Annotated in this window: 104 protein-coding genes, 1 tRNA gene and 1 riboswitch (1 of these 106 running past the window's edge); of the genes, 55 read left to right on the plus strand and 50 right to left on the minus strand. The window is 72.1% G+C overall.

From position 1 onward, the window contains the following. Positions 1-25 precede the first annotated feature (25 nt). On the minus strand, positions 26-517 hold the full coding sequence (locus ACIGWZ_RS25665) for a MarR family winged helix-turn-helix transcriptional regulator (protein WP_400068461.1): 492 nt from the start codon (positions 515-517) through the stop codon (positions 26-28). Between the two features lie 312 nt (positions 518-829). On the opposite strand from ACIGWZ_RS25665, the gene ACIGWZ_RS25670 reads away from it, so the two are divergent. Further along, positions 830-1708, plus strand: coding sequence for a lysozyme (locus ACIGWZ_RS25670; RefSeq protein ID WP_400068462.1), 879 nt, complete (start codon positions 830-832; stop codon positions 1706-1708). A 48-nt stretch (positions 1709-1756) separates the two neighbouring features. Here ACIGWZ_RS25670 and lon read toward each other — a convergent pair whose 3' ends face one another. Both lon and ACIGWZ_RS25680 read right to left on the minus strand, forming a co-directional pair. Continuing rightward, positions 1757-4174 carry an endopeptidase La gene (lon, locus tag ACIGWZ_RS25675; RefSeq protein WP_400068464.1) on the minus strand — a complete coding sequence of 806 codons (2418 nt, stop codon included), beginning with the start codon at positions 4172-4174 and terminating at the stop codon, positions 1757-1759. 110 nt (positions 4175-4284) lie between these two features. Beyond that, on the minus strand, positions 4285-5118 hold the full coding sequence (locus ACIGWZ_RS25680) for a pentapeptide repeat-containing protein (RefSeq protein ID WP_400068466.1): 834 nt from the start codon (positions 5116-5118) through the stop codon (positions 4285-4287). Between the two features lie 168 nt (positions 5119-5286). Between ACIGWZ_RS25680 and ACIGWZ_RS25685 the strand changes: the two genes are divergently transcribed. Beyond that, entirely contained in the window at positions 5287-5790 is a 504-nt protein-coding gene (locus tag ACIGWZ_RS25685; protein WP_400068468.1) for a YfbM family protein, read from the plus strand. A 21-nt stretch (positions 5791-5811) separates the two neighbouring features. On the opposite strand, the gene ACIGWZ_RS25690 is transcribed toward ACIGWZ_RS25685, so the two are convergent. Beyond that, on the minus strand, positions 5812-6603 hold the full coding sequence (locus tag ACIGWZ_RS25690; RefSeq protein WP_400068470.1) for a rhomboid-like protein: 792 nt from the start codon (positions 6601-6603) through the stop codon (positions 5812-5814). A gap of 182 nt (positions 6604-6785) precedes the next feature. On the opposite strand from ACIGWZ_RS25690, the gene ACIGWZ_RS25695 reads away from it, so the two are divergent. The 4 genes from ACIGWZ_RS25695 (at position 6786) to ACIGWZ_RS25710 (ending at position 13536) form a co-directional block, all read left to right on the plus strand. Beyond that, the gene (locus tag ACIGWZ_RS25695; RefSeq protein WP_400068472.1) at positions 6786-7520 is read left to right on the plus strand and encodes a spermidine synthase; all 735 of its coding nucleotides are present in this window, start codon (positions 6786-6788) and stop codon (positions 7518-7520) included. A 74-nt stretch (positions 7521-7594) separates the two neighbouring features. Then, on the plus strand, positions 7595-8335 hold the full coding sequence (locus ACIGWZ_RS25700; RefSeq protein ID WP_400068474.1) for a response regulator transcription factor: 741 nt from the start codon (positions 7595-7597) through the stop codon (positions 8333-8335). Next, on the plus strand, positions 8332-9462 hold the full coding sequence (locus tag ACIGWZ_RS25705) for a sensor histidine kinase (protein WP_400068476.1): 1131 nt from the start codon (positions 8332-8334) through the stop codon (positions 9460-9462). The genes ACIGWZ_RS25700 and ACIGWZ_RS25705 overlap by 4 nt, the downstream gene beginning before the upstream one ends. A gap of 282 nt (positions 9463-9744) precedes the next feature. After that, a complete protein-coding gene (locus tag ACIGWZ_RS25710; protein ID WP_400068477.1) occupies positions 9745-13536 on the plus strand; it encodes a multifunctional oxoglutarate decarboxylase/oxoglutarate dehydrogenase thiamine pyrophosphate-binding subunit/dihydrolipoyllysine-residue succinyltransferase subunit in 3792 nt (1263 codons plus the stop codon). A gap of 84 nt (positions 13537-13620) precedes the next feature. Here the strand turns inward: ACIGWZ_RS25710 and fxsT are convergent, their stop codons facing one another. The 7 genes from fxsT to ACIGWZ_RS25745 form a co-directional block, all read right to left on the minus strand. Then, positions 13621-16641: an FxSxx-COOH system tetratricopeptide repeat protein gene (gene fxsT, locus ACIGWZ_RS25715; RefSeq protein ID WP_400068479.1), complete on the minus strand. Its 3021-nt coding sequence runs from the start codon at positions 16639-16641 to the stop codon at positions 13621-13623. Between the two features lie 180 nt (positions 16642-16821). Next, positions 16822-18048, minus strand: a complete 1227-nt coding sequence (locus tag ACIGWZ_RS25720) for an FxsB family cyclophane-forming radical SAM/SPASM peptide maturase (RefSeq protein ID WP_400068481.1) — start codon at positions 18046-18048, stop codon at positions 16822-16824. 200 nt (positions 18049-18248) lie between these two features. Further along, entirely contained in the window at positions 18249-18476 is a 228-nt protein-coding gene (locus tag ACIGWZ_RS25725) for a YxD-tail cyclophane-containing RiPP peptide (protein WP_400068483.1), read from the minus strand. 114 nt (positions 18477-18590) lie between these two features. Beyond that, positions 18591-21902, minus strand: a complete 3312-nt coding sequence (locus ACIGWZ_RS25730) for an SAV_2336 N-terminal domain-related protein (protein WP_400068484.1) — start codon at positions 21900-21902, stop codon at positions 18591-18593. A gap of 5 nt (positions 21903-21907) precedes the next feature. Next, a complete protein-coding gene (locus ACIGWZ_RS25735; RefSeq protein ID WP_400068486.1) occupies positions 21908-22963 on the minus strand; it encodes an AAA family ATPase in 1056 nt (351 codons plus the stop codon). A 397-nt stretch (positions 22964-23360) separates the two neighbouring features. Beyond that, positions 23361-25562 (minus strand): trypsin-like peptidase domain-containing protein, encoded by a 2202-nt coding sequence (locus tag ACIGWZ_RS25740; protein ID WP_400068488.1) that lies wholly within the window; start codon positions 25560-25562, stop codon positions 23361-23363. After that, positions 25562-25984: a CU044_2847 family protein gene (locus ACIGWZ_RS25745; RefSeq protein ID WP_400068490.1), complete on the minus strand. Its 423-nt coding sequence runs from the start codon at positions 25982-25984 to the stop codon at positions 25562-25564. Before ACIGWZ_RS25745 ends, ACIGWZ_RS25740 begins: the two co-directional genes overlap by 1 nt. A 151-nt stretch (positions 25985-26135) precedes the next feature. Between ACIGWZ_RS25745 and ACIGWZ_RS25750 the strand changes: the two genes are divergently transcribed. The 4 genes from ACIGWZ_RS25750 to ACIGWZ_RS25765 all read left to right on the plus strand — a co-directional run bounded on the left by ACIGWZ_RS25750 (position 26136) and on the right by ACIGWZ_RS25765 (position 29657). Then, positions 26136-26315 carry a DUF6104 family protein gene (locus ACIGWZ_RS25750; RefSeq protein ID WP_189295496.1) on the plus strand — a complete coding sequence of 60 codons (180 nt, stop codon included), beginning with the start codon at positions 26136-26138 and terminating at the stop codon, positions 26313-26315. A gap of 131 nt (positions 26316-26446) precedes the next feature. Beyond that, a complete protein-coding gene (locus tag ACIGWZ_RS25755; RefSeq protein ID WP_400068492.1) occupies positions 26447-27325 on the plus strand; it encodes a DUF4097 family beta strand repeat-containing protein in 879 nt (292 codons plus the stop codon). A gap of 2 nt (positions 27326-27327) precedes the next feature. Beyond that, positions 27328-28437 (plus strand): helix-turn-helix transcriptional regulator, encoded by a 1110-nt coding sequence (locus tag ACIGWZ_RS25760; protein ID WP_400068494.1) that lies wholly within the window; start codon positions 27328-27330, stop codon positions 28435-28437. 338 nt (positions 28438-28775) lie between these two features. Further along, entirely contained in the window at positions 28776-29657 is an 882-nt protein-coding gene (locus ACIGWZ_RS25765) for a hypothetical protein (RefSeq protein ID WP_400068496.1), read from the plus strand. Between the two features lie 103 nt (positions 29658-29760). On the opposite strand, the gene ACIGWZ_RS25770 is transcribed toward ACIGWZ_RS25765, so the two are convergent. Together ACIGWZ_RS25770 and ACIGWZ_RS25775 are read right to left on the minus strand one after the other, a co-directional pair. Then, positions 29761-30318 (minus strand): Clp protease N-terminal domain-containing protein, encoded by a 558-nt coding sequence (locus ACIGWZ_RS25770; RefSeq protein ID WP_400068498.1) that lies wholly within the window; start codon positions 30316-30318, stop codon positions 29761-29763. Continuing rightward, positions 30318-30527 (minus strand): helix-turn-helix domain-containing protein, encoded by a 210-nt coding sequence (locus ACIGWZ_RS25775; RefSeq protein WP_030081114.1) that lies wholly within the window; start codon positions 30525-30527, stop codon positions 30318-30320. Before ACIGWZ_RS25775 ends, ACIGWZ_RS25770 begins: the two co-directional genes overlap by 1 nt. Before the next feature lie 110 nt (positions 30528-30637). On the opposite strand from ACIGWZ_RS25775, the gene ACIGWZ_RS25780 reads away from it, so the two are divergent. Together ACIGWZ_RS25780 and ACIGWZ_RS25785 are read left to right on the plus strand one after the other, a co-directional pair. Next, the gene (locus ACIGWZ_RS25780; RefSeq protein WP_400068501.1) at positions 30638-31549 is read left to right on the plus strand and encodes an antibiotic biosynthesis monooxygenase; all 912 of its coding nucleotides are present in this window, start codon (positions 30638-30640) and stop codon (positions 31547-31549) included. A gap of 4 nt (positions 31550-31553) precedes the next feature. After that, on the plus strand, positions 31554-32057 hold the full coding sequence (locus ACIGWZ_RS25785; RefSeq protein ID WP_400068503.1) for a cupin domain-containing protein: 504 nt from the start codon (positions 31554-31556) through the stop codon (positions 32055-32057). An 89-nt stretch (positions 32058-32146) separates the two neighbouring features. On the opposite strand, the gene ACIGWZ_RS25790 is transcribed toward ACIGWZ_RS25785, so the two are convergent. The 3 genes from ACIGWZ_RS25790 to ACIGWZ_RS25800 all read right to left on the minus strand — a co-directional run bounded on the left by ACIGWZ_RS25790 (position 32147) and on the right by ACIGWZ_RS25800 (position 35180). Then, positions 32147-32728 carry a HutD family protein gene (locus ACIGWZ_RS25790; RefSeq protein ID WP_400068505.1) on the minus strand — a complete coding sequence of 194 codons (582 nt, stop codon included), beginning with the start codon at positions 32726-32728 and terminating at the stop codon, positions 32147-32149. Between the two features lie 79 nt (positions 32729-32807). Beyond that, on the minus strand, positions 32808-33770 hold the full coding sequence (locus tag ACIGWZ_RS25795; protein WP_400068506.1) for a zinc-binding dehydrogenase: 963 nt from the start codon (positions 33768-33770) through the stop codon (positions 32808-32810). A gap of 168 nt (positions 33771-33938) precedes the next feature. After that, positions 33939-35180 carry an NADP-dependent malic enzyme gene (locus ACIGWZ_RS25800; protein ID WP_400068508.1) on the minus strand — a complete coding sequence of 414 codons (1242 nt, stop codon included), beginning with the start codon at positions 35178-35180 and terminating at the stop codon, positions 33939-33941. Positions 35181-35724: 544 nt separating this feature from the next. Here ACIGWZ_RS25800 and ACIGWZ_RS25805 point away from each other — a divergent pair. From ACIGWZ_RS25805 to ACIGWZ_RS25815, 3 genes are all read left to right on the plus strand, one after another. Then, a complete protein-coding gene (locus ACIGWZ_RS25805; RefSeq protein WP_400068510.1) occupies positions 35725-36699 on the plus strand; it encodes an ABC transporter substrate-binding protein in 975 nt (324 codons plus the stop codon). A gap of 64 nt (positions 36700-36763) precedes the next feature. Next, positions 36764-37705 carry an amino acid ABC transporter permease gene (locus ACIGWZ_RS25810; RefSeq protein ID WP_400068512.1) on the plus strand — a complete coding sequence of 314 codons (942 nt, stop codon included), beginning with the start codon at positions 36764-36766 and terminating at the stop codon, positions 37703-37705. A 44-nt stretch (positions 37706-37749) separates the two neighbouring features. Next, complete coding sequence (locus ACIGWZ_RS25815) at positions 37750-38502, plus strand: amino acid ABC transporter ATP-binding protein (RefSeq protein WP_400068756.1); 753 nt, start codon at positions 37750-37752, stop codon at positions 38500-38502. 117 nt (positions 38503-38619) lie between these two features. On the opposite strand, the gene ACIGWZ_RS25820 is transcribed toward ACIGWZ_RS25815, so the two are convergent. Continuing rightward, a complete protein-coding gene (locus ACIGWZ_RS25820; RefSeq protein ID WP_400068514.1) occupies positions 38620-39381 on the minus strand; it encodes a class I SAM-dependent methyltransferase in 762 nt (253 codons plus the stop codon). A 105-nt stretch (positions 39382-39486) separates the two neighbouring features. Between ACIGWZ_RS25820 and ACIGWZ_RS25825 the strand changes: the two genes are divergently transcribed. Further along, positions 39487-40116 (plus strand): CGNR zinc finger domain-containing protein, encoded by a 630-nt coding sequence (locus tag ACIGWZ_RS25825; RefSeq protein WP_400068516.1) that lies wholly within the window; start codon positions 39487-39489, stop codon positions 40114-40116. Here the strand turns inward: ACIGWZ_RS25825 and sodX are convergent. Then, a complete protein-coding gene (gene sodX / locus ACIGWZ_RS25830; protein WP_400068758.1) occupies positions 40020-40538 on the minus strand; it encodes a nickel-type superoxide dismutase maturation protease in 519 nt (172 codons plus the stop codon). The two genes, ACIGWZ_RS25825 and sodX, sit on opposite strands and share 97 nt — an antisense overlap. 168 nt (positions 40539-40706) lie before the next feature. Between sodX and sodN the strand changes: the two genes are divergently transcribed. Then, positions 40707-41102, plus strand: a complete 396-nt coding sequence (sodN, locus tag ACIGWZ_RS25835; protein WP_129244482.1) for a superoxide dismutase, Ni — start codon at positions 40707-40709, stop codon at positions 41100-41102. A gap of 129 nt (positions 41103-41231) precedes the next feature. Here the strand turns inward: sodN and ACIGWZ_RS25840 are convergent, their stop codons facing one another. Further along, positions 41232-42752 carry a S1 RNA-binding domain-containing protein gene (locus ACIGWZ_RS25840; RefSeq protein ID WP_400068519.1) on the minus strand — a complete coding sequence of 507 codons (1521 nt, stop codon included), beginning with the start codon at positions 42750-42752 and terminating at the stop codon, positions 41232-41234. Between the two features lie 150 nt (positions 42753-42902). Here ACIGWZ_RS25840 and ACIGWZ_RS25845 point away from each other — a divergent pair, with 150 nt between their 5' ends. Together ACIGWZ_RS25845 and ACIGWZ_RS25850 are read left to right on the plus strand one after the other, a co-directional pair. Next, positions 42903-43271, plus strand: a complete 369-nt coding sequence (locus tag ACIGWZ_RS25845; RefSeq protein WP_400068521.1) for a YciI family protein — start codon at positions 42903-42905, stop codon at positions 43269-43271. Positions 43272-43338: 67 nt separating this feature from the next. Next, positions 43339-44622: an RNA polymerase sigma factor gene (locus ACIGWZ_RS25850; protein ID WP_400068523.1), complete on the plus strand. Its 1284-nt coding sequence runs from the start codon at positions 43339-43341 to the stop codon at positions 44620-44622. 13 nt (positions 44623-44635) lie between these two features. Here ACIGWZ_RS25850 and ACIGWZ_RS25855 read toward each other — a convergent pair whose 3' ends face one another. Continuing rightward, positions 44636-45628 carry a LysR substrate-binding domain-containing protein gene (locus tag ACIGWZ_RS25855; RefSeq protein WP_400068525.1) on the minus strand — a complete coding sequence of 331 codons (993 nt, stop codon included), beginning with the start codon at positions 45626-45628 and terminating at the stop codon, positions 44636-44638. A 215-nt stretch (positions 45629-45843) separates the two neighbouring features. Here ACIGWZ_RS25855 and snpA point away from each other — a divergent pair, with 215 nt between their 5' ends. Continuing rightward, positions 45844-46494, plus strand: a complete 651-nt coding sequence (gene snpA, locus ACIGWZ_RS25860; protein WP_400068527.1) for a snapalysin — start codon at positions 45844-45846, stop codon at positions 46492-46494. A gap of 308 nt (positions 46495-46802) precedes the next feature. Here the strand turns inward: snpA and ACIGWZ_RS25865 are convergent, their stop codons facing one another. The 4 genes from ACIGWZ_RS25865 to ACIGWZ_RS25880 all read right to left on the minus strand — a co-directional run bounded on the left by ACIGWZ_RS25865 (position 46803) and on the right by ACIGWZ_RS25880 (position 48680). Further along, complete coding sequence (locus ACIGWZ_RS25865; protein WP_400068529.1) at positions 46803-47387, minus strand: hypothetical protein; 585 nt, start codon at positions 47385-47387, stop codon at positions 46803-46805. Positions 47388-47464: 77 nt separating this feature from the next. Next, a complete protein-coding gene (gene crcB, locus ACIGWZ_RS25870; RefSeq protein ID WP_400068530.1) occupies positions 47465-47839 on the minus strand; it encodes a fluoride efflux transporter CrcB in 375 nt (124 codons plus the stop codon). Continuing rightward, positions 47836-48228 (minus strand): DUF190 domain-containing protein, encoded by a 393-nt coding sequence (locus ACIGWZ_RS25875; protein ID WP_400068532.1) that lies wholly within the window; start codon positions 48226-48228, stop codon positions 47836-47838. The genes crcB and ACIGWZ_RS25875 overlap by 4 nt, the downstream gene beginning before the upstream one ends. Beyond that, a complete protein-coding gene (locus ACIGWZ_RS25880; RefSeq protein WP_400068533.1) occupies positions 48225-48680 on the minus strand; it encodes a fluoride efflux transporter FluC in 456 nt (151 codons plus the stop codon). The genes ACIGWZ_RS25875 and ACIGWZ_RS25880 overlap by 4 nt, the downstream gene beginning before the upstream one ends. Positions 48681-48809: 129 nt before the next feature. Here ACIGWZ_RS25880 and ACIGWZ_RS25885 point away from each other — a divergent pair, with 129 nt between their 5' ends. Next, entirely contained in the window at positions 48810-49532 is a 723-nt protein-coding gene (locus tag ACIGWZ_RS25885; RefSeq protein ID WP_400068535.1) for a FadR/GntR family transcriptional regulator, read from the plus strand. Next, entirely contained in the window at positions 49525-50808 is a 1284-nt protein-coding gene (locus ACIGWZ_RS25890) for a CynX/NimT family MFS transporter (protein WP_400068537.1), read from the plus strand. The genes ACIGWZ_RS25885 and ACIGWZ_RS25890 overlap by 8 nt, the downstream gene beginning before the upstream one ends. On the opposite strand, the gene ACIGWZ_RS25895 is transcribed toward ACIGWZ_RS25890, so the two are convergent. The 3 genes from ACIGWZ_RS25895 to ACIGWZ_RS25905 form a co-directional block, all read right to left on the minus strand. Continuing rightward, entirely contained in the window at positions 50805-51890 is a 1086-nt protein-coding gene (locus ACIGWZ_RS25895; RefSeq protein WP_400068760.1) for a magnesium and cobalt transport protein CorA, read from the minus strand. The genes ACIGWZ_RS25890 and ACIGWZ_RS25895 overlap by 4 nt on opposite strands. Before the next feature lie 163 nt (positions 51891-52053). After that, positions 52054-53211: a winged helix DNA-binding domain-containing protein gene (locus tag ACIGWZ_RS25900; protein WP_400068539.1), complete on the minus strand. Its 1158-nt coding sequence runs from the start codon at positions 53209-53211 to the stop codon at positions 52054-52056. A 75-nt stretch (positions 53212-53286) separates the two neighbouring features. Beyond that, a complete protein-coding gene (locus ACIGWZ_RS25905) occupies positions 53287-54813 on the minus strand; it encodes an MFS transporter (protein WP_400068541.1) in 1527 nt (508 codons plus the stop codon). Positions 54814-54941: 128 nt separating this feature from the next. Between ACIGWZ_RS25905 and ACIGWZ_RS25910 the strand changes: the two genes are divergently transcribed. The 4 genes from ACIGWZ_RS25910 to ACIGWZ_RS25925 all read left to right on the plus strand — a co-directional run bounded on the left by ACIGWZ_RS25910 (position 54942) and on the right by ACIGWZ_RS25925 (position 60145). Beyond that, positions 54942-55934: a helix-turn-helix transcriptional regulator gene (locus ACIGWZ_RS25910; RefSeq protein ID WP_400068542.1), complete on the plus strand. Its 993-nt coding sequence runs from the start codon at positions 54942-54944 to the stop codon at positions 55932-55934. A gap of 115 nt (positions 55935-56049) precedes the next feature. Beyond that, positions 56050-58329, plus strand: a complete 2280-nt coding sequence (locus ACIGWZ_RS25915; RefSeq protein WP_400068543.1) for a heavy metal translocating P-type ATPase — start codon at positions 56050-56052, stop codon at positions 58327-58329. Positions 58330-58656: 327 nt separating this feature from the next. Continuing rightward, on the plus strand, positions 58657-59601 hold the full coding sequence (locus ACIGWZ_RS25920; protein ID WP_400068545.1) for a beta-ketoacyl-ACP synthase III: 945 nt from the start codon (positions 58657-58659) through the stop codon (positions 59599-59601). Between the two features lie 130 nt (positions 59602-59731). After that, positions 59732-60145, plus strand: coding sequence for a VOC family protein (locus ACIGWZ_RS25925; protein WP_400068547.1), 414 nt, complete (start codon positions 59732-59734; stop codon positions 60143-60145). Positions 60146-60176: 31 nt separating this feature from the next. Here ACIGWZ_RS25925 and ACIGWZ_RS25930 read toward each other — a convergent pair whose 3' ends face one another. From ACIGWZ_RS25930 to ACIGWZ_RS25940, 3 genes are all read right to left on the minus strand, one after another. Continuing rightward, positions 60177-60398, minus strand: a complete 222-nt coding sequence (locus tag ACIGWZ_RS25930) for a hypothetical protein (protein WP_400068549.1) — start codon at positions 60396-60398, stop codon at positions 60177-60179. Between the two features lie 102 nt (positions 60399-60500). Further along, positions 60501-61445, minus strand: a complete 945-nt coding sequence (locus ACIGWZ_RS25935) for a glutaminase (protein ID WP_400068551.1) — start codon at positions 61443-61445, stop codon at positions 60501-60503. Positions 61446-61455: 10 nt separating this feature from the next. After that, positions 61456-62205: a helix-turn-helix domain-containing protein gene (locus ACIGWZ_RS25940; protein ID WP_400068553.1), complete on the minus strand. Its 750-nt coding sequence runs from the start codon at positions 62203-62205 to the stop codon at positions 61456-61458. Positions 62206-62338: 133 nt separating this feature from the next. Between ACIGWZ_RS25940 and ACIGWZ_RS25945 the strand changes: the two genes are divergently transcribed. The 3 genes from ACIGWZ_RS25945 to ACIGWZ_RS25955 all read left to right on the plus strand — a co-directional run bounded on the left by ACIGWZ_RS25945 (position 62339) and on the right by ACIGWZ_RS25955 (position 64325). After that, on the plus strand, positions 62339-62572 hold the full coding sequence (locus ACIGWZ_RS25945) for a hypothetical protein (RefSeq protein ID WP_400068555.1): 234 nt from the start codon (positions 62339-62341) through the stop codon (positions 62570-62572). 182 nt (positions 62573-62754) lie between these two features. After that, the gene (locus ACIGWZ_RS25950) at positions 62755-63345 is read left to right on the plus strand and encodes an N-acetylmuramoyl-L-alanine amidase (RefSeq protein WP_400068557.1); all 591 of its coding nucleotides are present in this window, start codon (positions 62755-62757) and stop codon (positions 63343-63345) included. A 56-nt stretch (positions 63346-63401) separates the two neighbouring features. Then, a complete protein-coding gene (locus tag ACIGWZ_RS25955; RefSeq protein ID WP_400068560.1) occupies positions 63402-64325 on the plus strand; it encodes a 1-aminocyclopropane-1-carboxylate deaminase/D-cysteine desulfhydrase in 924 nt (307 codons plus the stop codon). A gap of 182 nt (positions 64326-64507) precedes the next feature. Here ACIGWZ_RS25955 and ACIGWZ_RS25960 read toward each other — a convergent pair whose 3' ends face one another. Then, positions 64508-66106 carry a Na+/H+ antiporter gene (locus ACIGWZ_RS25960; RefSeq protein ID WP_400068562.1) on the minus strand — a complete coding sequence of 533 codons (1599 nt, stop codon included), beginning with the start codon at positions 66104-66106 and terminating at the stop codon, positions 64508-64510. A 73-nt stretch (positions 66107-66179) separates the two neighbouring features. Between ACIGWZ_RS25960 and ACIGWZ_RS25965 the strand changes: the two genes are divergently transcribed. The 4 genes from ACIGWZ_RS25965 to ACIGWZ_RS25980 all read left to right on the plus strand — a co-directional run bounded on the left by ACIGWZ_RS25965 (position 66180) and on the right by ACIGWZ_RS25980 (position 68726). After that, positions 66180-66440 (plus strand): UBP-type zinc finger domain-containing protein, encoded by a 261-nt coding sequence (locus tag ACIGWZ_RS25965; protein ID WP_400068564.1) that lies wholly within the window; start codon positions 66180-66182, stop codon positions 66438-66440. 64 nt (positions 66441-66504) lie between these two features. Continuing rightward, positions 66505-66996 carry a GNAT family N-acetyltransferase gene (locus ACIGWZ_RS25970; protein ID WP_400068566.1) on the plus strand — a complete coding sequence of 164 codons (492 nt, stop codon included), beginning with the start codon at positions 66505-66507 and terminating at the stop codon, positions 66994-66996. A 304-nt stretch (positions 66997-67300) separates the two neighbouring features. Continuing rightward, positions 67301-67714 (plus strand): anti-sigma factor, encoded by a 414-nt coding sequence (locus tag ACIGWZ_RS25975; protein ID WP_003985353.1) that lies wholly within the window; start codon positions 67301-67303, stop codon positions 67712-67714. Positions 67715-67757: 43 nt separating this feature from the next. After that, positions 67758-68726 carry an RNA polymerase sigma factor SigF gene (locus ACIGWZ_RS25980; protein ID WP_400068762.1) on the plus strand — a complete coding sequence of 323 codons (969 nt, stop codon included), beginning with the start codon at positions 67758-67760 and terminating at the stop codon, positions 68724-68726. A 65-nt stretch (positions 68727-68791) separates the two neighbouring features. On the opposite strand, the gene ACIGWZ_RS25985 is transcribed toward ACIGWZ_RS25980, so the two are convergent. Continuing rightward, positions 68792-69253 (minus strand): hypothetical protein, encoded by a 462-nt coding sequence (locus ACIGWZ_RS25985; protein WP_400068568.1) that lies wholly within the window; start codon positions 69251-69253, stop codon positions 68792-68794. Positions 69254-69349: 96 nt separating this feature from the next. Between ACIGWZ_RS25985 and ACIGWZ_RS25990 the strand changes: the two genes are divergently transcribed. Further along, a complete protein-coding gene (locus ACIGWZ_RS25990; RefSeq protein WP_400068570.1) occupies positions 69350-70333 on the plus strand; it encodes a diacylglycerol/lipid kinase family protein in 984 nt (327 codons plus the stop codon). A gap of 320 nt (positions 70334-70653) precedes the next feature. After that, positions 70654-70911 (plus strand): WhiB family transcriptional regulator, encoded by a 258-nt coding sequence (locus tag ACIGWZ_RS25995; RefSeq protein ID WP_003983230.1) that lies wholly within the window; start codon positions 70654-70656, stop codon positions 70909-70911. 224 nt (positions 70912-71135) lie between these two features. Here ACIGWZ_RS25995 and ACIGWZ_RS26000 read toward each other — a convergent pair whose 3' ends face one another. Beyond that, a complete protein-coding gene (locus tag ACIGWZ_RS26000) occupies positions 71136-72608 on the minus strand; it encodes a sensor histidine kinase (RefSeq protein ID WP_400068572.1) in 1473 nt (490 codons plus the stop codon). 394 nt (positions 72609-73002) lie between these two features. Further along, positions 73003-73686, minus strand: a complete 684-nt coding sequence (locus tag ACIGWZ_RS26005; protein ID WP_400068575.1) for a TetR/AcrR family transcriptional regulator — start codon at positions 73684-73686, stop codon at positions 73003-73005. A gap of 141 nt (positions 73687-73827) precedes the next feature. On the opposite strand from ACIGWZ_RS26005, the gene ACIGWZ_RS26010 reads away from it, so the two are divergent. Beyond that, entirely contained in the window at positions 73828-74601 is a 774-nt protein-coding gene (locus ACIGWZ_RS26010) for an SDR family oxidoreductase (protein ID WP_400068577.1), read from the plus strand. A gap of 150 nt (positions 74602-74751) precedes the next feature. Next, a complete protein-coding gene (gene nagB / locus ACIGWZ_RS26015; RefSeq protein ID WP_400068579.1) occupies positions 74752-75534 on the plus strand; it encodes a glucosamine-6-phosphate deaminase in 783 nt (260 codons plus the stop codon). Positions 75535-75957: 423 nt separating this feature from the next. Here the strand turns inward: nagB and ACIGWZ_RS26020 are convergent, their stop codons facing one another. From ACIGWZ_RS26020 to ACIGWZ_RS26035, 4 genes are all read right to left on the minus strand, one after another. Further along, positions 75958-77496 carry a glycoside hydrolase family 3 protein gene (locus tag ACIGWZ_RS26020; protein WP_400068581.1) on the minus strand — a complete coding sequence of 513 codons (1539 nt, stop codon included), beginning with the start codon at positions 77494-77496 and terminating at the stop codon, positions 75958-75960. A 3-nt stretch (positions 77497-77499) separates the two neighbouring features. Next, positions 77500-78339 (minus strand): carbohydrate ABC transporter permease, encoded by an 840-nt coding sequence (locus ACIGWZ_RS26025; protein ID WP_400068583.1) that lies wholly within the window; start codon positions 78337-78339, stop codon positions 77500-77502. Next, the gene (locus tag ACIGWZ_RS26030) at positions 78336-79328 is read right to left on the minus strand and encodes a carbohydrate ABC transporter permease (protein WP_400068585.1); all 993 of its coding nucleotides are present in this window, start codon (positions 79326-79328) and stop codon (positions 78336-78338) included. Before ACIGWZ_RS26030 ends, ACIGWZ_RS26025 begins: the two co-directional genes overlap by 4 nt. Positions 79329-79416: 88 nt before the next feature. Beyond that, positions 79417-80682, minus strand: coding sequence for an extracellular solute-binding protein (locus ACIGWZ_RS26035; RefSeq protein WP_400068587.1), 1266 nt, complete (start codon positions 80680-80682; stop codon positions 79417-79419). A gap of 241 nt (positions 80683-80923) precedes the next feature. On the opposite strand from ACIGWZ_RS26035, the gene ACIGWZ_RS26040 reads away from it, so the two are divergent. The 7 genes from ACIGWZ_RS26040 to ACIGWZ_RS26070 all read left to right on the plus strand — a co-directional run bounded on the left by ACIGWZ_RS26040 (position 80924) and on the right by ACIGWZ_RS26070 (position 90550). Beyond that, positions 80924-81685, plus strand: coding sequence for a GntR family transcriptional regulator (locus tag ACIGWZ_RS26040; protein WP_400068589.1), 762 nt, complete (start codon positions 80924-80926; stop codon positions 81683-81685). A 141-nt stretch (positions 81686-81826) separates the two neighbouring features. Next, positions 81827-82096, plus strand: coding sequence for a DUF3311 domain-containing protein (locus ACIGWZ_RS26045; protein WP_400068590.1), 270 nt, complete (start codon positions 81827-81829; stop codon positions 82094-82096). Beyond that, positions 82093-83769 carry a monocarboxylate uptake permease MctP gene (gene mctP, locus ACIGWZ_RS26050; RefSeq protein WP_400068592.1) on the plus strand — a complete coding sequence of 559 codons (1677 nt, stop codon included), beginning with the start codon at positions 82093-82095 and terminating at the stop codon, positions 83767-83769. Before ACIGWZ_RS26045 ends, mctP begins: the two co-directional genes overlap by 4 nt. Before the next feature lie 178 nt (positions 83770-83947). After that, a complete protein-coding gene (locus ACIGWZ_RS26055; protein WP_400068594.1) occupies positions 83948-84451 on the plus strand; it encodes a GNAT family N-acetyltransferase in 504 nt (167 codons plus the stop codon). Positions 84452-84624: 173 nt separating this feature from the next. Then, positions 84625-84785: riboswitch (cobalamin riboswitch) on the plus strand. A 160-nt stretch (positions 84786-84945) separates the two neighbouring features. Beyond that, positions 84946-87369 carry a ribonucleoside-diphosphate reductase subunit alpha gene (locus ACIGWZ_RS26060; protein WP_400068596.1) on the plus strand — a complete coding sequence of 808 codons (2424 nt, stop codon included), beginning with the start codon at positions 84946-84948 and terminating at the stop codon, positions 87367-87369. Then, positions 87369-88421, plus strand: coding sequence for a ribonucleotide-diphosphate reductase subunit beta (locus ACIGWZ_RS26065; RefSeq protein WP_400068597.1), 1053 nt, complete (start codon positions 87369-87371; stop codon positions 88419-88421). Before ACIGWZ_RS26060 ends, ACIGWZ_RS26065 begins: the two co-directional genes overlap by 1 nt. 107 nt (positions 88422-88528) lie before the next feature. Then, positions 88529-90550 (plus strand): transglycosylase domain-containing protein, encoded by a 2022-nt coding sequence (locus ACIGWZ_RS26070; protein WP_400068599.1) that lies wholly within the window; start codon positions 88529-88531, stop codon positions 90548-90550. Positions 90551-90593: 43 nt separating this feature from the next. Here ACIGWZ_RS26070 and def read toward each other — a convergent pair whose 3' ends face one another. The 8 genes from def to ACIGWZ_RS26110 all read right to left on the minus strand — a co-directional run bounded on the left by def (position 90594) and on the right by ACIGWZ_RS26110 (position 98629). Then, positions 90594-91238 carry a peptide deformylase gene (def, locus tag ACIGWZ_RS26075; protein ID WP_400068601.1) on the minus strand — a complete coding sequence of 215 codons (645 nt, stop codon included), beginning with the start codon at positions 91236-91238 and terminating at the stop codon, positions 90594-90596. A 77-nt stretch (positions 91239-91315) separates the two neighbouring features. Then, the gene (locus tag ACIGWZ_RS26080) at positions 91316-92302 is read right to left on the minus strand and encodes a tetratricopeptide repeat protein (protein ID WP_400068603.1); all 987 of its coding nucleotides are present in this window, start codon (positions 92300-92302) and stop codon (positions 91316-91318) included. A 285-nt stretch (positions 92303-92587) separates the two neighbouring features. After that, a complete protein-coding gene (locus ACIGWZ_RS26085) occupies positions 92588-93880 on the minus strand; it encodes an HD-GYP domain-containing protein (RefSeq protein WP_400068605.1) in 1293 nt (430 codons plus the stop codon). Then, positions 93877-95388: an HD-GYP domain-containing protein gene (locus ACIGWZ_RS26090; protein ID WP_400068607.1), complete on the minus strand. Its 1512-nt coding sequence runs from the start codon at positions 95386-95388 to the stop codon at positions 93877-93879. The genes ACIGWZ_RS26085 and ACIGWZ_RS26090 overlap by 4 nt, the downstream gene beginning before the upstream one ends. A gap of 222 nt (positions 95389-95610) precedes the next feature. Beyond that, a complete protein-coding gene (gene rsrA / locus ACIGWZ_RS26095) occupies positions 95611-96003 on the minus strand; it encodes a mycothiol system anti-sigma-R factor (protein ID WP_400068609.1) in 393 nt (130 codons plus the stop codon). Further along, positions 96000-96704, minus strand: a complete 705-nt coding sequence (locus tag ACIGWZ_RS26100; protein ID WP_400068764.1) for a sigma-70 family RNA polymerase sigma factor — start codon at positions 96702-96704, stop codon at positions 96000-96002. Before ACIGWZ_RS26100 ends, rsrA begins: the two co-directional genes overlap by 4 nt. A gap of 314 nt (positions 96705-97018) precedes the next feature. After that, a complete protein-coding gene (locus tag ACIGWZ_RS26105) occupies positions 97019-97666 on the minus strand; it encodes an alpha/beta family hydrolase (protein ID WP_400068611.1) in 648 nt (215 codons plus the stop codon). A 135-nt stretch (positions 97667-97801) separates the two neighbouring features. Continuing rightward, positions 97802-98629, minus strand: coding sequence for an SOS response-associated peptidase (locus tag ACIGWZ_RS26110; protein WP_400068613.1), 828 nt, complete (start codon positions 98627-98629; stop codon positions 97802-97804). A gap of 35 nt (positions 98630-98664) precedes the next feature. Between ACIGWZ_RS26110 and ACIGWZ_RS26115 the strand changes: the two genes are divergently transcribed. The 5 genes from ACIGWZ_RS26115 to ACIGWZ_RS26135 all read left to right on the plus strand — a co-directional run bounded on the left by ACIGWZ_RS26115 (position 98665) and on the right by ACIGWZ_RS26135 (position 102927). Continuing rightward, positions 98665-99378 (plus strand): M50 family metallopeptidase, encoded by a 714-nt coding sequence (locus tag ACIGWZ_RS26115; protein WP_400068615.1) that lies wholly within the window; start codon positions 98665-98667, stop codon positions 99376-99378. A 137-nt stretch (positions 99379-99515) separates the two neighbouring features. Further along, entirely contained in the window at positions 99516-100889 is a 1374-nt protein-coding gene (gene aroA / locus ACIGWZ_RS26120) for a 3-phosphoshikimate 1-carboxyvinyltransferase (protein WP_400068617.1), read from the plus strand. 14 nt (positions 100890-100903) lie between these two features. Beyond that, the gene (gene rsgA, locus ACIGWZ_RS26125; RefSeq protein WP_400068619.1) at positions 100904-101911 is read left to right on the plus strand and encodes a ribosome small subunit-dependent GTPase A; all 1008 of its coding nucleotides are present in this window, start codon (positions 100904-100906) and stop codon (positions 101909-101911) included. 109 nt (positions 101912-102020) lie between these two features. Next, positions 102021-102344, plus strand: coding sequence for a DMT family transporter (locus tag ACIGWZ_RS26130; RefSeq protein ID WP_400068621.1), 324 nt, complete (start codon positions 102021-102023; stop codon positions 102342-102344). A gap of 148 nt (positions 102345-102492) precedes the next feature. Continuing rightward, on the plus strand, positions 102493-102927 hold the full coding sequence (locus ACIGWZ_RS26135; RefSeq protein WP_400068623.1) for a hypothetical protein: 435 nt from the start codon (positions 102493-102495) through the stop codon (positions 102925-102927). Positions 102928-103021: 94 nt separating this feature from the next. On the opposite strand, the gene ACIGWZ_RS26140 is transcribed toward ACIGWZ_RS26135, so the two are convergent. Further along, entirely contained in the window at positions 103022-103606 is a 585-nt protein-coding gene (locus ACIGWZ_RS26140; protein ID WP_400068625.1) for a TetR/AcrR family transcriptional regulator, read from the minus strand. 208 nt (positions 103607-103814) lie between these two features. On the opposite strand from ACIGWZ_RS26140, the gene hisN reads away from it, so the two are divergent. Beyond that, positions 103815-104618, plus strand: a complete 804-nt coding sequence (gene hisN / locus ACIGWZ_RS26145; RefSeq protein ID WP_400068627.1) for a histidinol-phosphatase — start codon at positions 103815-103817, stop codon at positions 104616-104618. A 160-nt stretch (positions 104619-104778) separates the two neighbouring features. Continuing rightward, on the plus strand, positions 104779-105180 hold the full coding sequence (locus ACIGWZ_RS26150) for a cyclic nucleotide-binding/CBS domain-containing protein (RefSeq protein WP_400068766.1): 402 nt from the start codon (positions 104779-104781) through the stop codon (positions 105178-105180). A gap of 100 nt (positions 105181-105280) precedes the next feature. Here ACIGWZ_RS26150 and ACIGWZ_RS26155 read toward each other — a convergent pair whose 3' ends face one another. Continuing rightward, on the minus strand, positions 105281-106744 hold the full coding sequence (locus ACIGWZ_RS26155; RefSeq protein WP_400068630.1) for a catalase: 1464 nt from the start codon (positions 106742-106744) through the stop codon (positions 105281-105283). A 159-nt stretch (positions 106745-106903) separates the two neighbouring features. Between ACIGWZ_RS26155 and ACIGWZ_RS26160 the strand changes: the two genes are divergently transcribed. From ACIGWZ_RS26160 to ACIGWZ_RS26175, 4 genes are all read left to right on the plus strand, one after another. Continuing rightward, positions 106904-107326 carry a Fur family transcriptional regulator gene (locus ACIGWZ_RS26160; RefSeq protein WP_400068632.1) on the plus strand — a complete coding sequence of 141 codons (423 nt, stop codon included), beginning with the start codon at positions 106904-106906 and terminating at the stop codon, positions 107324-107326. Between the two features lie 293 nt (positions 107327-107619). Then, positions 107620-108468, plus strand: a complete 849-nt coding sequence (locus tag ACIGWZ_RS26165; protein WP_400068634.1) for an ABC transporter ATP-binding protein — start codon at positions 107620-107622, stop codon at positions 108466-108468. Next, positions 108465-109331 (plus strand): ABC transporter permease, encoded by an 867-nt coding sequence (locus ACIGWZ_RS26170; protein WP_400068636.1) that lies wholly within the window; start codon positions 108465-108467, stop codon positions 109329-109331. The genes ACIGWZ_RS26165 and ACIGWZ_RS26170 overlap by 4 nt, the downstream gene beginning before the upstream one ends. Positions 109332-109370: 39 nt before the next feature. After that, the gene (locus tag ACIGWZ_RS26175) at positions 109371-110498 is read left to right on the plus strand and encodes an ABC transporter substrate-binding protein (RefSeq protein ID WP_400068768.1); all 1128 of its coding nucleotides are present in this window, start codon (positions 109371-109373) and stop codon (positions 110496-110498) included. Positions 110499-110567: 69 nt separating this feature from the next. On the opposite strand, the gene ACIGWZ_RS26180 is transcribed toward ACIGWZ_RS26175, so the two are convergent. Next, a tRNA-Met gene (locus tag ACIGWZ_RS26180) sits at positions 110568-110641 on the minus strand. 117 nt (positions 110642-110758) lie between these two features. Then, a protein-coding gene (locus tag ACIGWZ_RS26185) for a sel1 repeat family protein (protein WP_400068638.1) crosses the window boundary here: on the minus strand, positions 110759-111226 show its end. The gene runs 1383 nt beyond the window's last position; the window shows 468 of its 1851 coding nt (coding positions 1384-1851); its start codon lies beyond the right edge, outside the window; the stop codon is at positions 110759-110761.

Here is a 111226-nt window from a genome sequence, read left to right on the forward strand (position 1 = left end):
AAAAAGCGGTTCCGGCGGATCCCCGTCAGCCCTCGTCCCCTTCCTGTCCCGCGTTGAGGCGGTGCAGGAGGCGGGCCAGCTCGGCGACCTCGGCGGAATCCCAGGACGCGAGGCGGCGGGCGTAGCGGGCGCGGCGGGCGGTGCGGACGCGGGTGAAGCGCTCGCGGCCCTCGTCGGTGATGCGTACCAGGACCGCCCGGCCGTCGGCGGGGTCCGGTTCGCGGGCGATGAGTCCGAGCTTTTCCAGGGCGTGCAGCTGGCGGCTCATGGTGGCCTTGCCGACGCCGAAGAAGGCGGCGAGTTCGGTGGCGCGCTGGTCGCCGGCGTCGGCGAGCCGGACGAGCAGCCCATAGGCGGCCGGCTCCAGGTCGGGGTGGACCTCGCGCGCCAGTTCCCCGGACGAGGCACGGGCCCGGCGGAGAAAGACCGCCAATTCGCGTTCCAGGGAGAGGAATACGTGGTCCACACCAGTTTGTTCGCCGTCCGCCGTCGTTCCGTCGGCTCCGGTGTTGTGCACGTCAGCGCCCTTTCCCGCTTTCCCTGCCCTGAAAGTTTCTTTCGGCGGCGGCCGAAGCCGCAGCTCGGCCAGTATTTCGCAGGATTAGACCAACGGCAGCCCCGTCCCCCTCTTTTGTCACGCTGGTCTACGCGCGTATCGTCCTTTGTGGCATGGCCACACCAAGTGGGTACGCAGTAGGTGACGAGTGTCATGCCGACCGATCCCGCTCTTCGCAGCACCCCTCAGGTCACCGGACCTTCACCCCTCAGGTCACCGGACCTTCCCCCCTCAGGTCACTCACCTAGATCCTCGAGATCTACGGAGGCACGTATGTCCGTGCTCAGATCCGGTTCCCCCCATCGCTCCCACTTCCCCCACCGCACCGTCCATCCCCTGGCGACCGTGGCCGGGACCCTGATGGCGGTCCTCTCCCTCCTGCTCGGCACGTCCGCCACCGCGGGCGCCGCGGCGCCCGAGCGCGCGGCCGAACCCACCCACCCCGGCCAGGACTGGGCCGGCTCCCAGATCGCCGAGCACGAGGGGACGGCGGCCGGTATCGCACCGTCGCCGTCCTCGTCGGCGGCGTCCGTCGAGGGCGTGGACGTCAGCAGTCACAACGGCAATGTCGCCTGGTCGACGCTCTGGAACAGCGGGTCGCGGTTCGCGTATGTCAAGGCGACCGAGTCCACCAGCTACACCAACCCGTACTTCGCGCAGCAGTACAACGGCTCCTACACCGCCGGGATGATCCGTGGCGCGTACCACTTCGCCACACCCAACACCTCCAGCGGCGCCGCCCAGGCCAACTACTTCGTCGACCACGGCGGCGGCTGGTCCAAGGACGGCAAGACCCTGCCCGGGGCGCTCGACATGGAGTACAACCCCTACGGCTCGACCTGTTACGGGCTGAGCGCGGCCGGGCTGGTGAACTGGATGAAGGACTGGTTCGCCACCTACAAGGCACGCACCGGCCGGGACGCCGTCATCTACACCTCCACCAGCTGGTGGAAGCAGTGCACCGGCAACTCCACGGCCTTCGGCAGCATCAACCCGCTGTGGGTCCCGCGCTACGGCTCCTCGGTCGGCGAACTCCCGGCCGGCTGGGGCTTCCACACCATCTGGCAGTACACCTCCAGCGGTGCAACGGTCGGCGACCACAACCGCTTCAACGGCTCGATGGACCGCCTCCAGGCCCTGGCCAACGGCTGACAGCGGACCGGTCGCCCGCGGGAAGCGGGCGACCGGCCCTGTCCGCCGTCACGCCGCCACGGGAACCTCCGGGGCGGCGCCGTTGGTCGCCGGCACCAGCGCCAGCTCCAGGACCTGGCGGACGTCCGAGACCGGGTGCACCTCGAGGTCGTCGAGGATCTCGGCCGGGACGTCGTCCAGGTCCGGCTCGTTGCGCTGCGGAATGACCACCGTGGTGATCCCGGCCCGGTGCGCGGCGAGCAGCTTCTGCTTGACGCCGCCGATGGGCAGTACCCGGCCGGTCAGCGAGACCTCACCCGTCATCGCCACATCCGGGCGGACCTGGCGGCCCGACAGCAGCGAGGCCAGCGCGGTCGTCATCGTCACGCCCGCGCTCGGCCCGTCCTTGGGGACGGCACCGGCCGGTACGTGCAGATGCACCCCGCGCTCCTTGAGATCACCGACCGGAAGCTCCAGTTCCGCGCCGTGCGAGCGGAGGAAGGAGAGCGCGATGTGCGCGGACTCCTTCATGACGTCGCCGAGCTGACCGGTCAGCTGGAGGCCGGACGCACCGGTCTCCGGGTCGGCGAGCGACGCCTCGACATAGAGCACGTCGCCGCCCGCGCCGGTGACCGCGAGGCCGGTGACCACACCGGGCACGGCCGTGCGCCGCTCGGCCGGGTCCTGGGCGGACTCCGGGGTGTGGTGCGGCCGTCCGATCAGCGGGCGCAGCTGCTCCACGCCGACGGTGAACGGCAGCTCCCGCTCGCCCAGTTCGTGCTGGGCGGCGACCTTGCGCAGCAGCCTGGCGACCGACCGCTCCAGATTCCGTACGCCGGCCTCCCGGGTGTATTCGCCCGCCAGCTTGCGCAGCGCGTCGTCCTCCAGGATCACCTCGCCGGTCTCCAGGCCGGCCCGCTCCAGCTGGCGCGGCAGCAGGTGGTCCCGGGCGATGACGACCTTCTCGTCCTCGGTGTAGCCGTCCAGCCGGACCAGCTCCATCCGGTCCAGCAGCGGCTCGGGGATGGCTTCGAGGACGTTGGCGGTGGCCAGGAAGACCACATCGCTGAGGTCGAGCTCGACCTCCAGGTAGTGGTCGCGGAAGGTGTGGTTCTGCGCCGGGTCCAGGACCTCCAGGAGGGCGGCGGCCGGGTCGCCCCGGAAGTCGGAGCCCACCTTGTCGATCTCGTCGAGGAGGACGACCGGGTTCATGGAACCGGCCTCCTTGACGGCGCGGACGATCCGGCCGGGCAGCGCGCCGACGTAGGTGCGGCGATGGCCGCGGATCTCCGCCTCGTCACGGACGCCGCCGAGCGCGACCCGGACGAACTTGCGGCCCATGGCGCGGGCGACGGACTCCCCCAGCGAGGTCTTGCCGACCCCGGGCGGCCCGACGAGCGCCAGCACGGCGCCGCCCCGGCGGCCCCCCACCAGCCCGAGCCCACGCTCGGACCGCCGCTTGCGCACCGCCAGATACTCGGTGATCCGCTCCTTGACGTCCTCCAGGCCGGAGTGGTCCGCGTCGAGGATCTCCTTGGCGCCGGCGATGTCGTAGGCGTCCTCGGTGCGTTCGTTCCAGGGCAGTTCGAGGACGGTGTCCAGCCAGGTGCGGATCCAGGAGCCCTCGGGGCTCTGGTCGCTGGCCCGCTCCAGCTTGTCGACCTCCTTGAGGGCCGCCTTGCGGACGTCCTCGGGCAGAGCGGCGGCCTCGACCCGGGCACGGTAGTCGTCGCCCTCGTCCTCGGGATCGCCGTTCAGCTCGGCGAGTTCCTTGCGCACCGCCTCCATCTGCCGCCGCAGCAGGAACTCCCGCTGCTGCTTGTCGACACCCTCCTGGACGTCCTTGGCGATGGACTCGGCGACGTCCTGCTCGGCGAGATGCCCGCGCAGGATGTCGGTGGCGGTCTTCAGCCGGGCGACCGGGTCGACGGTCTCCAGCAGCTGGATCTTCTGTTCGGTGGTCAGGAACGGCAGGTAGCCGGAGTTGTCGGCGAGCGTGGAGACCTCGTCGATGCCCTGCACGCGGTCCACCACCTGCCAGGCACCGCGCTTCTTCAGCCAGCTGGTGGCCAGCGCCTTGTATTCGGTGACGAGTTCGGCGACCGCTCCGGGCAGCGGGGTGGGCACCTCTTCCGCGACGGTGGCCCCCTCCACCCACAGGGCGGCGCCGGGCCCGGTCGTACCGGAGCCGATCCGCACCCGGCCGAGCCCCCGGATCAGCGCGCCGGGGTCGCCGTCGGACAGCCGCCCGACCTGCTCGATCCTGCCCAGCGTGCCGATCGCCGCGTAATTGCCGTCGATCCGGGGCACAAGCAGCACCTTCGGTTTGTTACCCGAAGAGCCCGAGTCGGCGGCGGCCTGCGCGGCCTCGACCGCCGCCCGTACGTCCGCGTCGGACAGGTCCAGGGGCACCACCATGCCCGGCAGTACGACCTCGTCATCGAGGGGCAGCACGGGCAGAGTGAGCGGTGTGGACGTCGATGCCATGATCTCCCCTTCGGCAAACAAGTTGAGCTTTACTCACTCAATGCCAGGGGCCCCGGAGATGTTCCCCGCCGTCCGTTCGCTGTCAGCGATCGGCCGCCGCGGCGTTCCCGCTACCAGTGCGCGGGACGGCTCAGGGCGGCCGGCAGCCTGGTGGCGGCGTCGCCCTTGGCCGCGTTGAGCTGGGACTGCGTCAGAAAGATGCTGCCGGTGAGGTCCGCGCCGCGGAGGTCGGCGTCCCGCAGGTCGGCACCGATCAGGTCGGCGGACCGCAGATCGGCGCCCTGGAGGTCGGCGGCGATCAGACACGCCCCGCGGAGATTGGCGCCCCGCAGAGCGGCACCTTTCAGCCGGGCCCCGAAAAGATCCGCCCCGCGCCGGTCCTTCTTCTTCCCCGGCACCTCGGCCCGTACGAGCTCGCTCGTGCGCAGCAGCAGCGCATTGACCTCGCCCCGGTGCGCGGGCATGTCCAGTGCGGCCAGCTCCTGGGCGGTGCCGCGGGTGAGGCGCTCGGTGGCATCGAGCGCGCCGCGCAGGCCGGCGTGGACCGGGCGGGCGTCCGGCAGGGCCAGCGCCTCGGCGAGGTACCACAGCAGCTCGTGCAGCTGCCGCATGACGGGGAACGCCTCGAACATCTCGCGGGCGGTCCCCGGCGCCCGCCGCCAGTCCTGGCCGCCGAAGGTGACCTGCGAGACCTTCTGGCCGGCGCCGAAGCAGTCGAAGACGGTGCACCCGGAGAAGCCGCGCTGCCGCAGATCGGCGTGGATCCCGCAACGGAAGTCGTCCTGGAGGTTCCGGCAGGGCCGGCCGGCCTCCTTGTCGACCGCGAAGTCCGACGAGGCGGCGAACGGCAGCGCAACGCAGCACAGCCCGAAGCAGCTGCCGCAGTCGGACGTCAGGCCGAGCTCGGCGGGGTCGGGGGCGGGGTGTTCCTGGGCGCGGGACAAGGTGACTGCACTCCTGTGGGGCGGCGGGCAAGGGGTCGCGTCGTGCACGGCACGGGATGGCCATTGTCCCAGGCGAGGGACGATGTCTGGCCGGAATTAATCCCTTTACGCGCGAACCGGCGCGCCACGCCCCCGCCGTTGTCAGTGCCCGCTCCTAGCATCCGGACCATGAGCATGATCGGAGAGTACGCACGGGTCACGGCCGCCGAACTCGACCGGGCGACCGGTGATCCCGAGTGGGCGTTGAAGCTTGTCAGCGGCCGGTTGGAGGAGGCCGCCGAAGCGGCGGAGGAGCCGGACGAGGCGCTGTGTCTCGACATCGACAAGGCCTGGGACGCGCTGGGCTTCCTGCTGCGCCGGACGGACTTCCCGGTGGACGTCGCCCAGGGGGAGGAGGCCGTGGCGGGCGCCGAGGACTGGGGGTACGGGCCGCCCCGCTACCTCACGCCCGCCCGGGTGCGGGTGGCCGCCGAGGCCATGGCCGAGCTGTCCGGCGCGAGCCTGGTGTCCGGCGTCGCCCCGGCCGACCTCGCCGAGGCGGAGGTCTACCCGGCCCTCGTCTGGCGGCGCGGCGAGTCCCTGGACTATGTGAGCGAGCACTACGAACGGCTGCGGCTGTTCTTCCGTGCGGCGGCGGAGGACGGGGAGGGGATGCTGATCTGGCTGGGCTGAGCCACCGGCCGGGCCGGCGGCCTAGGAGACGTCCGGGCGCACCCGGCTGCGGCGGTCCCGCCACCGGCGCAGCAGGGGCCCGCTCGCCACGCCCAGTGCCAGCGAGAGCAGATGGCCCCAGTCGGTCATCGGGTCGGCGTAGGCGAGCAGACCGGTGATCACGAGATACCCGGCGCCGGCCAGCAGCGGCCAGCGGCACCAGGCCGGGAGCAGCCCGGCGAGGGCGCCGACGCAGGTCATTACGCCGAAGCTGATGCCGTAGTCGAGGCGGTGCAGGGAGCTGTCCGGCAGCCCGCCCGCGGCGACCGAGAAGCCGACGGGGAGCTCGGTGGCGAGGGTGGCCAGCGCATGGCCGCCGAAGAAGACCGCGGCGGTGCGCAGTCCGCCGATCCGCCGCTCCAGGGCGGTGAGGACGAAGAGGAAGGCGAGGGCGTAGCCGGAGGCCGGGCCGCCCGCGATCCACAGGGCGGAGGCGACGAGCACCAGGAGCGGGGCCTGTGCCAGGTGGGCGACATCGGTACTGGAGCCGCGCAGCAGCTCGGAGACCAGGGCGGGGTCGGCGTGCGCGGCGAAGAGCGAGGTGGCGCCGAGGAGGGCGGCGTAGCCGAAGGTGAAGGGGGTGCCGAGGGGGGTGGGCAGCAGCCGCAGGAGCCGCGGTCCCGGTCCGCGCAGCGGCGGGCGCGTACGGGAGGGGCGGGCGGCGGGGCCGTACGGGGGCGCCGTGGAGGTGCCGCGCTGCCGCGGTACGCCCGCCAGGGTGCCCGGTCGCGCGGTGTCGGCCGGCCGGCCCTCGGCGGTCTCCACCCAGCTCATACCCCGAGCCCCTTCCGTCTCCGACTGCGTCCGCGACCCACCCTGCACGCTCAACCCATGAGCGAGCTGTGGACGTGAGATGCATCACGTCGAGCAACCTTCATGAGATCCGCCACGTCCTGCCGCGGCGGCCCCGTCAAAGCGTTGGACCCGCGCGACCGCCGTCGCCCAAGATGGCCCGCATGGCTCCCGTTCTCCCCCCGCACCAGACGGCCGGCGCCCCGTTCGACCAGGAGGCACCGCGCACCCTCGACCGCCGCGAGGGCCCGTACGGCGAGGTGGTGCTGCGGCAGCGGGGCGGGGCCGCCGAGGGGCCCGCGGTCTACGAGATCATCGCCAACGGCTGCTTCCTGATGGACACTTCCGACGGCCGCTCCGAGCGGCTGCTGATGGATGCCGCGCTGGACGCGCTCCCCGCCGGCCGGCCGCGGCCCGCCGTCCTGATCGGCGGCCTGGGCGTCGGCTTCTCACTGGCGCGGGCGGCGGCCGAGCCGCGCTGGGGCCGGATCGCCGTCGTCGAGCGGGAGGCGGCGGTGATCGACTGGCACCGCACGGGCCCCCTGTCGGCCGTCTCGGCGGACGCGCTGGCCGACCCCCGTACCGAGATCGTGCACACCGACCTCGTCGGGTGTCTCCACGACGGCGGAGCCCCCTTCGACGCCCTCTGCCTGGACATCGACAACGGCCCCGACTGGACGGTCACCGACGACAATTGCGGCCTCTACTCCCCCGCCGGTCTCGCCGCCTGCCGGGAGCGGCTGACGCCGGGCGGGGTGCTCGCCGTCTGGTCCGCCCAGCCGTCGTCCGCGTTCGAGCAGGCGCTGCGGAATGCCGGATTCACTGGGGTCCGTACGGAAGAGATCCCCGTTGTCCGAGGTGTCCCCGACGCGGTGCATCTTGCGCGCAAGGGCGCGTAGCCGACAGTGACGGCATGGCTTTACGCTGCTGCCCAGTAAGACGCGACCACGCAGGGGCAATGCAGGGGCGGGCGATGGACCAGACTCAGACAAGCCAGGGCGGCGCCGCCGCGGCCACGCCGGGCGCCCAGCGCCGGGTGCTGGTCGTGGAGGACGACCCGACGATCGTCGACGCCATCGCGGCCCGGCTGCGCGCCGAGGGCTTCCAGGTGCAGACGGCCACGGACGGCCCGGCCGCGGTGGACATCGCCGAGGCCTGGCAGCCCGATCTGCTGGTCCTCGACGTGATGCTGCCGGGCTTCGACGGCCTGGAGGTGTGCCGCCGGGTCCAGGCCCAGCGGCCGGTTCCGGTGATGATGCTCACCGCACGCGACGACGAGACCGACATGCTGGTCGGCCTCGGGGTCGGCGCCGACGACTACATGACCAAGCCGTTCTCCATGCGGGAGCTGGCGGCGCGGGTGCACGTCCTGCTGCGCCGGGTGGAGCGGGCCGCGCTGGCCGCCCATACGCCGCGCAGCGGGATCCTGCGCCTCGGCGAGCTGGAGATCGACCATGCGCAGCGCCGGGTACGGGTCCGCGGCGCCGACGTGCATCTGACGCCGACCGAGTTCGACCTGCTGGTCTGCCTGGCCAACACCCCGCGGGCGGTGCTCTCCCGTGAGCAGCTGCTGGCCGAGGTGTGGGACTGGGCGGACGCCTCCGGCACCCGTACGGTCGACAGCCACATCAAGGCGCTGCGCCGCAAGATCGGTGCCGAGCGCATCCGCACGGTCCACGGCGTCGGCTACGCCCTGGAGACCCCGGCCGCATGACGCGGCGCCGGCAGTGGCGGGTCCCCACGCGGGGCCTGTGGGAGCGGATCTGGGAGGGGCTGCGGCCGCTCGACCCCTACCGCTCCGTCAAGGCGGCGCTCGGCGCGCTGGTCATCGTCTCGGTGATCATCACCACGCTTCTGGTGTTCGTGGCGATCGCCTCGGCGACCGAGCTGCGGGTGATCACGGTCTTCTCGATCATCGCGTCGCTGCTGATCACCCAGTTCGTGGCGAACAGCCTGACCGCGCCGCTCGACGAGATGACGGATGTCACCCGGTCGATGGCACACGGTGACTATTCGCGGCGGGTGCGCTCGGAGCGGCGGGACGAGTTCGGGGACCTGGCGGAGGCCTTCAACCGCATGGCGGCCGACCTGGAGGCGGTGGACACCCACCGCAAGGAGCTGGTCGCCAATGTCTCGCACGAGCTGCGCACGCCCATCGCGGCGCTGCGGGCGGTGCTGGAGAACGTCGTCGACGGGGTCTGCGAGCCGGATCCGGAGACGATGCGGACGGCGCTGAAGCAGACCGAGCGGCTGGGACGGCTGGTCGAACACCTGCTGGACCTGTCGCGGCTGGACAACGGCGTGGTGCCGTTGCACGCCCGGCGCTTCGAGGTGTGGCCGTATCTGTCCGGGGTGCTCAAGGAGGCGAACATGAGCCGCAGCGCCTCGACCCTGGCCGGGGTCACCGGATCGAACACCCACACCCGTACGGACGTCCATCTCCACCTCGACGTCTCGCCGCCGGAGCTGACCGCGCACGCCGACGCCGAGCGGCTGCACCAGGTCGTGGCGAATCTCATCGACAACGCGATCAAGCACAGCCCCCGGCACGGCCGGGTCACGGTGCATGCGCGGCGCGGCGAGGGGCCGGAGAGCCTGGTGCTGGAGGTGCAGGACGAGGGCCCCGGGATCCCCGCGTCCGAGCGCTACCGGGTCTTCGAGCGGTTCAACCGCGGCGGCCCGGCGCCGTCCGGACCGGGCAGCGACGGCGGCACGGGCCTGGGCCTGGCCATCGCCCGCTGGGCGGTGGATCTGCACGGCGGACGGATCGGAGTGGCCGAATCCCCGCGAGGCTGCCGGATCCGGGTCACCCTTCCGGGGCTGGAGTCGGCCCGGAGCTGACGGTTCGCGACGGCCGCTGACGTAGGGTCGAGGGCGGACGCACCCATTCCGGGCCTCTTCGGGGGCCGTACCGGGCTCTTTACGGGGGTGCGACGGCGGTGAGCCGTACCCGCACACGGGCAAACTCCGTGTGTTTCCCGCCAAGTCATGCGCTGAAACCCGGCAAGGAATGTGACGTGCGCGACGAGTGGCCCTCCCGGACTGCACCAAAGGTCACAAGAGGCGTAGCCTTTATTCCCGCTGTCCACCACCTTTAGGAAGCGGAAGAGGGCGGTTGCCGCCGTGTCGCTACAGTCCCCCAACAGTGCGAGTGTCTCGAGTGACCAAGAGGGGCAGGGCAAGAACCCTGCTGCCGCTTTCGGTCCGAACGAGTGGCTCGTCGACGAGATCTACCAGCAGTACCTCCAGGACCCGAACTCGGTAGACCGAGCCTGGTGGGACTTTTTCGCCGATTACAAGCCGGGCGGCGCCACCGCGCCGAGCCAGCCGACGGAGGCCCCGGCCCCCGCTGCGGCCGCCCCGGCCCCGGCGGTCCCGGCCGCGCCGGCCGCACCCGCGGCCCCCGCCGAGAAGCCGGTGACCCCGGCAGCTCCGGCCACCCCGGCCCCGGCGAAGCCCGCCGCCAAGGCGCCCGCCGCCCCGGCCAAGCCGGCCGAGAAGCCCGCGGCGAAGCCCGCCGCGAAGAAGGCGGACGACACGTCCGCGGGCGGCCCCGAGTACGTCCCCCTGCGCGGCCCGTCCGCCGCCGTTGCGAAGAACATGAACGCCTCCCTGGAGCTGCCGACGGCCACGTCCGTCCGCGCCGTCCCGGTGAAGCTGCTGTTCGACAACCGCATCGTCATCAACAACCACCTCAAGCGCGCCCGCGGCGGGAAGGTCTCCTTCACGCACCTGATCGGGTACGCGATGGTGCAGGCCCTCAAGGCCATGCCGTCGATGAACCACTCCTTCATGGAGAAGGACGGCAAGCCGACGCTGGTCAAGCCCGAGCACGTCAACCTCGGTCTGGCCATCGACCTGGTGAAGCCGAACGGCGACCGCCAGCTGGTCGTCGCGGCCATCAAGAAGGCCGAGACCCTCTCGTTCTTCGAGTTCTGGCAGGCCTACGAGGACATCGTCCGCCGGGCCCGCGACAACAAGCTGACGATGGACGACTTCACCGGAGTCACCGCGTCGCTGACGAACCCGGGCGGCATCGGCACCGTCCACTCCGTGCCCCGTCTGATGCCCGGCCAGTCCATGATCATGGGCGTCGGCTCGATGGACTACCCCGCCGAGTTCCAGGGCACCTCGCAGGATGCCCTGAACAAGATGGGCATCTCCAAGGTCATGACGCTGACCAGCACCTATGACCACCGGGTGATCCAGGGCGCCGCCTCCGGCGAGTTCCTGCGGATCATGAGCCAGCTGCTGCTCGGTGAAAACGGCTTCTTCGACGACATCTTCAAGTCGCTGCGGATTCCTTACGAGCCGGTCCGCTGGCTGCGCGACATCGACGTCTCGCACGACGACGACGTCACCAAGGCCGCGCGGGTCTTCGACCTGATCCACTCCTACCGGGTCCGCGGCCACGTCATGGCCGACACCGACCCGCTGGAGTACCACCAGCGCAAGCACCCCGACCTCGACATCATCGAGCACGGCCTCACCCTGTGGGACCTGGAGCGCGAGTTCGCGGTCGGCGGCTTCTCCGGCAAGTCCATGATGAAGCTGCGCGACATCCTGGGCGTCCTGCGGGACTCGTACTGCCGCACCACCGGCATCGAGTTCATGCACATCCAGGACCCCAAGCAGCGCAAGTGGATCCAGGACCGCGTCGAGCGCTCGCACAAGTCGCCCGAGCGCGAGGAGCAGCTGCGCATCCTGCGCCGGCTGAACTCCGCCGAGGCGTTCGAGACGTTCCTGCAGACCAAGTACGTCGGCCAGAAGCGCTTCTCGCTGGAGGGCGGCGAGTCCGTCATCCCGCTGCTGGACGCGGTCATCGACTCCGCGGCCGAGTCGCGGCTCGACGAGGTCGTCATCGGCATGGCCCACCGCGGCCGCCTCAACGTCCTGGCGAACATCGTCGGCAAGTCCTACGCGCAGATCTTCCGGGAGTTCGAGGGCAACCTCGACCCGAAGTCGATGCACGGCTCCGGCGACGTGAAGTACCACCTGGGTGCCGAGGGCACGTTCACCGGCCTGGACGGCGAGCAGATCACCGTCTCGCTGGCCGCGAACCCCTCCCACCTGGAGGCCGTCGACCCGATCGTCGAGGGCATCTCGCGCGCCAAGCAGGACATCATCAACAAGGGCGGCACGGACTTCACGGTCCTGCCGATCCAGCTGCACGGTGACGCGGCGTTCGCCGGCCAGGGCGTGGTCGCCGAGACGCTGAACATGTCGCAGCTGCGCGGCTACCGCACCGGCGGCACGGTGCACATCGTCATCAACAACCAGGTCGGCTTCACCGCCGCCCCGGAGTCGGCCCGCTCCTCCATGTACGCCACCGACGTGGCCCGCATGATCGAGGCGCCGATCTTCCACGTGAACGGTGACGACCCCGAGGCCGTCGTCCGCGTCGCCCGTCTGGCCTTCGAGTTCCGCCAGGCGTTCAACAAGGACGTGGTCATCGACCTCATCTGCTACCGCCGTCGCGGGCACAACGAGTCGGACAACCCGGCCTTCACCCAGCCGCTGATGTACGACCTGATCGACAAGAAGCGCTCGGTGCGCAAGCTCTACACCGAGTCGCTGATCGGCCGGGGCGACATCACCCTCGAAGAGGCGGAGCAGGCGCTCCAGGACTTCCAGGGCCAGCTGGAGAAGGTCTTCACCGAGGTCCGCGACGCCACGACGGCGCCGGTGGCCCCCGAGGTGCCGCAGCCCAAGGCCGAGTTCCCGGTCCACGTGGACACCGCGATCTCCCAGGAGGTCGTCAAGCGGATCGCCGAGTCCCAGGTCAACATCCCCGACCACATCACCGTCCACCCGCGTCTGCTGCCCCAACTGCAGCGCCGCGCGGCCCAGGTCGAGGACAACACCATCGACTGGGGCATGGGCGAGACCATGGCCATCGGTTCGCTGCTGATGGAGGGCACCCCGGTCCGGCTCGCCGGCCAGGACTCCCGCCGCGGCACGTTCGGCCAGCGCCACGCGGTGCTGATCGACCGCGAGACCGGCGAGGACTACACCCCGCTGCTCTACCTCGCCGAGGACCAGGCCCGCTTCAACGTCTACGACTCGCTGCTGAGCGAGTACGCGGCGATGGGCTTCGAGTACGGCTACTCGCTGGCCCGCCCGGAGGCGCTGGTCATGTGGGAGGCGCAGTTCGGTGACTTCGTCAACGGCGCGCAGACGATCGTCGACGAGTTCATCTCCTCGGCCGAGCAGAAGTGGGGCCAGACCTCCGGCGTCACGCTGCTGCTGCCGCACGGCTACGAGGGCCAGGGCCCGGACCACTCCTCGGCCCGGATCGAGCGCTTCCTCCAGCTGTGCGCGCAGAACAACATGACGGTCGCCATGCCGACACTCCCGTCGAACTACTTCCACCTGCTGCGCTGGCAGGTCCACAACCCGCACCACAAGCCGCTGGTCGTCTTCACCCCGAAGTCGATGCTGCGTCTGAAGGCGGCGGCGTCGAAGACGGAAGAGTTCACCACGGGCGGCTTCCGGCCCGTCATCGGCGACTCCACGGTCAAGCCGGAGGACGTCCGCAAGGTCGTCTTCACCTCCGGCAAGGTCTACTACGACCTGGAGGCGGAGCGGGAGAAGCGCGGCGCGCACGACACCGCGATCGTGCGTCTCGAGCGGCTCTACCCGCTGCCCGGCAAGGAGCTCCAGGCGGAGATCGCCAAGTTCCCGAACGCCGAGAAGTACCTGTGGGCCCAGGAGGAGCCGGCGAACCAGGGTGCCTGGCCGTTCCTCGGTCTCAACCTGATCGACCACCTGGACCTGGCCGTCGGCGCGGACATCCCGCACGGCGAGCGCCTGCGCCGCATCTCGCGGCCGCACGGCTCCTCGCCCGCCGTCGGCTCCGCCAAGCGGCACCAGGCCGAGCAGGCACAGCTGGTGGCGGAGGTCTTCGACGCGTAGTCGTCGAGACCGCCCGTAGCACGCACGAAGGGCCCGTCCCCACGGAGGTGGGGGCGGGCCCTTCGGGCTGCGCTGCGGTTCGCCTCACACGGGCTGCGGTTCGAAGTCCCAGTACGGGCGGCGCCGGCGCCGGGCGGAGAGGGTGTGCGGGTGCTCGGCGCCCAGCGTCTCGCTCAGCTGCCCGATGGCCTCCTGCTCCAGCTTCGCCGCCTCCTGGCTCCGGCGCAGGGCGCGCAGGTCCTCGGCGAGAGCGGTCTTCGTGGAGAGGGTCATCGGGTGCGTCTCCCCGAGCGTCACCTTCGTCCGCTCCAGGGTGTCGCGGCCCAGCTCCACCGCGCCCTCCTCGTCGTCGACCCGGCTGCGGGCCGCACCGGCGTTCAGCGCGCAGCCCAGCGTCCAGGGGTGGTCGGGGCCCATCACCGCGGTCATCCCGTGCAGCGCCCGCTCGGCGATGGCCAGCGCCTCCGCGTGCTCGCCGAACTCGGCGCGCACCAGGCCGGTGTTGCCGAGGGTCCCCACGGCGTACGGATGGATCTCGCCGACCAGGGACCGGTAGCGCTCGGCCACCTCGTCGGCGAGCTCCCCGGCCTGGGTGAGGTCGCCGTGCTCGCGCAGGAACGTGGCGTAGTCCGCCTGCACCATGAGCGTTTCGGGGTGCCGCGGTCCCTCGATCCGGCGGGAGCGCTCCACCACGTCCCGCATCAGCTCGTTGGCCTCGTTCGGCCGGCCCGAGCGGCGCAGGCACAGCGCGAGGTTGTGGTCGGCCCGCAGGGTCTGCGGGGTGTGCCGGCCCATGACCTGGTGGTGCAGGCGGGCGTTGAGCTCCTGACGGGAGGTGGCCTCGCGGTAGCGGCCCATCAGGCGCAGCATATGGGCGTAGACCATGCCCGACCTGAGGGTGAGGTGGTGGCGGGCGCGCAGCTCCCGCTCGCGGATCGCCAGCAGTTCGCCGTGGGTGGCCAGCGCCTCTTCGTAGCGGCCCAGCAGGCCCAGGACCTCGCCGAGGTTGTTGCGGGCGGAGAGCGTGCGGGGCGCCTCGGGGCCGAGCAGCTCGACGAAGCCGCGCCAGACGCCGTCGAAGATCTCGTACGCCTCCTCGAACGCGCCGAGGGCCATGTGTGTGCCGCCGAGGCCGTCCTTGGCCCGCAGCACATCGGGGTCGTTCTCCGCCCGCTCGGCGCGCAGGTGGTCGACGATCGCGCTGCCGACGGCCTCGGCCTCGCGGTAGCGGCCCAGCAGGCGCAGCATGTTGGCGTGCTGGTGGGTGAGGGTGAGCATGGTGCGCTGGGTGGGCGCCAGCCGGGTGCGCCAGCGGGCGATGAACTGCTCGCACAGCTTGAGGCCCATGCGGTACTCGCCGCGGACCCGCAGGTATTCGGTGCAGTTGACGAGGAGTTCCTGGACGGCGGGCTCGGGGCTGTCCAGGACGCAGGCGGGTTCCAGATGGGGGATCAGCTCGGCGTAGCGGTCCCAGTTGCGGGTGTCGACGGGGTTCTGCGGGTCGGCGGAGACCAGCACCCGGCAGGCCGTGGCGGCCTTCGCATCGCGCTCGTCCTCGGTCATGTCGCTGCGCAGGAACCGGTGGTAGAGCCGGTGCATCAGCGCGGTCTCCACGGCCGGGTCGGCGTCCTCCGAGACCTGGTAGTCCAGGCGTACCGCGGTGGACTCGGTCAGCCGGCGCAGCGCGGTGTTCCAGCTGATCGGCTCGGCGGCCAGGTCGGCGAGGTGCTCGGGCAGGTCACCGCGGCGGGCCTTGGCGAGCATCGGGACGGGGATGGCGTCCGGGGCGAAGAACGCGAACAGCTTGAGGAGTTCGACGGCCGCCGGGCTGCGTTCGCGCAGCGTGTTGAGCGTTATGGCCCAGCTGGTCTGGAAGGCCATCGGGTAGTCGGAGGAGATCCGGATGCCGACCAGGCTGGGTTCGCCGCGCCGGATCAGCTCGATGTACTCCTTCGGCGGCATCGGGTTGGCATCGAGCCAGGCGGCGGTCTGGGCGAGCAGCAGCGGCAGGTCCTGGACGGCCTCGGAGAGCAGGTCGGCCTCGACCGGCGTGAGCCGCCGTGCCCGGCGGCGGGCGTAGGCGACCGACTCGACCCGGGTGAAGGGCGGTACCTCGATCTCCTGGGCGCTGCCGGAGCCCGACCAGTCGCGGGTGAGGGTGGTGATCAGGACGTGGCCGCGGCCGTCCGGAACCAGGTCCTCGATCTGCTCCATGTCGTCGGCGCTGTCGAAGATCAGCAGCCAGCGGCGGTACGGGCGGCCTATGCGCAGCGCTTCGTGGACGGCGCGGATCCGGTCGCCGAGTTCGCGTCCCACGGCGAGGCCGAGGCGGGTGGCGAGTTCGGCGAGCTGTTCGCGGGCGGCGCCGCGGTTGATGGCGCTGACCCACCACACCACGTCGTAGTCGTTGCCGAAGCGGTGCGCGTACTCCTGGGCGATCTGGCTCTTGCCGACGCCGGAGGTGCCGTAGAGGGCGATCCGGGTCTCCAGCGGCGGGGCCGCGCCCGGGCCGGAGCCCGCCAGCTTGTCGTGCAGCTCCTCCAGGACGTCGTCGCGGCCGGTGAAGCGGTTGTTGCGGCGCGGGATGTTCCACACCTCGGGCGGGTTGTTGGGGAAGCGGGGCGCGCCGGGGGCGCTCTCGTCCACGGCGCGTCCGGCGCCCTTGATGCCGAGCCGGTGCAGCACCCGGCGCTGGGCCTCGCGGGCGTCCAGGTCGCGCAGGTCGGCGGGCCGGAGCAGGGCCGCGGTGGCGGGCAGGCTCTGGGTGGCCACGCTCACCGCCGCGAAGCGGTCGGCGTGCGGCGGCACCACTTCCCGCAGCGCGGCGGTCCATTCCTCCTGGGTCTTGGGGCCCAGCCGGAAATACCAGTCGTCGAGCACCATCAGCAGCCGGCCCTCGGCCTCCAGCAGCCCCGACAGCTCCTCGGCCAGGGCGGCGTCCGCCTGCGGGTCCCAGCGCAGCAGGGTCGTGCCGTGGCCGAGCTGTTCCAGCTGGTGGGAGATCCACGCGGCCCAGGGCCGGGCGAAGCCCGCGTAGCTGATGGTGATGTGCCCGATGGCGCCGGCCGGACCGGAGGATCCGGCAGACGCGGACTGATCGACCATGCGACCGTCTCCCTGAGATGCGAGGTGCGCGCGTGCAGAAACTGATGCCGAGGCTGGTTCGGGGGCTGGTGCCGGGGATGGTGCTGGGGCCGTTTTCTGCGGACATGCCTGGCTGATTTGCACGATAGCCCAAGTGCCCCCGCATTCCACGACAGTGCGTCAGGTCATATGGGGGGAACGTCAGTTGGGCGCATCGTGCAGCGGTTCCGGCAGCGGTTGCGGGGGGCGGCGGGCGGGCGGAACGGCGGCGTCCAGGCGGGCCGCGATGTGCCGGATGAGGCGTTCGAGGTCGGCGCAGTACACGGACGGATTGGCGAATCCGGTGGGGCCGGCTCGATAGCGGTGCGCGTAGTTCCCGCCGCCGCACACCGTCATCAGGGCGCAGCGGCGGCACTGCGCGCCGAGCCCGTCCCGGCCGCGCTGGCGGGCGGCGATGCCGGGGTGCGCCAGGGCGTCGTCGAAGGTGTGCCGGAAGACGTCGAGGCCGGTGGCGGCGGCGCCCTCGTAGGCGGACCGGAGGGAGTCCACCTGCTCGATGGCGCCGTTGGTGTCCACCACGGCGGCCACGACCGGCGAGAGGCCGATCGCCTCGCTGGAGCTGGGGCGGCCCAGGAGGAGGCCGAGGATTTCGGTGAACATCCGCACCCGGGGCCCGGGGCCGCCGTCCCACCACAGGTCGAAGACCGTGCACAGCCAGTCGCCGTACGGGGTGCGGCCCGCGGGGTCGTGGGGGGCGGGCCGGGGGCACCTCTCCGGGGTGGCCGGCGGTGGGCTGGACCAGTTGGCGTGCGGCAGGAGGAAGTCGAGCATCGGGGGGTCCAGGGCGCGCAGCGAGCCGTAGACCTCGGCCGGGTCGGCGGTGATGTCGAGGGTGCACAGGATGCCGGCGAAGGCGTCGGGGCGCTCCCGCAGGAGGCCCGCGGCGCGGGCGGCGGCGGGCCAGGAGGGGCGGCCGGCGTGGTCGAGGCGGCGGCGGTTGAGGGCGGGGGTGCCGCCGTCGAGGCTGAGGCCGAGCCGGAATCCGGCGGCGGCCAGGGTGTCGGTCACGTACGGGGTGAGCAGGGTGCCGTTGGTCTGGACGCCGAAGGTGGCGGTGCAGTGGGCGGGGAGCGCGGCGCGCACGGCGGCGGCCTGGTCGAGAAGCGGGCCGGGGCCGGTCAGCAGCGGTTCGCCGCCGTGCAGATCGATACGGATCTCGCGCAGCCGGTGGGTGCGGGCGTGTTCGGCGATGCGCAGCGCGGTCTGGCGGACGGTGGCGGCCGGGACGAGCGGCGGGCGGTCGCGCCAGCTGCGGTCGGGTCCGGCGTAGATGTAGCAGTAGCTGCAGGCGAGGTTGCAGCGGCTGTGGATCTTGATCACGAACTGCCGGAAGGGCGCGGCTGCGGTCCGGCCGCTCTCTCCGCCCACGGCGCCGCCCCCTGCCCTCGCCGACGTCCGGGATCCGGGACCGTCAACTCCCGCCCGCTGTTCGGCACATGCCTGATGGACACCTGCCTGTTGGGTACATGGCTCCACCACCGGCCCAAGAACCGAACTCGGTCAACAACTGGCCGGTTCCATAGCCCGATTGCCCAAAAACGCACGCCTCCGGTCGCGATCGGGCGCCGTCAGTGATCGGGCGCCGCGGCACTGTCCTCGTAGTAGGCCACCGCGTCCTCCTCGGACGGCCAGTTGCGCAGCAGCAGCGCCGCCACCGCGCCCAGCACCGGATGGCCCGCCTGCACCGCCAGCGCGCTCACCTCCACGCCCGTGAAATCCGGCAGCGGCTCGGCCGACGGGGCCCACGGGGCGGCCGCGGCCGCTTCGGTGCGGTCATTGCCGGAAGACGCTGCCACACTGTTCTCCTCTGGGCCGGCTGGACGGGTGTGTTCCCGAACTCCCGTCCACAGAAACACGTTCGCCGGACGAGGGACAGCCATCGGCCAGGGCGGGCGGGGCGGGCGGAGCGGTCATCCGGTGGATTCGAGGGCCCGCATCCGGGCGCGGGTGCGCTGCGCCTCGGGGCCGGTGTCCTCGGCGGCGCGCTGCCACTGCTCCCAGCTCTCGCGGTAGGCGACCAGCGCGGACCGGGATCCTGCGGTGTCCTCCAGGACCTCGCCGCGCCGGTGGTGGGCGCGGGCGGCCAGCAGGGCGCTGCCGGCCTCCAGGGCGGCGGCCGCGGCGCGGCGGTAGCAGGCGGCGGCCCGGTCGTGGCGCTCCCGGGAGCCGAAGCGGCGGTCCAGCAGCAGCTGGACATCGCCCACTTCCAGCCAGGCCTCGGCCGCCACGGACGCCATATCGGTGCCGCGCGCGGCCAGTTCCAGGATCCAGTCGGCCTCGTGCAGATCGGCGAGCGAGGGCTGGCGTTCGTGGCGCAGTCGCAGGGCGCGGCCGAACAGCAGACGGTGGCCGGCGAGCGCCGGATCCTGCGGCGCGACCCGGGCGAGCGCCTCCCGCAGCACGTGCACGGCGTCGTTGGCCAGGCGTCTGCCCTGCTCGGGGGCCGGCTCCAGCCGGGCGCGGGTGAGCAGCGCGGCGCCGCGTTCGGCGAGCAGCGCGCTGTGCTCGGGCGAGTCGGGGACGGTGAGGCGGAGCGCGGCGGCGAGCGCGGCGATGGCGTCGTCGAGGGCGGCCAGGGAGCCCGTACGGGTGTGCGCGGCGCTCCGGTCGGCCGCGATCCGGCGCAGGCTGTCGGCCTCCAGGGCCGGATCGGCCAGCTCATGGGCGATGGCGCGGGCGCGCTCCAGGGTGGGCAGGACGGACGGCAGGCCGCCCGCGCCGCCGGTCAGCGAGCGGGCCGCGGCGAGGTCCAGCAGCGTCTCGCAGACCAGCCGGTCGGCGGCGCTGCCGCGGCGGCGCAGCAGGACGGTGGCGGTGTCGAGGTCGTCCGCGGCGCGCACCGCGAGGGCGTCGGCCGGCCCCGGTCCGGCGCGGCGGGCCCGGTCGAGCAGCACGCCGCCGCGGGCGGCATAGACCTCGCCGGGGACCTGGCGGCCGCTGGGCCACTGGTCGAGGAGCGTGGTGAGGGACCGTTCCGCCTCGTCCAGGGGACCGGCGTCCAGCGGGCCGTCCTCGGCGTCCGCCGCGGGCAGGCCGGCCAGGCGGCGCAGCACCTCGGTGCGCAGCACCATGCTCTCCAGTACGCGGGGGTCGAGCAGGCTCATCAGCCCGCAGGCGGCGTGCAGGTGGCGGGCGGCGTCCTCCAGGGCGGCGCGCTCCTCGGCCACGGCGCCCGCGGCGCGGCGCTCCTGGGCGCGGGCGTGCCGGACCCGGCCGAGCACGATCAGCGCCCGGGTCCGCTCGGCCTCCTCGCCGTCGGCCGCCGCCGCGGCTCCGGCCGCCCGTTCGGCCTCCTCCAGGGCGTCGGGCTGCCGCCAGGTCGCCCAGGCGTGCAGCAGGGCCCGGGCGAGGTCCGTGCCCGCCGCCGGCAGGGCGCCGACCGCGGCGCGCAGCAGCCGGACGGCCTCGATCAGATCGCGGACGGCCCGGTCGTGTTCGTAGCGCTCCAGGAGGGCGGCGCCCTCGGCAGCCGGGCCGCCGGGCCGGTACGGCCGCCGGTCGGGCGGCCGCAGCGCCGGCTCGAAGCGGCGCAGGACCCGCTCGGAGACCCGGGCGAACGGTTCGGGGACGGCGCGCTGCCCGGTCTCCGGCTCGCGGCCGCTGCCGGAGAGCATGGCGACCGCGACGGCGGGGAAGTTGCGGGCGCTGCGGCCGAAGGTGCGCTCGACGTAGAGCGAGCAGTGCTTGAGGACCAGGGCCGCCTCGCCCGCGCTCAGCCGGTCCAGCAGCTCATCGCGTACGCCGGGCACGAAGTCGTACCACGGGCCGCTCGCCCCTCTGTGCCCCCACGTGCTCGAGGAGCCGGGGGGTACCGCCACGCCCGACGGCCGCTCGTCCGGCGGGAGCTGGGTGACCAGGCCGCTGAGCAGCACCTCGGCCAGCTCCGCCGGGCCGGTCTGCGGCAGCATCGCGCGCTGCACCAGCTGGATGACCGGGAGGGCGAGCGGTACGGCGGAGAGATGGACGGCGAGCATCCGGGCGGCGGGCGAGGCCAGCTGGTCGAACTCCCGGACCATCCGGGACGGTTCGGGGCGCGGGCCCGGCTGCGGGGGCGCGGGCTCGGCGCCGTGGTCGGCCCGGACGACGGTGGCCGCGCCGGGCAGCGAGAGACCGGCGTCGGCGGCGGCCAGCCGGGCCCAGGTGCCGAGGGCGGAGGGCGTCGGGGACAGGACCGGTACGGCGCGTTCGCGGCCCGTACCGGCCGGGGCGCCTTGTGGTGCGGCGGGCCGGCGGCGGCGCCGGGCGGGCCGGAAGCCGAGGGCCTGGTAGGGGCCCTGGCGGCGGACGAGCGTGCCGGCGACGGCAGGCAGCAGGGTCCGCGCCCACATGCGCTGCGGCAGCGGCTGGACGACGGCGAGCGGGGCGTCGGCGGCCCAGCGGTAGAGCAGCCGCTGCATCCGGCCGTCCCGCCACAGGGGGCCCGCGCAGTCGCTGACGACGAGGGTGAGGTGGTGGCCGGTGGGGTCGTGCAGCTGGTCGGCGGGGCGCAGCGGGCTGCCGGGGACGGGGCCGGCGGCGATGCCGACGTCCGGGCCGTGCGGGTGGAGGTAGTGCACCGTGACGTCCCGGAAGGCGCCGACACGTTCACAGACATGGCGCAGGTCGTGCAGCATCTGCTCCCAGACGGCCATCGAGGACGAGCCGTCCATCAGGAGCCGCAGCGCGGCGGCGCGGCGCTGCACTCCGCGGAGCACCGGGATGACCATTTCGGAGTGTGCGGAGAGTTCGGCGGTGGCGTCGTCGTCCAGCTCCCGGCGGAGCGGGGCGGCCGGCGGGTGGTAGCGCTGGATGGGCCGCAGGGCACGCTGGAGCGGTAACAGGCCGGGGAAGGCGGAGGCGATCGGGACGGCTATCTCGCCGAGGCGGTGGTGGTCGGGGTCGGCCGTCCGGGCGTCGTGGGCGGGCAGCAGCTCGGCGTCGCGGCGGCGCGGGGGCTCGGCGGGCAGGCCCGACTGCTCCGACGCGTGGGTGTGCGCCGGTCCCGTCCCGTGCGTGCCGTTGGCCGCCCCTGCCGCCCATGCGGTGAAAGTGGCCGGATCCGTGCGGTCCGGGGTGGGCGGTGCGGTGGTGGCGGCGCCCGTCTCCTGCGGCGTGATCCACCGGGCGAGCCAGAGGGCGTCGGCCATCCCCCGGGCGTCGGCCGGCACACCGGCCGACGTCAGCCGCCCGACGAGTTCACCGAGTCCGTCGAGGGGACCTGGACCAGGCTCCCCGAGAGGCACCGCGCTCACCTCGTCCGATCAAGAGGTCGCATCAGCTCGGCCGTCAGCCGCCGTCGGGTCTCCTCCTCGTCCTCGTCCGTCCATCCGGCCTGCTGGGTGAGGTGGATGGCGTTGAACAGCTGGTCGACGGCGCGCACATCGCCGGGTTCGCGGTCCAGGAAGCGGTCGATCACCGCTTCGTGGCGCTCGGCCGCGCCCTCGCCGAAGTGGGCCCGCACCATGGACGCGAGCCGCTCCTTGTCCGGGAGCGGGATGTGGAGGTGGATGCAGCGGCGCAGCAGGGGCGCCGGGAAGTCGCGTTCGCCGTTGCTGGTCAGGACGATGAACGGGAAGGCCCGGCAGCGCACCCGGCCGTCGCGGACCGTCACCCGGGTGCCGTCGTCGCTGAGCACCGGCACCTCCGGGGCGGATCCGGCCAGCCGCTCCAGCTCCGGAATTCTGAACTCCCCTTCTTCCAGGACGTTCAGAAGGTCGTTGGGCAGGTCGATGTCGCTCTTGTCCAGCTCGTCGACGAGCAGCACCCGGGGCCGGGCGGCGGGCAGCAGGGCCGTGCCGAGCGGGCCGAGGCGGATGTAGCGGCCGATGCCGCCGCCGGGTTCGTCCACCGGATCCGACGACGCCTCCCGGCCGGCCGCGGAGGGCTGCGGGGCCGCGCGGGCGACCTGCAGGTCCTGGAGGCGGCCGATCGCGTCGTAGGCGTACAGGCCGTCGCGGAGCGTGCTGCGGCTGACGACCGGCCAGCTGAGCACCCGGCCCAGGCCCAGTTCGTAGGCGACCGCATGCGCCAACGTGCTCTTGCCGCTGCCCGGGGCGCCGGTCACCAGCAGTGGTCTGCGCAGATAGAGGGCGGCGTTGACCAGCTCGCGCTCGGTCTCGCCGGGCCGGTGGTGGCGGGCCTCGGCGGGCCGTACGCCGAGGCGGCGTTCGGAGGCGGGGTCGAGGGCGGCGGGCGGCGGCACCAGCGGCCCGCCGTCGAATTCGCGCCAGGGCGGCGGCGGCGGAAGGTGCTCAATTCCGTCGTGCGGTGCCCCCGCGCCACGGTAGATGAGCCAGTCGCTCACGTCGGAACTCCTCGTCGCCGGCCAGGCATCGGGCGGGAGCGACGGTCCGGGAGGGCCTTCCGGGGGACGTCGGCATCCGCCCCCGGTGCTCCCCCGCGTCCGCCACGCCCCTCGCGAAAAAACTATGTCCCGCTCACTCCACGACGCTATGACAGTACCCAGTCGTACGGAAGGTCACGGGGCGGTTTCCGGTCTCCGATGTTTTTTCCGGACGGGCGCCAAGTGCCGTTCGGAGCGCGTGACTTGCGGGTACCGGGCGCCCGCCGGGGGGACGGGCGCGGGGCGCGTGCGGGGGGACGCGGGCGCCTGCGGGGCGCGCACAGCAGCGTACGGAACGGCCCGCGCGGGCGTCCGTCAGGAGCGGCCGTCGGGGGCAGGGCCCGGGACCCGTCGGGGCTCATGGCGGCGAGACCTGCGGCCGGTCCGCGGCCACCCGGGGCAGCGGGTCGAGCGGATCGTCGTAGAGGAGCACCAGATCGTGCGCCCAGTGCGGGCCGTTCTCCGCGGGCTCGGCGGCGTCCGCGCGCAGCTCCCGGACCAGTTCGGGAAGGCGGGCCACCCCGCCCGACCACTGGAGGAGTTTGCGTATGCCGAGGTGGAACTCCGCACAGGCCTCGTCGCATTCCCGCTCGCCGTGGCCGGCCGACGACCACAGCCCGACCGGGAAGCCGCTGTCCAGGGCGATGCCGACCGCCGTGCGACCGGCGCCGTCGGCGACGGAGTGGCACAGCGCGGGCAGGGTGCCCTCGTGCGCGTCCTCCAGGAGCCGCAGCAGCGCCTCCTCGGAGCGCGGGCCCGCGCCGCCACCGGGCGGCCGGTCCGGCGGCAGGCGCAGCGCGTGCAGTTCGCGGGCGGCGGCGATGCCCTGCCAGCGGCGCAGCCAGGCCGGGTCGACCTCGTCGCGGCGCGCCTGGTCGCGCAGCACCACGGGGCGCCGGGGGCCCACCGGCCAGCCCCTGGCGGTGCGCCGGGTGGAGGCCGCGACCTCCCACTGGCCGGCCGGGGTGTGCCAGCGGCCCTCGGGGACGGCGACCTCCAGACGGACCCGGGCGCCCGGCTTCGCGTCGTCGTCGGCGTGCAGCAGCCGGGCGCCGAGCCGTTGCAGCACCTCGTCCCGCGCCTGTTCGAAGGGCACGCCGCCGTCGGATTCCCGGACGTCGACGCGCAGCCACTGGCCGCGTCCGTAGCCCTCGCTGACCGACCAGTTGAACAGCTCGCGCCCGGCCTCGTCGTAGAAGAAGAGCGGCTCGAACTCGACGAGCACGGAGCGCGGCGGGCGCCGTACCGGGCCGATCCGGCGGCGGTCCTGCGGTCGCAGCACCACCGCCTTGGCCTGGACGAACTCCCCGAGTCTGGCCGCCTCTTCGCGGATCCTGGCGGCCTCGTCGCCGGAGGCGTCGCGGGCCTGGTCGGCGGTCCGCTGCGCCACGATCCGCAGGTAGTGCACGAAGGTGCGCAGTTCGGTGTACGGATCGCTGCCCTGGTAGAGCGCGCCGTGGCCGTCCCGCCAGGTGCGCAGCGTCCAGGCGCCGGGCCTGGCGGCGCTGTCCAGGGCGTCGCCGACCGCCTGCTCGACGACCAGCGGATCGCGGGGCGCGGGCAGCCGGGCGAGCAGGTCGAGCGCCTGGAGGCGTTCTTGTACGCCCCACAGCCGGCCGCGGCCGGCCATGATCGCGTGCTGGGCGTCGAACCAGGTCGGCCCGCCGTCGCGGCCGAGGTCCTGGCCGCTCCAGTGCCAGCGGTCGTGGCGGCTCATCAGCGCGTGGTACGGGTCGCGGCCCAGGCCCGTGGCGCCCGCCACCAGATGTTCGGGGCCCAGCCCGCGCAGCGCGGTGACCGGCACCGCGAGCCCGAGGTGGTCCTCGCGGTGGCTCCCCTTGACGATGCCGACCACCTCGCCGCGGTCGCATTCGACCAGCGGTCCGCCGGAGGCACCGGGCGTGACCCGGACGTCGCTGCCGAACTGCAGGCCGCGCGCGTCCCGGGCGCCGAACCGGACCGCGATGAAGGGGTCGACGGGGGCGGCGGGGCCGGGGGCCACCCCGTTGACCGCGTCGTACTCGCCGTCTCCGCCGTCCCCGCCGGAGTCACGTAGTACGCGTTCCCGCGCGGCATCCGGGGGCGCTCCGGGCTCGTCGTGCCCCCGGAAGATGTACGCGTCCTCCAGGAGCGTGGCCGGCTGATCGCTGATCCAGGCGCAGAGGTGCTCGACGCTCGGGTCGAGCAGTCTGAGCAGCGCGAGGTCGGCGCGGGCGGCGGCGGGCCCGGCCGCCGGGGCGGGCCGGCTGAGGTCGTACGCCAGCTGCGCGGCGATCACCCGGCCGCCGAGGACGACACCGAGGACGCCGTCCGGGCCGATCTCGCGGCGCCGCCCGTCGTGCGGGGCGGGCACATGGGCGCAGGTCAGCACCCAGCCCGGGGCGATCAGTACCCCGCTCCCCCACAGCCGCGTCCGCCGGCTGCCGGGTTCGTCGCGGCCGGGTTCGTCGCGGCCGGGCGCGGCGCACAGCCCCACGGTCGTGCGCCCGGCGTGTTCGAGCAGCTGGGCGTGTGCGGCCCGGTCACCGCGGGGGTGGGCCGTGCCGTCCGGGGGCGCCATCAGCGGCCCGAATCATCCGGCTCCCGGCGGTCGGCCGGCCGGTCGGGGCGGCGGGGCTGCGCGGCGGCCGCCGGGCCGTCCTCGCGCCGCCAGGTCAGCGTGATGGAGAGGTTGGCCTTCGCCTCGCCGTCCGCGAGCAGGGCGACGGCCTTGCCGGGCTTGGCCGAGACCTCCACGCCGAAGGTCACGCTGGTCTCGTGCGGCGCGACCCGTGCGGTGGCCTCGCGGACGCTGGCGGCGACGCCGCCGACCACCTCGCGCAGCCCCTCGACCCGGGCGCCGAGCGCGTCCCAGGCGCCGACGTCCTCGAACTCCCCGTCCGCGCCGTCCCAGCCGTCGAGGCCGGGCGCGTCCAGACGCGAGACCCGGGCCCACACCCCCGTACCGTCGGGCAGCTCGATGTACTGCGCGCGATCTTGCATCACGGCCTCCTGCTCCCCCTAGGCGGCAATTCCCCATCACCGCAGGACCGTTGACAGGCGCTCAGGTTAGCCCTCGGGTGCCTGTGACGCGAGAGGTCCGTGAGCCTCCTATCCTGGCCGGGAATGTCCCATGACCCCTGGTGGAGAGCGCGTGTATTTCACTGACCGTGGCATCGAGGAGCTGGAGAACCGGCGCGGCGAGGAGGAGGTCACCCTCGGATGGGTGGCGGACCAGCTGCGTACGTTCGTCGATCTGAACCCGGACTTCGAGGTTCCGGTGGAGCGGCTGGCCACCTGGCTGGCGCGGCTCGACGACGAGGACGAGGAGTAGCGGCCGGGACCCCCGGCCGGGGTCGGCTTTCCGCTTGACTTCCCACTTCCGCGATATATCGTGTCTAGCGAAGACACGATATGTTGCGTTGCACGCTACCCGTGTGCGCGCCTAGCCAGGGGAGGCCCGGTATGTCAGCCCGGACCGAGTGGTCGATCTCCGAGCCGCGCAAGCTGGAGTTCGACGAAGGCGTCCAAGCCCTGAACGTGCGGGTGACCGGCGGCACCGTCAATGTCGTCGGCACCTGCGACGGCGGCCCGGCCCGCCTGGAGATCGGCGAGGTGCACGGCGAACCACTGACCGTGTCGTACGTCGACGGCACCCTCTCCGTCGCCTACGAGGACCTCCCCTGGAAGTTCTTCAAGTTCCTCGACCGCAAGGGCTGGAACCGCCGGGCCGAGGTCTCGGTGACCGTGCCGGCCGGCACCCGCGTCGAGGTCGGCGCGATCGGGGCGAGCGCGGTGGTCTCCGGGATCTCGGGGCGTACGGACATCCGCGGCGTCTCCGGTGACCTCACCCTCGTCGGACTGACCGGCAGGGTGCGGGCGGACACCGTGTCCGGCAGCGTCGAGACCCAGGGCGTCACGGGCGAGGTGCGGTTCAACTCGGTCTCGGGGGATCTGACGATGATCGACGGCGGCGGCGGCTCGGTGCGCGCCGACTCCGTCAGCGGCGATATGACCCTGGACCTGGACCCCACCACGAAGTGCGCGGACATCGCCCTGACGACGGTCTCCGGCGAGGTCGCCATCCGGCTGCCCGACCCGGCCGACGCCGAGGTGGAGGCCAACACCACCTCCGGCAGGGTCGCCAACGCCTTCGACGACCTGCGGGTCAACGGCCAGTGGGGCACCCGGCGGATCACCGGCACGCTCGGCGCGGGCACCGGCAGGCTCAAGGTCACCACCGTCTCCGGCGGGCTGGCCCTGCTGCGCCGCCCCGCGTTCGAGGACCGCCAGGACGCCGCCCCCGCGGACCCGCCCGCCGACACCGAGAAGAAGGTGCTCTGAGCATGCCCCCCGTCTTCGCCCACGGCCGCCTCCGCCTCTACCTCCTCAAGCTGCTGGACGAGGCCCCCCGCCACGGCTACGAGATCATCCGCCTCCTGGAGGAGCGCTTCCAGGGCCTGTACGCCCCCTCGGCCGGCACGGTCTATCCGCGGCTGGCCAAGCTGGAGGCCGAGGGCCTGGTCACACACGCCACCGAGGGCGGTCGCAAGGTGTACTCCATCACCGACGCCGGCCGGGCCGAACTGGCCGACCGGGGCGGCGAGTTGGCGGATCTGGAGCTGGAGATCCGGGAGTCGGTCGCTGCGCTGGCCTCGGACATCCGGGAGGACGTGAGCGGTTCGGCGCGGGACCTGCGCCGCGAGATGCGGGAGGCCGCGAAGCAGGCCCGCGCGGGCGGGTCCCGGACGACGGCCGGCGCGGACGACGGCTCCGGACGGCCGTTCCCCGACCCCTCGGACTTCTTCGACGGCGCGTTCGGCGACAAGGAGCCCTGGGGGCAGGCCAGGGAGGAGTTCCGGCGCGCCAAGGAGGAGTGGAAGGAACAGGCCCGCCGGGCCAAGGAGGAGAGCCGCCGGGCCAGACAGGACGCCCAGCGGGCCCGTAGGCAGGCCAGGGACGCGCAGGTGTTCGCGCGCGAGGAGGTCCAGCGGGTCATCAAGCGCGTCCAGGAGCAGACCCAGGGGCACATGCGGTCCGGGGACTGGTCGGGGGCGGTGCGCGAGGCGCTGTCCGAGGTCTCGCGCGAGGTCGGCCGCTTCACGGGCGGCCAGACCGGCCGGACCGACGCCGGGCAGGACGCCGGGCGGGACGGCCGCGACACCGACGCCCGGGTGACCGTCGAACGCGTCGACCTGGCCGAGGACGACGCGGCGGCCGAGGCTCCCCCGGCTCCGGAGTGGGCGGACGAACCGGCGACCGGCGATCCGGCCCGGGACTTCGACCGCCTCCTGGACCGCTTCCGCGACGACCTCCGGGACGCGGCCCGCGACCACGGCATCACGCCCGACCAGTTGACGGAGTCCCGTCGGCGGCTCGCGTCGGCCGCCGCCCGCATCGGCGCCCTGCTGCGCACCCCGCACCCGGGCGAATCGTCGGCGGACACGGAGAAGTAGGCGCAACCGGGGCGCGCCGCCCGGCTGTTCCCCTACGACATCGGTGACGGTGTCCGGCGCGGGCGGCCGCGGCGCGCCTTCGGCACCGCGGCCGCCGCGGGCCCTCCCGCCGGGTGCACGGGGGCGGCGCGGAGAATTCACCGTCCCGCAACCGGCGGCCGAAACCCCCTCCCACCCCACCGACATGCGGTTACCCAGAGTTAATTATCCCAGCTGGGATTCACGGCGCGTAATCGGGGAATTCCTTTCATCGCATGGTTCGCCATGTTCGGGTCCACGGTCAGCTTTCCGTCAACTTCCCCTGTTCGCACGCATCGTGAAGGCCAAGAGGTACAGCGATGTCGGATTACCTTTCGGTCGCCCGCCGGATGTGGCACCAGATCGAGCCACTGCACGCCACGCTCTACTTCGCCCCCGAAGCCCGCCAGGTGGCCTCGGACCTCGGCTATGACGTCGCCTCGCGCTGGCCCAGCTATTTCGCCTGGCGCACGGCGCCGCTGGGCGCCGCCGGGCCCGAACTCGTCGCCGCGACGTACTACAGCTTCAGCCCGCGGCTGATCGCCCGTCACGTCCCGGGGATCTGGACCACCGCCGACCCCGCGAAGGTGCTGGACGCGCGGCTGCTCGCCATGGACCGCGCGCTGACCACCCTGCTGGGCGACCGGCTGACCAGCGGCCAGCTCGCCGAGGCGGCCCGGCTGGCGCGCCAGGCCGCCGAGAACGCCGGGCCCGCGGCCCGTCCGCTGGCCGCCGCCAACCGCGATCTACCCTGGCCCGACGCACCGCACCTGGTGCTCTGGCAGGCCGCGACCGTGTTGCGCGAGCACCGCGGTGACGGCCATCTGGCGGCCCTGCTGACCTTCGGCCTCGATCCCTGTGAGGCGCTGGTGTCGTTCGCGGCGATCGGCGCGGCCCCGGCCGCGGACTTCGAGGGGCGCGGCTGGACCGCCCAGGAGTGGAGCGAGGCCCGTCACCGCCTCGTGGCCCGCGGCTGCATGGCTCCGGACGGCAGCGCGACCGCCCGCGGCCGCCAGGAACGGGAAGCCATCGAGCACATGACGGACCGCCTGGCCGCCGGCCCCTGGCGGGCCCTGGGCCACTCCCGCGCCGAACGCCTGGCCCAGCTCCTCAAGCCCGTACTGGGCGCCGCGTTCGAGGCGGGGTATCTGCCCCGGCACAGCACCCTGGGCATCGGGACCGTGAAGGTCGGGTATCCGTGACCCCCACCGGGTAGCCATGTCCGTGCTGCCGCCGCCCCAACGGCCGTCTACGGCGAGGTCTGCCGTTCGTCGGCTTGTCCGCACCCCTCACTTCTCAGCCCCCTCAACTCGCCCCGGCCGTCTCGCCCACCGCCCGCTCCACATCGCCGTACGCCACCCCGTGGTCGGCGAGGACCGTCGCGGCCGGGCCGGGCCGGGCGGCCAGGGCCAGCAGCAGGTGCTGGTCGCCGATGTGCCGGTCGCCGCGGCCCAGCGCGATCCGCAGCGAGCGCTCCAGTACGGACTTCGCCTCCGGGGCGAATCGCCGGCGCGTGCCCTTCCGCCCGTTGGCCGGGCCGCTTGCCGCGAGCGCGCCCACACCGTGCTCCCGCTCCACCCGCGCCAGGATCTCCTCGACGTCGATGCCGAGCCCGGCCAGCGCCTGCGCATCGGCCGTCGAGATCCCGCCGCGCCGCCGGGCCGCGGCCAGGGCGTCCGCCACCGAGTCCCGCCGCGCGCGCAGGCCGAGGGCGCCGAGCGCCGCGGCCGCGGGCGAATCCGTACGGTCCAGCAGCGCGAGCAGCAGCTCCGGTTCGCCGACCGTGGCGCTGCCGGTGCGGTCGGCCTGCGCGACGGCGCCGTTCACCACCGCGCGTGCATCCTTCGTGAACTTCTCGAACATCAACGCCTCCCGTGCTTCTTGTGGACCGCCTGCCTGCTGACGCCGAGCTCGGCGGCGATCTCCTGCCACGACCAGCCTTTTGCGCGGGCGCTGCGTACCTGTACGGCTTCGAGCTGCTCCAGCAGCCGCCGGAGCGCGGCCACGGCGCGCAGCCCGATCCTGGGGTCCCGGTCGCCCGCCCGCTCGGCGAGATCCGTTGCTTCGGTCATGATGTCAATGTAAGTTGACGCGCGTCGAGTGTCAACCATCGTTGACGAGAGGTGCGCGCGTCCGCCCACTCCCTTGACCTCAAGTGCACTTGAGGGGGAACGCTGCCCCCATGACCACGCCCGGATCCACGCCCACACCCACCCCCACGCCCGCCTCCGCACCCGCGCCCCACCCGCTCCGCACCACCGCGTTCCCCGACGTCCGGCGGCCGGACGCCGCGACGGCCCTGGTCAGCGCGTGGATCGTGCCCGATCCCGGGGTGCTGCGACCGGCCGCCGAGGCGGTGCTCGGCGAATGGGAACGGCAGCCGCGCCCGGACGCGATGCTCTCGCTCAGCGTCTTCCTCGGTGCCGACGGCCGGCATCTCCTCAACTACGCGCAGTGGACCGACGACGACGCCCACCGGGAATGGGTGCGCACCCGCCGCCCCGCCGCCATCGGCCGCGTCGATGACGCGCTGCCGGGCATCGAGCGGCCGGGACCGGTGCGCTACCGCCGCCACCGCAGCTACGTCCCCCGGCGGCCCCAGCAAGCGCCCGGCGACCGCCCGACCCTGCTGGTCACACCCACCTTCGCCACCACCGGCCCGGACGCCCAGCGCGCCCTCGCCGACACCGTCGTCGACGAGCTGGTCCGCGCGCAGGTGCCGGGGCTGCTCGGCGCGCACGTCCATCTGAGCCAGGACGGGCACCGCGCGCTCAACTTCGCCGAGTGGACGGGGGAAGAGGCGTGGCGGACATTCGCGACCGGCGAAGTGGCGGCGCGGCTGCGGGCGGCGATCGCCGCCCTGGAGGGGGTGACGCCCGCCGCGCCCCTCGGTGCCGCACCGCAGCTGCCGGGCGGGCCCGGGGCGGCCGAGGCACCGGACGCGTCCGGGACACCGACCCCGACCCACTACCGCCTGTATCAAAGCCTGGTCAACATCCCCGCGAGCGCCCCGGCCGACACCCGGGACCCCATATCCGCCGAAGCCCCGGCGAACGCCCTCGCCCCCCGCGCCACTTCATCCGAAGGAGCCTGACCCCATGTCCTATCCCGCACCCCGCTACCTGGGCGAGAACGGCGAGATCTCCGCGGTGCACCGCCCCGCGGACACCCCGCCCGACCTCGTCGCGGGAGCCAACCGCACCCACTACCTGGCCACCCACGCGAGCACCGGCGGCGAATTCGGCCTCTACCGGCTGGACATGGGGCCGCGCGCCCCCGGCCCCAGCACCCACTTCCACCGGACCATCTCCGAGTCCTTCTTCGTGCTGTCCGGTGCGGTGCAGCTGTACGACGGGGAGCGCTGGGCCACCCGCGGCGCGGGCGACTTCCTGTACGTACCGGTCGGCGGTCTGCACGCGTTCCGCAACGACTCCGACGACCCCGCCTCGATGCTGCTGCTGTTCTCCCCGGGTGCGCCCCGCGAGGAGTACTTCGAACGGGTGGCGGAGATGGCGCAGCGCGGCGGCCAGGAGTTCGCCGACTTCCTCGTCCGGCACGACAGCTACTTCGTGGACGAGGAGACGGGCGCCGTACGGGAGTGAGGGGCGGCGGCCGGCCGCCGCTCGGGGCCCGGGATGCGGTCGAGGTGGTGGTCGACCGTGCGCGGCGGCGGGGGCCGACGAGCGGTCCGTCAGCGCCCGCTGAGCGAGATCACCGCCGCCACCCCGGCCGTCCGCACCTCGGCGGCCGGCCGGCCCGGCCCGGTGAACAGTGCCGCGTCGAACCGCGCGAGCCGCGCCGCGGGCTCCCCCGGCACGCCGGCCTCCGCGGGCCCCTCCAGCGCCACCACCAGCATCGACTCCTCGCCCGGCGGCACCGCCCGCCTCCCCCGCACCATGTCCACCTCGGCTCGCGCCCGCCCTTCCCGCACCATCACATTGAGGTTGACGACCGGACCGTCCAGCAGCCGGGAGGCGGTGTCGGCGTCGCCGGGGAAGGCGAACGGGCGGAACCGGCCGAGGGGCGGGCGGGAGGCGCCGTCCACGGTCAGTTCCAGGCCGCCGCCGTCGACGACGGTGAGGATGCGCCGGATGCCGGGCAGCGGCGAGTACGGCCCGTCCCGGGTGACATCGGCCAGGCTCACCCGCCAGTCGAAGGTGCCCCAGCCGGCGCCGGGCGGATGAACGGCGATCTCGCGGGTCACCCCGCCGCCGTTGCTCCACGGCGCGGCGAGGCGCCCCTCCGCCCGCAGGATCCGCACGATCTCGCCCATACCGCCCCGCCCGTCACATCAGAAGCCCGCACCGCCATCGGACCGTCACCGGACCGCCGACGGACCACGGTCGGCGCCGTCAGACCGTCAGCACGACCTTGCCGAAGAGATCGCCCTGCGCCATCTTCTCGAAGCCCTCGCGCGCCCGGTCCAGCGGCAGCGTGGAGTCGATGACCGGGCGGATGCCCTTGGCCGCGCAGAAGCTGAGGAGCGAGGCGAGCTCTTCCTTGGTACCCATCGTGGAGCCGACGATCTTCAGCTCCAGGAAGAAGATCCGGTTCAGCTCCCCGCGCTCCGGGGTGAAACCGCTGGTGGCGCCGGAGATCACAAGCGAGCCCCCGGGGCGCAGCGACTTGACGGAGTGCGACCAGGTGGCCGCGCCGACCGTCTCGATGACCGCGTCGACCCGCTGCGGCAGCCGCTCACCGGTGGCGAACGCCGCCTCGGCGCCCAGTTCTTCGGCGCGCTTGCGCTTGGCCTCGTCGCGGCTGGTGGCGAAGACCCGCAGCCCGGCGGCGGCGCCGAGCACGATGGCGGCGGTCGCCACGCCGCCGCCCGCGCCCTGGACCAGGATGCTGTCGCCGGGCCGTACACCGGCGTTGGTGAAGAGCATCCGGTAGGCGGTCAGCCACGCGGTCGGCAGACAGGCGGCGTCCTCGAAGGACATCCCCTTGGGCTTGGGCAGGACGTTCCAGGACGGGACGGTGACCTGTTCGGCGAAGGTGCCCTGGTAGCGCTCGGTGAGGATGGAGCGGGGCTCGTCCGGGCCGACTCCGTGGCCGCTCTGGCCGATGACGGAGTGCAGGACGACCTCGTTGCCGTCCGCGTCGATCCCGGCGGCGTCGCAGCCGAGGATCATCGGCAGGGAGTCCTCGGTGATGCCGACCCCGCGCAGCGACCACAGGTCGTGGTGGTTGAGGGAGGCGGCCTTGACGTTGACGGTGGTCCAGCCGGGGCGGGCCTCGGGGGCCGGGCGGTCGCCCAGTTCGAGGCCGTTGAGGGGCTGGTCGCGGTCGATGCGGGCGGCGTAGGCAGCAAACATGATCCCAACGTAGGCCGCGGGCGGGCGCCGCGGTACCGCGTAGGGGTGTGACACGCACCGCGCCCGCCCCGTCACCCGACGCGCCGGGCCGCCCTGAGTGCAACGGGCCGGGCCCGCACCCATGAACAGGTGCGGGCCCGGCCCGTCGAGGTACGAACCACCGCGCAGTCAGCGGCGGGCGACGCCCTCCGCCCGCGCGGCGGCGGCGACGGCCGCGGTGACGGCCGGCGCGACGCGCTCGTCGAACGGCGAGGGGATGACGCAGTCGGCGCTGAGTTCATCGGCGACGACGGCGGCCAGCGCCTCGGCGGCGGCGAGCTTCATGCCCTCGGTGATCTGCGAGGCGCGCACCTGCATGGCGCCCGCGAAGATGCCGGGGAAGGCCAGCACGTTGTTGATCTGGTTCGGGTAGTCGCTGCGCCCGGTGGCCACCACGGCCGCGTACTTGTGCGCGACGTCCGGGTGGATCTCCGGGTTGGGGTTGGCCATCGCGAAGACGAACGAGTTCTTCGCCATCTTCGCCACCGCCTCCTCCGGGACCGTACCGCCGGAGACGCCGATGAAGACGTCCGCTCCCGCCAGGGCGTCCTCCAGCGAACCGGTCAGCTTCCCCTTGTTCGTGAAGCCGGCCACCTCGCGCTTGACCTCGGTGAGGTCGGCGCGGTCGGCGGAGACGATGCCCTTGCGGTCGCAGACCGCCACGTCGCCGATGCCCGCCTCGATGAGGATCTTGGCGATGGCGACACCCGCCGCACCGGCGCCCGAGATGACCGCGCGCAGCTCGCCGAGCGAGCGGTCGGTGAGCTTGGCGGCGTTGCGCAGCGCGGCCAGCGTGACGACGGCGGTGCCGTGCTGGTCGTCGTGGAACACCGGGATGTCGAGGCGTTCCTTGAGCTTCTGCTCGATCTCGAAGCACCGCGGGGCGGAGATGTCCTCCAGGTTGATACCGCCGAAGGACGGTGCCAGCCGGACGACGGTCTCCACGATCTCGTCGGTGTCCGTGGTGGCGAGCGCGATCGGAACCGCGTCCACGCCGCCGAACTGCTTGAAGAGAATGGCCTTGCCCTCCATCACGGGGAGGGAGGCCTCCGGGCCGATGTCGCCCAGGCCCAGCACCGCGGTGCCGTCCGTGACGACGGCCACGACCTGGGACTTCCAGGTGTAGTCGTGCACGAGCTCGGGATGCTCGGCAATGGCGCTGCACACCTTGGCGACGCCCGGTGTGTACGCGAGGGACAGGTCGTCCTTGTCGCGGACCGGCACGGTTGCCTGGACGGCCATCTTGCCGCCGCGGTGCAGCGCGAACGCCGGATCGAAGAAGGCTTCGTCCGGGCTGCCCTGGGCCCCGGCCGAGCCCGCGTCCGCGCCCGTAGTGCTGTCGCTGCGAGGATTGACGATCTCCGCTGCCACTTGTTCCAACCCCTTATATCTTCGTAAATCAGTTGAGGGTGACCACTCCCTGGTTGAGGGGTGGGCGGGCACCGCGTCCGGTCCCTACGAGGCGGATGGCCGCCGCGCGGGGGGAGGTACGGACGCCGGGCGCGCCGCACACGCGCCCTGAGCCCCGGATGAGGGGTGTAACGAACCTTTTTACCCGACGGGCGCGGGCCCCGACGAGTCAGATTCATTACCCTTCGGTACGGGGATCCGACATTAGCCGCGAAATATATAAAGACGTCGAAGTGCCACCCGTATGCGTCCGAATTCCGAGACGGACCAGGTCCGAGGGGGCGGGGTGGACGCACCGCCCGAACCGGTTCACCCTTGCGCCACCTGGGACACACACCTGGCTTGCTCGTCCGTTATCCGATTTTGACCTGAGCGACAGTCCGAATACCGGAGTCCGGATGGCAGGATTCCGACGCAACCGAGGTCGCGACGCTCGAAGGTGTGTGCCCGAGCCCTGCCCCACCGGCCCCGTTCGTCGGACAATGTCTTCCGCAGGAGGATCAGCATGACCGCAAGTCCCACCCGTCGCCCGGCTCACGGCAGGTCGCGTACGGCCGTGGCCGCGGTGGCCGCGGTCGTCGCCTCGGTGCTGGCGCTCAGCGCCTGCGGCGACCAGACCAATGAGGCCGTCGCCCGGCGGGAGGCGCAGAAGAGCCGGAACGTGCACGCACCGCTGTTCAAGACGCTGCCCAAGGATGTGCAGGACAAGGGCTTCCTCCAGGTCGGCTCGGACATGACGTACAAGCCGGTGGAGTTCCGTACGAACGGGCAGGTCGCGGGCATCGACCCGGATCTGGCGAGGGCGATGGAGAAGCAGCTGGGCATCAAGCTCAACTTCAACAACGCCACCTTCGACACCCTCATGGGCGGCCTGAAGTCCGAGCGGTACGACATCGCGATGTCGGCGATGACGGACACCAAGGACCGCCAGGAGGGCGTCGACAGCACCACCGGCAAGAAGATCGGCGCGGGTGTCGACTTCATCGACTACCTCAATGTCGGCGTCTCGCTCTACACGCAGAAGGGCAAGACCAACGGCATCGACGGCTGGGACTCGATGTGCGGCAAGAAGCTCGCCGTGCAGCGCGGCACCGTCTCGCACGACCTGGCCAAGGAGAAGTCCAAGGCGTGCCAGAAGGGCGGCTCGCAGCCCATCGCCATCGAGGCGTTCGACAACGACTCCGAGGCCCAGACCCGGCTGCGCACCGCCGGTGTGGACGCCGTCTCCAGTGACTACCCGGTCGCCGCGTACGCGGTGAACGTCTCCGGGAACGGCAAGGATTTCCAGATGGTCGGCGGCGCCCCGCTCAAGGCCGCCCCGTACGGCATCGCGGTCCCCAAGGGCCACGCGAAGCTGCGTGACGCCCTCAAGGCCGCGCTGGAACGCGCGATCAAGAACGGCTCGTACGCCAAGGTCCTCAAGAAGTGGGACGTCAAGGACGCCGCGGTCAAGGAAGTGCAGCTCAACGGCGGCACCTGAGCCGCCGCACGCACCGCTGCACCCCCTGCCCGCACCTCCCGCCACACGCTGAAAGGCAACACCCGTGTCAGTTGACGTCGACAAGTCGGCCCAGCCGCCGGCGGACGCCCCGCCGCCCCAGCCCGAGCCCATCAAGGCCATTCCGGTCCGCCACTACGGGCGCTGGGTCGCGGCCCTTGTCGTCATCGCGGTGCTCTTCGCGCTCGGCCGCGCCTTCGCCACCGGGGACGTGAACTGGAATGCCATCCCCCAGTACATGTTCAACGCGGACATCCTCAAGGGTCTGCGCAACACCCTGCTGATCACCGTCCTGTCGATGATCATCGGCATTGTGGGCGGCGTGATCCTGGCCGTGATGCGCCAGTCCAAGAACCCGGTGACCGCCACCGTCTCGTGGTTCTACATCTGGTTCTTCCGTGGCACGCCGGTCTACGTCCAGCTGTTCCTGTGGTTCAACCTCGGCCTGGTCTTCAAGTACATCGACATCATGCCGATCTACAAGGACGAGTGGTCGGACTTCATGACCCCGTTCCTGTGCGCGCTGCTGGGCCTGGGCCTGAACGAGGCGGCGTACATGGCGGAGATCTGCCGGGCCGGTCTGAACGCCGTCGACGAGGGCCAGACCGAGGCGGCGCACGCGCTGGGCATGAGCCACGGCAAGACGCTGCGCCGGATCGTCGTGCCCCAGGCGATGCGGGTGATCGTGCCGCCGACCGGCAACGAGGTCATCAACATGCTCAAGACCTCCTCCCTGGTCATCGCCGTCCAGTACTACGATCTGCTGCAGGCCGCACAGAACGTCGGACGCGACTCCGGTGTCGTCGTCGAGATGCTGATCCTCGCCGCCGCGTGGTACCTGATCGCCACGACCGTCCTGAGCATCGGCCAGTACTACCTGGAGCGCTACTACGCCCGCGGCTCCAGCCGCCAGCTGCCGCTCACCCCGCTCCAGCGCGCCAAGGCGAGGCTGTCCGGCGGTTTCAAGCGCCCCGGAGGTGCCGCATGACCAGCAAGCTCACCGAGAACACCGCCGGCACCTCCGGCCTGCCGATGGTCAAGGCGGAGGGCGTGCACAAGTCCTTCGGTGCGGCCCACATCCTCAAGGGCATCGACCTGGAGGTGGCGCCCCGCGAGGTCTTCTGCCTGATCGGCCCGTCCGGATCCGGCAAGTCGACGTTCCTGCGGTGCATCAACCACCTGGAGAAGGTCAACGCCGGCCGGCTGTCCGTCGACGGCGAGCTGGTCGGCTACCGCGAGCACAACGGCAAGCTCTACGAGCTGCGCGACCGCGAGGTGGCCGCCCGGCGCCGCGACATCGGCATGGTCTTCCAGCGCTTCAACCTCTTCCCGCACATGACCGCGGTGGAGAACATCATGGAAGCGCCGATGCAGGTCAAGGGCGAGACCAAGGCCAACGCCCGGGAGCGCGCGGTCAAGCTGCTGGACCGGGTCGGCCTGGCCGACAAGGCCGGCAACTACCCCTCGCAGCTCTCCGGCGGCCAGCAGCAGCGGGTGGCGATCGCCCGCGCCCTGGCCATGGAGCCGAAGCTGATGCTCTTCGACGAGCCGACCTCGGCCCTCGACCCGGAGCTGGTCGGCGACGTCCTGGACGTCATGAAGGACCTGGCGGCCGACGGTATGACGATGATCGTCGTCACCCATGAGATGGGCTTCGCCCGCGAGGTCGGCGACTCGCTGGTCTTCATGGACGACGGTGTGGTCGTCGAATCCGGCCACCCGCGCGAGGTCCTGGTCAACCCGCAGCACGAGCGGACGAAGTCGTTCCTGTCGAAGGTGCTGTAGCGCGACGGCCCGACGGATTCCGTCGTTGTGCGGCGGCGCCCGCTCCCACGAGATCCCACCGGATCCCACGGGAAGGGGGCGCCGCCGCCGGGCTTTTCCCGCCCGGACCGCTCCGGACTACTTCAGTGCGAGCACGAGACTGTCCGAGGGCGAGGCCCACACGGCCCGCGCCTCCGCGAAGCCCGCGGCGCGCAGGGCCTCGGCGTGCCACTGCGCGGGGGGAGTGTCCCCGTCCGCGTGCTCGCCGTAGATCGCGAAGCGCTCGGCGGTCGGCCCGGCCAGCCGCGGGTCGGCGGCGGCCAGCTGCCACCACTCGGCCCAGTCGACCGCCCCCGCCGCCTTCGCCGCGTCCATCCGCGCATGCCGGAAGTCCCGGTCGGCGGCGTTGATCCGCGGCGTGGCCGGGTCCGGCATGTGATCGGCGTTCATGAAGACCCCGCCGTCCCGCAGCAGGCCGCCCAGCTGCCCGTACAGCTTCTCCAGGTCGTCGGTGCCCAGCCAGTGCAGCGCGGTGGCGGTCAGCACCGCGTCGTACGAGCCGGCCGGCAGCTTCGCCGTCCACTGCGGGTCCTTGAGATCGGCTCGTACGAAGCGGACCCGGGGCTCGTCGGCGAAGTACCCTTCCGCGATGGCCAGCAGCGCGGGATCCAGGTCCACCCCCACACTCTCGGCCTCCGGGAACCGCTTCAGCAGCCGGTCGGAGATACTGCCCGTACCGCAGGCGAGGTCCAGCACCCGGGGGGCGGGACCCGCCAGCGCCTCGACCATGTCGAGCATGACCCGGAACCGTTCCTCACGGTCGGGGAGGTACCACTCCTGCTGTCGGTCCCAACTGTTCTGCCAGGCCTGCCAGTCGGCCCCGGCCATGGTCTCGGTCATCGCAACCCCTCCAGCCCGTACTACTCTGGTAATAGCCACACAACCGCAACGCCCATTACGAACAGCGCGCGACCGCACTCTATTCCCACGCCGTAAGGACTACAAGTGGAACTGGCCTATTACTCGGACTTCGCCGTGCGACTGGTCAATACCGAGCAGCCCGAGCGCGGTGGCGACACCCTCACCACGGTCGAGGCGGTGCGCGATCTCTTCGGCCCGGCCCAGCAGGCGGCCCGGCGTGCCACCGACAGCGACGTCACCCGGCTGCGTACGGTCCGCGCCCGGCTGCGCGCCGTCTTCGAAGCGGCCGACACCGGCGACGAGGTGCTGGCCGTGGACCTCCTCAACGCCCTGATGATGGAGTTCCCCGTCAGCCCGCAGATCTCCGGCCATGAATACCGCAACGACAACGGCCGCCCCGACTGGCACATGCACATCGCCGACCACGCCGCCAACGCCACCGCGAGCTACACCGCGACCGCCTGCATGGGCCTGGCGTTCCACCTCACCGAACTCGGCGTCGACCGGCTGGGCATCTGCGAGGCCCGGCCGTGCCGCAACGCCTACCTCGACACCTCGACCAACCGCTCCCGGCGCTACTGCTCCGACCGCTGCGCCACCCGCGCCAACGTCGCCGCCTACCGCGCCCGCAAGCGCCTGGAGAGCGAACGGTCCGCCCGCAGCGGCCGCACCGCCGAGAGCGCCCAGGAGAGCGCCGCACGCGGCGAGCGCTGAATCCCGCGCGGCGGCCGCACCCGCAACCGGGCGCGGGCAATGACCAGTTCCTCCGGAACCGCCCCGAATTCCCGGCTGTCGTTGGTGACATACGGATTGTCGCCGCGCACCCACCAGCCGCCGTCGCGCCGCTCCACGGCCCGCTTGACGATCAGCAGGTCCTGCCGGAACGGATGCCGCACCACCACCACGTCACCGGGGCGCACCACCGCGCCGTACTGCACCACCAACTGGTCGCCCGGCCGGAGCGTCGGCACCATCGACGGGTTGTAGACCTCGGCGAGCCCCCACGCCCGCAGCGGCCCGCCGCGCCCGCCGCCCGGCTCACCGGCGCCGCCTCGGGGGTAGCCCCCGTGCCCTTCCGGCCATGGGGGAGGCTCCTGCTCCCGCTCCGGCTCGCGCTCGTGCACCCGCTCCGGCATCCCGTACCTCCCGGTCCAGCCCCGGTCCGACCCGCTCACCGGTCCATCCTCCATCAGTCCCGGCCCGGCACTGGACTTTTGCCCTAAGACCCCCGGGCCGCCCGAGAAAAGCCTTCCCGCACCGAGTAATCTCGCACCCGAGAAGACGATCACGAGGAAGGACTGCACATGCTCTCCCGCCTGTTCGCCCCCAAGGTCAAGGTCAGCGCCCACTGCGACCTTCCCTGCGGCGTGTACGACCCGGCCCAGGCCCGTATCGAAGCCGAGTCCGTCAAGGCCGTCCAGGAGAAGTACCAGGCCAACGAGGACGCGGACTTCCGCACCCGCGCCGTCCTGATCAAGGAGCAGCGCGCCGAGCTGGCCAAGCACCACGTCTCGGTGCTGTGGAGCGACTACTTCAAGCCCCCGCACTTCGAGAAGTACCCGCAGCTGCACCAGCTCGTCAACGACACCCTCAAGGCCCTCAGCGCCGCCAAGGGTTCCAACGACCCCAAGACCGGCGAGAAGGCCCTGGAGCTCATCGCCGAGATCGACCGGATCTTCTGGGAGACCAAGAAGGCCTGATCTTGACCTAGGCTGCCTGACCAGCGGAAATACCGTTGGTCGGCCGCTGTCCGCACCCGGTCCGCGGTACTCCGAGCACGGAGTCCCGCGGACCGGGTGCGGTCGTTTTCCCCCACGGGCTCCCGGCCCTCACGCCCCCTCGCCCGGCCGGCCGCCGGCGACGGCGGTACGCAGCCGGGTCAGGAATTCCTGGATGCCGGCGCAGTACTCCTCGAAGGCGCCGTCGCGGGAGGCGGTGCGGGAACGGTGCACGCGGCCGCGGCCGTCGAGGGCGAAGAGGATGCCGCCGCCGTCGCTGCCGAAGACGACGGCGGTGTCGCCGGGGTCCGGGCCGGGCCGGACGGGGCCTTCGGCAGTGAGGTCCCTGAGCACATGCTCGGCGGAGTGGATGAAGTACCCGTTGCCGATGTCCGGCAGGGACACCTCCTGGACGGTGGCGTACAGCGTGGCCAGGTCCGGCGCCACGGCCGGGTGGGAGGCGAGTCGCAGGGCGACGGCCGGGTCGCGGTCAGGGGCGGCCGGCCGTATCCCGTTCGGCGCGGGCGGGTAGCCGTACGTCGCCTCGAAGTCCGTCATGCGCTCCCCCAGCTCGGCCGCCGTGCCGCGCACCCAGGACGTCAGCCAGTCGCCGCGCAGCTCCGGCGCCACGGGTCCCGCGTCGGCGTCGAGGGCCTTCAGCGACAGCGACACCAGTTCCCGTACCCGGTCGACGTCGATGATCTTCGCCGTGACCTCCTGCCCCACCTCGAGCACGTCCCCGGGGTGGTCGACATGCCGCCGGGAGACCTCGGGGATGCGGATCAGCCCTTCGAGGCCGCCGAGGTCCACGAACGCGCCGAAGGGGGCGATCCGGGTCACCGTGCCCCGACGGATCCGGCCGCGGTGGAGCGTGCTGAGCACGGCCCAGCGGGCGTCTTCGGGGGCCGGTTCGGGCCGCCAACGGGCCCTGAGGACGCCGTCGCTGTCGGGGAGGACCGCGGTGAGGAGGGGCCGCTCGTCGCGCAGGACGGTGAGCCGGGCGCGGGGGGCGAGGGCGGCGCGGACCGTGTCGAGGGTGGCGCGGGTGAGCCGGTGCCGGCGGCAGGCGTTCGCTACGGGGTACTCCTCCAGGACGAGGTCGCCGCCGGAGGTGAGCAGCCAGGCCAGCCGGTCCCAGAAGGTGTCGTCGGCGGGGCGCTGCGGGCCGCACGCCTCGTCGGCGGGGCCGAAGGCGTACGGGGACGCGGCAAGAGGTTCGGGGAAGAGGCCGAGTTCGCGGGTGCGGGCGAGGGCCCGGGGGCAGGGACGGTGGCTGCCGGCATAGAGGTACTGGTCCCAGCCCACGTGGACGAAGAAGGTCCCCTCCCGCTCCAGGCGGCACCAGCCGCCGGACCCGCGGAGCATGCCGCGTACCAGTTCCAGGGCGGCGGGGAGGGAGACCTCCGCTCCGTCGTGGAAGCCGGGCGGGACGGGGCGGCCGGCGTGCTCGGGTTCGCGTACGGACAGACGGCGGACGCCGGACTCCTCGGCGAAGGCGGCGACGGCGCTCAGATACGCCGCTTCGACGGGGCCGTGATCGCTGTCGGTGTCCTCGGGACCGGTGTAGCGGCCGCGTGCGTCGCGGTCGCGGGGGTCGTACTTGGTGATGCGGTGGACGTGGGGCAGGGGCATCGCGTCGTTCGTCCTCCTGGGCCCGGAAGGCCCATCCGGGGCGGTCGGGAAAAGTTTTCGGACCGGGTGTCGATTCCGGCGTCGTGCGTTCGTCGCGTAAGCAAGAGAGCGGTTCACCTCACTGCTCACACCACTACACAGGAGAGCGCGATGCGTTTCATGATGCTGCTGAACATCGACGAGCGGGCGGTACCGGCCGGCGGCCCCAGCCCGGAGCTGATGGCGGAGATGGGCAAGCTGCTCGACGAGATGACCAAGGCGGGGGTGCTGCTGGACACCGCCGGGCTGCGGCCGACCTCGGAGGGCACCCGGCTGCACCTGAAGGGCGGGAAGATCGCCGCGACCGACGGGCCGTTCACCGAGGCCAAGGAGGTCATCGGCGGGTACGCGCTCATCCAGGCCGCGTCGAAGGAAGAGGCGGTCGAGTGGGCGACGCGGTTCCTGCGGGTGCACGGGGACGAGTGGGAGCTGACCTCCGAGATCCGGCAGGTGGAGGAGCCCGGGGAGGACATCGGCTGAGCCGGCCGCGGCCCCGCCCCGTGGTGCGGATTGCCGGGGCGGGGGCCAGGTGCTCTGATGGGTGTCCGTGACGGGAAGTGGCGAGGTGCACCGCGCGATCGAGGCGGTGTTCCGGATCGAGTCGGCGCGGCTGATCGCCGGGCTGACGAGGATCGTACGAGACGTGGGGGCGGCCGAGGAGCTGGCGCAGGACGCCCTCGTCGCCGCGCTGGAACGGTGGCCGGAAACCGGTGTTCCGGAGAAGCCGGGCGCCTGGCTGATGGCCACCGCCAAGCACCGTGCGATCGATCTGCTGCGCCGGCAGGAGCGGCTGGCCCGCAAGGTCGAGGCCCTGGGGCGCGCGGCGGAGAGCGAGCCGGGCTGGGCGGAGGCCGATTTCGCGCGGGTCGTGGAGAGCGCGGAGATCGAGGACGATCTGCTGCGGCTGGTGTTCATCGCCTGCCATCCGGTGCTGTCCACGCAGGCGCGGGTGGCGCTGACGCTGCGGCTGCTGGGCGGGCTGCGGACGGACGAGATCGCGCGGGCGTTCCTGGTGTCGGAGGCGACGGTCGCCCAGAGGATCGTTCGGGCGAAGAAGACGCTCGCCGCGGCCGAGGTGCCGTTCGAGGTGCCGGCCGGGGAGGAGCTGGCCGCGCGGGTGTCGTCGGTGCTGGAGGTCGTCTACCTGGTCTTCAACGAGGGGTATGCGGCGACGGCCGGGGACGACTGGATGCGGCCGGCGCTGTGTGAGGACGCGCTGCGGCTGGGGCGGATGGTGGCCGGGCTGCTGCCGGAGGAGCCGGAGGCACACGGCCTGGTGGCGCTCATGGAGTTGCAGGCCTCGCGGTCGGCGGCGCGGACCGGGCCGGCCGGTGAGCCGGTGCTGCTGCTGGAGCAGAACCGGTCGCGCTGGGACCGGTTGCTGATCCGGCGCGGGCTGGCCGCCCTGGCGCGCGCCGAGGAGCTGGGCGGGACCATCGGCCCGTACGCGCTGCAGGCCGCGATCGCCGCCTGCCATGCGCGGGCGCGGACGCCGGAGGCGACGGACTGGCCGCGGATCGCGGTGCTCTACGGGGCTCTGGCGCATATCGCGCCGTCGCCGGTGGTGGAGCTGAACCGGGCGGTGGCGGTGGCGATGGCGTTCGGGCCGGAGCACGGTCTGCCCCTGGTGGACGAGCTGGTGGCGGAGCCCTCGCTGACGGGCTACCACCTGCTGCCGAGCGTACGGGGCGACCTCCTGGCGCGGCTGGGGCGGACGGCGGAGGCGCGCCAGGAGTTCCTGCGGGCGGCGTCCTTGACCCGCAATGCCCGGGAGCGGGCCCTGCTGGAGGAGCGGGCGGCGGAGCAGGACGACGAGGGCCGGCCGCCGTAGCGGGCGCGGCCGGTCAGGGTGCGGCGACCGGCACCGGCAGCGGGCCGTCGTGCCGTATGAGCCAGTCGCGATAGGCCTCGGTGGCCCAGGCGATCTCCATGTACGACGAGGTCAGGTCGGCGAAGAGGGCGTCGGCGGAGACGGCCGGGGTGCCGTCGGGGCGGCAGGCCATGAAGAGGCGGACGGCGAGCGGGTCGCCGTGCAGCGGGCGGACGGCCATCCCGGGGCGGGAGCGGGCGGTCGGCTGGCAGGGGGTGACCACCTCGCCGGCCGTGACCAGGTCGACGGCGGTGAGGTAGTCGCCGTGCACCACGCGGGGGTTGATCCCGGCGGCGGTCCAGATGCGGCGCAGGCCCGCCCACTCGCCGTCGACGGTCGGGTCGACCATCCACTGGTCGTCGGCGAGGTCCCGCACCCGGACGACGGCGCGGGCGGCCGCGGGATGGGCGTCGGACAGCGCGATGAACTGCGGTTCCCTGGCGATCAGTTCATGCTCGACCAGACCGTCGGGAACCCGTAGCGGCGCGCCCTCGACCTCGTGCACGAACGCCACGTCGAGCTGGCCCGACGCGACCATGTGCAGCAGCGCATTGGCCGAGACGTCGGTCCTGATGGTCGTGTCCGTCTCCGGGAGCCGGATGCGCAGGCGGCGCAGCCAGCCGGCGACGGCGCGGCTGTTGGTGCTGCCGATGTGCAGGCGCGCACCCCGCTCGCGTACGGATGCGGTGGCGATCTCGTCGACAAGCGCCCGCATTTCGGCCACTATCGGGCGGGCCCGGCACAGCACCGTGTGCCCCAGCGGCGTGGGGCGGCTGCCGGTCGCTTCCCGGAAGAACAGCTGGCCGCCGAGGGCCTTCTCGATGCGCCGTAGCTGAGTCGTCAAGGAAGGCTGGGTCATCCCCAACTGCCGGGCCGCCTTGCGTACGCTGCCGGAGTCGGCGATGGCGCACAATGCGCGAAGATGCCTTACCTCGAGCTCCACCTGCGGAGCATAAAACGTCGGCATCGGTCACACCAGACTCTCAAACCCGTCCGAACTCGCTCTTTTTCCGGCGGCATTGGTGCGGGTATCGCCGGGGTATTGCCTGGCGCTATCGCCACTTAGCATCTCCGCCCCACGGGTGAACTCCGTCCAGACTCAACGGCACCAAGAAATCCGCAGGGCCCCGGTCGCCGCCCCACACGGCGACCGCGGCCCTCGGAAATTAAGGAGCCCCCCACATGAGATCTCCCAAGACGGCGCTGTCGGCGGCGCTCGGCCTGGGCCTCGCCGCCGCGCTCGCAGCCGCGGCGCCGGTATCGGCAGCTTCCCCCTCCGGTCACACCTCCTCCCACCAGAGCACGCGGGCCTCCATCGCCGCGTACACCGGCTCGGCCGCCGAGAAGGCCGACACCAAGGCGTTCTTCGACGCCGTCATGAAGTCGGCCATGGCGAAGATGAAGGCGCACCCCGGCCTGAAGTCGGTCACCGTGACCTACGACGCGAGCGCCGCCCCGACGTTCAAGAGCCAGATATCCGAGAGCGCGTCCATATGGAACGGCGCCGTGCAGAACGTGAAGCTGCAGGAAGGCAGCGGCGGCGACTTCCAGTACAAGGAGGGCAACGACCCGCGCGGCTCGTACGCCAGCACCGACGGCCACGGCAAGGGCTTCGTCTTCCTGGACTACCAGCAGAACCAGGAGTACAACTCCACCCGCGTCACGGCGCACGAGACCGGCCATGTGCTGGGTCTGCCGGACCACTACGAGGGCCCGTGCAGCGAGCTGATGTCCGGCGGCGGGCCCGGCACGTCCTGCCAGAACACCCAGCCCGACGCGAACGAGCGCGCTCAGGTGGACCAGCTCTGGGCCAACGGTCTGAAGCGCCACTGAACCACCCACTGACCAGCTGCAACAGCGGCTGAGGCCACGACTGCGGCGTGGCTGCCGAGGGCCGGTACCTGGCGGCCGGCCCTCGGATTCCTCGGCGCCGGCAACGGGGGCACGGCCGGCGCCAGCGGCAAGGGCGGCGCTGGCGGGGAACGCCTTCCTCCCACGCGTTCGCGACAGCGGTGGGGCCTACTTCCCGGGCCCCACCGCTTCTTGCCGTCTCCGGTGATGCGGCGCGCGGCGATCCGCCGAGCCGCGGTGCGCCGTGACGGTTGCGGCGGTCAGGGTTGCGGCGGTCACGGTCAGGGCGGTTACCGCAACGGGCGCGTCCATGCCTCCCGTTGGGGCCCCGCGCCGTCGGCAGGGAGCGGCCGGCCGTCCAGCGGCCGCCAGCCCCAGGAACGGAACGCGGCCCTCGCCGGTGCGTTGTCCGCCGGGACCAGGGCGAGCGCCAGGTCCGCATTGCTCCGGATCAGCAGCGTCTCCTGGAGCCGGGTGGCGACCCGGGTGCGCCGGTGCGCGGCCAGCACCATCAGCCCCGCGATCAGGAACAGCCGCCCGGCCGCGGCCGGTTCGCGCAGCTCCCCCGGCAGCTCCCCCGGTGCCCCGCCCGACGGTCCGGGGAAGAGCGCACGGCACCAGTCGCCTTCCCGGTCGGCGGGATAGCCGTAGCAGCAGCCGGCCAGCGCCGGATCGCTGCCGATGACCATCTCGAAGCCGGGGCGCTGGATGTCGTGCCCGGTGAACCGCCGCAGGAATTCCTCCCGGTCGGGACGGCCCGGGGCCGCGCCGGCGGCGGGCGGATCGCCATGCGCCGCGACGTACAGATCGGCGACCGATTCCCGCTGGGTCTCCGCCTGCCACCTGGTCAGACGCCGCAGGAACACCTCTGCCATGGGCCCTCCCCCGTTCCGCCGATCACGCCGGATAGGCGGAGGATACCCGCACGGCCGCGGGAAGTACCGGGTACCGGTCAGCCCCACAGCCCCCGTGCGCAGGCCGCCCCCGCGAACGCGGCGCCCAGCCCGGCCACCACACTCGCCACGGCGTTGGCCGCGGCATAGAAACGGGCGCCGTCCAGCGCCAGCCGGAGCGTCTCGTAGGAGAAGGTCGAGTAGGTCGTCAGGGCGCCGCACAGCCCGGTGCCGAGGAGGAGCTGGACGTGCGAGGAGGCGGCGCCGACCGTGGCCGCGCCGGTCAGCAGCCCGAGGATCAGCGAGCCGGCGACATTGACGGTGAACGTCCCCCAGGGGAAGACGCTGTCGTGCCGGGACTGCACGAGGCGGTCGGTGAGAAACCGCAGCGGCGCCCCGACCACCGCACCGGCCACCACCAGCAACCAGTTCACCCGCGCCCGCCCGCCGCCGCGCCGCTGTCCGTACCGCCGTCGTCCGTACCGTCCGGCTCGCCGGGCGCGAGCACCTCGCACCGGTCGACGGTCACCAGGCCGTCCGCCCCCACGAGTTCCGTCACCTGCGGCAGAAAGGCCCGTACCCGCTCCGGCGCATCCACGACGACGACCGCGACCGGCAGGTCCTCGCTCAGGGAGAGCAGCCGCTGGGTGTGGATGAGGGACGAGGCGCCGAAGCCCTCGATGCCGCGGAAGACGCTCGCGCCGGCCAGCCCGGCCGCGTGGGCGCGGTGCACGATCTCCGCGTACAGGGGCCTGTGGTGCCGCACCTGGTGCTCGCCGACGATCACCGTGAGCCGCAGCGCCGGACCGCTCAGCCGTGTCATGCCGACCGCCGCCTTCGTCCGAGGAGTGCAAGGAGTCCGAGAGACCTGCGGGTCAGGGCCACCCCACCCCACACGGCCGCCAGCGCGGCGAGCAGGGTGGCCGCCAGATAGACCAGTCCCAGCGCCGCTTGCCGGGCGTTGACCAGGCGCTCGATGTCCACCGCGTACGTCGAGAAGGTGGTGAAGCCGCCGAGGATGCCGGTGCCGAGGAACGGGCGCACCAGCCGGTGCGGCGACCACAGCTCGGTGATCAGCACCATCAGTACGCCCATCAGTGCGCAGCCGACGACATTGACGGCCAGGATCGTCCAGGGAAAGGTGCCCGCGGCCGTCGGCCACAGCAGCGAGGCGCCGTAACGCGCCGCGGCACCGATGCCGCCGCCCACCGCCACCGCGCCGATCACCGGCCACTGGCCCTGCCAGGGCGCCGCCCGCCGGGTTCGCATGTCCATGGGTGGTTCGGCTCTCTCCCGCAGCGTTCCCGAGATCATCGGCGGGCTCAGGCTAACCCTCGCCGCTTGACAGCGCGAAACATGGGATGTTCCCATCACCGGTGGAATCACGACGGAGGATGAGCCCCTATGCCGCTGCGCAGTACCGCCCGCACCAGCCTGGTGGACCTGGTCATCGAGCAGATGGAGAACCTGATCGCCGAGGGCGAGTGGGCGGTCGGGACGAAGATCCCCGCCGAGCCGGTGCTCGTCGAGAGGCTCGACGTCGGCCGGAACACCGTCCGCGAGGCGGTGCGCGCCCTGGTGCACACCGGGATGCTGGAGCCCCGGCAGGGTGACGGCACCTACGTCCGCGCCAGCAGCGACTTCGGCGCGGCCGTCCAGCGCCGGCTGCGGCGGGCCGAGAACCTGGAGGCGTACGAGGTCCGCGCCTGCCTGGAACGGGATGCCGCGCGCCACGCCGCGCTGCGCCGCACCGACGAGGACCTCGCCGCGCTGCGCGGCGCGCTGGCCGAGCGCGCCCGCGCCTGGCAGAGCGGCGATCTGACCGCGTTCGTCGACGCGGACATGGACTTCCACCGCACCATCGCCGCCGCGGCCCACAACAGCGTCCTCGCCGAGCTGTACGAGCACCTCAGCGACGCCCTGCGCGCGACGCTCCAGTCGGTCGTCGGCGCCCCCGTCCCCGATTCCGTCCGCAATCAGTACGCCTCGCACGCGGCCATCGTCGACGCCATCGAGGCGCGGGACCCGGAGGCCGCCGAACGGGCGGCGCTGGCGCACCTCACGGAGGCGATGGACGCCCTGCGCGGGACGGACGACCGGATCCCGGGGGACGCCACCCATGCCTGACGAAGGACCGATAGCCACCCGGGAGGCGGCCGCCGCCCCCGCGACCGCACCGCCCTCCCCCGCCTCCCCCGTCACCGGCCGCCACGCTCTCTGGCTCGGCATCGGCGTCGTCCTGCTGGCCCTGAACCTGCGCCCCGCGCTGGTCGCCGTGTCGCCGCTCGCCGGGACCATCCGCGACGACAGCGGGATGTCGGCGGCGGCCACCAGCCTGCTCACCGCGCTGCCGCTGCTCTGCTTCGGGCTGCTGGCGCCCCTCGCGCCGCGGCTGGGGCGGCGGCTGGGGACGGAGCGGTCGCTGCTCGGCACCATGGCGCTGATCTGTGCGGGCACCGCTCTGCGGCTGCTGGACTCGGTGGTGGCGCTGTTCGCCGGAACGGTCGTGATCGGCGCGGGCATCGCCGTCGCCAATGTCCTGCTGCCCGGCCTGATCAAGCGGGACTTCCCGGCCCGCGCCGGGCTGATGACCGGCCTGTACTCCATGTCGCTGTTCGGCGGCGCGGCCCTCGCGGCCGGGATCACCGTCCCCGTGCAGCAGGCCGCCCGTCTCAGCTGGCAGGCGACCCTGGCCTGCTGGGGCTCGCTCGCGGTGGTCGCGCTGGTCGTCTGGCTGCCGCAGATCCGCTCCCGTACGCGGGTGCCGGCGGCCGCGGCCCGGCAGGCGGCGCATCCGGTGCGCGGCCTGTGGCGCGACCCGCTGGCCTGGCAGGTGACCGGCTACATGGGCCTGCAGTCGCTGAGCTACTACGCGGCCGCCGCCTGGCTGCCGACGATGCTCGAGGACGCCGGGATGAGCGCGGGCGACGCCGGCTGGATGCTCTCCTTCTCCTCCCTCCTCGGGATCGCCGGCTCGTTCCTCTCCCCCGTCGTCGTCGGCCGCCGGCTGCGCGCCGGGGTCCTGGCGGCGCTGGGTGCGGTGCTGTGCGCGACGGGCCTGGTGGGGATGCTGGTCGCGCCGGTCGGCGGCGGCTACGTCTGGATGACGCTGCTGGGCCTGGGCCAGGGCGCGGCGATCAGCCTGGCGCTGCTGTTCATCGTCCAGCGCGCGCCGGACGCCCGGCACGCCGCGCAGCTCTCCAGCATGGCCCAGTGCTTCGGCTACATCCTGGCCGCCACCGGCCCGGCCGTCCTGGGCGCCGTGCACGACGCCTCCGGCGGCTGGACCGTCCCGCTGGCCGTACTGCTGGCGCTGCTGCTCCCGCAGATCGCGGCGGGCTGGGGCGCGGCCCGGCCCCGGCAGGTGGCGGGCCGAGGCCCACGGACACCGGACAGACCCTAGAGCCACCCGTTCCGCTTGAAGCCGCGGTGGATCACCCAGCAGATGGCCACGATCAGCGCCATCACCAGCGGATAGCCGAATGTCCAGTGCTTCTCCGGCATGTACTCGAAATTCATGCCGTACACGCCGCACACCATGGTCGGTACGGCCAGGATCGCGACCCAGGCGCTGATCCGGCGCATGTCCTCGTTCTGCGCGACGGTGACCTGGGCGAGATGGGCCTGGAGTATGGAGTTGAGCAGTTCGTCGAACGCGGTGATCTGCTCGGTGACCCGGTCGAGGTGGTCGGCGACGTCCCGGAAGTACGTCTTGATCCGGGCGTCCACCTGCGCCATCGGCTGGGTCGCCAACTCCTGCATCGGGCGGTCCAGCGGGGCCACCGCGCGCCGGAGTTCCAGCAGCTCGCGCTTGAGCTGGTAGATCCGGCCGGCCCCGCCGCCGCCCCGTACGGAGAAGACCTCGCTCTCGACGTCGTCGATGTCCACCTGCACGGCGGCCGTGACGTCGAGATAGTCGTCGACGACGAGGTCGGCGACGGCGTGCAGGACGGCGGACGGGCCGAGCGCCAGCTGCTCGGGGACGGACTCCAGCTGCTCGCGGAGCGGGCCGAGCGAGCCGTGTCCGCCGTGCCGCACCGTGATCACGAAATCGGCGCCGGTGAAGACCATGATCTCGCCGGTTTCCACCACTTCGCTGGTGTCGGTGAGCCGGTCGTGCTCGACATAGCGGACCGTCTTGAAGACGGTGAAGAGCGAGTCGTCGTAGTGCTCGAGCTTGGGCCGCTGGTGGGCGTAGACCGCGTCCTCGACGGCGAGCGGATGCAGCCCGAACAACTCGACGATTCCGGCGAATTCCTTCTCGGACGGCTCATGCAGCCCGATCCAGACGAAACCGGTCCCGGTTTCACGGACCCGGCGTATCGCCACATCGGCCGGGTGGTTGCCGTCCTGCCGCACGCCGTCCACGTACACCGCGCAGTTCACCACGGCGGTGCCGAGCGGCGAGCGCGCCGGGTGACTGAGGTCGACGCCCCGGGTGCGCGGCTGCGGCAGCCGGACGGCCTTGCGGAGATTGCTGATCATCGACACTGCGCCAGTATGTCGGGCCGGGGCCCGGGAACGGTACGGGAAAGGCCCAGGTTTTACGTCACGCCGGGGCGCCCCGCGGCGGTGCCCGGCTCGGCCCTGCCGCGATCGGACGCCCGATCCCCCGGCTCGTCGACCTCTCCGGTGATGCCCCGACCGACTACGCGTGCGGGCCCACCGTGACCGTGCCGATCGTCAACTCCGCGTTCCCCTCCAGGATTTCGCCGGTCCGGCGCACCTGGGTCTCCAGGGCGCGCCGCTGCCCGGCGGTCAGCGGCGCCAGCGGCTCGACCGTGACATGGATGCGGCGGCCCGCGCGGCGCTGGTGCCAGACGCCGCCGACGACCCCGTCGATCAGCAGCACCGGGTAGTTCCCGGCCTGTCGCCCGGCCAGCGCCCGCTCCGCCGCCCGGCCGGGGAAGAGCAGGTCGCGGGGGCGGCCGGCGATGCCGTAGGCGTCGAAATACGGGAGAAGGCGGATGCCGGCGGGGTCCGCGGTGGGCCCCGAGGTGTCGCCGGCCAGGATCCAGGCGGGCGAGCCGGCGAAGTCGACCTGCTGGAGGCCGTCGGCCAGGGAGGCGAACAGGTCCGCCGCCCAGCGGGGCGGGGCGCCGAACCAGGTCGCGAAGTCCGCGGAGGTGGCCGGTCCGTAGGCGTACAGATAGCGCCGTACGAGGGCGGCGAGGGCGGTCGGGCCGTCCAGCGGGCGGAAGCCGGGCAGGGCGCGGCGGGGGCTGGTGTAGGTCACCTTGCGGCCCCGGTTGGGGCCGAAGCAGAGGGCGCCGCGCTGGCCGGCCCGGTGCATGACCTGGCGCCAGCGCGGCCACATCCCCTGGAAGGCGGGCATCACCAGGTCGCCCGCCCAGGACCCGGTGGCGGCGACCACCGCCTCGCTCAGCTCGTCGATGGTCAGCTCGGCGTCCCCCACCGCGTCCTCGATGGCGGCGAGGACCTGCTCGATCCGGTCCGGGGTGAGCCGTACGTCCGCCGCGAAGGGACTGCTGCCGAACGGTACGGCGGACAGCGCGCCGGTCCACATCGGCAGGTCGTCGGTGGGCAGCAGATGGACCGTGCCGCGCGGGCCGTAGGTCTTGACCAGGGTGCGTTCGGTCCACAGGGCCTCACGTACGGCGCTACGGGTGCCGCGGTCCGTGCGCAGCATCAGCGAGAGCTCGGCGCCGGACAGCACCTGGGCATGCGCCCCGCACATCGCGGCGGCGATCCCGGCCGGGTCCGGCGCCAGCGGCGCCCCGGCGAGCCCGGCGCGCTCCAGGCGGCGGGCGCTGACTTCGGACCAGGTGAGAGTGGGTGTCGGCACGGCCGGTCGGCTCCTTCGGTGCGGGATGCGGGTGCGAATGCGGGATGCGGTGGGGGGCAGCGGGCCGCCGCTGCGTCAGTGGGCCGCGGCGTCCTGCGTCCGTACCCGGCGCGGCAGAAGGAACAGCAGGCCGAAGACGATGACCAGGCCGCCCGAGACCCACCACAGGGCGTGGGTGGTGGCCGAGACGAAGGAGGCGCCCGGCGCGCCACCGCTGCCCATGCCGTCGGTGACCCCGAAGAAGGCGACCGACGACAGGCCCAGGCCCAGCGCCATCCCCAGCTGACCGGTGGTGTTGAAGATGCCGGAGGCCGAGCCGGAGTGGTCGGTGGGCACCTCGGAGAGCACCGAGTCGGTGATCGGGGCGACGATCAGGCCCATGCCCGCCCCCATCAGGAGCATCGCGGGGACCATCTGCCAGGACTGCATGGCGGTGCCGTAGTGCCCGGCCTCCCAGACGTAGAGCAGCGCTCCGCAGAGCATGATCAGCGCGCCCGCCTGGAGGACCTTGCGGCCGAAGCGCGGCACCAGCTTCTGCACGGACATGCCGGCCGCGGCCGAGCAGGCGAGGGAGAACGGCACCCCGGTCAGCCCGGCGTGCAGCGGCCCCCAGCCCAGCCCGAGCTGCATGTGGAGCGTCCAGATCAGGAAGAACAGGCCGCTGACGGCGCCGAAGGTGAGCTGTACGCCGATGCCGGCCGCAAAGGTCTTGATCCTGAAGAGGGAGAGCTCGACGAGCGGCGAGCCGTCCTTGCGGGCCTTGCTGCGCTCGTAGCGGACGAAAGCGGCGAGGACCAGCGGGCTCGCGGCCATGGAGAAGAAGCCCCACAGCGGCCAGCCGGACTCGCGGCCCTGGGTGAGCGGGTAGAGGACCATCAGCAGGCCGAGGGTGGCCAGCGCGGTGCCGACGAGGTCGAGGCGCAGGGCGCGCGGGGCCCGGGACTCGGTGACGAAGCGGCCGCCGAGCAGGATGCCGGCGATGCCCACCGGCAGATTGATCAGGAAGATCGGGCGCCATTGGAGGCCGAGGAGATCGCCTTCGGTGAGCAGGGCGCCGATCAGCGGGCCGCAGACCGCGCCGAGGCCGATCACCGCGCCGAACATCCCGAAGACCTTGCCGCGCTCGTGCGCGGGAAAGCTGACGTGGATGATCGCCAGCACCTGCGGCACCATCAGCGCGGCCATCGCACCCTGCAGCACCCGCGCGCCGACCAGCATCCCGGGCGTCGCGGCGAGGCCGCAGAGCGCGGAGGCGAGGGTGAAGCCGGCCATGCCGAGCAGGAAGAGCTTCTTGCGGCCGTAGATGTCGCCGAGGCGGCCGCCGGTGATCAGGCCGATGGCGAAGGCGAGCGCATAGCCCGCGGTGACCCACTGCAGGGCGCTGAAGGAGGCGCCGGTGTCGCGCTGGATGCTCGGGATGGCGATGTTGACGATGGTCGCGTCGACCAGGTCCATGAAGCTCGCGGTCAGGACGACGGCGAGGGCGATCCAGCGTCTGCGGTCGGCCGGTGCGGGGGCCGTATCGGCCGGTGCGGGAGCCGCGTCGGCCTGCGCGGGGGCCGGGTCGGCCGCCTCTGCGGGGGCGGGGACGGTCGTGGTCATGGCGGGCGTTCTCCTGTCTGCGTACGGGGCCGGCTACGAAGTCCCGTTGTGGTCCTCCTGCGGCGTCTTCGACGATAGGAGTCGTATAGGACAGCACCCGTCCTATTTGCTGGCGCATCATCGAGGGCATGAGTGAGACATCGGCGCGACTCCTTAATCTCCTGTCCCTGCTCCAGACCCCCCGCGAATGGCCCGGCAGCGAGCTGGCCGACCGGCTGGGGGTCACCTCCCGGACCATCCGCCGCGACATCGAGCGGCTGCGCGAGCTGGGCTATCCCGTGCACGCGACGATGGGCGCGGTGGGCGGCTACCGGCTGGCCGCGGGCACGGCCATGCCGCCGCTGCTGCTCGACGACGAGGAGGCGGTGGCCATCGCGGTGGGCCTGCGCTCGACCGCCGGGAACACCATCGCGGGCATCGAGGAGGCGTCCGTACGGGCGCTCGCCAAGCTGGAGCAGGTGCTGCCGGCCCGGCTGCGGCGGCGGGTGGGCTCGCTCGGCAGCGCCACCGTGCCGTTGCCGGCCGGCAACGGTCCGACCGTCGACCCGGAACAGCTGACGGTGCTCGCCGCCGCGATCACCAACCATGAGCGGGTGCGCTTCCGCTATCAGGCGGGCGCGGGCGAGCGCACCAAGCGCCTGGTGGAGCCGCACCGGCTGGTGGCGGCCGGGCGGCGCTGGTACCTCGTCGCATACGACAACGACCGCGAGGACTGGCGGACCTTCCGGGTGGACCGGCTGACCGAGGCGTTCCCGACGGGCGTACGGACCGCGCCGCGCGAACTGCCCGCCGCCGATGCCGCGGCCTATGTCCAGGAGCGGATGCAGGGGATGGCCCCGGCGCCGCAGCGGGCGGTGGCGACGGTGTACGCGCCGGCCGCGGAGGTGGCGGCGCGGCTGGGCGGCCGGGCGGGCGAGGTGGAGGCGATCGACGCGCAGTCGTGCCGGTGGCGCAGCTCGCCGGATTCGCTGGAGTGGCTGGCGATGCGGCTGGCCCTGCTGGGGCGCGAGTTCGCGGTGCACGAGCCGCCGGAGCTGGTCGCGTATCTGCGCGCGATGGGCGGCCGGGCACGGCGCGGTGCGGGGGCCGAGGAGAGGAAGCAGGAAACCGGGCCGAGATGACGGAATGACGGAATACCCCTAGGGGGTATATAGTTCTGTGTACTGGAGGCCGGACGACTCTCCGCCGCCCGGCCCGCAGTCCCGCACCGAGCACCCGGCACACGAAGGAGCAGCCATGACGACCGCGATCACAGAGCACCGCGTCGAGCTGGAGATCGGCGGGATGACCTGCGCCTCGTGCGCCGCCCGGATCGAGAAGAAGCTCAATCGCATGGAGGGGGTCACGGCCACCGTCAACTACGCCACCGAGAAGGCGAAGGTGGAGGTCGCGGAGGGCAGTGCGGTCGGGACCGCGGATCTGATCGCCACCGTGGAGAAGACGGGCTACACCGCCGCGCTCCCCGAGCCGCCGGCCCCGGCACCCGCCCAGGAGGGCGACGACCGGCCCGCCGGGCAGGACGACTCCCTCGCCGCCCTCCGCCGGCGGCTGATCCTCTCCCTCGCGCTCTCCCTCCCCGTCGTCCTGATGGCGATGGTCCCGGCCCTGCAGTTCACCAACTGGCAGTGGCTGTCGCTGACCCTGGCCGCCCCGGTGGTGGCCTACGCCGCCTGGCCCTTCCACAAGGCCGCCTGGACGAATCTGCGGCACGGCGCCGCCACCATGGACACGCTCATCTCGATGGGCACCCTCGCCGCGCTCGGCTGGTCGCTGTGGGCGCTGTTCTTCGGGACCGCGGGCATGCCCGGCATGACGCACCCCTTCGAGCTGACCATCGCCCGCACGGACGGCAGCGGCAGCATCTATCTGGAGGCGGCGGCCGGGGTCACCACCTTCATCCTGGCCGGCCGCTACTTCGAGGCCCGCTCGAAGCGCAAGGCGGGCGCGGCGCTACGGGCACTGCTCGAACTCGGCGCCAAGGACGTCGCCGTACTGCGCGACCGGCGCGAAGTGCGCATCCCCATCGCCGAGTTGAGCGTCGGGGACCGGTTCGTCGTACGGCCCGGCGAGAAGATCGCCACCGATGGGCGGGTGGTGGAGGGCGCTTCCGCGGTGGACGCGTCGATGCTCACCGGCGAGTCCGTGCCGGTGGAGGTCTCGCCCGGCGACGGCGTCACCGGGGCGACCGTCAACGCGGGCGGCCGGCTCGTCGTCGAGGCCACCCGGGTCGGCGCGGACACCCAGCTCGCCCGGATGGCGCGCCTGGTGGAGGACGCGCAGAACGGCAAGGCCGCCGCCCAGCGGCTCGCCGACAAGATCTCCGCGGTCTTCGTCCCGATCGTCATCGCGCTGGCCGTCGGCACCTTGGGCTACTGGCTGGGCACCGGCGCGGGCGCGGTGGCCGCCTTCACCGCCGCCGTGGCCGTACTGATCATCGCCTGCCCGTGCGCCCTGGGCCTGGCCACCCCGACCGCGCTGATGGTCGGCACCGGCCGGGGCGCGCAGCTGGGCATCCTCCTGAAGGGGCCCGAGGTCCTGGAGTCCACCCGCAAGGTCGACACCATCGTCCTGGACAAGACCGGCACGGTCACCACCGGCGTGATGACCCTGACCGGCATCCACCTCGCCGAGGGCGTCTCCCGTGACGAGGCGCTGCGGCTGGCCGGCGCCCTGGAGCACTCCTCCGAGCACCCGATCGCCCGCGCCATCGCCACCGCCGCCGAGGAGGCGGCCGGGACGCTGCCCACCCCGGAGGACTTCGCGAACGTCCCCGGCCTCGGCGTCCAGGGGATCGTCGAGGGGCACGCCGTCCTGGTCGGCCGCGAGCGGCTGCTGACCGACTGGAGCCAGCAGCTGCCGCCCGTGCTGGCGGCAGCCAAGGCCGAGGCGGAGGCGGCGGGCCGCACCGCGGTCGCCGTGGGCTGGGACGGCGCGGCCCGCGCGGTGCTGGTCGTCTCCGACGCGGTCAAGCCCACCAGCGCCGACGCGGTGCGCCGGCTGCGCGCCCTGGGCCTGACCCCGGTGCTGCTCACCGGCGACAACAAGGCCGTGGCCGAGGCGGTCGCCAAGGAGGTCGGCATCGACGAGGTGATCGCCGAGGTGCTGCCCGAGGACAAGGTGGCCGTCGTCGAACGCCTCCAGGGCGAGGGCCGCTCGGTCGCGATGGTCGGCGACGGCGTCAACGACGCGGCCGCCCTGGCCCGCGCCGACCTGGGCCTGGCGATGGGCACCGGCACCGACGCCGCCATCGAGGCCGGCGACCTGACCCTCGTACAGGGCGATCTGCGCGCCGCGGCGGACGCCATCCGTCTCGCCCGCGCCACCCTCGGCACCATCCGCACCAACCTGTTCTGGGCCTTCGGCTACAACGTCGCGGCGCTGCCGCTGGCCGCCGCCGGCCTGCTCAACCCGATGATCGCGGGCGCCGCGATGGCCTTCTCGTCGGTCTTCGTGGTCGGCAACAGCCTGCGGCTGCGGCGCTTCCGGGCGCTGACGCAGGAGCGGGCCACCGGCTGACGGCACCGTCCCCGGCAGCGGCCCCGGCAGCACCCCGCTGCCGGGGCCGCGGCGCGCCGGGCGCCGCGCCCGCCGGCGGCGCAATCCCCCCGGCGTGCCGCGGCCCTGCCGTTGGATCGGGCGGACGGGACCGCTGTCCCCTGTCCGTACGCGCCCGCCCGGCACCGTGTACGTCCCGGCACGGTGCCGGGCGCCCGCGGACCGGCCCGGCGGTTGGATGTCTCCAGTTCTGACGGCGGAAGATTGGCGGATCGCGCAACCGCCGTCCGGCACCGAGGGGTGACACTGGTCGCATACCCGCCCACCCACGTACCTACAGGGGAACTCATGACGGGGTCACGCGTCCTGGCGCTCGGCCATTACCAGCCCTCCCGGGTGCTCACCAACGCCGACCTCGCCGAACTCGTCGACACCGATGACGCCTGGATCCGCAGCCGTGTCGGCATCCGTACCCGGCACATCGCCGCGGCGGACGAGACGGTCGACTCGATGGCGGCCGCGGCCGCCGCCAAGGCCCTGGCCACGAGCGGGCTGGCACCCCAGGACATCGACCTCGTCCTGGTCGCCACGTGCACGGCCGCCGACCGCAGCCCGAACGCCGCGGCCCGGGTCGCCGCCCGGCTCGGCCTGGGCGCACCGGCCACCATGGACATCAACGTCGTCTGCTCCGGCTTCACCCATGCGCTGGCCACCGCCGACCACGCCATCCGGGCCGGCTCGGCGCGGCATGCGCTGGTCATCGGGGCGGAGAAGTTCACCGACGTGGTCGACTGGACGGACCGTTCGACCTGCGTCCTGGTGGGCGACGGGGCCGGCGCCGCGGTCGTCACCGCGTCCGAGGAGCCGGAGCCGGGGATCGGCCCGGTGCTGTGGGGTTCGGTCCCGCAGATGGGCAACGCCGTACGGATCGGGGGCGAGCCGGTCAGGTTCTCCCAGGAGGGCCAGACCGTCTACCGCTGGGCGACCACCCAGCTCCCGGCCATCGCCCGCCAGGTCTGCGAACGCTCCGGCATCCTCCCCGAGGACCTGGCCGGCGTCGTGCTCCACCAGGCCAACCTGCGGATCATCGAGCCCGTCGCGGAGCGCATCGGCGCGGTCAACGCCGTGGTCGCCAAGGACGTGGTCGACTCCGGCAACACCTCCGCCGCCTCGGTGCCGCTGGCCCTGGCCAAGCTGGTGGAACGCGGCGAGATCCCCTCCGGCGCGCCCGTTCTCCTCTTCGCCTTCGGCGGCAATCTCTCGTACGCGGGGCAGGTCATCCGCTGCCCGTGAGGCGAGAGGCGGGCGGCCGCCCGCGCCCCCTCGCCGGTCCGAGCCGCTCGCATCCGATCCGTCCGCGTCCGATTCGTCCGCGTCCGATTCGTTCAAGACCGCGGCGCGGCGCCCTCCCTACGCTCGCTGCATGAACACACCTTCCGTCTCCCCCTCCCCCCGCTTCGCGGCCCTCGGCATGGTCGTCGCCGACATGGCCGCCTCGCTCGCCTTCTACCGCCGCCTCGGCCTGGACGTCCCCGCCGACGCGGACTCCGCCCCGCACGCCGAGGCGCAGCTCCCCGGCGGCCTGCGCCTGATGTGGGACTCGTACGAGACCGCCCGCGCCATCGACCCGGAGTGGACCCCGCCGAAGGATTCCTCGCCCACCGGGCTGGCCTTCGCCTGCGACGGGCCGGCCGGGGTCGACGCGGTCTACGCGGAGCTGACCGGCGCCGGTTACGCAGGCGAAAAGGCCCCCTGGGACGCGTTCTGGGGGCAGCGCTACGCCGTCGTACAGGACCCGGACGGCCGGGGCGTGGACCTCTTCGCGCCGCTGGCCTAGGACCCGCCGCTCATGGCCGTGCACGACCGCTTCACGGCTGTTCCCGCAGGTACTGCGCGCCGCAGAGGAAACAGAACGGCTCGGCCTCGGACGTGCTCCAGGCTTCGACGGGCAGGGTGGCGGCGGCCGGGGCCAGCTGGCGCCCGCACATGGCCGTGGGGTCGCTCACCCGGCACATGTGCCAGAGCTTGACCGGCGTGTCCTCGTGCGGCAGCACGCCTTCGTCGTATTCGGCACGGATCTCGTGGTCCATGGCGGTGCACCTCCTAGCCCAACGATGCGCCGAGCGGGGGCCGCCCACAACGCAGGCGGGCGGACCGGGTGCCCGCGGCTCGCCGCCGGGGCGCACCAGGCTCTAGAACACCGACCAGCCGGTCAGCGTCGTGAAGTGGTCCAGGGCCGCCGCACCGGCGACGGAGTTGCCGCGGGCGTCCAGCCCCGGGCTCCACACGCACAGCGTGCAGCGGCCCGGCACCACGGCCACGATGCCGCCGCCGACGCCGCTCTTGGCGGGCAGCCCCACCCGGTAGGCGAACTCTCCCGCCGCGTCGTACGTCCCGCAGGTCAGCATCACCGCGTTGATCCGCTTGGCCTCGCGGGCCTCCAGCAGCCGGCTGCCGTCGGCGCGCAGCCCGTGGCGGGCCAGGAAGCCGCCGGCCGTGGCCAGATCGCGGCAGCTCATCACGATCGAGCACTGCCAGAAGTAGTGCTCGATGACGCTGGGGACCGGGTTCTCCAGGTTGCCGAAGGACGCCATGAAGTGCGCCAGCGCGGCATTGCGGTCGCCGTGGTCGGCCTCGGAGTCGGCGACCGCCTGGTCGAAGGCCAGGTCCGGGTTGCCGCTCTCCTCGCGCAGGAAGTCCAGCAGCGCGGTGCTGGCGTCACCGGTGAGGGTCAACAGCCGGTCGGTGACCACCAGGGCGCCGGCGTTGATGAACGGGTTGCGCGGAATGCCGTTCTCCGCCTCCAGCTGGACCAGCGAATTGAACGGCGTACCGGACGGCTCGCGGCCCACCCGCCGCCAGATCTCGTCGACGCCGTGCGCATCGCGGCCACCCTGGCTGCCGTGGCTCTGGGCCATCACCAGCGCCAGCGAGAACGTCTTGGAGATGGACTGGACGGAGAACGGCTCCTCCCAGTCCCCGGCCCCGTAGACCTTGCCGTTGATGTCGGCCACCGCGATCCCGAAACGGTCCGGGGCCACCTTCTCCAGCGCCGGTATGTAGTCGGCGACCTGTCCCTGTCCCACGTAGGGCCGGGCATGGGCCGCTACCTCTTCGATCACGGCCTGGTAGTCCATGACGCACACGCTAACCCGGCGCGAGGAGCACCCCCATCGGAGCCCCCGCCAGCGACTTCACCTCGCGCGCGAGATGCGCCTGGTCCGCGTATCCCGCGCGGGCCGCGACCTCGGCGTACGGCATGCCGGCGCGCGCCAGGTCGAGGGCGCGTACGAAGCGCAGCACCCGGGTGAGGGTCTTGGGGCCGTAGCCGAACGCGTCCAGGCTGAGGCGGTGCAGCTGGCGCGCGCCAAGCTCGACGCTGCGGGCGACCTCGGCGACGGGGCGGCCGCGGGCCAGCGCCGCGGCGACGGCGGCGGTCCTGGTCGCCGTCCCCGGTGCGGCCTCCGCCAGGCGGGCCCCGGCGGCGTCCTCCAGGGCGCGCGCCCCTTCGGCGGCCACCCGCCCGGCCAGCTCCCGGACCCGGCCCGGGGCCCACAGCTGCTCCAACGGGACCCGCAGATTCCGCAGTTCATGGGCGGGTACGCCGAAGACGGCGGGCCCCTGGCCCGGCGCGAACCGCAACCCTGTGACGGGGGTGCCTCCCATGCCCTTGAGGCCATGGGGGAGGGTCCCGGGCCGCGCGCCGCCCTGGCCCGGGTGATACGGCCCGGTGTCCGGTCCCGCCACCAGGAGCCGGCCCTCGGTCCAGATCAGATCCGTGCAGCCGTCGGGCAGCACCGGCCGCGCCGAGGGCAGCATGGTGTTGGTCCACAGCACCGCGCCGGCCAGCCGGGACCTCCGCTCGCGGTAGCCGCTTGCGCCGTGCGGCCCATCCATGTCGCGCTCTTCGCCCACATCCCCCAGCCTGGCACGGGAACCCCACGGCCGTCCGCGCCGTTGATTCCATTGATCGCTTTGATCGCATTGATCGATTTGGTCCCTTACGGCACCGACCTTCACGGAGGCAGCAATGTCAGGGTTTCTCGACCGGGCCAAGGAGCAGGCGCAGCGCGGACTGGCGCAGGGGAAGCAGAAGGTCGACGAGGTCCAGGCGCACCGCGCCGGGTCCGATCTCCTGAAGAAGCTGGGCGCCGCGTACTACGCCGAGCGCAGCGGCACGGGCACACCCGACGCGACCCGGGAGGCGCTCGGCGCGCTGGAGGCACACATCAACGCCCACGGAGACGCATTCCTGCGGCAGTAGGTGGCGGCGCATTCCTGCGGCAGCAGGTACGGAGCGGGCGCCCGGCCGGAATCGCTCGCACACCCACCGAACACCCGGTCCGTTTTATGCCGTTCCACTCCATCGCTCCCGACCCATCCCGTAGAAGCGAGGCATGAGGCGGTGCGCGGTCGGCGACCGCCGCGTACCGATCGGAGTCGGTGATGGCCGTACCGCTGTCCGCTGACCGTTTTCTCGAAGCGCTCGAGGCCGAGGGCCTGCGGGTGGCCGAAGTGGGCGACTGGAGGACGCACAACCGCGAGCACATGGGCCCCTGGGGGCCCGTGCACGGCATCGTGGTGCACCACACCGCGACGTCCGGCGCCGAGAGCACCGTACGGCTCTGCTACAACGGCCACACCGATCTGCCGGGCCCGCTCTGCCACGGAGTGATCACCAAGGACGGCACGGTGCATCTGGTCGGCTGCGGCCGCGCCAACCACGCCGGGCTCGGTGACGGCGACGTCCTGCGGGCGGTGATCGCCGAGAAGCGGCTGCCGCCGGACAACGACACCGACACCGACGGCAATCAGGTCTTCTACGGCTTCGAGTGCGAGAACCTCGGCGACGGCAAGGACCCCTGGCCGGCCGCCCAGATGGCCGCCCTGGAGAAGGCCGCGGCGGCGCTGTGCCGGGCACACGGCTGGACCGAGCGCTCGGTGATCGGCCATCTGGAGTGGCAGCCGGGCAAGGTCGACCCCCGGGGCTTCACCATGGAGGGCCTGCGCGAGCGCATCCGCGAACGCCTGAAGTGACCACGGGGGCCGCCGGGCCACGCGGGGCACCCCGGGTACCCGGGACAATGGACGGCATGTCCCGCCCCCACCCCGGCCCCGACGCCCTGCGGCCCCGCCTCCCCTCCCCCCTCCAGGAGGTCGAGGACGAGCCGTTCGCGCGCCGCGGCGTCCGGCTGCTGCTCAAGCGGGACGACCTGATCCACCCGGACCTGCCGGGCAACAAGTGGCGCAAGCTCGCGCCCAACCTGCGGGCCGCCGCCGCGGCCGGTGAGCGCGCGCTGCTGACCTTCGGCGGCGCGTACTCCAACCACCTGCGCGCCACCGCGGCGGCCGGCCGCCTCCTGGGCTTCGCCACCATCGGCGTGGTCCGCGGCGACGAGCTGGCCGCCACACCGCTCAACCCGTCCCTGGCCCGCTGCGCCGCCGACGGCATGCGGCTGCACTTCATCGACCGGGCCCGTTACCGCCGCAAGACCGACCCGGACGTGCTCGCCGCCCTGCACGACCGCTTCGGCGCCTTCCGCGTCATACCCGAAGGCGGCAGCAACTCCCTTGCCGCACAAGGCTGTACGGAGCTGGGCCGGGAGCTGCGCGGGGCCGCGGACACGGTCGCGGTGGCCTGCGGGACGGGCGGTACGCTGGCGGGGCTGGCAGCGGGGCTCGGCCCGGCTCAGCGCGCCATCGGCTTCCCCGTCCTCAAGGGCGGCGACGGCCCCGATGGCCCGCACTTCCTCCAGGAAACGGTCGAGGAGCTCCAGCGCGCGGCCTTCGGCGGTCCGCGCGGCGACTGGCGCCTGGACGGCCGCTTCCACTGCGGCGGATACGCCCGCACCACCCCCGAACTGGACGCGTTCGCCGCCGCCTTCGAGGACCGCCACGGCCTCCCGGTGGAACGCGTCTATGTCGCCAAGCTGCTGTACGGACTGACGGCGCTGGCCGAGGAGGACGCGTTCGCCCCGGGCAGCACCGTGGCGGCCGTGATCACCGGCACGCCGTAGAGCGCCCTAGGTGGTGTCCGCAAAGTCCCGCCTGGCTCGCGGCGCCTGGCACGCACGCTCGCTGCGTTGTCGGGATCGTCCACGTAGCCCACTACGAGGACGACCCTCCGCCTTGCGATCGCACGCACCAGACGCCGCGAGCCCCGCCCTCCGGGCGGACGACGGGACTTTGCGGACACCACCTAGGCCCGCTCCCGGTACGCCGCCGCCTCCTCCAGGTCCAGCCTGCGCAGCAGGGTCCGCAGCATCTCGTCGTCGATGCGGCGGGCGTCCCGCAGCTCGACGAAGACCTGGCGTTCGGCGTCGATCATCTCGCGGGCGAGGCGCCGGTAGGTCTCGTCGGCGGATTCGCCGGTTTCCTCGTTGACCGTGCCGAGCCGCTCCCACACCGCGTTACGGCGCCGCTCCACAACGGTGCGCAGACGGTCGGCGAGGGGCCCCGGCAGCGCGTTGCGGCGGTCCTCGAGGAGTTCGTCGAGCAGCGCCTCGGCGGCCCGCGAGGCGTCGTTCTGGGCCTGTGCCTCGACGAGCGTCTCGGCCTGTGCGTCGCGGCCGGGCAGCTTCAGGACGCGGATCAGCGGCGGCAGCGTCAGGCCCTGGACGACGAGGGTGGCGATGACGGTGGTGAAGGTCAGGAAGAGGACGAGGTTGCGGGCGGGGAAGGTCCCGCCGCCGTGCACGGCCGACGGGATGGAGAAGGCGATGGCCAGCGACACCACGCCGCGCATCCCGGCCCAGCCGACGATGACCGGCGCGGTCCAGTTCGTGTCCGGCTCGCGGGACCGGATCCGCACGGAGAGGGCGCGCGGCAGATACGTCGAGGGAAAGACCCATACGAAGCGCGCGACGACCACGACGACGAACAGCACGAGGGCGTACCAGAGGGCCTGTGCCGTGCTGAACTCCCCCAGCTCCCGCAGCACCACCGGCAGCTGGAGCCCGATCAGGGCGAAGACCGCGGACTCCAGCACGAAGGAGACGACCTTCCAGACGGCCTCTTCCTGGAGCCTCGTCTCGAAGTCGACCTGCCAGGAGCGGTGCCCCAGATAGAGGCCGACCACGACGACGGCGAGCACCCCGGAGGCGCCGACCTGTTCGGCGGCCGCGTACGCCGTGAACGGGATCAGCAGCGAGAGGGTGTTCTCCAGCAGCGCCGAGTCCCGCAGCCGGCAGCGCAGCCAGTGCAGCGGCACCATCAGGACGACGCCGATCCCGATGCCGCCGAGGGAGGCGACGGCGAACTCCCGGATGCCGTCGGACCAGGTGGCCCCGACCCCCACGGCCGCGGCCAGCGCCACTTTGTAGGCGGTGATCGCGGTGGCGTCGTTGACCAGGGATTCTCCTTGCAGAATCGTGGTGATCCGGCTCGGCAGCCCGAGTTTGCGGGCGATGGCGGTGGCCGCCACGGCGTCGGGCGGCGCGACGACGGCGCCCAGCACGAGCGCCGCCGTCAGGGGAAGATCCGGGATGACCAGGTAGGCGGCGTAGCCCACCACCAGGGTCGCGAAGAGGACGTAGCCGAAGGACAGCAGCGCCACCGGCCGCAGGTTGGCCCGCAGGTCCAGGTACGAGCTGTCCAGTGCGGCGGTGTGCAGCAGCGGGGGCAGCACCAGCGGCAGCACGATGTGCGGGTCGAGGGTGTAGTCGGGGATGCCGGGGACGTACGAGGCCGCGATCCCGGCGGCGACCAGCAGCAGAGGTGCCGGGACGGGGGTGCGCCGCGCCAGTCCGGCGACCGCCGCGCTCCCCGCGACCAGCAACAACAGCGGCATCACGTCCATGGTCCCCGTCCCGTCCCCGCACCTTCGCCGGTGAGCGCTTCGCCGGCCGTCCCGGCGATCTAACCTGGTCGGCATGACCGAGTGCACGCATGTTCCTGAACTGCCGCGCGCCGAACCGGCCCCGCTGAGCGCCACCTGCCGGGAGTGCCTGGCGGCCGGCAGCCACCCCGTGCAGCTGCGGCTGTGCCTGGTCTGCGGCCATGTCGGCTGCTGCGACTCCTCGCCGTACCGGCACGCGACCGCGCACTACAAGGAGACCGGCCACCCGGTGATGCGGTCGTTCGAGCCGGGCGACGACTGGCGCTGGTGCTTCGTCGACCAGCTTCTGGTGTGAGCCCTCCGTCCGGCGTGAGCCTCCCGTCGGGAGGCGACGGCGGCGGCCCCTTTAGCCTTGCGGCATGATCCGCGAAGCGACACCCGACGACGTCCCCGTCCTCCTGGCCATGATCGGCGAACTGGCCGCGTACGAGCGCGCCCCGGAAGCCGCGCAGGCCACCGGGCCGCAGCTGAAGGAGGCTCTTTTCGGGGCCCACCCGGCGGTCTTCGCCCTGATCGCGGAGGACGCGGACGGCGCACCGGTGGGCTTTGCCCTGTGGTTCCGGAACTTCTCGACCTGGACGGGCACGCACGGTGTCTACCTGGAGGACCTGTTCGTACGGCCCGAGGCGCGCGGCGGCGGCCACGGCAAGGCGCTGCTCGCGGCCCTCGCCGAGATCTGCGTGGCCCGTGGTTATGCGCGTTTCGAGTGGTCAGTCCTGGACTGGAACGAACCGTCCATCGGTTTTTACCGGTCGATCGGTGCGCAGCCCATGGACGAATGGACGGTCTTCCGGCTCACTGGAGATGCGCTGCACAACCTTGCCGGCTCCGCGCGCGTCAACGGAGCGTAATCGGAATGGATTTGGCAGCGCAGACCTCTAGCCACCGTCCGTACTCATGGCCGTACAATAAGTAACAGTCAGTGACAGTGACGGCGCGAGGCGATCACGGCCCGGAGCGTCGTCCGGAGGGCAGCGGTGCTCCTTCCGGGCGACATCGGCCCACGGATCGCGATAGCGTCACAGCCGAACCATGTGCTGCGCAGGTTCGTTCTCCTTTCACCCGAGGGGAGAACGCAGTCGGCGCGGATGTCCCGAAGCCCTCGGAACATCCAGCATTCCAGCTCAACCAGCTTGTGCCACCTTGGAGGTGAGGGTGTCCCAGATCGCAGGCGAGCCCGGGACTCAGGACTTCGTGGAAGTCCGTCTGCCCGCTGCGGGTGCCTACCTGTCCGTGCTGCGTACGGCCACGGCCGGGCTCGCAGCCCGCTTGGACTTCACCCTCGACGAGATCGAGGATCTGCGCATCGCGGTCGACGAGGCCTGCGCGATCCTGCTGCAACAGGCCGTCCCCGGCAGTGTGCTGAGCTGCGTCTTCCGTCTGATCGATGACGCGCTGCAGGTGACCGTGTCGGCTCCGACGACCGACGGCCGTGCCCCGGAGCGCGACACCTTCGCCTGGACGGTGCTCTCCGCACTGGCCGGCAAGGTCGATTCCACCGTCGCCGAGGACCGTACGGTCACCATCAGCCTGTACAAGGAGCGCGGCGCCGGTCCCGGACCGTCATGACCGAACAGGGGGCCCCGTGAAAGATCTCGAACGCGGCACGCGGATGGCGCCCGGTGTGGCCATTCCCGAGCAGCAGGCCCGGCCGCATCCGGTGGGCACGGACGACCACGGCGGCCGGTTGGATGCGGCGGAGCAGGCAGAGCGGGCGGACCACATGGACCAGAGCGAGCAGCAGGGGCAGCAAACGGATCGGCACGATCCGCCCGGCCCCGACCAGAAGCCCCAGGAAGAACAGCATCACCACGAGCCGCATGCCCCACAGGACCGCAGCGGTGCGCGGGCGATGTTCTACGAGCTGCGCAAGCTCCCCGACGGCTCTGCGGAGCGCGCCGAGCTGCGCAATACCCTCGTACGGATGCATCTGCCGCTCGTCGAGCATCTGGCGCGGCGGTTCCGCAACCGCGGCGAGCCGCTGGACGATCTGACCCAGGTCGCCACGATCGGCCTGATCAAGTCGGTGGACCGCTTCGACCCGGAGCGCGGCGTGGAGTTCTCCACGTACGCCACCCCCACGGTCGTCGGCGAGATCAAGCGGCACTTCCGCGACAAGGGCTGGGCGGTCCGCGTCCCGCGCCGCCTCCAGGAGCTGCGGCTGTCGCTGACCACCGCGACCGCGGAGCTCTCCCAGCGCCATGGCCGGGCACCGACGGTCCATGAGCTGGCCGAGCATCTGGGGATCTCCGAGGAGGAGGTCCTGGAGGGCCTGGAGTCGGCGAACGCGTACAGCACGCTCTCGCTGGACGTGCCGGACACGGACGACGAGTCCCCGGCCGTCGCCGACACCCTCGGCGCCGAGGACGAGGCGCTGGAGGGCGTGGAGTACCGCGAGTCGCTCAAGCCGCTGCTGGAGGATCTCCCGCCGCGCGAGAAGAAGATCCTGCTGCTGCGCTTCTTCGGCAACATGACCCAGTCGCAGATCGCCCAGGAGGTCGGCATCTCCCAGATGCACGTCTCGCGCCTCCTGGCCCGCACCCTCGCACAGCTACGGGACAAGCTCCTGGTCGAGGAGTAGACGACCGCACACAGTGGGCGGGGCCACAACGGCCCCGCCCACTGACGTTCACTGCCTGCCGGCGTTCATTCCGTTTCCCGGGGGCCGATCCCCAGCGCCTCGGTGGCCGTCGGGTTGACCAGCAGGGCGAGCACCCCGACCGCGACGACGGCCAGCCCGGCCCCGGCGGCGATCAGCGCCCCGCCGCCCTTGATCAGCGTCCAGGCCACCGGCAACGCCACGATCTGGGTGATCAGCGAGGGGCCGCGGCTCCAGCGGCGGCGCAGCCACAGTCCGCGCGCGGCGACGAGCGGCAGCGCGGCGAGCGCCAGCACGGTCAGGCCACCCATCTCGGCCTGCTGCGGGCTGTCCGGCGACCCGGCCAGGCCCATGATCAACATGTACGCACCCATGGCGGCCAGCGCCAGCCCCTCGCCCGCGGTGAGCGCCGCGGCGGCGCTCAGCCGGGCGGGCCGCGGCCCGGTCGGCTCGGGTACGGCGGGGGTGCCGGCGGCGCGGTCCGCGGACTGTTTCTGCTTGCTGCTCACCCCAGCAGGGTAGCGCCGGCGCCACCCGCCTCCGGGGCCGCCCGAACCCTGGACGGGGCGTGAAGCGAGTACCTGCAGGTAGGTACGCTGCTTCATATGCGCGCACTTCTCGTGGTCAATCCCGCAGCAACCACCACCAGTGCCCGCACCCGTGAAGTGCTCACGCACGCCCTCGCGAGCGACCTCAAGCTGGAGGTCGCCGAGACGAAGTACCGCGGGCACGCCCGTGACCTGGCCCGGGAGGCCACCGAGGGCGGGGAGACCGAACTGGTCGTGGCGCTGGGCGGCGACGGCACGGTCAACGAGGTCGTCAACGGCCTGCTGACGAACGGCCCCGACCCGGACTCGCACCCCCGGCTGGCCGTCGTCCCCGGTGGCTCCACCAATGTCTTCGCCCGCGCGCTCGGTCTGCCCAACGACGTGGTGGAGGCGACCGGCGCCCTCCTGGACGCACTGCGCGACCGCAGCGAGCGCACGGTCAGCCTGGGCCTGGCCTCCGGCACCCCGGGCAGCAAGGACGAGGGCGCGCCGCCCCGCTGGTTCACCTTCTGTGCGGGCTTCGGCTTCGACGCGGGCGTCGTGGGCCGCGTGGAGCAGCAGCGCGAACGCGGCAAGCGTTCGACGCATGCCCTGTACGTGCGGCAGTTCGTACGCCAGTACCTGGGCGAGCAGAACCGCCGGCGCGGGTCCGTCACCCTCGAACGCCCGGTCGGTACGAGCGGCGCGACGGAGGTCGTCGAGGACCTCGTGATGTCCATAATCTGCAACACCGCACCCTGGACCTACCTGGGCAATCGTCCGATCTACCCGTCCCCCCGGGCATCGTTCGACGCCGGGCTGGACCTGTTCGCACTGGGCAGGCTCTCGGCCCCCGCGGTGGCCCGGTACGGCACCCAGCTGCTGACGTCAACGCCGCATCGCGGACCCCGGGGCAAGCACGCGGTCTCACTCCACGACCTCACCGAGTTCACCTTGCATTCGCAGGCGCCACTGCCGTTTCAGATGGACGGGGACCACCTGGGACCGCGTACGAGTGTGACGTTCACAGGCGTTCGCCGTGCACTGCGTGTGATTGTGTGAGCAGTAGGGACCAAAGTCCTTTCACTCGAACGTTTAGACTGCCTTCCACCCCCTGGAATGACGGCTGTGACCGAGGCGACACCAAGGAATCAAAAAAAAGTTTCCGGAAGGGGTTGTATCCGCAGCCGAGGTTTGCGAGTCTCTTCATGGCGATCGGGACGGCCGCTTCACCGGCCCCCTTGAGAGCCCGAATCCTCCTCCTCATTCCACAGGACCGCGCCAGTTCACGACTGGATTTCGGCCCTTCCCTTGTGGAGGGATTCGTGAAAGCGTTCACATTCACAAGCAACGATCCCGTCACACGAGGAGATGGAGCAGCCATGGACTGGCGTCACCGCGCCGTTTGCCGCGAGGAAGACCCCGAGCTCTTCTTCCCCATCGGCAACACCGGTCCTGCGCTCCTGCAGATCGAGGAAGCCAAGGCCGTCTGCCGCCGCTGCCCCGTCATGGAGCAGTGCCTGCAGTGGGCGCTCGAGTCCGGCCAGGACTCCGGCGTCTGGGGTGGTCTGAGCGAGGACGAGCGCCGCGCGATGAAGCGCCGTGCAGCTCGCAACCGGGCGCGCAACGCCAGCGCCTGAGCCAGCCGCCCCGTGGCCCCCGAGCCGCAGCGCGCAGTACCCCCGATGCAGCCCCGGCGCTGAAAAGCCCGGTCGTTATCGCATCGCAATAGCTTTGAGCCCCGGACCGGATGGGTCCGGGGCTTGCTGCTGTTCAGGGGCCTTGCGCCGCCCGCCGCATCCTCTCGTTGCTTCGTCCGGTGCTTCCTTCGCTGCCGCTCGGCGCCGCTGCCCGGCGCCGCTGCTCAGTGCTGCTTCTCGGCCCGTACGGGCACGTCGAGGAGGACCTGCGTGCCGCGCTCGGGCGCCCGTACCATGTCGAACGTTCCGCCCAACTCCCCCTCCACCAGGGTGCGGACGATCTGCAGCCCCAGGTTGCCGGCGCGCTGCGGGTCGAATCCCTCGGGCAGTCCGCGGCCGTTGTCCTGGACGGTGACCAGCAGCCGCGGCTCCGTACGACTCCCGCCGCGCACCGCGCCGACCTCGACGATGCCGCCTTCCGCCTGGTCGAAGGCGTGCTCCAGGGCGTTCTGCAGGATCTCCGTGAGCACCATCGACAGCGGCGTGGCGACCTCGGCGTCCAGAATGCCGAACCGGCCGGTGCGCCGGGTGGTCACCTTTCCGGGGGAGATCTCGGCGACCATGGCCAGCACCCGGTCGGCGATCTCGTCGAACTCGACCCGCTCGTCGAGATTCTGCGACAGCGTCTCGTGCACGATCGCGATCGAACCGACCCGGCGCACCGCTTCGTTGAGCGCCTCGCGGCCTTGCGGGGAATCCATTCGGCGGGCCTGCAGACGCAACAATGCGGCAACGGTCTGGAGATTGTTCTTCACCCGGTGGTGGATTTCCCGGATGGTGGCATCCTTCGTGATCAGTTCCCGTTCGCGGCGTCGCAGTTCGGTGACGTCCCGCAGCAGGACGAGGGAGCCGATGTGCGTGCCCTTCGGCTTGAGCGGAATGGCGCGCAATTGGATCACGCCGTCATTGCCCTCGACCTCGAATTCCCGGGGGGCCCAGCCGCTGGCGAGCTTGACCAGCGCCTCGTCCACCGGACCGCGGGCGGGCGCCAGTTCGGCGGTGGACTGTCCGAGGTGGTGTCCCACCAGGTCGGCGGCGAGGCCGAGCCGGTGGTAGGCGGAGAGCGCGTTGGGGCTGGCGTACTGGACCACCCCGTCGGCGTCGAGCCTGATCAGTCCGTCGCCGGCGCGCGGCGAGGCGTCCATGTCGACCTGCTGGCCGGGGAAAGGAAACGATCCTGCAGCGATCATCTGGGCGAGGTCGGAGGCGCTCTGGAGGTAGGTGAGCTCCAGACGGCTCGGCGTCCGTACGGTCAGCAGGTTCGTGTTCCGGGCGATCACACCGAGCACCCGCCCCTCGCGGCGGACCGGGATGGACTCGACCCGGACCGGCACCTCCTCCCGCCACTCCGGATCGCCCTCGCGCACGATCCGCCCCTCGTCCAGGGCGGAGTCCAGCATCGGCCGGCGGCCGCGCGGAACGAGATGGCCGACCATGTCGTCCTGATAGGAGGTCGGCCCGGTGTTGGGCCGCATCTGGGCGACGGAGACATAACGGGTGCCGTCGAGGGTGGGAACCCACAGCACGAGATCGGCGAAGGAGAGGTCGGAGAGCAGCTGCCACTCCGAGACCAGCAGATGCAGCCACTCGAGGTCGGAGTCGCTCAGAGCGGTGTGCTGGCGTACGAGATCGTTCATGGAGGGCACATCTTGGAGCCTACCGGCGTACGGTGTACCTGGTGTTCAGGCGTATCTCTTGTCCACTCCCCTGCCGGCGACCGTTCGTGGTCTCTGCAAGGGCATGGACAACCGAGAATGGTCTAGTCCACAATGCTGGGTGCACCACACCTCCTGGGGGATGCCCCAGATCCCGATCCTCCGCCCTCCCCGCACAGGAGAGCGGAACGAGGCCCCAGGCGCTCTCTGCCCTGACTGCGCCAAGGCCTCCGATCGACCGGCCCCCGGCCGGGACCGTGCCTCCACCGCACGTGGGGCACATCCCGGCTGAACACGGGGTCGGCCGATGTCAGCTCCGGGCTGCGGTGCCGGACAGGTTGAGGGTCCTGTCCCGGCGCCGCGGCCCGCGGGTGTTTCAGGGGGTTCCGGCGGAACGGCCGCCCTTTTTCTGAGCGCTTCGAGCACTTTGCGCGCTTCCCGGTTCCCGCCCGCTCTCCGGCCAGGCCTTCATCGCCAGCTCGGCGACGGCCTCCAGCGTCGCCCGGTCCGCGCCGTCCCGCGCCTGCTGTGACATGCCCTGGACGACGGCCGCCACGTAATGGGCGAGCGCGGCCGGGTCCGTATCGGCGGGGAGCCCGCCGGAGGCGATGTCCGCCGCGATGGCGCGCTCGTAGTCCCGGCGGTTCCGGTCCCTCATCTCCTTCAGGGACTCGGCGACTTCGGCGGATGCGGGGGCGGTGTTCTGGGCGGCGCTGATGACGAGGCAGCCGCGGGGGCGGCCGGGCAGGGTGTATTCGACCGCGGCCTCGCGCAGCGCCCGTTCGACGCCGCGGCGGGCGGTCGACTCCTCGGCCATGGCGCGGGAGATGAAGCCGCCGTAGAGCCGGCCGTACTCGACCACCACCTCGTCGAACAGGGCCCGCTTGTCGCCGAAGGCGGCGTACAGGCTGGGGGCGCTGATGCCCATGGTGCGGGTGAGGTCGGAGATGGAAGTGGCCTCGTAGCCCTGCTCCCAGAAGGACCGAATCGCCTGCTCGAGGGCCGTCTCCCGGTCGAAGGAGCGGGGCCGGCCGCGCTGTTTCGTCTCCTTGGTCGCCATGGAGTGAATTCTATAGCGGACGATACGAAAGCCGTGCTACGGTTTTTATGTAGCGAGCGATACAGAAAGAGCTCGGTGCGGGACGGACGTGCGCGTGCGCCCGTAGCGAGCGGCACATACGAAATGGGGAGGGGCACGGTCATGCATGCACTCAGCGGCAGGACGGCACTGGTGACGGGCGGCAGCAGGGGGATCGGCCGGGCGATCGCGGAGCGACTGGGGCGGGACGGGGCGCGGGTGGCCGTCCACTACGGGCGCGGCGAGACGGCGGCCAAGGAGACGGTCTCGGCGATCGAGGCAGCGGGAGGCCAGGCCTTCGCGGTCCGGGCGGAGTTGGGGGTGCCGGGAGGCGTCGAGGCGCTGTGGGCCGCGTTCGACGAGCAGGCCGACGGGCTGGACATCCTGGTCAACAACGCCGGGATCAACAAGGCGGTCGACGGGACGCTCAAGCGTGTCGGCGAAGTGACGGAGGAGGACTTCGACCGGCTCTTCGCGGTCAACACCAAGGCGCCGTTCTTCATCGTCCAGCAGGGACTGACCCGACTGCGGGACGGCGGCCGGATCATCAATGTCTCGACGGGACTGACGCATGGCGCGGCCAAGCCCGAGCTGATCGCCTATTCCATGAGCAAGGGCGCGATCGATGTGTTCACCTCGACGCTCGCCAAGGACCTGGGCCGGCGCGGCATCACGGTCAATGCGGTGGCGCCCGGTGCGGTCGATACGGACATGAACGCCGGGTGGCTGCGCGGCGAGGGCAACTCCGGGGCGCGGGAGGCGCTCGGGGCGATATCCCCGCTCGGCCGGGTAGCGGAACCCTCCGACGTCGGCGACATCGCCGCCTTCCTCGCCTCGGACGACAGCCGCTGGGTGACGGGTCAGTGGATCGATGCGACGGGGGGTGCGCTGCTCTGACGAACGCCGACACTGCCGGGTGGCCCGGCGGTCATCCGGCCGACGGCAAAACATGCCCCGCCATTCCACGGCAGCACCCGGTCCGACGGGCCGCCCTCTGCTAGATTGGTCTATACCACATAGCCCATTCTTCAGAACGGCAGGCCAAGCGTGGAAGTTGTCATCGTCCCGGACGCCACGGCAGGCGGCGAGCTCATCGCGGAGGCCATCGCCACCCTGATCCGCCGCAAGCCCGACGCGCTGCTCGGCGTGGCCACCGGCTCGACCCCGTTGCCCATTTACGAGGCGCTCTCGGCGAAGGTTCGGGCCGGCGCGGTGGACGCCTCGCGGGCCCGCATCTGCCAGCTCGACGAGTATGTGGGCCTGCCGGCCGGACACCCCGAGTCCTACCGCTCGGTGGTGCTGCGGGAAGTGGTGGAGCCGCTGGGTCTCGGTGAGGACTCCTTCATGGGGCCGGACGGCTCGGCGGAGGACGTCCAGGCCGCGTGCGAGGCGTACGACCGGGCGCTGAGCGAGGCCGGGGGTGTGGACCTCCAGCTGCTCGGGATCGGCACCGACGGACACATCGGCTTCAACGAGCCGTGCTCGTCGCTTGCTTCCCGTACCCGCATCAAGACGCTCACCCAGCAGACCCGGGAGGACAACGCCCGCTTCTTCGACAGCCTCGACGAAGTCCCGCATCACGTCATCACCCAGGGCATCGGCACCATCCTGGAGGCCCGCCATGTGGTCCTGCTCGCCACCGGGGAGGGCAAGGCCGACGCGGTGGCCCACGCCGTCGAGGGTCCGGTCGCCGCGCTGGTCCCGGCCTCGGCCCTGCAGCTCCACCCGCATGTGACGGTCGTCGTCGACGAGGCCGCAGCCGCCAAGCTGAAGCTCGCCGGATACTTCCGGGCCACGTATGCGGCGAAGCCGGAGTGGCAGGGGATCTAGGACTTCGGGGCTTGGGGGCTCTGGGCCTCCGGGGGGGCGGCCGGGGCTGTCGGCTGCTGGGGATCGGCCGGGACGGTCGGTCGGGGCGGCCACGGCGGTCGGGCGTCGTCCGGCTCGTCGGGGCTCGGCGGTCGGCGGGGCGGTCGGCCGTGGGGATCGGCCGGGCCGCTCGGCCCCGGCGGTCGGGTGTCGTCCGGCTCGTCGGGGAGTGGTGGTTGGCGGGGAGTGGTGGTTGGCGGGGCGGCGGCGTCCCGGCGGCCTGGCGCAGGCCGATGCCCGGCCGGTCGAAGACCGGTTGTATCGGTGCGGTCTGGGCGTACGGACGCGCATGCGCGCAGGTCGGCGGGGCGCGCCTGTCCGTGGGCCGCCGCGCCGTTCCCCGTCCTGCCCGTCGTCCGGCCCGGCCTGCCCGTCATTCGCCTCTCATTCGGCCGCGCCCACCAGGGCTTCCGCCGCCGCCTGGCCGCAGACCCGGGCCGCGCCATGGGTGGCGATGTGGACGGCGCCGGTGGGTGGGGCCTGGGGGACGCCCATCTCGATGACGGCGGTGTCGGGGCGGGCCGCGGTGAGGAGGCGCAGGGCTTCGGCCATCCAGGGATGGCGGTGGGCGTCGCGGACGACGGCGACGAGGCGGCGGTCGGCGGCCTCGGCGAGCAGGCCGTCGATCAGGGCGGGGGTGCCCAGCGTGACCGCGGACTCGGCGGTATGGGTGGCGGTCCGGGTGCCCGGAAGGAGGCGGGTGAGTTCGGCGGCAATTCCCCAGGGGGTCTCGTCGCCCACAGCGATATTGGCGAGGGGGGTGAAGGCGGCGACGTAGGCGGGGCCGGTCAGCGGCTCGTACGGACCGCCGGCGGTGATGCGCAGGGCGCGGCGGGCGGCGGTGAGGCCGATGCCGGGTGCGGGCGCGGTCCCCACCGCCGCGCCCGCACTCCGGGTCCAGCGCGCCAGGGCGCGCACCCGTGCCGCGGCGTCGGCGAGCCGCTTCTCCGACAGCTCCCCGTCGCGCACCGCCCCCACCAGGGCGTCGCGCAGCCGCAGCACGGTGTCCTCGTCGGCCAGTCCGCCGCCCACGCAGATGGCGTCGGCGCCGGCCGCGAGGGCCAGTACGCTGCCGCGCTCGATGCCGTAGGTGGCCGAGATCGCCTGCATCTCCATGCCGTCGGTGACGATCAGCCCGTCGAAACCGAGGCCGCCCTCGGCGACCGGCGCGCGCAGCAGGCCGTGCAGGGCGGCCGGGCTGAGCGTGGCCGGGTGGTCGCCGTCCAGCGCGGGCAGCAGGATGTGCGCGCTCATCACGGCCTTGGTGCCGGCGGCGATGGCGGCGCGGAAGGGGACCAGTTCGCGTTCCTGGAGGGTGGGCAGGTCGGCGGTGATGCGCGGCAGGTCGTGGTGGGAGTCGACGGCGGTGTCGCCATGGCCGGGGAAGTGCTTGGTGCAGGCGGCGACGCCGGCGGACTGGAGGCCGTCGACGTAGGCGGCGGTGTGCCGGGCGACCAGCTGCGGGTCGGCGCCGAAGGAGCGGACGCCGATGACGGGGTTGGCGGGGTTGGAGTTGACGTCGGCGGACGGCGCCCAGTTGAGGCTGATGCCGCAGTCGGCCAGGCGGCGGCCGAGTTCGCGGGCCACGTCGCGGGTGAGGGCGGTGTCGTCGACGGCGCCGAGTGCGAGGTTGCCGGGGAAGGAGGAGCCACCGCGCACCTCGAGGCGGGTGACGTCGCCGCCCTCCTCGTCGATGGCGATGAGGAGGTCGTCGCGTACGCCGCGCAGCTGGGCGGAGAGGGCGGCGAGTTGGTCCGGGCTGTGCACATTGCGGCCGAAGAGGCCGACCGAAACCAGGCCCTCGTCGAGGCGGCGGAGCAGCCAGTCGGGTGCGGTGGTGCCGGTGAAGCCGGGCTGGAGGACGGCGAGCGCGTCGCGGGTGAGGGTGTCGGTGGACCGTACGGGGCCAACAGAGGCAGTCATGCGTTATCCCTTCACTGCGCCGGAGGTGAGACCGCCGACCGCCTTGCGTTGCAGGAACAGGAAGAGGAGCAGGATCGGGACGGCGAAGAGCGAAGCCGCTGCCATGGTGGCACCCCAGTCGTCCCCGAACTGGCTCTGGAACTGCGAGAGCCACAGCGGCAGGGTGCCCGCGTCGGGCTCCTTGTTGAGGACCAGCACGAGCGGGAATTCGTTCCAGGCGGTGATGAAACCGAAGAGGGAGGTGGCCATCAGCCCGGGTGCGAGGAGCGGGAAGACGACCTTGAGGAAGGCCTGGAAGCGCGAACAGCCGTCGACCATCGCGGACTCCTCCAGTTCCCTGGGCACCGCGGCGACGTACCCGCGCAGGGTCAGCAGGGTGAAGGGCAGCACCATCAGCATGTAGAAGAAGGTGAGCGGGAGGAGGCTGTTGAGCATGTCGGCATCGCGGACGATCAGATAGATCGAGATCACCATGACCTCCCAGGGCGCCATCTGGGCGACCATGAACGTCAGCAGAATGCCCTTACGGCCCTTGAAGCGCATCCGGGTGAGGGCGAACGCCCCGCAGAGCGCGATGACCAGCGACAGGACGACGGCGAGGACGGTCACGACGACCGAGTTCGCGGCCAGGGACCAGAAGTTGGGGGCGTTCACGGCCGTCGCGAAGTGCTCGAGGGTGCCGTGGAAGGGGAACCACACGGGGTCTTCCGTGACGATGTCCCGGGTCGGCTTGAAGGCCGTGCTGAACATCCAGTAGACGGGGAAGACGAAGCCTACGGTGAGCACCACCGCGGTGGCGTTGGGCCAGATGCGGCCGACCGTCGATAGAGCGGAGCGCTTCACAGCTCGTTCTCCTCCTGCCGTTCCTGCTTGATCGTCAGACGCAGGTAGTACGCGGTCATGGCGAGCAGTACCACGATCGTGAGCAGCGAGATCGCGGCGCCCATCCCGAAGTGGAGGTTGCCGACGCCCTCGGTGAAGGCGTAGATCGGAAGGGTTTCGGTGAGCCGGTCCGGGCCGCCTTCGTTGATCGCGAAGATCTGCGGGAACGCCTTGAACACCCAGATGACTTCCAGGAACGTCGTGGCGAGGAAGAAGGGCTTGAGGAAGGGGAAGGTGACGGAGGTGAAGACCTTCCAGGTGCCGGCGCCGTCCATCCGGGCCGCCTCGTAGAGCTCCTTGGGGATGGTCGTGGTGGCGGCGTAGAGGTTGAGCGCCACGAAGGGCAGCGACTGCCAGACGATCAGCACGGTGATGACGAAGAAGGTCGACAGCTGGGTGCCGACCCAGTCGTAGTGGGCCATGGAGTGCAGGCCGAGCCGGTCCAGCAGCCAGTTGACGACGCCGTAGCGGGAGTCGAAGAGCCATTGGAAGACGGTGGTGGCGGCGATCACCGGCATCGCCCAGGCGAGCACCAGCGCGACGGACAGCGTCAGGCGCATCTTCTTGCCGAGCCGGGCGAGCAGCAGCCCGATCAGTATGCCGAGGACCATGATCAGGGCGACATTGACGGCGGTGAAGACGAGGGTGCGCAGGGTCACCCGCCAGAACTGCTCGCTGCCCAGGATCTCCTGGTAGTTGCCGGTCCCCCGCCATTCGGTGAGGTGCTGGATCAGCTCCTTCATATTGAGGTTCTGGAAGGAGAGCAGGAGGTTGCGCACCATCGGCCAGCCCAGGAGGACCGCGGTCGCGAGCAGCGCCGGGAGCAGCAGCAGATACGGGGTGGCCCGCCGTCTTCCGGGCCCTTGGCGGCCGGGTGGCGCGCTTCCCCGGCCGGTCCGCGTCGCGGTCCGGTCCGTCGCGGCCGCCGCGCCGTCGAGCTGCACTGCCATGGGCCCTGCTCCCCCTCGTTCCTCTCGGATGCTCCCGGTGTGCGCGTACGGGGCCGGGGACGGCCGGCCCCGTACGCCGCCGGTGGTGTTACTCCTTGGCGAGCCGCGCGTTGATCTCGGACGCGACGTCCTTGGCGGCGTCGGCCGGGGACTTACCACCCAGCACGGCCGTCATATAGCTCTTGATCGGGTTCGGGGTGTTCTCCACCGCGGCCCACTGGGGAATCAGCGGAGTCGTACCGCCGGACTTCTCCGCGGCGGGTGCGGCGGCCGCCGCGGCCGGGTTCCCCTTGGCGGTTGCGGCCAGGTCGGGGGACTTGGGACTCCAGCCGACCTCCTTGACCATCTGGGCGTCGTTCGCCTTCGACAGGGCGATCTTCAGGAATTCCTTGGCGAGTTCCTGGTTCTTGCCCATTCCGGCGACCGCGAAGTTGGACCCGCCGAGGAATACGCCCTCGGGCCGTGCAGCGGTCTCACCGGGAATGGTGAAGAAGCCGATGTCCTTCTTGATTCCCGGGTTCGCATTGACGGCGGTGGCGGCCTCGTAGCCCATGGCGATGACGGCGCCGGTCTTCCCCTTGGCGAAGACCTCGCCCTGCTGCGGCGTCGCCTCGTCCTTGTTCTTCGGGGCGGTACTGAAGGCCTGGTACTGCTTGTAGATGTCCATGGCCTTGGCGACCTTGGGGTCGCCGAGATTGGAGACCCATTTACCGCCCTGCTTCTTCACCAGGTCGGCGCCGGTGCCGATGGTCAGGCCGTCGAAGAAGTACCAGTTCTGACCGGGGAGATACAGCGGTTCGGCATCGGTCTTCTTCTTGATGGTGTCGAACGCCTTGAAGAGCTCGCTGCGGGTCCTGGGGGTGCCCTTGAGGCCGGCCTCGGCCCAGATCTTCTTGTTGTACATGACGACGCGGTTCCCGGCGAACCACGGAAGCGCGTACTGCTTTCCGTCCACCAGCGACGCCTTGTTGAAGGCCTCGTTCCAGTCGGCGCCGATTTCCTTCTTCAGGTCACCGAGGTCGGCCAGGGCACCCGCCTTGGCGTAGGCGGCGGTCTGCGTATTGCCGATTTCGACGACGTCCGGCGGGGTGTCCTCGGACAGCGCGGTGCTCAGCTTCTGCTGGATTCCGTTCCACTGCTGGACCTTGAACTCGACCGTGGCGCCGGTCTTCTTCTTGAATTGCGCGGAGACCTGTTTGGTCCATTGCGCCGGATTGGAACCGCTCATCACCCATACGGTGAGCTTCTGTCCCTTGAAACCGTCCGCGCCCGCCTTGCCGTCGCTCGACCCACAAGCAGCGACACTCACCAGCATTCCCGCGACCGCCGTCGCCGCTATGAGCCCACGCTTCATTGCGCTCTCCCCTAAAGGCCGGGTGTGGTCTTTAATGGTTTAGACCAGTGCCCGCAGCTTGGCCTAGACCTTTAGGAGTGTCAAGGGTGTATAAGAGTCGCTGTCAGGTCCGTTACCGGACCGACATCTGGTGGGCCGGGACCTGCGAGGGAGCACGGGGAACGCACTCGTGCCACGATGTGAGCCGCTACGTACGGAGGAGCCGGTGACGGCAGCGCGACAAGGGTCGGAGAGGCGGGTCATGGAGACCGAAGGCGGCAGCACCGAGAGCGGTGGCGGCACCACCCGCACCGCTCGGGTGCCCAAGTACTACCGCCTCAAGCGGCACTTGCTGGAGATCACCGAGACGCTGCCGCCCGGCTCCCCGGTACCGCCCGAGCGCACCCTCGCCACGGAGTTCGACACCTCCCGCACGACGGTCCGTCAGGCCCTTCAGGAGCTGGTCGTCGAGGGCCGCCTGGAGCGCATCCAGGGCAAGGGCACCTTCGTCGCCAAGCCCAAGGTCTCCCAGGCGCTGCAACTGACCTCCTACACCGAGGACATGCGCGCGCAGGGCCTGGAGCCGACGTCGCAGCTGCTGGACATCGGCTATGTCACCGCCGACGACCGCCTCGCCGGGCTGCTGGACATCACCACCGGCGGCCGGGTACTGCGCATCGAGCGGCTGCGGCTGGCCAGCGGCGAGCCGATGGCCATCGAGATCACCCATCTGTCGGCGAAGCGCTTCCCCGCGCTGCGCCGCAATCTCGTCAAATACACCTCCCTCTACACCGCACTGGCCGAGGTCTACGACGTCCGCCTGGCGGAGGCCGAGGAGACCATCGAGACCTCGCTGGCCACCCCTCGCGAGGCCGGGCTGCTGGGTACGGATGTCGGCCTGCCGATGCTGATGCTCTCCCGGCACTCCCTCGACGCGCAGGGACAGCCGGTGGAGTGGGTGCGCTCGGTCTACCGCGGCGACCGCTACAAGTTCGTCGCCCGGCTGCGCCGCCCCGCGGACTGAGGGCGCCACCGCCGGCTCCGCGGAAGCCCGTAACTCAGGTATGTCATACCGATATGCGGACACCTAGTGACGCGCGCCACGACCCTGGCTTAGATTTCCAGCCGATCACCCAGGAGAAATTGCCACGGACGGAGCCCCGCCATGTCAGGACCAGAGCCAGCGTCGGCAGCCCCGGAGCGCAGACGGATCGTCACGCCCACCCGTGTGGTGGCCGGGGTGTGTCTGCTCGCTCCGTTCGTGGCGATGCTGTGGGTGAGTTCGTACGCGAAGATCGAGCCGACGCTCATCGGGATCCCGTTCTTCTACTGGTACCAGATGCTGTGGGTGCTGATCTCGACCGCGATGACGATGCTCGCGTACAAGCTGGTGCAGCGTGAGCAGCGCGCCCGCAAGGGTGGTGTGGCCAAGTGACCGCCCTCGCCTCCGCCACCCGCCTTGCCGCCGCCCCGACCGACGGCGTCAACGGCATCGCACTGGCCGTCTTCGTCTTCTTCTTCCTGGCCGTGACGGTCATGGGCTTCCTGGCCGCCCGCTGGCGCAAGGCCGAACAATCCGCCAACCTCGACGAATGGGGCCTGGGCGGCCGCAGCTTCGGCACCTGGGTGACGTGGTTCCTGCTCGGCGGTGACCTCTACACCGCCTACACGTTCGTGGCCGTCCCGGCGGCGATCTACGCGGCGGGCGCGGCCGGCTTCTTCGCCGTCCCGTACACCATCCTGGTCTACCCGCTGATCTTCACCTTCCTTCCGCGCCTGTGGTCGGTCTCGCACAAGCACGGATACGTCACCACCTCCGACTTCGTGCGCGGCCGCTTCGGCTCCAAGGGCCTGTCGCTGGCCGTGGCGCTCACCGGCATCCTCGCCACGATGCCGTACATCGCGCTCCAACTGGTCGGTATCCAGGCCGTCCTGGACGTGATGGGCATCGGCGGCGGCGAGAACACCAACTGGTTCGTCAAGGACCTGCCGCTGCTGATCGCGTTCGCCGTGCTGGCCGCCTACACCTACTCCTCCGGCCTGCGCGCGCCGGCCCTGATCGCCTTCGTCAAGGACGGCCTGATCTACCTGGTCATCGCCGTGGCGATCATCTACATCCCCATCAAACTGGGCGGCTTCGACGCGATCTTCGACGCGGCCGGCAAGGCGTTCGCCCAGCCCGGCGCCGTCCCCGGCAAACCGCGCGGCGAGCTGACGAGCGGCCCCCACGCCCAGTGGGCGTACGCCACGTTGGCGCTGGGTTCCGCGCTGGCGCTCTTCATGTACCCGCACTCCATCACCGCCACGCTGTCCTCCCGCAGCCGCAACGTCATACGCCGCAACACCACCATCCTGCCGCTGTACTCCCTGATGCTGGGCTTCCTGGCGCTGCTCGGCTTCATGGCGATCAAGGCCGGTACGGACATCAAGGGCAACCCGCAGCTGGCGATTCCGCAGCTGTTCGAGGACATGTTCCCGAGCTGGTTCTCCGGCGTCGCCTTCGCCGCGATCGGCATCGGCGCGCTGGTGCCCGCGGCCATCATGTCCATCGCCGCGGCCAACCTCTTCACCCGCAACGTCTACAAGGACTTCCTCAAGCCGGACGCGACCGCCGCGCAGGAGCACAAGGTCGCGAAGCTGGTCTCGCTGCTGGTGAAGGTCGGTGCGCTCGTCTTCGTCCTCACGATGGACAAGACCGTCGCCATCAACTTCCAGCTGCTGGGCGGTATCTGGATCCTGCAGACCATGCCCTCGCTGGTCGGCGGCCTGTTCACCCGCTGGTTCCACCGCTGGGCGCTGCTGGCCGGCTGGGCGGTCGGCATGCTCTACGGCACCCTCGCGGCGTACGGCGTCGCCAGCCCCACCCAGGCCCACTTCGGCGGCTCCAGCAAGGAGATCCCCGGCATCGGCGAGATCGGCTACATCGGTCTGACGGCATTTGTGCTCAATGTCGTGGTCTCGGTCGTGCTGACCGTCGTCCTGAAGGCCGTGAAGGCACCGGAGGGCGTCGATGAGACCAGCCCCTCGGACTACACGGCGGACGCCGGCGACAAGGCCGTGACCGCGGACCTGCCGCCGGCCACGGCCGAGGCGCCGGCCGGGCACTGAGCCGGCGGCCGACTTCACGGCTTCGGGCCGTCGCGTCCCCCTCGGGGCGCGGCGGCCCGTTTGCTTGCCCCGAACGGCACCCTCCGGATGGGCCCGTAGCGGGCCGCTCCCCGCCGTCCACTCGGAGACCGCGAGGACCCGCGGCCGATTGTCGGACCCGTCCCGCACACTGAAGCGCATGGACATCACGATCAGGCCCGCACGGCCGGCCGAATTCGGCGCCGTCGGCGACCTTCTGGTGGAGGTCTATCTGGCCGACGGGCTGCTGACGTTCGGGGAGAACGACACGTACGCGGCGGAGCTGCGCAAGGTCGCCCATCGCGCGGAGCACGCCGAGGTGCTGGTCGCCGTGGAGACGGCGGGTGAGCGGGTGCTGGGGGCGGTCACCTTCGCCGCGTACGGAAGCCCGTATGCGGATCTGGCGGGGCCCGGGGAGGGGGAGTTCCGGATGCTGGCGGTGCGGGCGGAGGGGCGCGGGCAGGGAATCGGGGAGGCGCTGGTGACGGCCTGCGTGGAGCGAGCCCGCGCGCTGGGGCTGCGGGCGATCGTGCTCTCCAGCCAGCCGCATCTGCTGCCCGCCCACCGGCTCTACCGCCGCCTGGGGTTCGCGCGCGCCCGGGAACGGGACTGGGACCCGATACCGGGTGTCACGCTCTGGGCCTTCATCCGCGAGCCGGTCTGAGAGCGCCCGGGAGAGGCCCGGGAAGGGGCCCGGGGGCGGGTCCCGGGGAGAGGCGCAGGGAGAGGCCTGCGGGGCGGTGGACGCCCCTGCGGGGCCCGCGGCCGCTCGCACACCTGTAGGGGTGGTATGAGGACGACACGAGGGAGCGACACAAGATGTGGGGGTGCACGTAGGGAGCGACACAAGATGTATGCTCGTGCTCGCTGTCGTCGCAGGGGAATCCGGTGAGAATCCGGAACTGTCCCGCAACGGTATGAAAGTGCGCCCCGGTGGCCTCGCCGCCCTCTCGCGCGCCCGTGAAGTCCGAGGACCTGCCGACAGTACGCCCGCACCGCCATCGGTGCGGACGTCGATACGTCCGGGCCCCGAGGGTTGGGCCGGTGGACGCCGCGCGGTATGCCCGCGCACCCCTGACGCCACGGGGTGCGGTATGCCCGCGAGCGCCCGTCGCGCCGCGTCCCTCCCGGCCCCCGCCGAGTGAGGGAGAGCATCACGTGACCATCGCGCCAACGGAGCCCGCGTCAGACGCCGAGGTCGTGCAGCCTGCGGTGACCACTCCTGCCGCCCCCGCCGACGGCGGGCGTCGCGAGGACGGACCCGGCGTCGCGCTGCTGCGCACCCTGACCGAGCTGACCGCGGACCTGACCGCGACCGACCCCGGCAAGGTGGCCGCCGCCGCGCTGCGCGGCCGCCACCCGGGCTCGGACGAGGCCGAGTTGCGCTCGCTGGCCATCGATGCCGCGGCCGGACTGATCGGCGACGAGCCGCAGTACTCCAAGCTCGCCGCCCGTCTCCTCACCCTCGCCATCGCCGAGGAGGCCGCCGGCCAGGGAGCCACCGGGTTCTCGGCATCGGTCGCGGTCGGCCGGCGCGAGGGCCTGATCGCCGATGAGACCGCCGAGTTCGTGGGGACCCACGCGGACCAGCTGGACGCGCTCGTGGCGAAGGCCCTGGAGGACGGCGCCGACGACCGCTTCGGGTACTTCGGGCTGCGCACCCTGCACTCCCGTTACCTCCTGCGCCACCCCACCACCCGTCAGGTCATCGAGACCCCCCAGCACTTCCTGCTGCGGGTGGCCTGCGGCCTGGCCGAGGACCGCTCCGAGCGGGCGCTGGCGGATGTCGCCGAGCTGTACCGCCTGACCAGCACGCTGTCCTACCTGCCGTCCTCCCCCACCCTCTTCAACTCCGGCACCCGCCACCCGCAGATGTCCTCCTGCTATCTGCTGGACTCTCCGCTGGACGAGCTGGACTCGATCTACGACCGCTACCACCAGGTGGCACGGCTCTCCAAGCACGCCGGCGGCATCGGTCTCTCCTACTCCCGGATCCGCGCACGGGGGTCGCTGATCCGGGGCACCAACGGCCACTCCAACGGCATCGTGCCGTTCCTGCGCACGCTGGACGCCTCGGTCGCGGCCGTGAACCAGGGCGGCCGGCGCAAGGGCGCCGCCTGCGTCTACCTGGAGACCTGGCACGCCGACATCGAGGAGTTCCTGGAGCTGCGCGACAACACCGGTGAGGAGGCCCGCCGTACGCACAACCTGAACATCGCGCACTGGATCCCGGACGAGTTCATGCGCCGGGTCGAGACGGACGCCGACTGGTCGCTGTTCTCGCCGTCGGACGCGCCGGAGCTGGTGGACCTGTGGGGCGACGAGTTCGACGCGGCGTACCGCAAGGCCGAGGCGGAGGGCCGGGCGCTCAAGCAGATTCCGGCCCGGGTGCTGTACTCGCGGATGATGCGCACCCTCGCGCAGACCGGCAACGGCTGGATGACCTTCAAGGACGCCGCCAACCGCACCGCCAACCAGACCGCCGAGCCCGGCCAGGTCGTGCACTCCTCCAACCTGTGCACGGAGATCCTGGAGGTGACCAACGACGGGGAGACCGCGGTCTGCAACCTGGGGTCGGTCAACCTCGCGGCCCATCTGGGCGACAACGGTGAGATGGACTGGGAGCGGCTGGACGCCACGGTCCGTACGGCCGTCACCTTCCTCGACCGCGTCGTGGACATCAACTTCTACCCGACCGAGCAGGCCGGCACCTCCAACTCCCGCTGGCGCCCGGTCGGTCTGGGCCTGATGGGCCTGCAGGACGTCTTCTTCCGGCTGCGGCTGCCCTTCGACTCGCCCGAGGCGCAGGAGCTGTCGACCCGGATCTCCGAGCGGATCATGCTCGCCGCGTACGAGGCCTCCGCCGACCTCGCCGAGCGGCACGGCCCGCACCCGGCCTGGTCCGCGACCCGCACCGCCCGCGGGGTGCTGCACCCCGACCACTACCCCAACGCCGAGCCCCGCTGGGCCGACCGCTGGGCGGCGCTGCGCGCCCGTATCGCCGGCACCGGGATGCGCAACTCCCTCCTCCTGGCCATCGCGCCGACCGCCACCATCGCCTCCATCGCGGGCGTCTACGAGTGCATCGAGCCGCAGGTCTCCAACCTCTTCAAGCGCGAGACCCTGTCGGGCGAGTTCCTGCAGGTCAACGCCTATCTGATCGAGGAGCTCAAGGCGCTGGGGATGTGGGACGCGCGCACCCGTGACGCGCTGCGCGAGGCCAACGGCTCGGTGCAGGACGTCGGTTGGATCCCCGAGGAGATCCGGGCGCTGTACCGCACCGCCTGGGAGATCCCGCAGCGCGCCCTGATCGACATGGCCGCGGCCCGTACGCCGTACCTCGACCAGAGCCAGTCGCTGAACCTCTTCATGGCGTCGCCGACCATCGGCAAGCTCAGCTCGATGTACGCCTACGCCTGGAAGCGCGGCATCAAGACGACGTACTACCTGCGGTCGCGGCCGGCGACCCGGATCGCCCAGTCCGCGCGTGCCGCGTCCATCCCCGCCCAGCAGCCGGTGGCCGACCCCGAGGCCGTCGCCTGTTCCCTGGAAAACCCCGAGTCCTGCGAGGCCTGCCAGTAATGTCCACCGAAGTGAATGCCGCCGCGGCCGCGCACACCGCCACCACCGGCAAGAAGAACCTCCTCGACCCCGGCTTCGAGCTGACGCTGCGCCCCATGCGGTACCCGGACTTCTACGACCGCTACCGCGACGCGATCAAGAACACCTGGACCGTGGAGGAGGTCGACCTCCACTCCGACGTCGCCGATCTCGCCAAGCTCTCGCCCGGCGAGCAGCACATGATCGGCCGGCTGGTGGCGTTCTTCGCGACCGGTGACTCCATCGTCGCCAACAACCTCGTCCTGACCCTCTACAAGCACATCAACTCCCCCGAGGCGCGGCTGTACCTCAGCCGCCAGCTCTTCGAGGAGGCCGTGCACGTCCAGTTCTATCTGACGCTGCTGGACACCTACCTCCCCGACCCGGACGACCGCGCGGCCGCCTTCGCCGCCGTGGAGAACATCCCGTCCATCCGGGAGAAGGCCGAATTCTGCTTCAAGTGGATGGACTCGGTCGAGAGCATCGACCGCCTGGAGACGAAGGCCGACCGCCGCCGCTTCCTGCTCAACCTGATCTGCTTCGCGGCCTGCATCGAGGGCCTGTTCTTCTACGGCGCGTTCGCCTACGTCTACTGGTTCCGCTCGCGCGGTCTGCTGCACGGGCTGGCCACGGGCACCAACTGGGTCTTCCGCGACGAGTCCATGCACATGGACTTCGCGTTCTCCGTGGTGGACACCGTCCGCGAGGAGGAGCCCGACCTCTTCGACGACAAGCTGGAGCGGGAGGTCACCGAGATGCTCCAGGAGGCCGTCGAGGCGGAGCTCCAGTTCGGCCGCGACCTGTGCGGGGACGGCCTGCCGGGCATGAACACCGAGTCGATGCGCGAGTACCTCCAGTGCGTGGCCGACCAGCGGCTGCAGCGCCTCGGCTTCGCGCCCGTCTACGGCTCGGAGAACCCGTTCTCCTTCATGGAGCTGCAGAACGTCCAGGAGCTGACCAACTTCTTCGAGCGCCGGGCCTCGGCCTACCAGGTCGCCGTGGAGGGCTCGGTCTCCTTCGACGACGACTTCTAGCCGCGCATTACCCCATCCGGCCAGCGGCCGCCCGCCGATTATGAGCATTCGGTTAGCGGGCGGCCGCGGCGGCAACCGGCGCACCCTTCCGTACTATCTACGGAAGTATGAAGGGGAACAGGGGGCGTCGCCGAACGCGTCGCCGGATCGTCGACCATCTTCGACAGGGCCGAGCGGAACTGCGCCGCCGGCTGCCGTCGTGGACGCCGCGTCGCCGCATCATCGACTATCCGCGGCAGGGGCGAGCGGGACTGCGCCGCTGGCTGCCGTCGTGGAAGCTGCTGCTCGGCACGTTCGGGGCCGGCATAGCGGGCCTGGCGGCGCTGTTCGCCGTCGTCTACGTCACCGTCGACATCCCGAACGAGAACGAGCTGGCCGCCCAGGAAGCCTCCATCTACTACTGGGCGGACGGCAGCCAGATGGTCAGCGTCGGCGCCGTCAACCGGCAGAACGTCGGCCTGGACAAGGTTCCGGATTCCGTCGAGAACGCCGTGATCGCGGCCGAGAACGCCACCTTCTACAGCGATTCCGGCGTCTCCCTCAAGGGAATCGGCCGGGCCCTGGTGAACATGCTCTCCGGCGGGGACACCCAGGGCGGCTCCACCATCACCCAGCAGTATGTGAAGAACACCTACCTTTCGCAGGACCAAACGGTCACCCGTAAGGCGAAGGAATTCATCATCTCGCTGAAGGTGAGCAATCAGAAGTCCAAGCGGGACATTCTGCGGGGATATCTCAACACCAGCTGGTTCGGCCGCAGTTCGAACGGCATCCAGGCGGCCGCGCACGCCTATTACGGCATCGACGCCGACCGGCTGAACCCGAGCCAGGGAGCGCTGCTGGCCGCCCTGCTCAAGGGTTCGGAGCAGTACGACCCGACGCTGAGCAAGGGCAATCACCAGCGGGCCGTGGAGCGCTGGCGGTGGATTCTCGACCGGGAGGTCGCCACCGGCAAGATGAGCAAGGAAGAGCGCGCCAAGTACACCAAATTCCCGGAGCCCCGCGCATTGGCGAAGCCCACCAGCCAGGCCGGCCAGACCGGATATCTCGTCGATGTCGCCAACAAGTTCGTCCAGAGCAGCACCGGGCTGACCGACAAGGACCTGGCGCGCGGCGGCTATCGCATTCACACCACCTTCGACAAAACGCTCACCCACCGCCTGGAAAAGGCCGTGGACAGCGTCCGTAAGAAGACCATCGACCCGAAGCGGCGCACGACCGACACCTTTGTGGAATTCGGTGCGGCCTCGGTGCGTCCCAAGGACGGGGCGATCGTCGCGCTGTACGGCGGCGCGGACGCGACGAAGCACTTCAGCAACAACGCCGACACCACCGCCGTCCCGGTCGGATCGGCGTTCAAGCCGTTCGTGCTGGCGACGTCCCTGCAGCAGGAGACCGAGGCGTGGGGCGCCGCGGCGCGCCCGGACGTCGGGGAGAACCGGACGCAGGACCTGCGCGAGGCCCTGATGTCGGCGCAGAACCCGCCGTTCGTACAGGCCGGGCAGCGCATCGGGCTGGAGCGGATCCGCGACCTCGTGGTGGCCGCGGGGCTGCGCGAGGAGAGCCTGGCGCAGCTGGAGCCGACGTTCCCGCTCGGCACCTCCGCCCCCAGCGCGATCCGGATGGCGAGCGCCTACACCGTCTTCGGCAACGGCGGGCTGCACGCCGATCCCTACGCGGTGTCCAGGATGACCCTCGACGGCAAGCCCCTCGACGGCTTCGACCGCCCGGATCCCGAGCAGGTCCTGACGCCCGACGTGGCCCAGCAGATGAACGGGATACTGGTGGGGCTGGGCTGGCGCACCCTGGGCACCCCGGACGGCCGGACCGCCTACCGGCCGGTCGCCGCGGGCCTCAGCGAGCCCGGTGACCGGATGAAGTCGGCGTGGTTCATCGGCAGCCCGTCCGCCATGCCCCTCGCGCCCGAGCGCGGGCCGGTGACCAGCGGCCCCTCCAAGGAGCAGCCCCTGCGGGACGACAACGGGCCGACCACCGCCATCACGATGTTCCGCAACAAGCCGGGCGCCCCCGAGCTGCTGCCGATGAACGGCGTGGGCGGCCCGAACTCGGGGCTGGGGACGACCATCCCGCCGCAGATCTGGGCCGCCTACCAGGAGGCGTCGGGCTGAGGAGCCCCGCGGTGGCCGCCGCGGGGTCTCCCGTGCTCAAGGCTCAGTCGTTGGCGACGACGGGGTAGCGCGGCTCCTTCTCGGCCATCTGCTTCAGCACGTCCTTGCGCTCCCGCTTGGAGAGCCGGTCGATGTAGAGGTAGCCGTAGAGGTGGTCGGTCTCGTGCTGCAGGCAGCGCGCGAAGTAGCCGGTGCCCCGGACCGTGATCGGCTCGCCCTTGGCGTCCCGGCCGCGCACCACGGCGTGGTCGGGGCGGGCCAGCTCGGCGTAGGCGCCGGGCACCGACAGGCAGCCCTCGTTGGAGTCGTCCAGCACCCGGCGCTCGGCCGGCAGCTCGTCGAGGACGGGGTTGCAGACCGCGCCGACGTGGCGGACGCCCTCGTCGTCCAGGCAGTCGTAGACGAAGACCTTGAGGTCCACGCCGATCTGGTTCGCGGCCAGGCCGACGCCCTCGGCGGTGCGCTGGCTGGCGAACATGTCGTCGATGAGCTGGGCGAGCTCGTCATCGAACGCGGTGACGTCCTTGCACTCCTTGTGGAGCACCGGGTTGCCGACGACCGTGATGGGCCGCGAGGTGCCGCGCTCGCGGTGGGCGGCCTCCCGCGCTTCCGCGTCCGTCACATCGTCGATGAACGTCTCGTCCACCTGCTGCTCACCGTCTTGATCAAACACAGGCTGCTGGGCCATTTCCGCCGTACGCCTTCCTGAAAACCTTCAAAACCCTGATTAGTCGCCCTACAGCCTACGGCGACGCGGGCAGCGGCTCAGCAGACCTCTTCAAGATCGCGCCACTCCCGGGTGTCCGGGCTGTCCGCGACCCAGCCGTCCAGCAGGCCGCGCACCAGGCCTGCGGGGGCCGCGATGCCGCATTCGCGCTCCGGGACCCACAGGGAGCCCGAGCCCGCGGTGCGGTGCCCCAGCGGCCCCGGGTGGCCTGGTTCGCTGTGGTCGTGCGGGTCCAGATGCTCGCCGTCGCCCTCGTCGCTGGGCATCCGGCTCTCCGAGCACGTACGGCACAGCAGCCGCACCGACGACGACCAGTCCTCGGCGGCGAAGCCCGCATCGGCCGCCAGCCGCTCCAGGGCGTCCCGGTCGTCCTCCGAGGCGGCCTCCAGGAGCACCACCCAGGTGGGCACCGGGGAAGGCGCCCACAGCTCGATCTCGTCGAAGACCGGGTAGGCGGGTCCCGCGGCGGTGGTCCGCTCGCCGTGCGGGACGCCGTCGTGCAGCACGACCTCGCCCCAGCGGCGCCCGGAGGACGGCAGCGGGATGGAGAGCACCTCGATACGGGCCGGGTCCAGGCGGCGGCCCCAGACCACCTCGGCCTCGCCCTCCGGCGACAGCCGCACGGCGGCGCTCCCCAGGGCCATCCCGACCGGCTCGCCGGACGGCGAGCCCTCGCTGGGGACCTTCAGGCCGTACGCCTGCCAGGCGCGGCGGGCCAGCGGCCAGTCCTGCAGGGCGGTGGCGGCGATCCCGACGTTCCACCAGTCGGGCGCCCCGGTTTCGCGGTCCAGCAGGGCCACCGCGCGCAGGCCGGCGGCCCGTGCCTGCTCCCAGTCGTGCCGGAACTTGTGCAGCAGCGCGAGATTGAACCAGGACTCCGACAGCCACGGCTCCATGTCCGCGGCGCGGGTCAGCAGCGCCCCCGCGTCCTCGTAACGGCCGTCGCCGATCAGCGTGAAAGCGCGGTCGGTCGCCTGCCGCCACGAGGCGGAGGGCCGGTGCCGTACCTTGCCGAAGATCCTCACGATTCCCGCCTGCTGGTTGCTCTTGATGCCGCCGCCGGTGGTGTCCCGAGCGGCGCCCGGGGCCCTTGCGGGGGCCCACTCGACAACCTGCCACAGATTGCCGTCGGGCTCAGCCCGATTGCTGCGCCCCCTGCGGCTCCTTGCCCTCCGCCGACCCCCTGAATCCCCCTACGGGGGGCTTCCTTCGCATCCAACCATGCCCATCTCGCAGGGCGCTCATTACCCATGGGTTCCACGACGTGGGACGGCCCGGAACCGCCCGTCTCCTCACCGCGCGTGATGCCGTCAGCACCTCCCCGTCACCTCGTGCCGCCCGGCCGCCGCCAGCACCCGCGCGAGCGCCTCGACGACCCGCGGCTCATGGTCCTGCGCGGTGGACAGCCGCAGCCGCTCCAGGGCGCGCAGCCCGCCGCCGGGACCCGCGGCGGACCGCGACAGATCGTCGTAGGCGTTGACCGTACGGACGATACGGGCGGTGACCGGCTGGTCCCGGAACGGATCCGCCTGCCGTTCGACGATCACCGCGACCTGCGCCGGAACGCCGGTCTGCCGGACAACGGCGCCACCCAGGAGCGCGATCCGGCGCTGCTCGGCGGGCGGCAGCGGGGCGGTCGCGCCGGCCGGGACCGGGTCCAGGAGCGAGAGCTGGCCGATGTCGTGCATCAGCGCGGCGTATTCCAGGACGTCCAGGTCCGGTTCGCTCAGGCCCAGTTCGCGGCCGACGGCGCAGCTGAGCGCGGCCACCCGGCGGGCGTGGCCGGGCGGGGTGTAGCCGGCGATCTCGGTGGCGCGGGCCAGCGAGGCGATGGTCTGGCGGTAGGTGGCCCGTACGGCGGCGAACCGGCGGAAGGCGAACTGGGTCAGCAGCAGCGGCAGCGCGCAGACCGGCAGCGCCCACAGCCCGGCGGCGGCGGTGGCCAGCGAGACGACCACACCGGTGGCGCAGATGGCCGTGCCGATACCGAGCAGCGCCCGCAACTCGTCGCGCAGCAGCGGCCCGTACGGCCAGCCGGTGCGGGCGCGGGCGAGGGCGGCGGCCAGCACCGCGTCGCACAGCACGGTGAGCGCCAGCAGGCCGATCAGGAGCAGGGGGTGGAGGCGTCCGTCGGCGCCCCACAGCGCCAACGTGCCGGTGTTGTAGAGGGGTTGGAAGCAGGTGGCGGCGAACCCGGCGGTCAGCACGCGGCGGGCGAGGTGGTCGAGGGCATGGCGCCGGCCGAGCGCGAGATGCGGGACGAGTCCCACCAGGACGGCCGCGACCACGACCGCCACGACCTGCGGGACGCCGTGTGTCGTCGGCCGGCCGCCGGCCTCGCCGAGCAGCGCATACGCGAGCGCGCCGGCCGCGCCGAGGGGCGCGCCCTCCCGCTCGCCGGGCCCGGTGGTGTACGCGGCCCCCCGGCTCAGCAGTTCACCGGCCGCGATCAGCACCCCGAAGGCCAGCGCCGCGCCGGGCTGCGCCAGGCCGTCCCACAGGGTCCGGCCCAGGCCCCAGGCGGCCAGCGCGGCGGCGGCCGCGTGGACGGCGACGACGGTGGGGGCGCTGCCCGCGCCCTTGAGGCCACGGGGAAGGCTCATGGTGCGCCGTCCCGGCCGGGTGCCCGCGGGGGGCGGGCGGTGGGCGCCGCCCCCGGCACGTCCGCCGTCGGCCGCGCTGGAGGGACGTTTCCGCTACCGGGCCGCGCGGCGACGGGCGCCCGCGCAGCGCGGCCCGGTCCGGCGTCCGCCGCCGTCACCAGATCGGGGTGCCAGCCGTACCGTTCCAGGGACGCCGCCAGCGCCGCCACCATCCGCGGGTCGAACTGCTCCCCGGCGCACTTGCGCAGCTCCGCGACCGCGGCCGGGACCGGGCGGGCGCGGCGGTAGGACCGGGTGGAGGTCATCGCGTCGAAGGCGTCGGCGACCGCCACCACCCGGGCGAACTCAGGGATCTGCCGCCCCGACAGGCCGTACGGATAGCCGCGGCCGTCCAGCCGCTCGTGGTGGTGCAGGATCGCCGCCCGCGCCTCGCCGAGGAAGCCGATGCCGCGGACGATCTCATGGCCGTACTCGGGGTGCAGTTCGATGATCCCGCGCTCGGCCGGGGTCAGCGGCCCGTCCTTGCGCAACAGCCGGGTGGGGACGCCGAGTTTGCCGACGTCGTGGAGGATCCCGGCGAACCGGAGCACCTCCATCCGGTCCTCCGCCATGCCCAGCTCCCGGGCGATCATCACCGACGCGCGGCCCACCCGCTCGCTGTGCCCGCGGGTGTAGCGGTCCTTGAGGTCCACGGCCTGCACCAGGGCGCGGATGGTGGCCTGGTGGGCGGCGCGTTCGCGGTGGTACTGGGCGAAAACCCAGCAGGAGAGGCACATCGGCAGCAGGACCAGCAGCGCCGCCGGCGGCCCGTACACGCTGCGCCACAGCACCGCCATCATCAGCCCGGCGAGCCCGTGCACCAGGTACGGGCCCAGGGAACGGGGCAGCAGACCGCGCCAGGCGGTACGCGGCGGGTGGCGCTCGGCGGCGATCAGGATCCCGCCGTCCAGCGCGGCGAGCACGGCGCAGAAGGCGAGCGCGGCGGCCACGGCCGGCAGCAGCACGAGGGGGAACTCCGGTGCGGACAGCGGGTGCCGGCGGGCGCCGAGCGCGCCGAAGAGGGCGTGGCCGAGCCAGGAGGCGGCCCAGCAGGCCAGGGCGAGTTCGGCGGCGTGCCAGATCCTGCGGGCGGCCTGCGGACGGGCCTCGACCGGAGCGGTCAGCGCGCCGGGTACGGCGACCAGCGCGACCAGCGGCGGCGGCAGCAGAAGGGCCGCGGCGAGGAGGACGGGACTGGCCCAGCCGGCGGGAAACGCCCCCGGTGGTGCGGAGGACGCCGCGTCCGGCCGGCCGTTGCCGCCGCCCGTGGCGAGCGCGGCCCGCTCGGCCGTGAGCCCGCCGGTCAGCGGGCAGCGGCGCAGCTGTTCGCACAGCCCGTACAGGGCGGTCAGCACCAGGGTGCTGGTCCAGGAGGCGGCGCCCAGCGTCACGGCAGGGGCCGCACACAGCGCCGCGGCCACGGCGGCGCCGCCGATATACCCGCGCGCGGCCACCGGAAGTTCCCGCATCGCGCCCTCCTCACGCTTCCCCCACGCTCCTGCGGAGCCGGGGAATCCCCCTGCGTGCCCTCTGCGGCATGCCTGGGTCCGGTGAGAATAGAGGGGGCGGGGCGCCGAAGAAGGCGCATCAGCGGATCGAGCGGGACGAACAGCCCCACCGCTCACCCCTTGGGGTGGTCTGCCGCATCATTCGGCCCGCGCGGGCCGAATATGTGCTGGGGGCCAGGGGCCCTAGGAGGGGTCGGCGGCCTTCTCGGCGTCCGCCGCCCCGGAGCCCGCGCTGCGGACGCCGGCGCCCTTCGCCGCCTGCTCCCGCTGGGCCTGTTCGTGCTTGGCCTGGTCGAGCACGCTGACCTCGGGGACGGCCTCCCCGGCCCGGATCAGATCGATCCGGCCCATGACCTTCGAGCGGAGGTCGGTGGGGACGTCGTCATGGCCGCAGCATCGCTTGACGAGCTTCTTGACGGCCTGCTCCAGCCCGTACTTCTCCAGGCACGGCGAGCATTCGTCCAGATGCACCTGGAAATCCGCGCAGTCACCGGCGGGCATCTCACGGTCGAGATACTCATAGAGGTGATCGAGGACCTCTGAGCAGTCCTTCTCGTGCGGCTCTCCGCAGCTCATGATCCCGAGCCTTTCCGGTCGTGCGACTCCGTTGTCCGCGCGGCCTGCGGGTCCGCGGCCGTCGCACCCGCGGGGACCAGCCCGCGTTCACGGGCGTAATCTTCCAGCATCCCGCGCAGCTGGCGGCGGCCACGGTGCAGTCGGGACATCACCGTGCCGATGGGTGTCCCCATGATGTCCGCGATCTCCTTGTACGCAAAGCCCTCGACGTCCGCGAGATAGACCGCAATGCGGAATTCCTCGGGGATCGCCTGGAGCGCGGCCTTCACATCCGAATCGGGCAGATGGTCCAACGCCTGCGACTCGGCGGAACGCAGCCCGGTCGACATGTGCGACTCGGCGCGGGCGAGCTGCCAGTCCTCGATCTCGTCGGCGGCGCTGCGCTGCGGCTCCCGCTGCTTCTTGCGGTAGGAGTTGATGAAGGTGTTGGTGAGGATGCGGTACATCCACGCCTTGAGGTTGGTGCCCTCCCGGAACTGGTGGAAGGACCCGTACGCCTTCGCGTAGGTCTCCTGCACCAGGTCCTCCGCATCGGCCGGATTGCGCGTCATGCGCAGGGCGGCGGAGTACATCTGGTCCAGGAAGATGAGCGCGTCCCGCTCGAAGCGCGCATTGCGCTCGGCGTCGCTCTCCCGCCGGCCGGCGGTCTTCTCTCCAGCCGTGCCGTCGGTCCCTGCGTCGGTACCGGTGACCGGACCCACCTCCTCCAACACCATGACGGATCCGGATGCGGACCCCCTCGAATCGGAGAATAGACGACGATCCGGGGCCGCCGCCGCTCCAGCCAGAGGGGACTGCGCCACCTGCATCTGCGACCACGGCAGGTCAGCGGTCGGGCGGGACGGGCAAGCGATTCCCATGCGGCGGACTCCCATTCCTCGTGCTGTGCGCGCGCTGCGTACTTGATCCTTACGCCTGGCACAACAGCCGCGTTGGGCGCCTCATTCCCGCTCGGCGAGTTATTTCGCAGGTATTTCGCAGGTGGGGTCCGTGCGGTGGGACCGCCCCCGGGCCGTCAGCCGAACAGTGCGTCCAGCCACCCCGTCACGGCGTCCGTGATCACCGCCATCGACTCCGTCTCGGCGACCCCCGCCGACTTCGGCACCGCGAACCCGTGGTCCCCGTACGCCACCTCGGCGATCTCCGTCCCGGACGGGAACTCCCCGGGCCTGCCGAACGGGTCGCGGCCGCCCTGGACGACCAGCGTCGGCACACCGGCACCGGTCAGCTCGTCCACGCGGGACTTCTCCGGCCGGCCCGGCGGGTGCAGCGGGAAGCTCAGGGCCAGGACGGCGTGCGCGCCCAGCTCGCGGGCCGTGCGGCAGGCGACGCGGGCACCGGCGCTGCGGCCGCCCGCCACCACCGGCAGCCCCGGCTTCTCCAGGGCGGGCCACAGGGCCGTCCACCCGGCGTCCAGGGTCTTGGGGGCGGGCGCCAGCTTCTTCCCCGCCACCCGCCACGGCTGTTCGACCAGCGCGACGGTATAGCCGCGGGCGGGCAGCGCGGCGGCCAGGGCGCGCAGGTCGCGGGCCTCGATGCCGCCGCCCGCGCCATGACTGACGGCCACCACGGCCCGGGCCGGGGTCACCTCGCGGTACCAGGTGATGCGGGCGTCGCCCACCGGGGTCGCGACCGTCTCGCTCTCGTTCGCCGTCGTGCTCATAGCTCCATCCTGCCCCGCGCGGCCGCCCACCCGTCGCCCGGCCACCGCCCCTCAACGAGCTTCGCGCCCAGCCCACCCGTCACCCGGCCACCGCCCCTCAACGAGCTTCGCGCCCCGTCTCCCTCGGCACGGCGTTCAGAACAGCGTGCCGACCTCCGGTGCCGCCAGCTCCTCGAGCAGCTCGGGCCCGTTGTTGCGGACGTTGCTGACCTCCGTGGGGACGGGATAGGCGCGCATCAGCCCGGCGGGCGGAGGCTCCAGCAGCCGGCGCAGGTCGTCGGGGTCCGTACGGGCCGGGTCGAGCCAGGCGTCCCAGCGGTCGGGGGTCAGCACCAGCGGCATCCGGGGGTGGATGTCGGCCAGCGACTGCGGGCCCTCGCCGCCGGCCCCGGCCAGCGGCGTGGTCTCGGCCTCGGTGGTGATCACCGTGCAGGTCACCCACCAGGCCAGGGGGTGGTCCTGGGGCAGCGTCGGGTCCCGCCAGAACTCGTACAGCCCGGCCATCGCCATCACGGAGCCGTCGGCGGGCGTCACGAAATACGGCTGCTTACGGGGCCGCTTCTTCTTGCCCCGCTCCTCCAGCTCCCGCTCGGCGGCGGCGGTGACCCACTCGAAGTAGCCGTCACCGGGGAGCAGGCAGCGGCGGGCGCCGAAGGCCCGCTTGAAGGACGGCTTCTCGTGCACCGTCTCGGCCCGCGCATTGATCATCTTCGCGGCGGCCTCGGGTGATTTCGACCACGACGGGACCAGGCCCCACTTCAGGGTCCGCAGCTGGCGCACCGGTCCGGGCGGGAAGGCATCCGCCGCCTCGCCCTTGAGGGGACGTTCGAGCACCGCGTGCACGTTGGCCGTCGGGGCGACGTTCCAACTGGGCGCCAGGGTCTCCTGCGGATCCCACTGCTGGACACCGAAGAGGCCCACCAGGTCCTCGGGCTTACGACTCGCTGCATACCTACCGCACATGCATGCCACACTGCCATGCCACCGGAAGGGGAGACATGGATACCGACCACATCACCGACCTCTGGAGCCGCGTTTTCGGGGTCCAGCCGGATCCGTCCCTCTGGCTGGTGATCGTCACCGGGGTGCTGGCGCTGGCCGCCGTCGTACCGGGCACCGCCTGGCGGCTGTCGCGGAACGCCGTGACCATCGCGCACGAGGGCGGGCACGGGCTGATCGCCCTGCTCACCGGCCGCCGCCTGCAGGGCATCCGGCTGCACTCGGACACCTCGGGGCTGACCGTCTCCCGCGGCAAGCCGACCGGGCTGGGCATGGTGCTCACCGCCGCGGCCGGCTACACCGCGCCCTCCCTGCTGGGCCTGGCGGGCGCCGCGCTGCTGGCCGCGGGGCACATCACGGCCCTGCTGTGGGGCGCCACCGCGCTGCTGATCGCCATGCTGGTCATGATCCGCAACGCGTACGGCGTGCTCACCGTCGTCCTGTCCGGTGCCGCCTTCCTGCTGGTCTCCTGGCTGACGACGCCGGAGGTGCAGGCGGCGTTCGCGTACGCGGCGGTCTGGTTCCTGCTGCTGGGCGGCGTCCGGCCGCCTTTCGAGCTGATGGGCAAGCGGCGCCGGGGCGGCGCCGGGGACTCCGACCCGGACCAGCTGGCCCGGCTCACCCATGTCCCGGCGGCCGTCTGGCTGGGCCTCTTCCACGTGGTGACGCTGTGCTCCCTGATAGGCGGCGGGCGCTGGCTGCTCGGCATATGAGCCGCCTCCGCACCGCCCCTGCCCGGCCTGTCGGCAGCCCCTGTAGCGCGCGAGCGCACTACCAGCGCCATGTTTCGCACAGGTTGCGCCACTTTTGATCAAGATCGGGACCCTTGCCCAGCCATTAAAGTAAGGGCATGACCGAGAGCCCCGCACTCCCCGCCCTGTGGCCCGCCCCCCTCGCCCCTGGGGCCGTCGATGCAACCGTCACCGTGCCCGGCTCCAAATCGGTCACCAACCGCGGCCTGGTCCTGGCCGCCCTGTCCTCCGAGCCCGGCTGGCTGCGCCGCCCGCTCCGCTCCCGCGACACCCTCCTGATGGCCGAGGCGCTGCGCACCCTGGGCGTCGGCATCGAGGAGACCGCCTCCTCCAGCTCCGCCGGTTCCGCGGGCGCCGATGCGCTGCCCGGCGGCGGCGAGGCCTGGCGGATCATCCCGGCGGGGCTGCACGGCCCGGCCACCGTCGACGTCGGCAATGCCGGAACGGTCATGCGCTTCCTGCCGCCGGTCGCGGCCCTGGCCGACGGCCCGATCCGCTTCGACGGCGACCCCCGCTCCTACGAGCGCCCGCTCGGCGGCGTCATCGACGCGCTGCGCGCCCTGGGTGCCCGGATCGACGACGACAAGCGCGGCGCGCTCCCGATGACGGTCTTCGGCGGCGGCGCCCTGGAGGGCGGCCCGGTCGAGATCGACGCCTCCTCGTCCTCCCAGTTCGTCAGCGCCCTGCTGCTGTCCGCGCCGCGCTTCAACCAGGGCGTCGAGGTCCGGCACGTCGGTGCGGCGCTGCCCTCCATGCCGCACATCCGGATGACCGTCGACATGCTGCGCAGCGTCGGCGCCCAGGTGGACACCCCCGAGGCGGGCGGCGAACCCGACGTGTGGCGGGTCACCCCGGGCGCGCTGCTCGGCCGCGATCTCGTCGTCGAGCCGGACCTGTCCAACGCCCAGCCGTTCCTGGCCGCGGCGCTGGTCACCGGCGGCCGGGTGACCATCCCCGACTGGCCCGAGCACACCACGCAGCCCGGTGACGCGCTGCGCGAGATCTTCACCACCATGGGCGGCTCCTGCGAGCTGACCGACCACGGCCTGACCTTCACCGGCAGCGGCCGCATCCACGGCATCGACGTCGACCTGAGCGAGGTCGGCGAGCTGACGCCGGGCATCGCCGCCGTCGCCGCGCTGGCCGACTCCCCCTCGACGCTGCGCGGCGTGGCGCATCTGCGGCTGCACGAGACCGACCGGCTGGCCGCCCTCACCAAGGAGCTCAACGAGCTCGGCGGCGATGTCACCGAGACCGCCGACGGCCTGCACATCCGGCCGCGCCCGCTGCACGGCGGGATCTTCCACACCTACGAGGACCACCGCCTGGCCACCGCCGCGGCGATCATCGGCCTGGCCGTCGAGGGCGTGGAGGTGGAGAACGTCGCCACCACCGCCAAGACCCTGCCCGACTTCCCCGCGCTGTGGACGGACATGCTCGATCCCGCGGCCGTCCCCGCCCGGAGAGGCTGAGGGGTAACGCCGCCATGCGCCGCTACGGCAAGAACCCGGACGAGGACGACATCCGCGTCCGCCCCAACCCCAAGGGCAACCGCCCCCGCACGAACATCCGCCCCAAACACGAGGACGCCGGCGAGGGCCTGGTCCTGACCGTCGACCGGGGCCGGCTGACCTGCCTGATCGAGGGCCGTAAGGTCACCGCGATGAAGGCCCGCGAACTGGGCCGCAAGAGCGCGGTGGTCGGCGACCGGGTCGCGGTCGTGGGCGATCTGACGGGCGCCAAGGACACCCTCGCCCGGATCGTCCGGGTCGAGCCGCGCACGTCGACGCTGCGGCGGACGGCCGACGACGACGACCCGTACGAGCGGGTGGTGGTCGCCAACGCCGACCAGCTGGCGATCGTCACCGCGCTCGCCGACCCCGAACCGCGTCCCCGCCTGATCGACCGCTGCCTGGTCGCCGCCTACGACGCGGGCCTGGACCCGCTCCTCGTCCTGACCAAGTCCGATCTGGCGCCCGCCGACGCCCTGCTGGAGTCGTACGGCGCGCTGGGCGTCCCGTACGTCGTCACCAACCGCGACGAACTGGCCGACGGCGTCGCCGCCGAGCGCATACGGGAGCAGCTGACGGGCCGGATGACGGCGTTCGTCGGGCATTCCGGGGTGGGCAAGACCACGCTGGTCAACGCCCTGGTACCGGAGCGCCGTCGGGCCACCGGGCATGTCAACGCGGTCACCGGGCGCGGCCGGCACACCACCACCTCCGCGCTGGCCCTGCCGCTGCCCGGCGACTCGGGCTGGGTCATCGACACCCCGGGCGTGCGCTCCTTCGGCCTGCACCACGTCGACCCGTCGCGGGTCATCCACGCCTTCCCCGACCTGGAACCGGGCACCGACGGCTGCCCGCGCGCCTGCAGCCACGACGAGGCGGAGTGCGCGCTCGACCAGTGGGTCGCCGACGGGCACGCCGATCCGGCCCGCCTCTACTCCCTGCGCCGGCTGCTCGCCACCCGGGAGCGACGCGAGGGCGACTGATCGCGCGAACGGGCTGCCACCCGTCCGACACAACTGCATAATCACACCAGGGCAGGCGAAGCGCTCACCGATCTGAAGGACCTGACGGACCTGACGGAGGCAATGGGACATGGCGTGGCTGCTCGTGGTGGTGGCGGGAATCCTGGAGACCGGGTTCGCCGTCTGCCTCAAGCTCTCCCACGGCTTCACCCGGCTCTTCCCGACCATCGCCTTCGCGGTCTTCGCGCTGGGCAGCTTCGGGCTGCTGACGCTGGCACTGCGCAAGCTGGACGTCGGCCCGGCGTACGCGGTGTGGACGGGCATCGGCGCGGCCGGCACCGCGATCTACGGCATGGTGTTCCTCGGCGATCTGGTCTCCACCCTCAAGCTGGTCTCCATCAGCCTGGTCATCGTCGGCGTCATCGGGCTGCAGCTGTCGGGCTCGGCCCACTGAGCGCCGCGCGCTGAGGCGCCTTCCTTCCGTTGCGACCACGCAGTCCGGCGCGTTGCCGAGTGGCTGCGGGAAAGTTCGTATTACCCTCCCGTAACTGTACGGAGTCGATCGCTTACAGATCGCATTCGCTCAATTCAACGGAGAAGAAATGCACAAGCTTCGCAAGGCTGCCGTCGTGGCCGCCCTCCTCGGCAGCGTCGGCTTCTTCGGCGCCGGCACCGCCTCCGCCTACGCCGGCCACCCCCAGGCCGTGTCGTGCGACGAGGGGTGCGGCAGCTACGGGGAGAGGAGCGGCGGCGGCTACGGCGAGAAGAGCGACGACCACAGCGCGAAGAGCGGCGGCTACGGCGAGAAGCACGGCGGCTACGGCAAGAAGGGCGGCCACGGCGAGTCGGGCGGCGACAAGATCGAGATCCGCCAGGGCACCTCCTGCAGGTCGGAGGACACGAACGTCGACATCCTCGGCGAGGTCGGGATCGCAAACGGCCTGGGCGGCAACCTGGGCGGCGGCGAGGGCGCCGCCGGCGCCCAGTCCACCACGATGGGCTCGAGCATGGGCTGCAACAACAGCGTCGGCAAGTAACGGAAACGGGCCCCGCCGTCCGCGCCACAGGCCGGGCGCCGGGGCCCGTTCTTCGGCCTTCGCACGGCGGAATCCGCTCCGCGCCGCCTGACGCTCACCCGCCCCGCACCCGGACGAACGCGCCCCGCACCAGCCGTGACATCGCCTCCGGCCCGGCCCGGTCCGACGTCTCCGCCGGGGCGACGACGCAGGACAGCGTCAGCCGCGCCGCGGTCTCGCAGGCGGTGCCGAGGGCGGGCAGCTCCCCCTCGGGCCAGTCCGGCTCCAGCGCGGCGACGGCCCGGTCGCAGAACCGGCCGACCAGCTCGGCGGGACCCGGCCGCGGCGGGGCCGGCAGCCGGTCGCTCCAGCATCCCGTCAAAGCGGCCCTGACCAGGGGATTCGTCCGCGCGGTACGGACCGTCCAGGCGGCCGCGGCCACCACCCGGCCCGCCGCGTCACCGCCCGGCCCGGCCGCGGGGCGCCGGGTCAGCGCCCGCTCGACCCCGGCCAGATAGTTGTCGGTCTCGCGCCGTACGAGGGCGCGGGCCAGCCCTTCCTTGCTGCCGAACTCGTTGTAGAGGGTCTGCCGGGAGACCCCGGCGGCGGCCGCGACATCCACCATGCGGACGTCGGCCCACGCCCGCCGCCGCAGCGCCGTGTACGCGGCATCCAGCAAGCATTCGCGCGCTGCGGGCATCCGTCGCCTCCCCGGCCGTCGGCCCAAATGGCCGCTGTGCGCACAGAATTGACGGGGCACCAGGGGCTGTCAAGGGTCATCGCACGCCCCGTCCGTACGCCCTTGGTGCGCCGGACGGAAGCGCTCACACGGCCAGTGGAATGACCCCGCACGGCGGGCCGGGCATGGCCGTGTGGCTCCTGCGTATACCAGTAGATACTGTTCGCACATGCCCGACTATCACGATGATCTCCGCCTCGGTCACGTCCTCGCGGACGCCGCGGACGCCGCCACCATGGAACGGTTCAAGGCCCTCGACCTCAAGGTCGAGACCAAACCGGACATGACGCCGGTGAGCGAGGCGGACAAGTCCGCCGAGGAGCTGATCCGCGGTCAGCTCCAGCGGGCCCGGCCGCGCGATGCGGTGCTCGGCGAGGAATTCGGCAGCGAGGGTGCCGGGCCGCGCCGCTGGATCATCGACCCGATCGACGGCACGAAGAACTACGTCCGCGGGGTACCGGTCTGGGCCACCCTGATCGCCCTGATGGAACGCGGCGAGGGCGGCGACCGCCCGGTGGTCGGCATCGTCTCCGCCCCGGCCCTCAACCGCCGCTGGTGGGCCGCCGAGGGCCTGGGCGCCTTCACGGGCCGCAGCCTGACCTCCGCCAGCCGGCTGCGCGTCTCCCAGGTCGGCCGCATCCAGGACTCGTCGTTCGCGTACTCCTCGCTGACCGGCTGGGAGGAGCGCGGCCAGCTGCCCGGCTTCCTCGATCTGAGCCGGGACTGCTGGCGCACCCGGGCCTACGGCGATTTCTGGCCGTACATGATGGTCGCCGAGGGCTCGGTGGACATCTGCGCCGAGCCGGAGCTGTCGCTGTGGGACATGGCGGCCTGCGCGGTGGTCGTGCAGGAGGCGGGCGGCCGGTTCACCGGCCTGGACGGCAGGCCGGGCCCGCACAGCGGGAACGCCGCGGCGTCCAACGGTCTGCTGCACGAGGACCTGCTGACCTACCTCGGTGACGCGCGCCGCTGACCTGCGAAGGGGTGCATCTTCGGACAAGCGTCCCCGACTTACCCCTTGCGACACCTTGTTGTGTCGGCGAAGGCATGTGAACATGAGAATCCCCCACTTTGTGAACTTGTGAATCTCTTCGCAAGCACATTCACCAAGGAGGTGGCTCCACTCCATGCCCATGTTCGTCAAAGACGCCATGAGCACGGTGGTCCTCACCATCGGGCCCGCACACACCCTCCGCCAGGCCGCACAGCTGATGGCGGCCCGGCGGGTCGGCGCGGCCGTCGTCCTCGACACCGACACCAGCGGCCTCGGCATCCTCACCGAGCGCGACATCCTCAATTCCCTCGGCGCGGGCGAGAACCCCGACCGGGAGACCGCTCAGACCCACACCACCTCGGACGTGGTCTTCGCCGCGCCGGACTGGACCCTCGACGACGCCGCGGCCGCCATGGTGCGCGGCGGTTTCCGCCATCTGATCGTGCTGGACGACCGCGAACCCGTCGGCATCGTCTCCGTACGCGACATCATGCGCTGCCGCACGGACGTGCTGGAGCGGGCCGGCGTCGTGCCCGCCTGAAGCCGGCCCGGCACGCACGAAGAGGCCGGAGCCCCATGGCATCCGGCCTCTTCGGTTGTTACGGCAAGCGACGGCTGAGCAGCCCGGCGGGCAGGCTCATTCAGCCGCGCAGGGCCTGGACCGCGGCGTCGAGCCGCTTGCCGTAGTCCGCATCCGCCTTGCGGAAGTTCTCGATCGCGCGCTGCGCGATGTCATCGCGGGAGACCTGGGCGATGAAGCCCGCGAGGTTGCCGATCAGGCGCTCCTTCTCGTCCTCCGACATCAGGCGGTAGAGGTTGCCCGCCTGCACGAAGTCGTCGTCCTGAGCGTGCGAGGGCGCCGCCTGCTCGGCGGTGGGACCGGTGAGGGAGGCCGGCTGCCACAGCGGCCGACCGGTCTGGGCCGGGCCGCCGAAGCTGTTGGGCTCGTAGTTCTTCTGACCGGCGTGACGGCCGTCGTAGAGCACACCGTCCCGGCCGTGGGTGCGCGCCTCGGTGGCGTGCGGGCGGTTCACCGGCAGGTGGTCGGCGTTGATGCCGACGCGGTAGCGGTGGGCGTCGCCGTAGGCGAAGAGCCGGCCCTGGAGCATCTTGTCGGGCGACGGGCCGATGCCCGGCACGAAGTGGTGCGGGGAGAAGATCGACTGCTCGACCTCGGCGAAGATGTTCTGCGGGTTGCGGTTGAGCTCCAGCTTGCCGATCTCGATCGGCGGGTAGTCCTCGTGCGGCCAGACCTTGGTCAGGTCGAACGGGTTGAAGCGGTAGTTGGCCGCCTCCTCCGCGGGCATGATCTGCACCTGCACGGTCCAGGTCGGGAAGTCGCCCCGCTCGATGGCCGTACGCAGGTCACGCTGGTGGCTGTCGGGGTCCTGCCCGGCCAGCGCCGCGGCCTCGTCCGAGGTCAGGTTCTTGATGCCCTGGTCGGTCTTGAAGTGGTACTTGACCCAGAAGACCTCACCGGCGGCGTTGTTCCACTGGAAGGTGTGCGAGCCGTAGCCGTTGAGGTGGCGGTACGAGGCGGGGATGCCACGGTCGCCGAACAGCCAGGTGACCTGGTGGGTGGACTCCGGCGACAGGCCCCAGAAGTCCCAGACGTTGTCGGCCTCCTGCGAGCCGGTGTACGGGTCGCGCTTCTGGGTGTGGATGAAGTCGGGGAACTTGATGGCGTCCTTGATGAAGAACACCGGGGTGTTGTTGCCGACGAGGTCGTAGTTGCCCTCTTCTGTGTAGAACTTCAGCGCGAAGCCACGGGGGTCACGCACCGCGTCGGCCGCACCGAGGTTGCCCGCGACCGTGGAGAAGCGCAGGAAGGTCTCGGTCTCCTTGCCGACCTCGGAGAGGAAGTTGGCGCGGGTGTACTTCGTCACGTCCGCGGTCACCGTGAAGGTGCCGTAGGCGCCGGCGCCGCGGGCGTGCACGATGCGCTCCGGGATGCGCTCGCGGTTGAAGTGGGCGAGCTTCTCGATCAGGAGCTGGTCCTGGATGAGGCCGGGTCCGCCGATGCCGGCCGTCTCGCTGTTCTGGTTGTCCCCGACCGGAGCCCCGGACTCCGTGGTCAGCGGTCCGGTGCTGCTCTCTACCGACACGTGCGCCTCCTGAAGTGTTCCACCTGTCCCTTGGCTTGCGCCGATCACGATCCTACATTGGACATTGTCTAAGTCAAGAAGTGCCCGAAACTCGTACCTGATCCGGTGATGGACCGGCCGCTGCTACCCTTGGCTGTATCTGACTGATAGGTGATTGGCATGAGTGACCTGCTGGAACGGCTCCGGGGACGCGGCTGGCGGCTGACCGCGCAGCGACGCGTCGTCGCCGAGGTCCTCGACGGGGACCACGTCCACTACACCGCCGACGAAGTGCATGCGCTGGCGACCGAGCGGCTCCCGGAGATCTCCCGCGCCACGGTCTACAACACGCTGGGCGAGCTGGTCTCGCTCGGCGAGGTGCTCGAGGTGAGCACGGACGGCCGGGCCAAGCGCTACGACCCGAACGCCCACCACGACCACCAGCACCTCATCTGCTCGCGGTGCGGCACGATCCGGGACGTCCACCTCCAGGGCGACCCGCTCTCCGCCCTGCCGGAGCCCGAGCGCTACGGCTTCCAGGTCTCCGAGGTCACGGTGACCTACCGGGGCATCTGCCCCCACTGCAGCGCCCACCACTCCTGACCCCTGCGGCCACCGGCCCCCGTCCGGGCCGCTCTGGGGCCGCACGCCGTACGCCACGCCGAGCCCGCGCCTCCACGGCGGCGGGCTCCTTCGCATGCCCGCGCCCCCGCACTCCCGCCGCGCACTCGGGCCGCACGCCCCCTTCCCGAATCTGACGACCCGTCATATCGTCGTCGGGCCGCGCTTTTCGGCCACCGGGTCCGACCGGGCCCGGCACCGCGCCCCGCACCCCTTCGTCCACCCGGCAACCGCACTCCGCACCCCGCACACTCCGCACTCCGCAAGGAGCACCCGTGGGAGAGCCGCACCCTTCCCCGCCCACCGACAGAGCCCCCCGCCCGCCGGCCGCCCCGGCGCCGGCCCTGCACGCCCGCGCCCTGGCCCGTTCCTTCGGCCGCGGCAGCAAGGCGCTGGCCGCGCTCGGCCCCGTGGACGTCGCGATCGCACCCGGCGAATTCGTCTGCCTCGTCGGCCCGTCCGGCTGCGGAAAATCGACCCTGCTGCGCATCGCGGCCGGCCTGCTGCGGCCCAGCGCGGGCGAGCTGGAGATCCGCGCGAGCGCCGACCGCCCGGCCGCGATGATCTTCCAGGACTACGGCATCTACGACTGGAAGACCGTCCTGGCCAATGTCCGCTTCGGCCTCGACATCCAGCGCGTGCCCCGCAAGGAGGCCGACGAGCGGGCCCGGTCGTGGCTCGCCCGGATGGGGCTCGCCGACTTCGCGGGCGCCTACCCGGCCGCCCTCTCCGGCGGGATGCGCCAGCGCGTCGCCATCGCCCGCGCGCTCGCCGTCGAGCCCGAACTCCTGCTGATGGACGAGCCGTTCGCGGCCCTCGACGCCCAGCTGCGCACCCTTCTCCAGGACGAGCTGCTCGACCTCACCCAGACCACCCGCACCACCACCCTCTTCATCACCCACAGCCTCGAAGAGGCCCTCGTGCTCGGCGACCGGGTGCTGGTGATGTCCGCCCGGCCCGGCCGGATCATCGCCGAACGCCGCCCGCCGTTCGCCCGCCCGCGCACCGGCGAGGTCCGCACCACCCCCGAATTCACCGCCCTGAAGGCCGAGTTGTGGCAGCTGCTGCGCGGCGAGGTCGCCGGGCAGGACGCCGCCGCCGGAAAGGGGGCCGTACCGGCATGACCACCACCTCGCGCAAGGCCGCCCCCGACCGCCTCCTGGTCCACCGCCCCGGCCCCCGGGAACTGCGCCCCGAACGCACCCACCGCCGCCGACGCACCCTCGAACTGGCGCTGGCCGTCGCCGTGCCGCTGGCCCTCGTCCTGCTGTGGCAACTGGCCGCCGCCCAGGCCTGGATCGACGCCCGCGTCTACCCCGCGCCGTCCACCATCCTGGCCGACGGCTGGCACCGCGCCCTGACGGGCGAGCTGTGGCCGGACGTCCGCTCCACCCTCCAGCGCGTCCTGGCCGGCTACGCCCTCGGCACCGTCGCCGGCTATCTGCTCGGCCTCCTGATGGGCTCCCTCTCCCTCGTACGGGCCGCCCTGGAACCCCTTCTCGACGCGCTCTACGTCGTCCCCAAACTCGCCCTCCTGCCCGTCTTCCTCAACATGTTCGGCCTCGGCGAAGGACCGCAGATCGCCCTCGTCGCCACCACCGTCTTCTTCTTCGTATGGATCTCGACGATGGCGGCGGTACTCGCCGTTCCCGCCGGACACCGCGACGCCGGGCAGGTGTTCGGCGCGAGTCCCTGGCAGATGTTCCGCCATGTGCTGCTGCCCGCCTCGCTGCCCGCCGTCCTGGTGGGCGCCCGGATCGCCGCGGGCGTGGCCGTCCTGGTGATCGTCGCCTCCGAACAGATCGCCGCCGCCGACGGCCTGGGGCATCTGATCTTCGATTCGCGCGCCCTGTTCCAGAACGACGTGATGTTCGTCGGCATCGTCTGCGTCGCTCTCCTGGGCGTCCTCTTCTCCGAACTGGTGCGGCTGGCCGGGCGCCTCCTCACCCCCTGGGCCCCCCGCGACCGCGGCCGCGCCCAGAACTGATCCCCCGACTCCCCGATCCCGCCGCACGGAGGTCCCATGCTGCGCTCCCGCACCACCACCCTCGCCGTGCTCGTCGCAGCGCTCGCCCTCAGCGCGGGCTGCACCGCCCAGCAGGACACCGGCACCGGTGCAAAGCCCCGCACCATCAGGCCGGTGGCGGGCTGCGGCAAGGCCTCCTGGACCGACCCCGCCGACCGCTCCCCCACCCGCGCCCCGGCCCGCTGCGACAAGGGCGCCCCGGCCCCCAGGCCGCTGAAGAAGCACCGCACCCTCACGGTCGCCACCGGCACCCTCGCCGCCGAATACGTCGCCCCCCTCCGACTGGCCGTCGACAAGGGCGAGTTCAAGAAGGAGGGCCTGGACGTCAGGCTCAAGGTGCTGCCCACCCCGGAGGCGCTGCCCCTGCTGGCCAAGGGCGATCTTGACGCCCTGTGGGCGGCCCCCGAGGCCGCCGTCGTCAACGGCATCACCGGCGGCTTCGACATCCGCTGGGTGGCCGGAAACTTCTCCCCCGACCCGAAGTCCAAGAGCGGCCTGTGGGTGCGCCTGAAGGACGGCCGGAGCGCATCCTCGGTCTCCCTCAAGGGTTCCAGGATGGGCACCATGATCGGCAAGGGCTCCGTGATCATGTACCCGATGGACACCTCGTTCGCCGCGCACGGCGCCGACCTGAACTCCGTGGCCTTCCAGCAGCTCGGCTCCTCCGACGTGCTGACGGCCCTGACCGGCGGCGGCGTGGACTCCGCCTGGCTGCTCGACCCGGTCTGGCGGCGGGTCGACGGCGACAAGAAGTACGCGTTCCTGGGCGGGCAGCCCCAGGGAGAGCCGCTCGGCGGCGCCCTCTACGGCCCGAACCTGCTCCAGCACGACCCCGGCGCGGGCGTGGCCTTCCTGCGCGCCTACATCCGTACCGTCAACACCTACTTCGCCGGGGACTACAAGGCCGACCGGGCGTTCACCGCCGGGCTGGCGAGGCTGCTCGAGGTGGACGCCGAGGTCCTGGCCGCGGTGCCGTCGCTCCGGATGGACTGGGAGATCCGCAAGGGCACCGCGGACCGGCTGCAGAAGGCCTACCGGGACGCGGGCGTCACCAAGGGGGCGCCGCTCCCGGAGAACAGGCTCGTCGACCGCTCGTTCTACGCGGAGGCGGTCGGCCACCGTCCGTGACCCCGCCCCCGGACCCCGGAGACACGACAAAGGCCCGGATCCCTGAGGATCCGGGCCTTTGCCCTTCAGTAGCGGGGACAGGATTTGAACCTGCGACCTCTGGGTTATGAGCCCAGCGAGCTACCGAGCTGCTCCACCCCGCGTCGTTGTGTCCCAACTCTAACCCCGGCCCGACGACCAGCGCAAATCCCTTCCCCGCGTCCCGGCGGCCGGCCCCTGGGCCCGGCCCCGGCACCCGGGGCCGGGCCCCGAGGGCGCTCCTACGCGCTGAGCTCCTCCTGGAGCGCCGTACGCAGCCGTGCCGCGCGCTCGGCCACCTCCGGCGGGCCCAGTTCGACGGCGCGCGCACACCAGCTCTGCGCCTCGGCCAGCGCGCCGCGCCGGGCGGCGAGCAGCGCGAGGCGCAGCGCCGCGCGGCCGTGACCGGCCTCGGCGGCCCGCTGCCACCACAGGGCGGCCTCGGGGAGGCTGCCCTCGCGGGCCAGCAGCAGCCCGAGGTTGAAGGCGCCGTTGCGGCTGCCGGCCTCGGCCGCCGCGCGATACCAGTTCGCGGCCTCCACCACATCGCCGCGGGCCGCCGCGAACATGCCGACCCGGACCTGGGCGCGGCGGTGACCCTGCCGCGCGGCCCGCTCGTACCACTGGGTGCTCTCGTCGTCCGCGGTGCGATCGCTGTCCGCCAGCCCCTCGCCCACCGCCGCGGCCCTGCGGTCCAGGAGGTCCGCGAG

This window comes from Streptomyces sp. NPDC053427 (assembly GCF_044544985.1).
Classification (GTDB): domain Bacteria; phylum Actinomycetota; class Actinomycetes; order Streptomycetales; family Streptomycetaceae; genus Streptomyces.

Coding starts and splice junctions, on each gene's coding strand:
- ACIGWZ_RS25765 (WP_400068496.1), top strand. CDS start 28,776: ATGTCGGATTACCTTTCGGTCGCCCGCCGGATGTGGCACCAGATCGAG.
- lon (WP_400068464.1), bottom strand. CDS start 4,174: ATGGCATCGACGTCCACACCGCTCACTCTGCCCGTGCTGCCCCTCGAT.
- ACIGWZ_RS26160 (WP_400068632.1), top strand. CDS start 106,904: ATGAGTGACCTGCTGGAACGGCTCCGGGGACGCGGCTGGCGGCTGACC.
- sodN (WP_129244482.1), top strand. CDS start 40,707: ATGCTCTCCCGCCTGTTCGCCCCCAAGGTCAAGGTCAGCGCCCACTGC.
- rsgA (WP_400068619.1), top strand. CDS start 100,904: ATGCGCCGCTACGGCAAGAACCCGGACGAGGACGACATCCGCGTCCGC.
- ACIGWZ_RS25685 (WP_400068468.1), top strand. CDS start 5,287: ATGAGCATGATCGGAGAGTACGCACGGGTCACGGCCGCCGAACTCGAC.
- ACIGWZ_RS25915 (WP_400068543.1), top strand. CDS start 56,050: ATGACGACCGCGATCACAGAGCACCGCGTCGAGCTGGAGATCGGCGGG.
- def (WP_400068601.1), bottom strand. CDS start 91,238: ATGGCCCAGCAGCCTGTGTTTGATCAAGACGGTGAGCAGCAGGTGGAC.
- ACIGWZ_RS26035 (WP_400068587.1), bottom strand. CDS start 80,682: ATGAAGCGTGGGCTCATAGCGGCGACGGCGGTCGCGGGAATGCTGGTG.
- ACIGWZ_RS26000 (WP_400068572.1), bottom strand. CDS start 72,608: ATGAACGATCTCGTACGCCAGCACACCGCTCTGAGCGACTCCGACCTC.
- ACIGWZ_RS26105 (WP_400068611.1), bottom strand. CDS start 97,666: ATGAGCACGACGGCGAACGAGAGCGAGACGGTCGCGACCCCGGTGGGC.
- ACIGWZ_RS25790 (WP_400068505.1), bottom strand. CDS start 32,728: ATGGGCGAGATCGTGCGGATCCTGCGGGCGGAGGGGCGCCTCGCCGCG.
- ACIGWZ_RS26045 (WP_400068590.1), top strand. CDS start 81,827: ATGTCAGGACCAGAGCCAGCGTCGGCAGCCCCGGAGCGCAGACGGATC.
- ACIGWZ_RS25940 (WP_400068553.1), bottom strand. CDS start 62,205: ATGGATGGGCCGCACGGCGCAAGCGGCTACCGCGAGCGGAGGTCCCGG.
- fxsT (WP_400068479.1), bottom strand. CDS start 16,641: ATGGTCGATCAGTCCGCGTCTGCCGGATCCTCCGGTCCGGCCGGCGCC.
- ACIGWZ_RS26055 (WP_400068594.1), top strand. CDS start 83,948: ATGGACATCACGATCAGGCCCGCACGGCCGGCCGAATTCGGCGCCGTC.
- snpA (WP_400068527.1), top strand. CDS start 45,844: ATGAGATCTCCCAAGACGGCGCTGTCGGCGGCGCTCGGCCTGGGCCTC.
- ACIGWZ_RS26065 (WP_400068597.1), top strand. CDS start 87,369: ATGTCCACCGAAGTGAATGCCGCCGCGGCCGCGCACACCGCCACCACC.
- ACIGWZ_RS25740 (WP_400068488.1), bottom strand. CDS start 25,562: ATGGCGCCCCCGGACGGCACGGCCCACCCCCGCGGTGACCGGGCCGCA.
- ACIGWZ_RS25700 (WP_400068474.1), top strand. CDS start 7,595: ATGGACCAGACTCAGACAAGCCAGGGCGGCGCCGCCGCGGCCACGCCG.
- ACIGWZ_RS25755 (WP_400068492.1), top strand. CDS start 26,447: ATGTCAGCCCGGACCGAGTGGTCGATCTCCGAGCCGCGCAAGCTGGAG.
- ACIGWZ_RS25705 (WP_400068476.1), top strand. CDS start 8,332: ATGACGCGGCGCCGGCAGTGGCGGGTCCCCACGCGGGGCCTGTGGGAG.
- ACIGWZ_RS25995 (WP_003983230.1), top strand. CDS start 70,654: ATGGACTGGCGTCACCGCGCCGTTTGCCGCGAGGAAGACCCCGAGCTC.
- ACIGWZ_RS26110 (WP_400068613.1), bottom strand. CDS start 98,629: ATGTGCGGTAGGTATGCAGCGAGTCGTAAGCCCGAGGACCTGGTGGGC.
- ACIGWZ_RS25895 (WP_400068760.1), bottom strand. CDS start 51,890: ATGATCAGCAATCTCCGCAAGGCCGTCCGGCTGCCGCAGCCGCGCACC.
- ACIGWZ_RS25925 (WP_400068547.1), top strand. CDS start 59,732: ATGAACACACCTTCCGTCTCCCCCTCCCCCCGCTTCGCGGCCCTCGGC.
- ACIGWZ_RS25690 (WP_400068470.1), bottom strand. CDS start 6,603: ATGAGCTGGGTGGAGACCGCCGAGGGCCGGCCGGCCGACACCGCGCGA.
- ACIGWZ_RS25920 (WP_400068545.1), top strand. CDS start 58,657: ATGACGGGGTCACGCGTCCTGGCGCTCGGCCATTACCAGCCCTCCCGG.
- ACIGWZ_RS25950 (WP_400068557.1), top strand. CDS start 62,755: ATGGCCGTACCGCTGTCCGCTGACCGTTTTCTCGAAGCGCTCGAGGCC.
- ACIGWZ_RS25965 (WP_400068564.1), top strand. CDS start 66,180: ATGACCGAGTGCACGCATGTTCCTGAACTGCCGCGCGCCGAACCGGCC.
- ACIGWZ_RS25970 (WP_400068566.1), top strand. CDS start 66,505: ATGATCCGCGAAGCGACACCCGACGACGTCCCCGTCCTCCTGGCCATG.
- ACIGWZ_RS26005 (WP_400068575.1), bottom strand. CDS start 73,686: ATGGCGACCAAGGAGACGAAACAGCGCGGCCGGCCCCGCTCCTTCGAC.
- ACIGWZ_RS25780 (WP_400068501.1), top strand. CDS start 30,638: ATGACCACGCCCGGATCCACGCCCACACCCACCCCCACGCCCGCCTCC.
- ACIGWZ_RS25955 (WP_400068560.1), top strand. CDS start 63,402: ATGTCCCGCCCCCACCCCGGCCCCGACGCCCTGCGGCCCCGCCTCCCC.
- hisN (WP_400068627.1), top strand. CDS start 103,815: ATGCCCGACTATCACGATGATCTCCGCCTCGGTCACGTCCTCGCGGAC.
- ACIGWZ_RS25815 (WP_400068756.1), top strand. CDS start 37,750: ATGGTCAAGGCGGAGGGCGTGCACAAGTCCTTCGGTGCGGCCCACATC.
- ACIGWZ_RS26090 (WP_400068607.1), bottom strand. CDS start 95,388: ATGCGGGAACTTCCGGTGGCCGCGCGCGGGTATATCGGCGGCGCCGCC.
- ACIGWZ_RS26115 (WP_400068615.1), top strand. CDS start 98,665: ATGGATACCGACCACATCACCGACCTCTGGAGCCGCGTTTTCGGGGTC.
- ACIGWZ_RS25795 (WP_400068506.1), bottom strand. CDS start 33,770: ATGTTTGCTGCCTACGCCGCCCGCATCGACCGCGACCAGCCCCTCAAC.
- ACIGWZ_RS26085 (WP_400068605.1), bottom strand. CDS start 93,880: ATGAGCCTTCCCCGTGGCCTCAAGGGCGCGGGCAGCGCCCCCACCGTC.
- ACIGWZ_RS25805 (WP_400068510.1), top strand. CDS start 35,725: ATGACCGCAAGTCCCACCCGTCGCCCGGCTCACGGCAGGTCGCGTACG.
- ACIGWZ_RS25945 (WP_400068555.1), top strand. CDS start 62,339: ATGTCAGGGTTTCTCGACCGGGCCAAGGAGCAGGCGCAGCGCGGACTG.
- ACIGWZ_RS25865 (WP_400068529.1), bottom strand. CDS start 47,387: ATGGCAGAGGTGTTCCTGCGGCGTCTGACCAGGTGGCAGGCGGAGACC.
- ACIGWZ_RS25980 (WP_400068762.1), top strand. CDS start 67,758: ATGGCGCCCGGTGTGGCCATTCCCGAGCAGCAGGCCCGGCCGCATCCG.
- ACIGWZ_RS26135 (WP_400068623.1), top strand. CDS start 102,493: ATGCACAAGCTTCGCAAGGCTGCCGTCGTGGCCGCCCTCCTCGGCAGC.
- ACIGWZ_RS26170 (WP_400068636.1), top strand. CDS start 108,465: ATGACCACCACCTCGCGCAAGGCCGCCCCCGACCGCCTCCTGGTCCAC.
- ACIGWZ_RS26150 (WP_400068766.1), top strand. CDS start 104,779: ATGTTCGTCAAAGACGCCATGAGCACGGTGGTCCTCACCATCGGGCCC.
- ACIGWZ_RS25785 (WP_400068503.1), top strand. CDS start 31,554: ATGTCCTATCCCGCACCCCGCTACCTGGGCGAGAACGGCGAGATCTCC.
- ACIGWZ_RS26040 (WP_400068589.1), top strand. CDS start 80,924: ATGGAGACCGAAGGCGGCAGCACCGAGAGCGGTGGCGGCACCACCCGC.
- ACIGWZ_RS25695 (WP_400068472.1), top strand. CDS start 6,786: ATGGCTCCCGTTCTCCCCCCGCACCAGACGGCCGGCGCCCCGTTCGAC.
- ACIGWZ_RS25885 (WP_400068535.1), top strand. CDS start 48,810: ATGCCGCTGCGCAGTACCGCCCGCACCAGCCTGGTGGACCTGGTCATC.
- sodX (WP_400068758.1), bottom strand. CDS start 40,538: ATGCCGGAGCGGGTGCACGAGCGCGAGCCGGAGCGGGAGCAGGAGCCT.
- ACIGWZ_RS26020 (WP_400068581.1), bottom strand. CDS start 77,496: ATGACTGCCTCTGTTGGCCCCGTACGGTCCACCGACACCCTCACCCGC.
- ACIGWZ_RS25890 (WP_400068537.1), top strand. CDS start 49,525: ATGCCTGACGAAGGACCGATAGCCACCCGGGAGGCGGCCGCCGCCCCC.
- ACIGWZ_RS25930 (WP_400068549.1), bottom strand. CDS start 60,398: ATGGACCACGAGATCCGTGCCGAATACGACGAAGGCGTGCTGCCGCAC.
- ACIGWZ_RS25840 (WP_400068519.1), bottom strand. CDS start 42,752: ATGCCCCTGCCCCACGTCCACCGCATCACCAAGTACGACCCCCGCGAC.
- ACIGWZ_RS25770 (WP_400068498.1), bottom strand. CDS start 30,318: ATGTTCGAGAAGTTCACGAAGGATGCACGCGCGGTGGTGAACGGCGCC.
- ACIGWZ_RS25960 (WP_400068562.1), bottom strand. CDS start 66,106: ATGGACGTGATGCCGCTGTTGTTGCTGGTCGCGGGGAGCGCGGCGGTC.
- ACIGWZ_RS25990 (WP_400068570.1), top strand. CDS start 69,350: ATGCGCGCACTTCTCGTGGTCAATCCCGCAGCAACCACCACCAGTGCC.
- ACIGWZ_RS25845 (WP_400068521.1), top strand. CDS start 42,903: ATGCGTTTCATGATGCTGCTGAACATCGACGAGCGGGCGGTACCGGCC.
- ACIGWZ_RS25670 (WP_400068462.1), top strand. CDS start 830: ATGTCCGTGCTCAGATCCGGTTCCCCCCATCGCTCCCACTTCCCCCAC.
- ACIGWZ_RS25820 (WP_400068514.1), bottom strand. CDS start 39,381: ATGACCGAGACCATGGCCGGGGCCGACTGGCAGGCCTGGCAGAACAGT.
- ACIGWZ_RS25935 (WP_400068551.1), bottom strand. CDS start 61,445: ATGGACTACCAGGCCGTGATCGAAGAGGTAGCGGCCCATGCCCGGCCC.
- ACIGWZ_RS25875 (WP_400068532.1), bottom strand. CDS start 48,228: ATGACACGGCTGAGCGGTCCGGCGCTGCGGCTCACGGTGATCGTCGGC.
- ACIGWZ_RS26010 (WP_400068577.1), top strand. CDS start 73,828: ATGCATGCACTCAGCGGCAGGACGGCACTGGTGACGGGCGGCAGCAGG.
- ACIGWZ_RS25880 (WP_400068533.1), bottom strand. CDS start 48,680: ATGGACATGCGAACCCGGCGGGCGGCGCCCTGGCAGGGCCAGTGGCCG.
- ACIGWZ_RS25775 (WP_030081114.1), bottom strand. CDS start 30,527: ATGACCGAAGCAACGGATCTCGCCGAGCGGGCGGGCGACCGGGACCCC.
- ACIGWZ_RS26140 (WP_400068625.1), bottom strand. CDS start 103,606: ATGCCCGCAGCGCGCGAATGCTTGCTGGATGCCGCGTACACGGCGCTG.
- ACIGWZ_RS25745 (WP_400068490.1), bottom strand. CDS start 25,984: ATGCAAGATCGCGCGCAGTACATCGAGCTGCCCGACGGTACGGGGGTG.
- ACIGWZ_RS26130 (WP_400068621.1), top strand. CDS start 102,021: ATGGCGTGGCTGCTCGTGGTGGTGGCGGGAATCCTGGAGACCGGGTTC.
- ACIGWZ_RS25855 (WP_400068525.1), bottom strand. CDS start 45,628: ATGCCGACGTTTTATGCTCCGCAGGTGGAGCTCGAGGTAAGGCATCTT.
- ACIGWZ_RS25760 (WP_400068494.1), top strand. CDS start 27,328: ATGCCCCCCGTCTTCGCCCACGGCCGCCTCCGCCTCTACCTCCTCAAG.
- rsrA (WP_400068609.1), bottom strand. CDS start 96,003: ATGAGCTGCGGAGAGCCGCACGAGAAGGACTGCTCAGAGGTCCTCGAT.
- ACIGWZ_RS25905 (WP_400068541.1), bottom strand. CDS start 54,813: ATGACCACGACCGTCCCCGCCCCCGCAGAGGCGGCCGACCCGGCCCCC.
- ACIGWZ_RS25910 (WP_400068542.1), top strand. CDS start 54,942: ATGAGTGAGACATCGGCGCGACTCCTTAATCTCCTGTCCCTGCTCCAG.
- aroA (WP_400068617.1), top strand. CDS start 99,516: ATGACCGAGAGCCCCGCACTCCCCGCCCTGTGGCCCGCCCCCCTCGCC.
- ACIGWZ_RS26030 (WP_400068585.1), bottom strand. CDS start 79,328: ATGGCAGTGCAGCTCGACGGCGCGGCGGCCGCGACGGACCGGACCGCG.
- ACIGWZ_RS26070 (WP_400068599.1), top strand. CDS start 88,529: ATGAAGGGGAACAGGGGGCGTCGCCGAACGCGTCGCCGGATCGTCGAC.